The organism is Pseudomonas fluorescens (genome assembly GCF_002022275.1).
GTDB lineage: Bacteria > Pseudomonadota > Gammaproteobacteria > Pseudomonadales > Pseudomonadaceae > Aquipseudomonas > Aquipseudomonas fluorescens_AJ.
This window is the reverse complement of record NZ_MSDF01000024.1, coordinates 1-108,385: the sequence shown is the minus strand read 5'-3', so window position 1 is coordinate 108,385 and position 108,385 is coordinate 1. Positions and strand designations below refer to the sequence as shown.

122 protein-coding genes, 2 tRNA genes and 1 riboswitch (1 of these 125 cut by a window edge) are annotated in these 108,385 nt (G+C 59.5%); of the genes, 70 read left to right on the top strand and 54 right to left on the bottom strand.

Annotated elements, in window-relative coordinates:
* A protein-coding gene (locus BFW87_RS19255; RefSeq protein WP_078741315.1) for an MFS transporter crosses the window boundary here: on the top strand, nucleotides 1-608 show its 3' portion. 697 nt of this gene lie to the left of the window's left edge; only the last 608 of its 1,305 coding nucleotides appear in the window; its start codon lies off the left edge, out of view; the stop codon is at nucleotides 606-608.
* On the top strand, nucleotides 608-1,366 hold the full coding sequence (locus tag BFW87_RS19250; protein ID WP_078741314.1) for a substrate-binding domain-containing protein: 759 nt from the start codon (nucleotides 608-610) through the stop codon (nucleotides 1,364-1,366). The genes BFW87_RS19255 and BFW87_RS19250 overlap by 1 nt, the downstream gene beginning before the upstream one ends.
* Here BFW87_RS19250 and BFW87_RS19245 read toward each other — a convergent pair.
* Complete coding sequence (locus BFW87_RS19245; protein WP_078741313.1) at nucleotides 1,358-2,260, bottom strand: LysR family transcriptional regulator; 903 nt, start codon at nucleotides 2,258-2,260, stop codon at nucleotides 1,358-1,360. The genes BFW87_RS19250 and BFW87_RS19245 overlap by 9 nt on opposite strands.
* A gap of 203 nt (nucleotides 2,261-2,463) precedes the next feature.
* Here BFW87_RS19245 and BFW87_RS19240 point away from each other — a divergent pair, with 203 nt between their 5' ends.
* The 9 genes from BFW87_RS19240 (at nucleotide 2,464) to BFW87_RS19200 (ending at nucleotide 9,779) form a co-directional block, all read left to right on the top strand.
* Nucleotides 2,464-2,886, top strand: a complete 423-nt coding sequence (locus tag BFW87_RS19240; RefSeq protein ID WP_254865916.1) for a ribbon-helix-helix domain-containing protein — start codon at nucleotides 2,464-2,466, stop codon at nucleotides 2,884-2,886.
* Entirely contained in the window at nucleotides 2,883-3,200 is a 318-nt protein-coding gene (locus tag BFW87_RS19235) for a type II toxin-antitoxin system RelE/ParE family toxin (protein WP_078741312.1), read from the top strand. The genes BFW87_RS19240 and BFW87_RS19235 overlap by 4 nt, the downstream gene beginning before the upstream one ends.
* A 184-nt stretch (nucleotides 3,201-3,384) precedes the next feature.
* The gene (locus tag BFW87_RS19230) at nucleotides 3,385-4,236 is read left to right on the top strand and encodes an STAS domain-containing protein (RefSeq protein WP_078741311.1); all 852 of its coding nucleotides are present in this window, start codon (nucleotides 3,385-3,387) and stop codon (nucleotides 4,234-4,236) included.
* Between the two features lie 2 nt (nucleotides 4,237-4,238).
* Nucleotides 4,239-4,601 (top strand): STAS domain-containing protein, encoded by a 363-nt coding sequence (locus BFW87_RS19225; protein ID WP_017254285.1) that lies wholly within the window; start codon nucleotides 4,239-4,241, stop codon nucleotides 4,599-4,601.
* Nucleotides 4,598-5,002, top strand: coding sequence for an anti-sigma regulatory factor (locus BFW87_RS19220; protein WP_078741310.1), 405 nt, complete (start codon nucleotides 4,598-4,600; stop codon nucleotides 5,000-5,002). Before BFW87_RS19225 ends, BFW87_RS19220 begins: the two co-directional genes overlap by 4 nt.
* Nucleotides 4,993-6,000, top strand: coding sequence for an ATP-binding protein (locus BFW87_RS19215; RefSeq protein ID WP_078741309.1), 1,008 nt, complete (start codon nucleotides 4,993-4,995; stop codon nucleotides 5,998-6,000). Before BFW87_RS19220 ends, BFW87_RS19215 begins: the two co-directional genes overlap by 10 nt.
* The gene (locus BFW87_RS19210) at nucleotides 5,993-6,856 is read left to right on the top strand and encodes a sensor histidine kinase (RefSeq protein ID WP_078741308.1); all 864 of its coding nucleotides are present in this window, start codon (nucleotides 5,993-5,995) and stop codon (nucleotides 6,854-6,856) included. Before BFW87_RS19215 ends, BFW87_RS19210 begins: the two co-directional genes overlap by 8 nt.
* On the top strand, nucleotides 6,846-8,777 hold the full coding sequence (locus tag BFW87_RS19205; protein WP_078741307.1) for a response regulator: 1,932 nt from the start codon (nucleotides 6,846-6,848) through the stop codon (nucleotides 8,775-8,777). The genes BFW87_RS19210 and BFW87_RS19205 overlap by 11 nt, the downstream gene beginning before the upstream one ends.
* Before the next feature lie 108 nt (nucleotides 8,778-8,885).
* Nucleotides 8,886-9,779, top strand: coding sequence for a hypothetical protein (locus BFW87_RS19200; protein ID WP_078741306.1), 894 nt, complete (start codon nucleotides 8,886-8,888; stop codon nucleotides 9,777-9,779).
* Between the two features lie 191 nt (nucleotides 9,780-9,970).
* Here the strand turns inward: BFW87_RS19200 and BFW87_RS19195 are convergent, their stop codons facing one another.
* The 3 genes from BFW87_RS19195 to BFW87_RS19185 form a co-directional block, all read right to left on the bottom strand.
* A complete protein-coding gene (locus BFW87_RS19195; RefSeq protein ID WP_078741305.1) occupies nucleotides 9,971-10,999 on the bottom strand; it encodes a histone deacetylase family protein in 1,029 nt (342 codons plus the stop codon).
* 282 nt (nucleotides 11,000-11,281) lie between these two features.
* On the bottom strand, nucleotides 11,282-12,511 hold the full coding sequence (locus BFW87_RS19190) for a Zn-dependent hydrolase (RefSeq protein WP_078741304.1): 1,230 nt from the start codon (nucleotides 12,509-12,511) through the stop codon (nucleotides 11,282-11,284).
* Nucleotides 12,511-13,830: an MFS transporter gene (locus BFW87_RS19185; RefSeq protein WP_078741303.1), complete on the bottom strand. Its 1,320-nt coding sequence runs from the start codon at nucleotides 13,828-13,830 to the stop codon at nucleotides 12,511-12,513. The genes BFW87_RS19190 and BFW87_RS19185 overlap by 1 nt, the downstream gene beginning before the upstream one ends.
* Before the next feature lie 157 nt (nucleotides 13,831-13,987).
* Here BFW87_RS19185 and BFW87_RS19180 point away from each other — a divergent pair, with 157 nt between their 5' ends.
* Entirely contained in the window at nucleotides 13,988-14,926 is a 939-nt protein-coding gene (locus BFW87_RS19180; protein WP_078741302.1) for a LysR family transcriptional regulator, read from the top strand.
* 26 nt (nucleotides 14,927-14,952) lie between these two features.
* Here BFW87_RS19180 and BFW87_RS19175 read toward each other — a convergent pair whose 3' ends face one another.
* Nucleotides 14,953-16,446, bottom strand: coding sequence for a hypothetical protein (locus tag BFW87_RS19175; protein WP_078741301.1), 1,494 nt, complete (start codon nucleotides 16,444-16,446; stop codon nucleotides 14,953-14,955).
* Nucleotides 16,447-16,782: 336 nt separating this feature from the next.
* Between BFW87_RS19175 and BFW87_RS19170 the strand changes: the two genes are divergently transcribed.
* Nucleotides 16,783-17,604, top strand: coding sequence for an SDR family NAD(P)-dependent oxidoreductase (locus BFW87_RS19170; RefSeq protein WP_078741300.1), 822 nt, complete (start codon nucleotides 16,783-16,785; stop codon nucleotides 17,602-17,604).
* A 27-nt stretch (nucleotides 17,605-17,631) separates the two neighbouring features.
* Nucleotides 17,632-18,657, top strand: coding sequence for an AraC family transcriptional regulator (locus BFW87_RS19165; RefSeq protein WP_078741299.1), 1,026 nt, complete (start codon nucleotides 17,632-17,634; stop codon nucleotides 18,655-18,657).
* Here the strand turns inward: BFW87_RS19165 and BFW87_RS19160 are convergent.
* From BFW87_RS19160 to BFW87_RS19140, 5 genes are all read right to left on the bottom strand, one after another.
* Nucleotides 18,646-19,413 carry an anti-sigma factor family protein gene (locus BFW87_RS19160; RefSeq protein ID WP_078741298.1) on the bottom strand — a complete coding sequence of 256 codons (768 nt, stop codon included), beginning with the start codon at nucleotides 19,411-19,413 and terminating at the stop codon, nucleotides 18,646-18,648. The two genes, BFW87_RS19165 and BFW87_RS19160, sit on opposite strands and share 12 nt — an antisense overlap.
* Nucleotides 19,410-19,907 (bottom strand): RNA polymerase sigma factor, encoded by a 498-nt coding sequence (locus tag BFW87_RS19155; protein WP_078741339.1) that lies wholly within the window; start codon nucleotides 19,905-19,907, stop codon nucleotides 19,410-19,412. Before BFW87_RS19155 ends, BFW87_RS19160 begins: the two co-directional genes overlap by 4 nt.
* Before the next feature lie 60 nt (nucleotides 19,908-19,967).
* Nucleotides 19,968-20,495 carry a tetratricopeptide repeat protein gene (locus BFW87_RS19150; RefSeq protein ID WP_078741297.1) on the bottom strand — a complete coding sequence of 176 codons (528 nt, stop codon included), beginning with the start codon at nucleotides 20,493-20,495 and terminating at the stop codon, nucleotides 19,968-19,970.
* A 52-nt stretch (nucleotides 20,496-20,547) separates the two neighbouring features.
* Nucleotides 20,548-21,096 carry a cytochrome b gene (locus tag BFW87_RS19145; protein WP_078741296.1) on the bottom strand — a complete coding sequence of 183 codons (549 nt, stop codon included), beginning with the start codon at nucleotides 21,094-21,096 and terminating at the stop codon, nucleotides 20,548-20,550.
* A gap of 158 nt (nucleotides 21,097-21,254) precedes the next feature.
* Nucleotides 21,255-21,509, bottom strand: coding sequence for a hypothetical protein (locus tag BFW87_RS19140; RefSeq protein WP_078741338.1), 255 nt, complete (start codon nucleotides 21,507-21,509; stop codon nucleotides 21,255-21,257).
* Nucleotides 21,510-21,791: 282 nt separating this feature from the next.
* On the opposite strand from BFW87_RS19140, the gene BFW87_RS19135 reads away from it, so the two are divergent.
* The 3 genes from BFW87_RS19135 (at nucleotide 21,792) to BFW87_RS19125 (ending at nucleotide 24,026) form a co-directional block, all read left to right on the top strand.
* On the top strand, nucleotides 21,792-23,018 hold the full coding sequence (locus BFW87_RS19135; RefSeq protein ID WP_078741295.1) for an MFS transporter: 1,227 nt from the start codon (nucleotides 21,792-21,794) through the stop codon (nucleotides 23,016-23,018).
* Between the two features lie 491 nt (nucleotides 23,019-23,509).
* On the top strand, nucleotides 23,510-23,749 hold the full coding sequence (locus BFW87_RS19130) for a type II toxin-antitoxin system RelB/DinJ family antitoxin (RefSeq protein ID WP_026083362.1): 240 nt from the start codon (nucleotides 23,510-23,512) through the stop codon (nucleotides 23,747-23,749).
* The gene (locus BFW87_RS19125; RefSeq protein ID WP_078741294.1) at nucleotides 23,739-24,026 is read left to right on the top strand and encodes a type II toxin-antitoxin system RelE family toxin; all 288 of its coding nucleotides are present in this window, start codon (nucleotides 23,739-23,741) and stop codon (nucleotides 24,024-24,026) included. Before BFW87_RS19130 ends, BFW87_RS19125 begins: the two co-directional genes overlap by 11 nt.
* Before the next feature lie 94 nt (nucleotides 24,027-24,120).
* On the opposite strand, the gene BFW87_RS32330 is transcribed toward BFW87_RS19125, so the two are convergent.
* From BFW87_RS32330 to BFW87_RS19110, 3 genes are read right to left on the bottom strand one after another with little or no spacing between them, the layout of a single operon-like run.
* On the bottom strand, nucleotides 24,121-24,420 hold the full coding sequence (locus BFW87_RS32330) for a DUF6124 family protein (RefSeq protein ID WP_254865915.1): 300 nt from the start codon (nucleotides 24,418-24,420) through the stop codon (nucleotides 24,121-24,123).
* A 21-nt stretch (nucleotides 24,421-24,441) separates the two neighbouring features.
* Nucleotides 24,442-25,275 (bottom strand): DUF4435 domain-containing protein, encoded by an 834-nt coding sequence (locus BFW87_RS19115; RefSeq protein WP_176159780.1) that lies wholly within the window; start codon nucleotides 25,273-25,275, stop codon nucleotides 24,442-24,444.
* Nucleotides 25,268-26,620 carry an AAA family ATPase gene (locus BFW87_RS19110; RefSeq protein WP_078741291.1) on the bottom strand — a complete coding sequence of 451 codons (1,353 nt, stop codon included), beginning with the start codon at nucleotides 26,618-26,620 and terminating at the stop codon, nucleotides 25,268-25,270. The genes BFW87_RS19115 and BFW87_RS19110 overlap by 8 nt, the downstream gene beginning before the upstream one ends.
* A 797-nt stretch (nucleotides 26,621-27,417) precedes the next feature.
* On the opposite strand from BFW87_RS19110, the gene xisR reads away from it, so the two are divergent.
* The 5 genes from xisR (at nucleotide 27,418) to BFW87_RS32525 (ending at nucleotide 28,828) form a co-directional block, all read left to right on the top strand.
* On the top strand, nucleotides 27,418-27,633 hold the full coding sequence (xisR, locus tag BFW87_RS19100) for an excisionase family protein (protein ID WP_078741290.1): 216 nt from the start codon (nucleotides 27,418-27,420) through the stop codon (nucleotides 27,631-27,633).
* Complete coding sequence (locus tag BFW87_RS32325) at nucleotides 27,630-27,956, top strand: Arm DNA-binding domain-containing protein (protein WP_254865914.1); 327 nt, start codon at nucleotides 27,630-27,632, stop codon at nucleotides 27,954-27,956. Before xisR ends, BFW87_RS32325 begins: the two co-directional genes overlap by 4 nt.
* Complete coding sequence (locus BFW87_RS32320; RefSeq protein ID WP_254865913.1) at nucleotides 27,953-28,120, top strand: hypothetical protein; 168 nt, start codon at nucleotides 27,953-27,955, stop codon at nucleotides 28,118-28,120. The genes BFW87_RS32325 and BFW87_RS32320 overlap by 4 nt, the downstream gene beginning before the upstream one ends.
* 152 nt (nucleotides 28,121-28,272) lie before the next feature.
* Nucleotides 28,273-28,635, top strand: a complete 363-nt coding sequence (locus BFW87_RS32315) for a tyrosine-type recombinase/integrase (protein WP_254865912.1) — start codon at nucleotides 28,273-28,275, stop codon at nucleotides 28,633-28,635.
* Nucleotides 28,636-28,672: 37 nt separating this feature from the next.
* Nucleotides 28,673-28,828 (top strand): hypothetical protein, encoded by a 156-nt coding sequence (locus BFW87_RS32525; RefSeq protein WP_368483948.1) that lies wholly within the window; start codon nucleotides 28,673-28,675, stop codon nucleotides 28,826-28,828.
* 98 nt (nucleotides 28,829-28,926) lie between these two features.
* Here the strand turns inward: BFW87_RS32525 and BFW87_RS19085 are convergent.
* The 5 genes from BFW87_RS19085 to dapA form a co-directional block, all read right to left on the bottom strand.
* A tRNA-Ser gene (locus tag BFW87_RS19085) sits at nucleotides 28,927-29,016 on the bottom strand.
* Between the two features lie 83 nt (nucleotides 29,017-29,099).
* Nucleotides 29,100-29,813 (bottom strand): phosphoribosylaminoimidazolesuccinocarboxamide synthase, encoded by a 714-nt coding sequence (purC, locus tag BFW87_RS19080; protein WP_003172493.1) that lies wholly within the window; start codon nucleotides 29,811-29,813, stop codon nucleotides 29,100-29,102.
* A gap of 27 nt (nucleotides 29,814-29,840) precedes the next feature.
* Nucleotides 29,841-30,599 (bottom strand): MBL fold metallo-hydrolase, encoded by a 759-nt coding sequence (locus tag BFW87_RS19075; protein WP_078741289.1) that lies wholly within the window; start codon nucleotides 30,597-30,599, stop codon nucleotides 29,841-29,843.
* Between the two features lie 4 nt (nucleotides 30,600-30,603).
* Nucleotides 30,604-31,719: an outer membrane protein assembly factor BamC gene (gene bamC, locus BFW87_RS19070; protein WP_078741288.1), complete on the bottom strand. Its 1,116-nt coding sequence runs from the start codon at nucleotides 31,717-31,719 to the stop codon at nucleotides 30,604-30,606.
* A 17-nt stretch (nucleotides 31,720-31,736) separates the two neighbouring features.
* On the bottom strand, nucleotides 31,737-32,615 hold the full coding sequence (gene dapA, locus BFW87_RS19065) for a 4-hydroxy-tetrahydrodipicolinate synthase (RefSeq protein ID WP_078741287.1): 879 nt from the start codon (nucleotides 32,613-32,615) through the stop codon (nucleotides 31,737-31,739).
* Between the two features lie 273 nt (nucleotides 32,616-32,888).
* Between dapA and BFW87_RS19060 the strand changes: the two genes are divergently transcribed.
* On the top strand, nucleotides 32,889-33,449 hold the full coding sequence (locus BFW87_RS19060) for a glycine cleavage system protein R (RefSeq protein ID WP_017137336.1): 561 nt from the start codon (nucleotides 32,889-32,891) through the stop codon (nucleotides 33,447-33,449).
* Between the two features lie 10 nt (nucleotides 33,450-33,459).
* Nucleotides 33,460-33,933, top strand: a complete 474-nt coding sequence (locus tag BFW87_RS19055; protein ID WP_078741286.1) for a peroxiredoxin — start codon at nucleotides 33,460-33,462, stop codon at nucleotides 33,931-33,933.
* 128 nt (nucleotides 33,934-34,061) lie between these two features.
* Here BFW87_RS19055 and BFW87_RS19050 read toward each other — a convergent pair whose 3' ends face one another.
* Both BFW87_RS19050 and BFW87_RS19045 read right to left on the bottom strand, forming a co-directional pair.
* Nucleotides 34,062-35,132: an AI-2E family transporter gene (locus BFW87_RS19050; protein ID WP_078741285.1), complete on the bottom strand. Its 1,071-nt coding sequence runs from the start codon at nucleotides 35,130-35,132 to the stop codon at nucleotides 34,062-34,064.
* A 31-nt stretch (nucleotides 35,133-35,163) separates the two neighbouring features.
* Nucleotides 35,164-35,403, bottom strand: a complete 240-nt coding sequence (locus BFW87_RS19045; protein ID WP_078741284.1) for a sulfurtransferase TusA family protein — start codon at nucleotides 35,401-35,403, stop codon at nucleotides 35,164-35,166.
* Between the two features lie 95 nt (nucleotides 35,404-35,498).
* Between BFW87_RS19045 and BFW87_RS19040 the strand changes: the two genes are divergently transcribed.
* The gene (locus BFW87_RS19040) at nucleotides 35,499-36,932 is read left to right on the top strand and encodes a M48 family metalloprotease (protein ID WP_078741283.1); all 1,434 of its coding nucleotides are present in this window, start codon (nucleotides 35,499-35,501) and stop codon (nucleotides 36,930-36,932) included.
* Nucleotides 36,933-37,004: 72 nt separating this feature from the next.
* Here BFW87_RS19040 and BFW87_RS19035 read toward each other — a convergent pair whose 3' ends face one another.
* Nucleotides 37,005-38,444 carry a DegQ family serine endoprotease gene (locus BFW87_RS19035; RefSeq protein WP_078741282.1) on the bottom strand — a complete coding sequence of 480 codons (1,440 nt, stop codon included), beginning with the start codon at nucleotides 38,442-38,444 and terminating at the stop codon, nucleotides 37,005-37,007.
* Between the two features lie 25 nt (nucleotides 38,445-38,469).
* Between BFW87_RS19035 and BFW87_RS32010 the strand changes: the two genes are divergently transcribed.
* Nucleotides 38,470-38,649, top strand: coding sequence for a hypothetical protein (locus BFW87_RS32010; protein ID WP_176159779.1), 180 nt, complete (start codon nucleotides 38,470-38,472; stop codon nucleotides 38,647-38,649).
* Nucleotides 38,650-38,678: 29 nt separating this feature from the next.
* Here BFW87_RS32010 and BFW87_RS19030 read toward each other — a convergent pair whose 3' ends face one another.
* Genes BFW87_RS19030 through rpoE form a run of 3 tightly spaced genes read right to left on the bottom strand, consistent with a single transcriptional unit; the run spans nucleotide 38,679 to nucleotide 40,856 of the window.
* Nucleotides 38,679-39,638: a MucB/RseB C-terminal domain-containing protein gene (locus tag BFW87_RS19030; RefSeq protein WP_078741281.1), complete on the bottom strand. Its 960-nt coding sequence runs from the start codon at nucleotides 39,636-39,638 to the stop codon at nucleotides 38,679-38,681.
* A gap of 16 nt (nucleotides 39,639-39,654) precedes the next feature.
* On the bottom strand, nucleotides 39,655-40,242 hold the full coding sequence (locus BFW87_RS19025; RefSeq protein WP_078741280.1) for a sigma-E factor negative regulatory protein: 588 nt from the start codon (nucleotides 40,240-40,242) through the stop codon (nucleotides 39,655-39,657).
* Nucleotides 40,243-40,274: 32 nt separating this feature from the next.
* Nucleotides 40,275-40,856, bottom strand: coding sequence for an RNA polymerase sigma factor RpoE (rpoE, locus tag BFW87_RS19020; protein ID WP_003172477.1), 582 nt, complete (start codon nucleotides 40,854-40,856; stop codon nucleotides 40,275-40,277).
* Between the two features lie 463 nt (nucleotides 40,857-41,319).
* Between rpoE and nadB the strand changes: the two genes are divergently transcribed.
* Nucleotides 41,320-42,936, top strand: coding sequence for an L-aspartate oxidase (gene nadB / locus BFW87_RS19015; RefSeq protein WP_078741279.1), 1,617 nt, complete (start codon nucleotides 41,320-41,322; stop codon nucleotides 42,934-42,936).
* Here nadB and BFW87_RS19010 read toward each other — a convergent pair.
* Nucleotides 42,905-43,351 (bottom strand): protein YgfX, encoded by a 447-nt coding sequence (locus tag BFW87_RS19010; RefSeq protein ID WP_078741278.1) that lies wholly within the window; start codon nucleotides 43,349-43,351, stop codon nucleotides 42,905-42,907. The genes nadB and BFW87_RS19010 overlap by 32 nt on opposite strands.
* Nucleotides 43,335-43,589 carry a succinate dehydrogenase assembly factor 2 gene (locus BFW87_RS19005; protein WP_078741277.1) on the bottom strand — a complete coding sequence of 85 codons (255 nt, stop codon included), beginning with the start codon at nucleotides 43,587-43,589 and terminating at the stop codon, nucleotides 43,335-43,337. Before BFW87_RS19005 ends, BFW87_RS19010 begins: the two co-directional genes overlap by 17 nt.
* Before the next feature lie 140 nt (nucleotides 43,590-43,729).
* Between BFW87_RS19005 and ygfZ the strand changes: the two genes are divergently transcribed.
* On the top strand, nucleotides 43,730-44,671 hold the full coding sequence (ygfZ, locus tag BFW87_RS19000; RefSeq protein WP_078741276.1) for a CAF17-like 4Fe-4S cluster assembly/insertion protein YgfZ: 942 nt from the start codon (nucleotides 43,730-43,732) through the stop codon (nucleotides 44,669-44,671).
* 37 nt (nucleotides 44,672-44,708) lie between these two features.
* Nucleotides 44,709-45,530 carry an HDOD domain-containing protein gene (locus tag BFW87_RS18995; RefSeq protein ID WP_078741275.1) on the top strand — a complete coding sequence of 274 codons (822 nt, stop codon included), beginning with the start codon at nucleotides 44,709-44,711 and terminating at the stop codon, nucleotides 45,528-45,530.
* Here BFW87_RS18995 and BFW87_RS18990 read toward each other — a convergent pair whose 3' ends face one another.
* Nucleotides 45,531-46,916: a sensor histidine kinase gene (locus BFW87_RS18990; protein WP_078741274.1), complete on the bottom strand. Its 1,386-nt coding sequence runs from the start codon at nucleotides 46,914-46,916 to the stop codon at nucleotides 45,531-45,533.
* Nucleotides 46,909-47,580: a response regulator gene (locus tag BFW87_RS18985; protein WP_078741273.1), complete on the bottom strand. Its 672-nt coding sequence runs from the start codon at nucleotides 47,578-47,580 to the stop codon at nucleotides 46,909-46,911. Before BFW87_RS18985 ends, BFW87_RS18990 begins: the two co-directional genes overlap by 8 nt.
* A gap of 236 nt (nucleotides 47,581-47,816) precedes the next feature.
* Between BFW87_RS18985 and BFW87_RS18980 the strand changes: the two genes are divergently transcribed.
* The 5 genes from BFW87_RS18980 to BFW87_RS18960 are packed head-to-tail and all read left to right on the top strand — an operon-like array spanning nucleotide 47,817 to nucleotide 53,200.
* Entirely contained in the window at nucleotides 47,817-49,109 is a 1,293-nt protein-coding gene (locus BFW87_RS18980; RefSeq protein ID WP_078741272.1) for an OprD family porin, read from the top strand.
* 48 nt (nucleotides 49,110-49,157) lie between these two features.
* Entirely contained in the window at nucleotides 49,158-50,141 is a 984-nt protein-coding gene (locus tag BFW87_RS18975; protein ID WP_078741271.1) for a Bug family tripartite tricarboxylate transporter substrate binding protein, read from the top strand.
* Nucleotides 50,142-50,201: 60 nt separating this feature from the next.
* Nucleotides 50,202-50,660 carry a tripartite tricarboxylate transporter TctB family protein gene (locus BFW87_RS18970; RefSeq protein ID WP_078741270.1) on the top strand — a complete coding sequence of 153 codons (459 nt, stop codon included), beginning with the start codon at nucleotides 50,202-50,204 and terminating at the stop codon, nucleotides 50,658-50,660.
* Between the two features lies 1 nt (nucleotide 50,661).
* Entirely contained in the window at nucleotides 50,662-52,176 is a 1,515-nt protein-coding gene (locus BFW87_RS18965) for a tripartite tricarboxylate transporter permease (protein ID WP_078741269.1), read from the top strand.
* Nucleotides 52,169-53,200 carry an AbrB family transcriptional regulator gene (locus BFW87_RS18960; RefSeq protein ID WP_078741337.1) on the top strand — a complete coding sequence of 344 codons (1,032 nt, stop codon included), beginning with the start codon at nucleotides 52,169-52,171 and terminating at the stop codon, nucleotides 53,198-53,200. Before BFW87_RS18965 ends, BFW87_RS18960 begins: the two co-directional genes overlap by 8 nt.
* Nucleotides 53,201-53,329: 129 nt before the next feature.
* Here the strand turns inward: BFW87_RS18960 and ung are convergent, their stop codons facing one another.
* Nucleotides 53,330-54,022 (bottom strand): uracil-DNA glycosylase, encoded by a 693-nt coding sequence (gene ung, locus BFW87_RS18955; RefSeq protein ID WP_078741268.1) that lies wholly within the window; start codon nucleotides 54,020-54,022, stop codon nucleotides 53,330-53,332.
* A 136-nt stretch (nucleotides 54,023-54,158) separates the two neighbouring features.
* On the opposite strand from ung, the gene BFW87_RS18950 reads away from it, so the two are divergent.
* Nucleotides 54,159-55,271, top strand: coding sequence for an enoyl-CoA hydratase/isomerase family protein (locus BFW87_RS18950; RefSeq protein WP_078741267.1), 1,113 nt, complete (start codon nucleotides 54,159-54,161; stop codon nucleotides 55,269-55,271).
* 7 nt (nucleotides 55,272-55,278) lie between these two features.
* Here BFW87_RS18950 and BFW87_RS18945 read toward each other — a convergent pair whose 3' ends face one another.
* Both BFW87_RS18945 and BFW87_RS18940 read right to left on the bottom strand, forming a co-directional pair.
* Nucleotides 55,279-55,704 carry a DUF3757 domain-containing protein gene (locus BFW87_RS18945; protein WP_078741266.1) on the bottom strand — a complete coding sequence of 142 codons (426 nt, stop codon included), beginning with the start codon at nucleotides 55,702-55,704 and terminating at the stop codon, nucleotides 55,279-55,281.
* 160 nt (nucleotides 55,705-55,864) lie between these two features.
* Complete coding sequence (locus tag BFW87_RS18940) at nucleotides 55,865-56,209, bottom strand: hypothetical protein (protein WP_078741265.1); 345 nt, start codon at nucleotides 56,207-56,209, stop codon at nucleotides 55,865-55,867.
* 313 nt (nucleotides 56,210-56,522) lie between these two features.
* A riboswitch (guanidine-I (ykkC/yxkD leader) is annotated at nucleotides 56,523-56,624 on the top strand.
* A 60-nt stretch (nucleotides 56,625-56,684) separates the two neighbouring features.
* Between BFW87_RS18940 and BFW87_RS18935 the strand changes: the two genes are divergently transcribed.
* From BFW87_RS18935 to BFW87_RS18885, 11 genes are all read left to right on the top strand, one after another.
* Nucleotides 56,685-57,752 carry a putative urea ABC transporter substrate-binding protein gene (locus BFW87_RS18935; protein WP_078741264.1) on the top strand — a complete coding sequence of 356 codons (1,068 nt, stop codon included), beginning with the start codon at nucleotides 56,685-56,687 and terminating at the stop codon, nucleotides 57,750-57,752.
* A gap of 12 nt (nucleotides 57,753-57,764) precedes the next feature.
* Nucleotides 57,765-58,580, top strand: a complete 816-nt coding sequence (locus BFW87_RS18930) for an ABC transporter permease (RefSeq protein ID WP_078741263.1) — start codon at nucleotides 57,765-57,767, stop codon at nucleotides 58,578-58,580.
* The gene (locus tag BFW87_RS18925; protein ID WP_078741262.1) at nucleotides 58,577-59,341 is read left to right on the top strand and encodes an ABC transporter ATP-binding protein; all 765 of its coding nucleotides are present in this window, start codon (nucleotides 58,577-58,579) and stop codon (nucleotides 59,339-59,341) included. Before BFW87_RS18930 ends, BFW87_RS18925 begins: the two co-directional genes overlap by 4 nt.
* Complete coding sequence (locus tag BFW87_RS18920) at nucleotides 59,338-60,063, top strand: urea amidolyase associated protein UAAP1 (RefSeq protein WP_078741261.1); 726 nt, start codon at nucleotides 59,338-59,340, stop codon at nucleotides 60,061-60,063. Before BFW87_RS18925 ends, BFW87_RS18920 begins: the two co-directional genes overlap by 4 nt.
* Nucleotides 60,064-60,072: 9 nt before the next feature.
* Nucleotides 60,073-60,702, top strand: coding sequence for an urea amidolyase associated protein UAAP2 (locus BFW87_RS18915; protein WP_078741260.1), 630 nt, complete (start codon nucleotides 60,073-60,075; stop codon nucleotides 60,700-60,702).
* 258 nt (nucleotides 60,703-60,960) lie between these two features.
* Nucleotides 60,961-64,599: an urea carboxylase gene (gene uca, locus BFW87_RS18910; RefSeq protein ID WP_078741336.1), complete on the top strand. Its 3,639-nt coding sequence runs from the start codon at nucleotides 60,961-60,963 to the stop codon at nucleotides 64,597-64,599.
* Between the two features lie 28 nt (nucleotides 64,600-64,627).
* Complete coding sequence (gene atzF, locus BFW87_RS18905) at nucleotides 64,628-66,400, top strand: allophanate hydrolase (protein WP_078741259.1); 1,773 nt, start codon at nucleotides 64,628-64,630, stop codon at nucleotides 66,398-66,400.
* A gap of 64 nt (nucleotides 66,401-66,464) precedes the next feature.
* Entirely contained in the window at nucleotides 66,465-66,677 is a 213-nt protein-coding gene (locus BFW87_RS18900) for a cysteine-rich CWC family protein (protein ID WP_078741258.1), read from the top strand.
* The gene (locus BFW87_RS18895; RefSeq protein ID WP_078741257.1) at nucleotides 66,677-67,369 is read left to right on the top strand and encodes a 16S rRNA pseudouridine(516) synthase; all 693 of its coding nucleotides are present in this window, start codon (nucleotides 66,677-66,679) and stop codon (nucleotides 67,367-67,369) included. The genes BFW87_RS18900 and BFW87_RS18895 overlap by 1 nt, the downstream gene beginning before the upstream one ends.
* Before the next feature lie 305 nt (nucleotides 67,370-67,674).
* On the top strand, nucleotides 67,675-68,559 hold the full coding sequence (locus BFW87_RS18890) for an alpha/beta fold hydrolase (RefSeq protein WP_078741256.1): 885 nt from the start codon (nucleotides 67,675-67,677) through the stop codon (nucleotides 68,557-68,559).
* 212 nt (nucleotides 68,560-68,771) lie between these two features.
* Nucleotides 68,772-68,845, top strand: a tRNA-Gly gene (locus BFW87_RS18885).
* Between the two features lie 520 nt (nucleotides 68,846-69,365).
* Here BFW87_RS18885 and BFW87_RS18880 read toward each other — a convergent pair.
* Together BFW87_RS18880 and BFW87_RS18875 are read right to left on the bottom strand one after the other, a co-directional pair.
* Complete coding sequence (locus BFW87_RS18880) at nucleotides 69,366-69,614, bottom strand: CsbD family protein (RefSeq protein ID WP_078741255.1); 249 nt, start codon at nucleotides 69,612-69,614, stop codon at nucleotides 69,366-69,368.
* A gap of 305 nt (nucleotides 69,615-69,919) precedes the next feature.
* Nucleotides 69,920-70,888, bottom strand: a complete 969-nt coding sequence (locus BFW87_RS18875; protein WP_078741335.1) for an oxidoreductase — start codon at nucleotides 70,886-70,888, stop codon at nucleotides 69,920-69,922.
* Nucleotides 70,889-70,974: 86 nt separating this feature from the next.
* Here BFW87_RS18875 and BFW87_RS18870 point away from each other — a divergent pair, with 86 nt between their 5' ends.
* The 5 genes from BFW87_RS18870 to BFW87_RS18850 all read left to right on the top strand — a co-directional run bounded on the left by BFW87_RS18870 (nucleotide 70,975) and on the right by BFW87_RS18850 (nucleotide 73,335).
* Nucleotides 70,975-71,895 (top strand): AraC family transcriptional regulator, encoded by a 921-nt coding sequence (locus BFW87_RS18870; RefSeq protein WP_254865910.1) that lies wholly within the window; start codon nucleotides 70,975-70,977, stop codon nucleotides 71,893-71,895.
* 88 nt (nucleotides 71,896-71,983) lie between these two features.
* Nucleotides 71,984-72,343, top strand: a complete 360-nt coding sequence (locus BFW87_RS18865; protein WP_078741253.1) for an endonuclease/exonuclease/phosphatase family protein — start codon at nucleotides 71,984-71,986, stop codon at nucleotides 72,341-72,343.
* A gap of 113 nt (nucleotides 72,344-72,456) precedes the next feature.
* On the top strand, nucleotides 72,457-72,588 hold the full coding sequence (locus BFW87_RS18860; protein ID WP_078741334.1) for a DUF2256 domain-containing protein: 132 nt from the start codon (nucleotides 72,457-72,459) through the stop codon (nucleotides 72,586-72,588).
* Entirely contained in the window at nucleotides 72,525-72,737 is a 213-nt protein-coding gene (locus tag BFW87_RS32005) for a hypothetical protein (protein ID WP_176159778.1), read from the top strand. The genes BFW87_RS18860 and BFW87_RS32005 overlap by 64 nt, the downstream gene beginning before the upstream one ends.
* 142 nt (nucleotides 72,738-72,879) lie before the next feature.
* Nucleotides 72,880-73,335, top strand: a complete 456-nt coding sequence (locus BFW87_RS18850; RefSeq protein ID WP_078741252.1) for a hypothetical protein — start codon at nucleotides 72,880-72,882, stop codon at nucleotides 73,333-73,335.
* A gap of 86 nt (nucleotides 73,336-73,421) precedes the next feature.
* Here the strand turns inward: BFW87_RS18850 and BFW87_RS18845 are convergent, their stop codons facing one another.
* Entirely contained in the window at nucleotides 73,422-73,844 is a 423-nt protein-coding gene (locus BFW87_RS18845; protein WP_078741251.1) for a hypothetical protein, read from the bottom strand.
* 518 nt (nucleotides 73,845-74,362) lie between these two features.
* Here BFW87_RS18845 and BFW87_RS18840 point away from each other — a divergent pair.
* Both BFW87_RS18840 and BFW87_RS18835 read left to right on the top strand, forming a co-directional pair.
* Nucleotides 74,363-74,887, top strand: coding sequence for a DUF3833 domain-containing protein (locus BFW87_RS18840; RefSeq protein ID WP_078741250.1), 525 nt, complete (start codon nucleotides 74,363-74,365; stop codon nucleotides 74,885-74,887).
* A 23-nt stretch (nucleotides 74,888-74,910) separates the two neighbouring features.
* Nucleotides 74,911-75,216 carry a DUF6482 family protein gene (locus BFW87_RS18835; protein ID WP_078741249.1) on the top strand — a complete coding sequence of 102 codons (306 nt, stop codon included), beginning with the start codon at nucleotides 74,911-74,913 and terminating at the stop codon, nucleotides 75,214-75,216.
* 81 nt (nucleotides 75,217-75,297) lie between these two features.
* On the opposite strand, the gene BFW87_RS18830 is transcribed toward BFW87_RS18835, so the two are convergent.
* Nucleotides 75,298-75,537, bottom strand: a complete 240-nt coding sequence (locus BFW87_RS18830; protein ID WP_078741248.1) for a DUF6124 family protein — start codon at nucleotides 75,535-75,537, stop codon at nucleotides 75,298-75,300.
* Nucleotides 75,538-75,973: 436 nt separating this feature from the next.
* Here BFW87_RS18830 and BFW87_RS32305 point away from each other — a divergent pair, with 436 nt between their 5' ends.
* Nucleotides 75,974-76,216 (top strand): hypothetical protein, encoded by a 243-nt coding sequence (locus BFW87_RS32305; protein ID WP_254865909.1) that lies wholly within the window; start codon nucleotides 75,974-75,976, stop codon nucleotides 76,214-76,216.
* A 3-nt stretch (nucleotides 76,217-76,219) separates the two neighbouring features.
* Here the strand turns inward: BFW87_RS32305 and BFW87_RS18820 are convergent, their stop codons facing one another.
* Together BFW87_RS18820 and BFW87_RS18815 are read right to left on the bottom strand one after the other, a co-directional pair.
* Nucleotides 76,220-77,413, bottom strand: a complete 1,194-nt coding sequence (locus BFW87_RS18820) for an MFS transporter (protein ID WP_078741247.1) — start codon at nucleotides 77,411-77,413, stop codon at nucleotides 76,220-76,222.
* The gene (locus tag BFW87_RS18815; RefSeq protein WP_078741246.1) at nucleotides 77,410-78,573 is read right to left on the bottom strand and encodes an MFS transporter; all 1,164 of its coding nucleotides are present in this window, start codon (nucleotides 78,571-78,573) and stop codon (nucleotides 77,410-77,412) included. The genes BFW87_RS18820 and BFW87_RS18815 overlap by 4 nt, the downstream gene beginning before the upstream one ends.
* A 96-nt stretch (nucleotides 78,574-78,669) precedes the next feature.
* Between BFW87_RS18815 and BFW87_RS18810 the strand changes: the two genes are divergently transcribed.
* The 5 genes from BFW87_RS18810 (at nucleotide 78,670) to BFW87_RS18790 (ending at nucleotide 81,472) form a co-directional block, all read left to right on the top strand.
* Nucleotides 78,670-79,563 (top strand): LysR family transcriptional regulator, encoded by an 894-nt coding sequence (locus BFW87_RS18810; RefSeq protein ID WP_078741245.1) that lies wholly within the window; start codon nucleotides 78,670-78,672, stop codon nucleotides 79,561-79,563.
* A gap of 168 nt (nucleotides 79,564-79,731) precedes the next feature.
* The gene (locus tag BFW87_RS18805; RefSeq protein ID WP_078741244.1) at nucleotides 79,732-79,914 is read left to right on the top strand and encodes a type II toxin-antitoxin system HicA family toxin; all 183 of its coding nucleotides are present in this window, start codon (nucleotides 79,732-79,734) and stop codon (nucleotides 79,912-79,914) included.
* Between the two features lie 22 nt (nucleotides 79,915-79,936).
* The gene (locus BFW87_RS18800) at nucleotides 79,937-80,347 is read left to right on the top strand and encodes a type II toxin-antitoxin system HicB family antitoxin (RefSeq protein WP_078741243.1); all 411 of its coding nucleotides are present in this window, start codon (nucleotides 79,937-79,939) and stop codon (nucleotides 80,345-80,347) included.
* Nucleotides 80,348-80,432: 85 nt separating this feature from the next.
* Nucleotides 80,433-80,933 carry a methylated-DNA--[protein]-cysteine S-methyltransferase gene (locus BFW87_RS18795; RefSeq protein ID WP_078741242.1) on the top strand — a complete coding sequence of 167 codons (501 nt, stop codon included), beginning with the start codon at nucleotides 80,433-80,435 and terminating at the stop codon, nucleotides 80,931-80,933.
* A 113-nt stretch (nucleotides 80,934-81,046) separates the two neighbouring features.
* A complete protein-coding gene (locus tag BFW87_RS18790; RefSeq protein ID WP_078741241.1) occupies nucleotides 81,047-81,472 on the top strand; it encodes a low affinity iron permease family protein in 426 nt (141 codons plus the stop codon).
* 52 nt (nucleotides 81,473-81,524) lie between these two features.
* On the opposite strand, the gene BFW87_RS18785 is transcribed toward BFW87_RS18790, so the two are convergent.
* The 3 genes from BFW87_RS18785 to fos form a co-directional block, all read right to left on the bottom strand.
* Nucleotides 81,525-82,052 (bottom strand): DUF4142 domain-containing protein, encoded by a 528-nt coding sequence (locus BFW87_RS18785; RefSeq protein WP_005785958.1) that lies wholly within the window; start codon nucleotides 82,050-82,052, stop codon nucleotides 81,525-81,527.
* A 119-nt stretch (nucleotides 82,053-82,171) separates the two neighbouring features.
* Nucleotides 82,172-82,813, bottom strand: a complete 642-nt coding sequence (locus BFW87_RS18780; protein ID WP_078741240.1) for a LysE family translocator — start codon at nucleotides 82,811-82,813, stop codon at nucleotides 82,172-82,174.
* Between the two features lie 54 nt (nucleotides 82,814-82,867).
* Nucleotides 82,868-83,278 carry a fosfomycin resistance glutathione transferase gene (gene fos / locus BFW87_RS18775; RefSeq protein ID WP_078741239.1) on the bottom strand — a complete coding sequence of 137 codons (411 nt, stop codon included), beginning with the start codon at nucleotides 83,276-83,278 and terminating at the stop codon, nucleotides 82,868-82,870.
* A gap of 101 nt (nucleotides 83,279-83,379) precedes the next feature.
* On the opposite strand from fos, the gene BFW87_RS18770 reads away from it, so the two are divergent.
* Nucleotides 83,380-83,619, top strand: coding sequence for a CopG family ribbon-helix-helix protein (locus BFW87_RS18770; protein WP_078741238.1), 240 nt, complete (start codon nucleotides 83,380-83,382; stop codon nucleotides 83,617-83,619).
* Nucleotides 83,609-83,893 (top strand): type II toxin-antitoxin system RelE/ParE family toxin, encoded by a 285-nt coding sequence (locus BFW87_RS18765; RefSeq protein ID WP_078741237.1) that lies wholly within the window; start codon nucleotides 83,609-83,611, stop codon nucleotides 83,891-83,893. The genes BFW87_RS18770 and BFW87_RS18765 overlap by 11 nt, the downstream gene beginning before the upstream one ends.
* 7 nt (nucleotides 83,894-83,900) lie before the next feature.
* Here BFW87_RS18765 and BFW87_RS18760 read toward each other — a convergent pair whose 3' ends face one another.
* On the bottom strand, nucleotides 83,901-84,809 hold the full coding sequence (locus tag BFW87_RS18760; protein ID WP_439848393.1) for a LysR family transcriptional regulator: 909 nt from the start codon (nucleotides 84,807-84,809) through the stop codon (nucleotides 83,901-83,903).
* Between the two features lie 77 nt (nucleotides 84,810-84,886).
* Between BFW87_RS18760 and BFW87_RS18755 the strand changes: the two genes are divergently transcribed.
* Nucleotides 84,887-85,375, top strand: a complete 489-nt coding sequence (locus BFW87_RS18755; protein WP_078741235.1) for a DMT family transporter — start codon at nucleotides 84,887-84,889, stop codon at nucleotides 85,373-85,375.
* Here the strand turns inward: BFW87_RS18755 and BFW87_RS18750 are convergent, their stop codons facing one another.
* The 6 genes from BFW87_RS18750 to yiaY form a co-directional block, all read right to left on the bottom strand.
* Entirely contained in the window at nucleotides 85,376-86,707 is a 1,332-nt protein-coding gene (locus BFW87_RS18750) for an MFS transporter (protein ID WP_078741234.1), read from the bottom strand.
* A 59-nt stretch (nucleotides 86,708-86,766) separates the two neighbouring features.
* Nucleotides 86,767-87,708 carry a hydroxymethylglutaryl-CoA lyase gene (locus BFW87_RS18745; protein WP_078741233.1) on the bottom strand — a complete coding sequence of 314 codons (942 nt, stop codon included), beginning with the start codon at nucleotides 87,706-87,708 and terminating at the stop codon, nucleotides 86,767-86,769.
* On the bottom strand, nucleotides 87,705-88,898 hold the full coding sequence (locus BFW87_RS18740) for a CaiB/BaiF CoA transferase family protein (protein ID WP_078741232.1): 1,194 nt from the start codon (nucleotides 88,896-88,898) through the stop codon (nucleotides 87,705-87,707). The genes BFW87_RS18745 and BFW87_RS18740 overlap by 4 nt, the downstream gene beginning before the upstream one ends.
* Before the next feature lie 439 nt (nucleotides 88,899-89,337).
* Nucleotides 89,338-90,249: a LysR family transcriptional regulator gene (locus BFW87_RS18735; RefSeq protein WP_078741231.1), complete on the bottom strand. Its 912-nt coding sequence runs from the start codon at nucleotides 90,247-90,249 to the stop codon at nucleotides 89,338-89,340.
* Nucleotides 90,249-90,923, bottom strand: a complete 675-nt coding sequence (locus BFW87_RS18730) for an NAD(P)H-binding protein (RefSeq protein ID WP_078741230.1) — start codon at nucleotides 90,921-90,923, stop codon at nucleotides 90,249-90,251. The genes BFW87_RS18735 and BFW87_RS18730 overlap by 1 nt, the downstream gene beginning before the upstream one ends.
* A gap of 94 nt (nucleotides 90,924-91,017) precedes the next feature.
* The gene (yiaY, locus tag BFW87_RS18725; RefSeq protein WP_078741229.1) at nucleotides 91,018-92,166 is read right to left on the bottom strand and encodes an L-threonine dehydrogenase; all 1,149 of its coding nucleotides are present in this window, start codon (nucleotides 92,164-92,166) and stop codon (nucleotides 91,018-91,020) included.
* Nucleotides 92,167-92,289: 123 nt separating this feature from the next.
* Between yiaY and BFW87_RS18720 the strand changes: the two genes are divergently transcribed.
* Entirely contained in the window at nucleotides 92,290-93,306 is a 1,017-nt protein-coding gene (locus BFW87_RS18720; protein ID WP_078741228.1) for a DUF4917 family protein, read from the top strand.
* A gap of 122 nt (nucleotides 93,307-93,428) precedes the next feature.
* Here the strand turns inward: BFW87_RS18720 and BFW87_RS18715 are convergent, their stop codons facing one another.
* Entirely contained in the window at nucleotides 93,429-93,956 is a 528-nt protein-coding gene (locus BFW87_RS18715) for a helix-turn-helix domain-containing protein (RefSeq protein WP_078741227.1), read from the bottom strand.
* Between the two features lie 105 nt (nucleotides 93,957-94,061).
* Between BFW87_RS18715 and BFW87_RS18710 the strand changes: the two genes are divergently transcribed.
* Nucleotides 94,062-94,844, top strand: a complete 783-nt coding sequence (locus tag BFW87_RS18710; RefSeq protein WP_056857421.1) for an aldolase — start codon at nucleotides 94,062-94,064, stop codon at nucleotides 94,842-94,844.
* Between the two features lie 25 nt (nucleotides 94,845-94,869).
* Entirely contained in the window at nucleotides 94,870-95,748 is an 879-nt protein-coding gene (locus BFW87_RS18705; protein ID WP_078741226.1) for a dihydrodipicolinate synthase family protein, read from the top strand.
* A 54-nt stretch (nucleotides 95,749-95,802) separates the two neighbouring features.
* On the opposite strand, the gene BFW87_RS18700 is transcribed toward BFW87_RS18705, so the two are convergent.
* A complete protein-coding gene (locus tag BFW87_RS18700; protein WP_078741225.1) occupies nucleotides 95,803-96,135 on the bottom strand; it encodes a YegP family protein in 333 nt (110 codons plus the stop codon).
* Between the two features lie 171 nt (nucleotides 96,136-96,306).
* Between BFW87_RS18700 and BFW87_RS18695 the strand changes: the two genes are divergently transcribed.
* The 4 genes from BFW87_RS18695 (at nucleotide 96,307) to BFW87_RS18675 (ending at nucleotide 101,629) form a co-directional block, all read left to right on the top strand.
* Nucleotides 96,307-96,846 (top strand): RNA polymerase sigma factor, encoded by a 540-nt coding sequence (locus BFW87_RS18695; protein WP_078741224.1) that lies wholly within the window; start codon nucleotides 96,307-96,309, stop codon nucleotides 96,844-96,846.
* Complete coding sequence (locus tag BFW87_RS18690; protein WP_078741223.1) at nucleotides 96,843-97,811, top strand: FecR family protein; 969 nt, start codon at nucleotides 96,843-96,845, stop codon at nucleotides 97,809-97,811. The genes BFW87_RS18695 and BFW87_RS18690 overlap by 4 nt, the downstream gene beginning before the upstream one ends.
* Before the next feature lie 128 nt (nucleotides 97,812-97,939).
* Nucleotides 97,940-100,498 (top strand): TonB-dependent receptor, encoded by a 2,559-nt coding sequence (locus BFW87_RS18685; RefSeq protein ID WP_078741222.1) that lies wholly within the window; start codon nucleotides 97,940-97,942, stop codon nucleotides 100,496-100,498.
* A gap of 231 nt (nucleotides 100,499-100,729) precedes the next feature.
* Nucleotides 100,730-101,629: a DMT family transporter gene (locus tag BFW87_RS18675; RefSeq protein WP_078741220.1), complete on the top strand. Its 900-nt coding sequence runs from the start codon at nucleotides 100,730-100,732 to the stop codon at nucleotides 101,627-101,629.
* A 107-nt stretch (nucleotides 101,630-101,736) separates the two neighbouring features.
* Here BFW87_RS18675 and BFW87_RS18670 read toward each other — a convergent pair whose 3' ends face one another.
* The 4 genes from BFW87_RS18670 to BFW87_RS18655 form a co-directional block, all read right to left on the bottom strand.
* Nucleotides 101,737-102,954, bottom strand: coding sequence for a class I SAM-dependent methyltransferase (locus tag BFW87_RS18670; RefSeq protein WP_078741219.1), 1,218 nt, complete (start codon nucleotides 102,952-102,954; stop codon nucleotides 101,737-101,739).
* Nucleotides 102,955-103,072: 118 nt separating this feature from the next.
* Entirely contained in the window at nucleotides 103,073-104,173 is a 1,101-nt protein-coding gene (locus BFW87_RS18665) for a polyamine ABC transporter substrate-binding protein (protein WP_078741218.1), read from the bottom strand.
* 38 nt (nucleotides 104,174-104,211) lie between these two features.
* On the bottom strand, nucleotides 104,212-105,543 hold the full coding sequence (locus tag BFW87_RS18660) for an alginate export family protein (protein ID WP_078741217.1): 1,332 nt from the start codon (nucleotides 105,541-105,543) through the stop codon (nucleotides 104,212-104,214).
* A gap of 124 nt (nucleotides 105,544-105,667) precedes the next feature.
* A complete protein-coding gene (locus BFW87_RS18655) occupies nucleotides 105,668-106,915 on the bottom strand; it encodes a serine hydrolase domain-containing protein (protein WP_078741216.1) in 1,248 nt (415 codons plus the stop codon).
* 154 nt (nucleotides 106,916-107,069) lie between these two features.
* Here BFW87_RS18655 and BFW87_RS18650 point away from each other — a divergent pair, with 154 nt between their 5' ends.
* The gene (locus BFW87_RS18650) at nucleotides 107,070-107,678 is read left to right on the top strand and encodes a TetR/AcrR family transcriptional regulator (protein WP_078741215.1); all 609 of its coding nucleotides are present in this window, start codon (nucleotides 107,070-107,072) and stop codon (nucleotides 107,676-107,678) included.
* Here the strand turns inward: BFW87_RS18650 and BFW87_RS18645 are convergent, their stop codons facing one another.
* Nucleotides 107,679-108,296, bottom strand: coding sequence for a TPM domain-containing protein (locus BFW87_RS18645; RefSeq protein ID WP_078741214.1), 618 nt, complete (start codon nucleotides 108,294-108,296; stop codon nucleotides 107,679-107,681). It abuts the gene before it with no gap.
* Nucleotides 108,297-108,385: the final 89 nt, after the last annotated feature.

Sequence of the window (108,385 nt, the reverse complement as noted above, 5' to 3'; positions counted from 1 at the left end):
TGGTGAAGAACTGGACCGTGGTCATCGGCGGCATGATGATGGTGGCGATGACCACCACCGCGTTCTACCTGATCACTGTGTACGCGCCGACCTTTGGCAAGACCGTGCTGCAACTGAGCACCTCTGACGCCCTGTTGGTGACCTTGCTGGTGGCCGTGTCGAACTTTGTCTGGCTGCCGATCGGCGGCACCCTGAGCGACCGTTTCGGCCGCAAGCCGGTGCTGATCGCCATGACCGCCCTGACCGTGATCACCGCCTACCCGGCGTTGTCGTTTGTGGTCAGCGCGCCAAGCTTCGCCCATATGCTGGAAACCCTGCTGTGGTTCTCCTTCCTCTATGGCATGTACAACGGCGCGATGATTCCGGCCCTGACCGAAATCATGCCGGTGGAAGTGCGCGTGGCGGGCTTCTCCCTGGCGTATAGCCTGGCGACGGCGATCTTCGGCGGTTTCACCCCGGCGATCTCCACCTGGTTCATTCACATCACCGAAGACAAGGCCTCGCCGGCCTACTGGATGATGTTTGCCGCGCTGTGCGCCCTGTGCTCGACCCTGGCGTTGTATCGTCGTGCCGGCAACCGCGGGCAGGTGATGCAGGAGGCGGTGTGATGAAGCCGCTGTTCAAAACCCTGACGGCCCTGGCCCTCGGCGCCCTGGCGCTGACGGCCCAGGCCGAAGAGCTCAAGGTGATGACCTCCGGCGGTTTTACCGCCGCCTATAAATTGCTCGGCCCGCAGTACACCGAGAAAAGCGGCGACACCCTGGACACCATCCTCGGCCCGTCAATGGGCAAGGCGCCGGAAGCGATTCCCAACCGCCTGGCCCGTGGCGAACACGCCGACGTGGTGATCATGGTCGGCTACGCCCTGGATGATCTGATCAAACAGGGCAAGGTCGACAAGGCGTCCCGCGTGGAACTGGCGGATTCGCGCATTGGCCTGGTGGTGAAGGACGGTGCGGCGAAACCTGCGATCGGTACCGATGCCGAGCTTAAAGCGCTGCTGCTCAAGGCCAAATCCGTGGCGTATTCGGACAGCGCCAGCGGCGTGTATGTCGAGAAAGAGTTGTTCAGCAAACTGGGCATGCCGGCCAAAGGCACCATGATCGAACGCATCCCGGTGGCCTCGGTGGTGGCCAAGGGTGATTACGAGGTGGGCTTGCAACAGGTGGCGGAGTTGTTGCCCGTTCCGGGCGTAACGTTCGTCGGCAAGATTCCGGAGGATGTTCAGTCGGTGACACGTTTCGCCGCGGGCATTCCGGTCAACGCCGAACACCCGGCCCAGGCCAAGGCGTTGCTGCAGTTCCTGGCCTCGCCCGAGGCGCAACCGGTGGTGCAATCCACCGGCCTGGACTCGGTATCACACTGACCGAAACGGCATCTCGCGCACTAATCGCTCCAACTCCAGCGCCGCTGGCGGCAATGTCCGCCCGCGGCGTTTTATCAAGCCCACATTGCGCATCACCTGCGGTTCCACAAGCGGCACGCTCACCAGAATCGGGTGCGTGCCCGCCGGCATCGCAATCGACGGCACCATCGCCACGCCCAGGCCCGCTTCCACCAGCCCGATCATCGTGGTCACGTGGTGCGTCTCGCAGATGCTCGGTTTTTTCACCCGCACGCCACGCAACGCCTGATCCAGCAGGAAACGGTTGCCGGAGGTTTTGTCCACGGTAATGTAGTCATGCTCATAGGCTTCGGCCCAGGTCACGCTCTCGCGCTCGGCCAATGGGTGATCACGGCGACAGGCCAGCACATAGCGCTCTTGCAGCAGCAGTTCGAATTCCACTTCATCGGCCAGGCTGCCGCTGAAACTCACGCCGAAATCCGCCTCGCCGCTTTCCACCGCATTGCACACTTCACCGGCACTGGCATCGAGCACGCGCAGGCGAATCTTCGGGTACAGCTTGTGGAACTCGGAGATCACGTGGGGCATGAAGTAATACGCCGTGGACGGCACGCAGGCGATGGTCACATTGCCCATGCGCGTAGACGCCACATTACTGATCCCCATCAAGGCAACATCGAGGTCATCGAGCATACGCTCGACCTGTGGCAGAAATGCGCGCCCGACCATGGTCAGGCTGACCCGTCGCGTGGTGCGTTCGAACAGCTTCACGTCGAGGGCCGATTCCAGCTTTTCGATGCGCCGACTGAGTGCCGGCTGCGAGATACGGATGGCCTCGGCGGCGCCGCGAAAACTGCCCTTGTCCACCACGGCGCGAAAGGCCTGGAGGTCGTTGAGGTCGAAGTTGATGATCACGGGAGTGGGCCAGAGTAGACGATGTGGGGGGCATTATCGTATGAGCAGGGATGGGGCGCCATGTGTGCTGATGCCGGTTTGGATCAATAACCCTGCTACAAATATGAAGTCATACATATCAGCAGGTTATTTGACCACTGGCGCTACACGGTCGAAAAAAAGCGTCAATACTTTCGACCTGACCTACTCAGCGGAAGACATAAATGCCCATGGAAACCTGCCAGAACGCTCTCCCTTTTTGGATCGACGACGAGATGCCGGATGTCGGCGTCGACCACCTGCTTCTTGCTTCACGCCAATGGTCGAGTAGGATTGAATCCTACTCAACGCCTGCGGACCTCAACATGCGCTCAACCCAGCAAATGAGCATTACCTTGCCAATCGAAATGGCGGCACTGGTCAAGGCCAAGGTCGCGACCGGTGAATACGCCACGGAAAGTGAAGTGATACGCGACGGCCTCAGAGCCCTGATGGCACGCGATCGCGCTATGGAAGACTGGTTGCGCGATGAAGTGATTCCAGCGGCTGTGGCACTCAAGGCTGATCCCGATAGAGCCTTGTCCGCCGGGCAGGTTCGCGAACACATGGCGGCCAAGCGTCAACGAAAAGGTACCGAGAAACCATGAGCTATTCGGTCGCCTTTTCACCCGAGGCGCTGGCTCAACTCGATGCCCTTGAAGACTACATCAGCGATACCGGATCCCCCGTTACAGCGGGGCGCTTTATCGACAGCATCATCAACTATTGTGAAAGCCTTTGCGTGTTCCCGTTACGTGGCACACGACGTGATGACCTGCTACCCACCCTGCGCATCACTCACTACCGGCGCACCACCGTTATCACTTTCATGGCGGACCCCGTCACTGAAACAGTGTCGATCGTCGGGGTGTTTTATGGAGGGCAGAATTACGCCGCTTTTTTAAACGATGATAGTGACTGATTTCGTTTGGTCACACCGCTGAACGATGGGTGAGCAACTCGTGTCTACCACCACGCGGATTGCCAGGTTGGCACCGACCCGATCCCTGACAAGGTTTGGCAAAAAAACCCTCGATTCCAGTCAGATCGGTTCGTTTTAGTATAAATTGCTTACAGTTTATCTATGACATTCAAGGAGGTTACCCGTGGCAACTCTGCAAGCGACTACGATCCAGGCCCTGCAAAATAACCGCACTTCCCTGCTCTCCGAGTGGGTTGCCAGCCAGGAAGCCACAGGCGCCACGCGTAACCTCAAGGAAGACGACGTCAAACGTCAGACAGGCGAGTTCCTCAGCCTGTTGACCGGCGCACTTGAGAACAATGGTTCACAAAATACCAACCTGGAAAACTGGGCAGAAACCCGGGCTTTCCTGGAAAAGTTGTCCCATAGCCGCGCGCTGGCCGGCCAGGACTCGCAGCAGACCGCCAGTTTCATCTTCGCCCTGAAAGGCCCGCTGTTCGCCCTGTTACAGCGCGAATATGCGAGCAACCCATCGCAATTGGCCGAACAGCTGTGGGAAATCTCCGAGCTGCTCGACGCGCTGGGTATGCACACCATCCGCACCTTCCAGAAATCCCGCGAGTCGGTGATCAAGCGTCAACAGGAAGAACTGCTGGAACTCTCCACCCCCGTCGTCAAATTGTGGGACGGCGTACTGGCCCTGCCGATGATCGGCACGCTTGATTCGCAACGCACCCAGGTGGTGATGGAGTCGCTGCTGCAGCGCATCGTCGACACCGGCGCAGAAATTGCCATTATCGACATCACTGGCGTGCCGACCGTCGACACCCTGGTGGCCCAACACCTGTTGAAAACCGTGACGGCGATTCGCCTGATGGGCGCCGACTGCATCATCAGTGGCGTGCGTCCGCAAATTGCCCAGACCATCGTCCACCTCGGCCTCGACCTGCAAGGCGTGGTCACCAAAGCCAACCTCGCCGACGCACTGGCGTTAGCCCTCAAGCGCTTGGGCGTCACCGTCACCAAGGCGGTTTAAGCATGGAACGCATCCCTATTTTGCAGATGGGCGAGTTTTTGCTCGTGACCATCCAGGTCGATATGCATGACCAATTGGCGCTGACGCTTCAGGACGATTTGTCCGAGCGTATCAGCCGCACTTCGGCGCGTGGCGTATTGATCGATATCTCGGCGCTGGACATGGTCGACTCGTTTATTGGCCGCATGATCGGCACCATCTCCGGCCTGTCGCGGATCATGGACGCCCAGACCGTACTGGTGGGCATGCAACCAGCCGTCGCCATCACCCTGGTGGAGTTGGGCATGACCTTGCCTGGGGTGGCCACCGCGCTCAACGTCGAGCGCGGCATGAAACTGTTACGCGATCGGGTAGAACACTCATGACCCACGCCAGCAACGGCACGCACCCCGTGCTGATTGAACAGGATGTTGTGCTGGCTCGGCAATTGGTGCGAAAACTCGCGCAGGAATGCGGCATGCGGCTGATCGACCTGACCAAGCTGGTAACAGCCGTCAGCGAACTGGCGCGAAACACCGTGGTGTACGGCGGTGGCGGCTATATGGACTGGGCGATCATCGAAAAAGATCACCGCGCCGGCGTGCGCCTCACCTTTCGCGATGAAGGCCCGGGTATTCCGGACTTGAAGTTGGCGATGACCGACGGCTGGACTTCCGGCAGTGGCTTGGGCCTGGGGTTGACCGGGGCCAAACGCCTGGTGGATGAGTTTGAACTGGACACCGCGCCAGGCCAGGGCACCCGTGTGACGATCACACGATGGGCTTGAATATTCCCAGTGCGTTGACGCAAGTGTTGTTGATTGAAGAGGTCAGCCAGGTGGGACACGCCCGGCGCACGGCACAACAATTGGCCGAGGGCATCGGCTTCGATGAAACCGACGCCGGCCGCGTAGCCTTGGTCGCAACCGAGCTCGCCAGCAACATTCTCAAGCACGCCGACCATGGCGAATTGCACCTGAGGGCTACGGGCAATGGCGGTGTCGAGATGATTGCCGTCGACCGAGGGCAAGGGTTTGATGTCAGCAGCGGCCTGGTAGACGGGTTCTCCACAGGTGGCACTCAGGGCATTGGCCTGGGTGCCATCGCGCGCGTGGCTCAGGTGTTCGATGTGTACACCGATCAACGTGGCTCCGCGATTTTGGCCAGGCTGACACCCCGTTCAAGCGTCGTGAAAGACATTCGCTACGGCGTCAGTCAGCACTCACTGCACCACGACCCGCACTGCGGCGACGCCTGGCACCTGGCAATCGAGCCGGAGCGTTTCAGCGTGATGATGGCTGACGGATTGGGCCACGGTGAGTATGCAGAACAGGCCGCCCGTGCCGGTGAAGCGGTATTCGCGAAAGAAGCGTTTCTCGACGCACAGGTGTTGATGAGCGACATGCACATCGGCATGACGGGGACCCGCGGCGCCGCCATGGCCGTCGCCCAATACGATGCTGGAACGGACCGACTGCGTTTTACCGGTGTGGGGAATATCGGCGGCAGCCTGATCAGCCCCGGAAAGTCGCGCGGTTTGGCCTCACACCCTGGCATCGTCGGTGTGCAGTTTCGCAAGGCACAACCCTTCGACTACGCTGAAGTGGCCGGGCAGTTGCTGATTTTGTACAGCGACGGCCTGCAGTCACGCTGGAACCTGTCGGACTATCAAGGGCTTGTCTATCGTCACCCCGCCCTGATCGCTGCCATTTTGCACCGTGACTTTTGTCGCGGCCGGGATGATGTCACCGTGTTCGTGATTGCCCTGGAGGCTATTGATGTCTGAATCCACTGCCTCGCTCCTCAAGGAAGTCCAGCAACTTCGCCAGGAAGCGGATGCGTTGCGCACTGAATTGGACGAGACCAACCAGGGCGTGCTGGCGCTGTATGCCGAACTGGATATGCAGGCTGACCAACTGCGCCAGGCGTCGGACCTGAAAAGCCGCTTCCTGTCGTACATGAGTCACGAATTTCGCACCCCGCTGGGCTCGATCCTGAGTATCACCAGCCTGCTGGCGGATGAGCTGGATGGCCCGCTGAGCCCCGAGCAACACACCCAGGTCGGTTTTATCCGCAGCTCGGCACGCGAACTGCGCGAGATGGTCGATGACTTGCTGGACCTGGCCAAGATCGAGGCCGGGCGCATCACCATTTCGCCGGCCTGGTTTGACATGCTCGATCTCTTTTCGGCCCTGCGCGGGATGTTCCGCCCCATTGTCGACGGCTCCAGCGTCGACCTGATTTTCGAAGAGCCTTCCGGCCTGCCGCGCCTGTACACCGATGACAAGAAGCTGGCGCAAATCCTGCGCAACTTCATTTCCAACGCCCTGAAATTCACCCTGCAAGGCGAGGTTCGCGTCTCGGCAAGCATGCTCGGCGATCAGGAAATACGCTTCGCGGTGCATGACACCGGGCTCGGCATCGCTGCGGAGCTGCACAACAACCTGTTCGAAGATTTTTCCCAGATCGACTCCCCCCTGCAAAAACGCTTGCGCGGCACCGGCCTGGGCCTGTCACTGTGCAAGCGCTTCGCTGAATTGCTGGGTGGACGGGTCGGTGTGGAGAGTACGCCGGGCGTGGGCTCAATGTTCTACGTGATCATTCCTCTGTCCATTGCCAGTGAGAACGTCGATGAAACGTGATATCCAACTGCTGATCGTCGACGACAACGCCGCCACGCGCTACGCCTTGCGCCGCCGACTGGAGCGCCATCGTTTCGTCGTCAGCGAAGCCGGCACCGGCCAGGAGGGGCTGGACCAGATCGCCGGAGGAAAGATCGATGCGCTGATTCTGGACGTCAACCTGCCGGACATGAGCGGCTTCGATATCGTGCGTAAACTGCGCGCCGATCCCGCCACGGCATTGCTGCCCGTGGTGCATGTTTCCGCGGCGTCCATCGAGACCGGCGACATCATCACCGGCCTGGACGCCGGGGCCGATGCCTACCTGATTCACCCCGTGGACCCCGACGTGCTGCTGGCCACCTTGCGCACGTTGCTGCGGGTGCGTGACACCGAATATGCCCTGCGCGAAAGCGAGGCGCGTTTTCGTGAGATTTTTTTCAACATCAGCGCGCCGATTGCCGTGATGGATGCGCAACTGAAAGTCCACGAATGCAACCACGCCTTTGCTCAGTTGATCCTCGACAACCGCAACCCCGACGCCTTGCAGGAATGCTTTGCTGACGATCAGCAAGCCGTCCTCTCCGAGCTGTGCCTCGGGCTGTCAGGTGGAGAGCGCTGGAAAGGCACGCTGCAGATGCACGTCGAGGGTCAGCTGCGTGAAACCGAATGGCAGATCTCACCTTATAACCGCGCCGATTTGAGCCTGGTGTTTGTCGAGGACGTCACGGAACACCGCCATCGCGAGCGTCATCAACAGGCTGAGCTGGCAAACGCCACCACTCAACTGGCGCGCACCGAGGCGCAGTTGCTGCAGGCGCAAAAAATGGACGCCCTCGGCAAACTCACCGGCGGCATTGCCCACGACTTCAACAATCTGCTGACCGGGATTATTACCAGCCTGGAACTGATCAAGAAGCGCATCGAAGCCGAGCGCACTGACAAGGTCGTCCACTATGCCGATGCTGCCCTGAGTTCTGCGCTCAGTGCCGCCGGGCTGACCAACCGGTTGCTCGCCTTCGCGCGCCAGCAACCTCTGGACACGCGGCCGATCGACATCAACGCGCATATCCGCTCGCTCGAAGAACTGCTGGTACGCACCATCGGCGAACACATCGCGCTGAAACTGGAGCTGACCACCAGTACGGCCGTGGCGATGGTCGACCCGATCCAGCTGGAAAGCGCCGTGCTCAACCTGGTGATCAACGCCCGGGATGCGCTGCCCCAGGGCGGTATCATCTGGGTCACGACCTACCCGGCGTACTCCAACGGCAACCTCAAAATGGAAAACGGCCCCTACATCGCGTTGTCGGTGCGCGACAACGGCGTGGGTATCGAACACAGCGTAATCGACAAGGTTTTCGACCCGTTCTTCACCACCAAACCGGTGGGCCAAGGCACCGGGCTGGGGCTGTCGACCATTTATGGTTTTGCTCGCCAGTCCGGCGGGGATGCGCAAATCCGCAGCGTCACGCGCCAGGGCACCGAAGTGACCATCATGCTCCCTGCCGCTGCCGGCCCCGCCGCCGTCAGCGCTGTGGCCAAGGTCGTGGCGGCGCCGGGTGTGAGCAGCGGCGAGCACGTGCTGATTGTCGAGGACATGCCCTCGGTGCGCAGCTTTGTCGCCGAAGTGCTGGTAGACGCCGGGTACCACTGCACCCTGGCGGCGGACGGTGACGAAGCCATCGGCATCTTGCAGGCCGACCCGTCCATTAACTTGTTGCTGACTGACGTGGGCCTGCCGTACATGACCGGCCGCGAACTGGCGGACGTTGCACGCGCGCTACGCACTGATTTACCGATCCTATTCATGACCGGCTACGCGGAAAACGCGGCAAATCGTCAGAGCTTCCTGGGTGAGGGCATGGACCTGATCGCCAAGCCATTTCATATCAATGAGCTGCTGGAGAAGATTCGGCGCGGTCTGGAGCGGCGGTTTTAAGTGCCGTGAAAGGGGGACACCCGTGGCGACACCGGGGTGAAATTGCCCGGCAAGCTTGGTAGGGTTGCCGGCGCTCTACCCTACTCGAATGGCTGCTGGCGCTGATCAATGACTCAAACCACAAGAAAAAATCGACCGCTGCGAACGTCCGTCGCAGCACTTGGCCTGCTTGGCGTCGCAACCCTGGGCTTTTTCGCCTGGCAGAGTTTTTATCCCGTAAGGGCGACTGACGGCTGGGCCGTTCAGGTGGTGCACCGCGACGTGCCCAAGGCCGCATCGCTGATGCCCCTGACGGACGGCTCGCTGATGGTCAGCCAGGAACTCAACGACGCCAAGGGCAGCATCGTGCGCATTCATCCGGACGGTGCACGCGAAGTGGTGGTGGCCAACCTGTCCAAACCTGACGGCATGTTCGCCACCCGCGGAGGCTGGGTGTTCAGCCAGGAAACCGGCGACGCGCCCGTCAGCTTTCTCAAGGACGGCGTGGTCACCGAACTGTTCCGCGGCAAAAACGTGCAGGGCTTGTGGGCCGAGGGCGACGATCTGTACGCCATTGAGGACCGCAAGGAAAATGGACGGATTTTGCGCTATCGCTGGAGCGATCAATCCCTGACCGTACTGCGCGACAAACTGCATGAAGGCGAATCCATCGCGCGATGCACTGACGGGCGGATGCTCTACACAGAGAAGAAAAAAGGCGTGGTGCGCGAGCTGACCGACGACCACAGCGACCCGGTGGTGCTCAAAGGCCTGAACAAACCGACCTTTCTGATGTGTGATGAACGCGGGCTGTGGGTCAATGAAGACTCGACGCATCGGGCTCGGTTGTTGCTGATTGATCCGCAGGGCCGTCAGCAGACGATCCTGTCGTTCTTGAAGGCGCCGCAGTCGATTGTGCGGATAGGCGACGGGACTTATCTATTGGCCGAAGGTGGTCGCGACCGCATATTGAAGCTCGTGAGCCAATCGCTGACGGTTGCCAGCGACGGCGTAAAGCACTAGTGCAGCGCAACATCGATTACTGGCAAGTCCCACCTTTGTGATGCGAGCCAGTTCCGCCGACCGGATGCGTGCCCTTCGGGCATGCTGCCGCAAACATAGGGGTTACGGCTAATACCACCAGCAAACCCAACAACGACAGTTTCCTCATAACATCCTCCGTGACCATCACGACGCGTGATGGCACAAGGATATCACGCCTTTCTCCACCCCTGCGAATCCCCGAAAAACGCCTGCGCATTACTGTCCAGTGTCTCCAGGTGATAACCACCCTCCTGCACGATCACACACGGCAACCCCAGCCCGCGAATGCATTCCCCTAACCGTGCGAACCCTTCACGCGTCACCGCGACTTTGCTTTGCGGGTCCAGCTCGTAGATATCAAACCCCAGGGACAACACCAGCACCTCTGCCGAGAAATCTTTCACCGCCGCCAGGGCGAGTTCGAGCTTTTCGAAGAACAGCGCTTCACTGGCACCGTGAGGCATTGGCAGGTTGAGGTTGAAGCCTTCACCCGAACCGGCACCGCGCTCTTCGGCAAAACCCGCTACGCCGGGATAGAAGTTGGTGGGGTCGCCGTGGATCGACACATACAGCACGTCGTCGCGGTCGTAGAAAATCTCCTGGATACCCTGGCCGTGATGCATGTCGGTATCCAGCACGGCGACGCGCTGGAAGCCTTCGCGCAAGACTTGCGCCGCTACCGCCGCGTTGTTGATGTAGCAGAAGCCGCCCGCCGCGTCGTAACGGGCGTGATGGCCAGGTGGGCGGCATAAGGCGTAGGCGGCTGGCGCACCCTCGAGAATGTCCTTGGCCGCCGCGACGGCACTTTGCGCAGACCAGTAGGCGGAGCGCCAGGTGAGTTCACCGACAGGGCAACTGCCGTCCGCCAGATAGCGCGCAGCCTGGGCGAGAATGCCGCGCAGGGCGTTGGGTTCGCGCACGAAAATGTTGGACATGACTTCGTCGCCCCAGTCTTCGGGGATTTCTTTCCAGCGTTGGTGCGCTTCCTCGAGGAACGTCAAATAGGCCGCGCCGTGTACTGCGAGCAATGGCGCAAGGCCGGAGTCAGCAGGTTGCTGAATGTCGAAACCCAGGGCTTGCGCGGCCAGCAACAGGTTGCGCGCACGCTCGGGGATTTCCTGAGGTGTGCGCATCTGGCCACGGGAGTAGTAACTGCGCGGATGGTGCAGGAGTTGTTCAGGGTGGAAATAAGTACGCATCAAGTGCTCCTGGATGATCACGGAACCTGTGGGAGATTCTATGGTTTGGAGGAAGCCCCCAAACCTGCTTTTGCCGATCGTTCCCACGCTCTGCGTGGGAATGCATGTTGTGACGCTCTGCGTCACCTGGCGCCGGACCTTGACTACCCGCCGATTTCGGGACGCGGAGCGTCCAGGGCGGCATTCCCACGCAGAGCGTGGGAACGATCAATGGGCTGGCACGCCCCCATGTGGGAGCTGGCTTGCCAGCTCCCACTTCTGAATGGGGTATGGCTTGGAAAATCAGTGAGCCCGGCCGGCGCGTTGCAGTACGGCGTTGAGCAATACGTCGGTGCCTTTTCGCACGTCGTCGGGCAACACGTCTTCGGCTTCGTTGTGGCTGAGGCCGCCGACGCAGGGAATGAAGATCATCGCCGTCGGGCAATAGCGCGCCAGGTGGATGGCGTCGTGACCGGCGCCGCTGACGATGCGTTGCTGGCTGTAGCCCAAAGCGTCTACCGACGACTGCACGCACGCGACGCACTCGGCATCGAATGGCGTGGCCGGGCTGACCCAGTGCGGGTTGATGCTGACGCTCAGGCCGCGCGTGTCAGCGATGGTCTGCAGGCGCGCGCGCACGTGTTGCTCCATGGCCTCGATGTCGGCGTCACGGTGATGGCGCAGGTCTACGGTGAAATTCAGCAAGCCGGGAATGGTGTTGCGCGACGACTTGGCAATGCTCAATTCGCCGACAGTGGTCAGGCCTTCGGGGGCAAAGTCCGCCGCGAGGTTTTCCAGAGCCTGGATCATGTGCGCGGCGCCATACAGCGCGTCCTTGCGCAGCGGCATCGGCGTGGTGCCCGCGTGCGCGGCCATGCCTTCGACGCGCACGTCGAGCCAGCGAATGGCTTGACCGCCCGTGACCACGCCGATGCTCTTGGCGTTGTCTTCCAGAATCGGACCTTGCTCGATATGGGCTTCGAAATAGGCATCCACCGCGCCCCCCATCGGACGTTTGCCGCTGTAGCCCGTGGCCTGCAACGCGTCAGCCACACGGATACCGTCGACATCAGCCGTGGCGAGCGCTGTGTCCAGCGCCAAGGCCCCGGTGAACACCGCCGAGCCGAGCATGGCGGGCGTGAAACGGGCGCCCTCCTCGTTCGTCCATACTGCGATTTCCAGCGGTTTGCGGGTCTGAATGCCGTGATCATCGAGGCTGCGCAGCACTTCCAGGCCGGCCAGTACACCGTACACACCGTCGAAGCGGCCGCCTTCGGGCTGGGTGTCGAGGTGGCTGCCCATCATGACCGGGGCAGCGTCCTCGTCAGTGCCGACACGGCGGGCGAACAGGTTGCCGATAGCATCCACGCTCAGGCTCAGCCCGGCGGCGGTGCACCAGTGACTGAACAGCTCGCGGCCAGCCTGGTCTTCAGCGCTCAGGGCCAGGCGGCAACTGCCGCCGCGTGCGGTGGCGCCTACTTCGGCCATGGCCATCAGGCTTGCCCACAGGCGTTCGCCATTGATTTTCAACATTACGCAATCTCCATCATTTCAACGCGATGGGCAGCGGCATGGCGGCGCGACAACGCCAGTACACACAGCAGCGACACCGCCGCGATCAGGCTATAAAACACTGCCATCGGCCACCATTGACCCTGGTATTCATGGGCCAGCCAGGTGCCGATCAACGGCGTCAGGCCACCGGCCAGCGCGCCGCATACCTGGTAAGCCAGGGAAATCGCGGTGTAGCGCACGCGGGTCTCAAACAGGCCACTGACGAAGCCTGCGATCACCGCATAAAACGAGGCCATGCACACCACGGCCAACGCGATGCCGAGGATGATCAACGGCGCCTGGCCGCTGCTGACCAGCACAAACATGGGGTAAGGCGAGGCCATCGCCAGCACGGTCATGGCGCACAGGAAACGCGTGGCGCCCACCTTCTCGGCCACCCAGGCAGCCAGTGGCTGAACACAGAACTGGATGATGGCAACAAAGAACAGGCACTCCAGAATCAGCGAGCGCGGCAGGTTCAGTTGCTGCGTGGTGTAGGCAATCATGAAGGTGTTGGTGAAATACACACCGGCGATGCCCAGGGTGTTGGCGCCGATGCACAGCAACAGCGGGCGCCAGGCGGTTCTCAAGACTTCGATCACCGGCGCCTGGTCTTTCTTGATGGCCCGTGCTTTTTCCGCGAGGGCTTTGTCTTCAAGGAACTCGGGCGACTCGTTCACACCCAGGCGAATCGCCAGGCCCACGATCAACAGTAACGCGCTGGCCAGAAATGGCAGGCGCCAGCCCCAACTCAGCAAGTCGTCTTCCGGCAAACGGGTCACCGCACTGAACGCCAGCAGCGACAGGATCAACCCCGCCGGGCTGCCCAATTGCGCGAAGGAGGCAAAGAAGTTGCGACGCCCTTTAGGCGCGTGCTCGCCGGCCATCAACACCGCCCCGCCCCACTCGCCCCCGACGGCAATGCCTTGCACCACGCGCAACAGGATCAACATGACCGGTGCCGCGACGCCGATCTGAGCGTAGGTCGGCAACAGGCCGATACACACGGTGACTACGCCCATCATCACCAGCGTGATCACCAGCGATTTCTTGCGCCCGATGCGGTCGCCGATATGCCCGAACACGATGCCGCCCAGCGGCCGCGCGAAAAAGCCCACGGCAAAGGTGCCGAACGCGGCCATGGTGCTGAAGAGTTTGTCTTCGGAGGGGAAAAACAGTTGGCCAAACACCAGCGCAGCAGCGGTGGCGTAAATGTAAAAGTCGTACCACTCGATCATGGTGCCGATAAAAGCGGCGGCCGCAGCACGGCGCGGCTGCGGCGAAGCGGAAGGCTTCATGGGGCTGGCTCCTTTGATTATTTTTTTGGCAGGAGAAGGTCAAACCGGTGCGCTCTGATGGCGCTTGTCAGGGGTGATTTATCGTCGCGGGGCTATGATTAGTCAATTTTCTATTTATTATTCCGATTATAAATTCTGCTTATTATTGGACGCTGCCATGTCTGAGACTCGTCGCGATATTCACCCATTGCTCAACGACCGCCTGGACTGGAATCTGCTGCGCACCTTCCGCGTGATCGGCCAGGAACTGAGCATCAGCCGCGCCGCCGCGCGCCTGCACCTGACCCAGCCAGCCATCAGCCAGGCACTCAAACGCCTGGAAGAACAGCTCGACTGCCACCTCATCGTGCGCCGAGGCCCGCGCTTCGTGCTCACCGAAGCCGGTGAGCAGATCTTCGCAATCGCCGGCGAGATGTATGGCCAGGTGTCGCAGATGAGCAACGCCCTGCAAAAGCCCGGCGACGAAGTGATCGGCAAAGTGCGCCTGCTGATGATCAGCCGCATCAACTCGGACACCTTTGACGACTTCCTCGCAGGTTTTCACCGCGAGCATCCCCGCGTGGACCTGGACGTCGAGGTGATGCGCAGTTCAGACATCGTCGCCGCCCTCCTGGAAAAAACCGCAACCCTGGGCCTGAGCCTCAATCGCCGGCCACAACCGCGCCTGGAACAGCACCTGTTCCTGCGCCAGCGTTATGCGTTTTTCTGCGGGCGGCACCACCCGCTGTTCGGGCACAGTGGGTTGGTCGAGGGGGATTTGCAGTCGGAAAACTTCGTGAGCTTCACCAGCGACCAGATTGGCGGAATGCTTTCGCCCTTGACGATCTTCCGTGATCAGCAGGGGTTCAGCGGACGGATTGTGGCGTCGTCCTCCAGCCTTGAAGAAGTGCGGCGCTTGGTGATTGCCGGGTTTGGCCTGGGCTGCTTGCCGATTCACGTGGTGGCCGACGATGTGAGAAACGGCCTGTTGTGGCGGCTACCACCGGATGAAGGCATTGCGGATGTGGATATTCACCTGCTGTGGAATCGGGAGCAGAAGATGAGCCGGGCGGAGACGCACTTTATTCAAAGGCTTACCCAACACTTGGCGGGGTGAATAAAATGCCCTTTGATTCGAAAGCATCAGCTGTCCTGATTCCCAAAACGCTGTAGAAAGTGCATCAAACTGCCGACCATCCCTTGCGCGGAGGGCGTCGGAATGTCCGCCAGGATACGTTCCTGATCAGCAGCAGGTTCAAAGGCAAGATCAAGCATGTCATCAACCTCATAACCGGCTGCCTGGAGTTTTGGCGCATGCTCCAGCACAAACGCCCGGACATGAAGAGGCTCGCCAGCAAGGTTGTTCATTTCACTGCCGTTAAAACCTGCAGCCTGAAGCCTTGTCGCGTTAGTCAGGACAAAGTTCTGCTGGGGCGCGGGCTGCTGGGAGAGCTGATTCATCTCTGTACCCTTGAAACCCGCTGCACTGAGCGTCTGCGCGTGTTTCATGACAAAGCGCTGCTCCGCGGCTGACCGTTGCGCCAGCCCGTTCATGCCATCACCGTTGTAACCCCACGCATGGAGCGTCTGTGCGTGAGCCTGGACAAACGCCTGCTGCGCAGCCGGCCGCTGCGCCAGCGCGTTCATGTCATTACCTTTGTAACCCCACGCATGGAGTGTCTGTGCGTGAGCCATAACAAACGCCTGCTCCGGAGCCGGCCGTGAAGCCAGCTGGTTCGTGTGCTCACCGCTAAAACCTACTGTGGAGAGTGCATGCGCATTCGCCAATGCAAAGCTCTGTTCCTCTTCAGGCAGCTCCGCCAGACTGTTCATCTCACCCCCTTTATAACCCGCTGCCTGTAGCGTTCGCGCGTGGGTCAAGACGTAGGTCCGCTCATGGGCCGACAGGGTGGAGAGCCAAGTCATTTCATAGGCGGTAAACCCTCTCTCACGCAAGGTCTGACTGTTAGCCAGGACGAAGCGCTGGTCACGGGCAGGCATTCCACCTAGCGCGGTCATCTCGTGCGGTTGGTAACCTGCTGCCTGGAGCACATGACCATGAGTCAAGACAAAGTCCTGCGCTTGCGCAGAGTGTTTGGCCAGTTCGTCCATAGCAAACTCGCCAAAACCCAACGCATGGAGCGCGTCTCCGTTGGTCACCAAAAAGTTCTGCCTGGGCGATAGCTCCCGATCCACTATGGATTTGAAGTGTTTACTGACTCCTCGCAAGTTCAGTTTATGCAGGGCGCCGTCTTCCCCGGCTTTATTGGCAATGCGCGCCAGAAGTTCGTTTGGCAGACTCGGCAGCAGCCCCTCAAAATCCTGGGCGAAGGTTAATTTGGGAGTATCGCCACCCTCAGAACGATCAAACGAAGTGGCGATAAAGTGCTTGAGCTGGCCCTTGGTATCGACTTGAGCGCGCACTTCAAAAGCGTGCGCTGGATCGGTTTGGCTATGCGGGCTCTTCGCACAATAGCGATAACACACATCATCGCTGTCTGATTTCGGCTCCCCTATCTGAGTGATCTCTCCTATTGGGGTGAGCAGGGCTGCCAACAGCGGTTTGTTCATCCCTTTATCGAGTTTAAAACTGCCCACGCGAACGCGGCGACCATTGAAGATGATCTGCGAGGGCACGCCTTGCGCTTTCTGCGGAACGGGTGGGGCCGAAGCAACTGGACGCGAGGGCTGCGTCTGTGCAGCGGGTTCAGATATAGGAGGACGGACGCCAACAAAAGGAGCACCAATTTTATTCATGAGAGGGCCGATCTCCAGGGATGCAAATAGAAGTGAGTGGCGCCCGACAGAAATCGGTTCCCTCCACTGATCATCGCGACAGCGACCTGAGGCTGACTGCACAATTGGCGCACTTTGCAAGTCACCTGGCGCCCTCCCGCTAGTGTAGTCAGCGCTTCCATCACCCATCCTTTGTGCTCTGGCTCCTTTAGCCGTCTCACACAAAGAGGTGTTCACATGCCCAACGTCTGGTTTATCACCGGCAGTTCCCGTGGCCTCGGCCGCGCCATTACCGAGGCGGCTTTGCGCGCAGGGGATCGAGTTGCGGCCACTGCGCGTAATACTCGTCAGTTGGACGATTTGGTCGCCGAGTTCGGTGACGCGGTTTTCCCGCTGGCGCTGGACGTGACCGACAACAAACAAGTCGTACAGGCTGTCGAGGCGGCAGCGGCGCAATTTGGCCGCCTGGATGTGGTGGTCAATAACGCAGGTTACGGCGATGTGGCGTCGGTGGAAGATGTAACGCCGGAAGATTTCAAGGCACAGATCGACACCAACTTCTATGGTGTAGTGAACGTGAGCAAGGCCGTGGTGCCGGTGCTGCGCCGCCAGGGCAGCGGGCATATCATTCAGGTATCGTCCCTCGGCGGGCGTATTGGCATGCCGGGGCTGGCGGCTTACCAGAGTGCGAAATGGGCCGTCGGCGGGTTTTCGACGGTGCTGGCGCAGGAAGTCGGACCGTTGGGCGTGCAGGTAACAGTGCTGGAGCCGGGCGGCATGCGCACGGATTGGTCGGGCAGTTCGATGACGATTCCACCGATCAGTGAACCCTACCAGCAAACCGTCGGTGCACTCGTGCAACTGATCGGCTCCCCGGGCATTCTGCCGACCGCTCCGGCGCGGGTGGCCGAGATAGTGCTGGAGTTGGCCCTGAGCAAAGACGCGCCGCTGCGCCTGCTGATCGGTGCGGATGCCGTGCAATACGCCGCGAGGGCAGCCGAAGACTTGGCCGCTTCCGACAAGAAATGGCATGACCTCAGCGTGTCGGCCTCTGACTGATGTGATCCTTTGACAGAGAGGTGCCCCATGCCTGACACACGCCAATCGCGCTTCAATATCCCGGATGTTTTCTGGCAAGCCCTGAAAAACATTGGGCTGGAACCGTCAGCGGTGTTGCGTCAGGCACGCTTGCCGGTGACGCTCAACCTGCATGAGCGTCGTGACCGTCGCCAGGTCAGCACCCAGGAGTTTTTTCGGCTATGGGAGGCGGTGAGCGTGCTCAACACGGACCCGGCGGCCGGCATCCTGCTGGTCACCCGACTGGACAGCACCACATTGCCACCTTCCAGCTTTGCGGCGTTTATTGCCCGCGACTTTCGCGATGGTTTACAGCGCCTCGCGCGCTTCAAGCAGCTGTGCACGCCCGAGCGTGTCAGGCTGACCGAAGAGGGAAATACCTGCACAGTGACCATCGATTGGTTGCGCACGCAAGAGCACTCCCCCACCTTGCTGATCGACGCAGCGTTTGCCACCTTCGTCGAGCTCGGACGTCGGGGATCAGGGGTGCGCATTATTCCGCGCAGTGTCGAGTTGGCGCGACCGCACAACAGCAGTCATGCATTGGCCGATTTTTTCGGGTGCCCTGTACGCTTCGGCGCCCAAAGAAACGCCCTGGTGTTCGACACCGCCGATTTAAGCCGGCCATTTCCCGGCCACAATCCCGAACTGCTGGAAATGCTCAACCCGAGTTTGGTCGCCGCACTGGCCGAAGCCAACGCGCCCACCACCATCAGTCAGCAGGTCAAAAACGCCCTCAAGCGCATCCTCGCCAGCGGCCGGCCCGAAATGCTCGAAGTGGCGCGGGAGATGGGCATGAGCGAACGCACGTTGCAGCGGCGCATTACCGAGGAAGGCACCCGTTTTCGCCAACTTATGCTGGAGACGCGCCAGGAAGTGGTGCGCCATCTGTTGAGCGAGCCGTCGATTGAGATAGACGAGATTGCTTGCCTGTTAGGGTACGAAGACACCAATTCTTTCTACCGTGCATTTCGCACTTGGGAAGGTACAACGCCCGCGCGCTGGCGTGCGTCGTTGAACCCGTCAACTCACTAGGGTCTTCTCAACGCTGCCGGCCATGATCTGCAAATCCTCCAAAGGGTTTCTGCCGATCAGCATGAACGCATGGGAGGGGTTGGACCAAAACACCACGTTCATCCCCCGGCGTTGCTCGGTAGTGATGGGTTGCGCAGCCTTTTTGCTGGCCGTGATGCACAACGCCAGGGGGCCATGGCGCGGGTCCAGGTAGGTCAGTTGTCCGATCAACACGCCGTCATAGTCGAGGATCTGCGCACGCCGGAACTCGGCGCCGGGCAGGTTTACCGCATCAGGGGATAATGGCAAACCCAGCTGCGCGCCTACAGCGCTGAGTTGGGCGAGGTGCGAGGCCGGATCGGTGCTGAGATTTTCCAGGGTTTGCGGCGTGTACAAGGCCATGTACTCCGCGACGGAGGCACGCCAGCCTTGGCCGGATTCCGTGCGCGGCCAGCTCATGAACAGACGGTCGGCAAGCACGCCGGCCACCGCAAAACTTGCGGCGGCAGACAGAAAGCCACGTCGGCTGAACGCAGCTGTTTGTGTGGTCGGCAACGTCTTGAGCATCGCCTGCAGACGTTCGTCGGGCGCTTGATGCAGCACTGAATCGAAGGCCGTCTTGAATGGCAAGTCAGCGCAGTGCAACGCCTCCAGGCGGGCGGCCAGATCAGGGTCTGTTTGAATCTGGTCGGCAAGTAACTGGTGCTGTTGCGTGTCCAATTCACCGTCCAGATAGGCGACCAACAGTTCATCGGACGGTAAGTGAGTGCGAGTCATCGCCGTTCTCCGCTGGATTTTTCCGACAAGGCTTTCGAGGGCGCCGTTTCTGCAAGCTTCAGGCGGGCAGCCGCCAACCGGCTCATCACCGTCCCGATCGGAATGTGCAGCACCTCGGCGATCTCCTTGTATGAAAGCCCTTCCACGTACGCCAGAAAAACCGTCTCCCGCTGCGCTTCGGGCAGCCCGTTTACACGCTTGATCACCTGCGCGGCCAACACCTGTTCCTGAGCCTGGCTTTCGCCGTCAAACGACAGCTCCTGCTCGGCGTCGACAAACCCCTGCCCTTGGCGCACTCGCTGCGAACGCAGCTCGTTGAGCCAGATCGAATGCATGATCGCCAGCAACCAACGATCCAGGCGCGTGCCGGACGCAAACTGCCCGGCACGCTCCAACGCCCGCACGCAGGTGGCCTGAACCAGGTCTTCGGCCACGTGCTTTTGCCGCGACAACACCCACCCGTATCGCCATAAACGCGGCAACAACAGGCTCAACTCGCGACGAAACTCAGCCTCTGTGGTGATGGCTGCACCCTGCCCTTTCACTCATCGGTTTCAGGCCTGCGGCGCCGCCGCGATGGCTTCGGCGAGGTCTTCGTATTCTTCGCAGGTGGTGCTGCACAAGGCTTTGATTTTCACCAGTTGCTCCTGGGCCAGATCGACCCGGCCCTTGATCACGTAGGCTTCACCCAGGTACTCGCGAACCTGGGCGTAGTTGGGGTCCAGCGCGACTGATTTCAGGTAATAGCCGATGCCTTCATCGGTGCGCCCGAGTTTGCGAGTGGCATAACCGCGATAGTTGAGGGCCTTGGCGGTGTTCGGGTCTTGCAGAGTGTCGAGCAGGGCGAGGGCCTCGTCGTAGCGGCCATCTTTGGCCAAACGGTAGGCGTAATCGGTGCGGTCTGCGTCGGAGGTAGCCTTGCTGGTTTGCAGCACGCATTTACCGGTCTTGGTGTCCCAGACCTGGCCTTTGGGGCAGTTGGGCTTTGGCGGCGCCGATTCGTCACCTGAAGCATGGGCTTGGCCGGCAAACAATGCCGCCGTCAGGCAGGCGCCGAAAATGAGATTCTTCATGGTGGTCATGCTCCGTAACGATTTGGGGGATACAGAAGCCCTGTTTATTTTTGAACGGCATTCATTTTTGAACAGCTCCGGGCAGCATACGGCGCAAGGTGTTGTCGCCCATCACACAGTGATGCCACAGCGCAGCCACGGCATGCAGCCCCGCCAGCAAAATGATCGCCCAGGCCACATTGTTATGCAGGCCGCCGAGTGTGCCGCGCCACTCGTGATCAATCACAAAGGGGGCCGGGATGGGGAACAACCCGAAAAAGTTGAACGGCTCGCCCTGGGCCCAGCGAAACAAAAAGCCCAACACAATCTGCGCCAGCAGCAACAGGTACAGGAGACCATGCGCCATTTTCGCCAGCAGGTTAAGCGCGGGGTGACTGTCGGCTTTCAAGCGATTGCCGCCGGACAGGCGCCAGATGATTCGCGCGGCGATCAACACCGCCAATGCAATGCCAAGGGAGATATGCACCGATTGCAGGCCCTTGCGCAGTGGCGTGCCCTTCTCCAGGTTTTCCCAGATGTGCGCACTGGCGAACATGAAGATCACCACGGCGGCGGTCAGCCAGTGGAAGGTGCGGGTCAGGCGGTCGTAGCGGGCGACGGTGGTGTTCATGGGCATTTCCTGGGTGGTCTGTGGGGTGAACACCGCAGCGCGGGAAGATATTCGGTGTGCATCGATTATTTATTTCGGGCAAAGTCTGATCTTCGGAACGAAAAAGCCCCGTAGCTTCTGCGGCTACGGGGCTGATTGACTTAACGGTTGGGGGTGATTCAGTTTCCTCTCTCTTTATTGGCCTGGGAAAGCACTGAGGCGGCCAGGGCTTTTGTCTCTTCGCTGTATTTATCGCTGCCCAGCACCTTCCCCGCTTTTTCCTCCATCTCTGCGCTCGTCTGCTTGTCGCTGCCCTTCTGGGCCAGTGCTGAAGCAGCAAGGCTTTTGGCAATCGTTGAGGCCGTGGAACTGTTAAGTGTTTCTGCGGCCAGCGTCGCGATCTTGTCGGAGGTTTGTTTGGTGTTCTTGCTCATGGTGCATTTCCTTTGCAATGAGAAGCGCCTGATCTCGTGCGCAACCACAACGTAATGGGTCGCCGGGGGTATCGCAACGCGCCGCCTGTAGGCTGCGTTTTGGAAAGATGTACGAAAGATGAACAGGTCGCGTAGTGCGGCCCAGAGCGTCGCATCGATTGCACTGATGATTACTATCGAAACGAGCGCCTGCCCGATTTTCAATACCGGTTCCTATAATCGCCTCCAATTTCCCTCCCCCTCGCCTGTCTTCAGGCGACGTTCACCCTGGAACCCGACATCATGCCAAGTGCCAGCCAGGCCCCTAGCGGCCTTCCCGAACATAACCAACAGAGTGTCAAACAGCAGTGGCTGGCGATTCTCTCGGTCGCCGTGGGTGCCTTTGCCCTGGTCACCAGCGAGTTTCTGCCGGTGGGCGTGCTCAACGATGTCGCCGCAGACCTGGGCATCAGCGCTGGCCACGCCGGCCTGATGGTTACCCTGCCCGGCATCATGGCGGCCCTTGCCGCGCCGTTGCTGTCGGTGATCATTGGCGCCATGGACCGTCGCTACCTGCTGATCGGTCTGACGTTGATCATGATCGTCGCCAACATGGTCGTGGCCTATGCCAGCGACTTCAGCCTGCTGCTGTTCGGCCGCGTGTTGCTGGGCATCAGCATCGGTGGTTTCTGGGCGACAGCCATCGCCCTGAGCGGCCGCCTGGCCCCCAAAGGCGTGGGCGTAGCAAAGGCCACATCGATCATCATGATGGGGGTCACCCTGGCCACCGTACTGGGCGTGCCCGTCGGCACCTGGCTCAGCGGCCTGATGGGCTGGCGCATGACGTTTCTGGTGACCGCGTTGGTGGGCATTCCCGTACTGGTGGCTCAAGTCCTGCTGCTGCCAACACTTAAACCGGAAAAAGCCATTCTTATCCGTGACCTGCCGGCCCTGTTTATCAACCCACGCGCACGGGTCGGCTTGATCGCCGTATTACTGATCGGCCTGGCGCACTTTGCGGCGTACACCTATGTCGCACCATTCTTCAAAAACAGCTCCGGCTTCGACGGCCCGACCATAGGCTCACTGCTGCTGATGTTTGGCGTGGCAGGCGTGGCGGGTAACGTTTTCGCGGGTTTCGCCGCCAACCGCAGCGTGCGCTACACATTGCTGTTGGTGGCGCTGATGATCGGCACCAGCACCGCCCTGTTCCCCTACTTCGCCACCGGTTTGACCGGCGCGACCATGCTGATCGCACTCTGGGGCTTCGCCTTCGGCGCCTTCCCGGCGTGCGCCAGTATCTGGATGTTTGTGGTCGCACCCAAGGACGTCGAACGCGGCATGCCACTGTTCGTGGCGTTGTTCCAGGTCATTATTGCGCTGGGCTCGTTCTTTGGCGGGCGGATCGTTGACCAGATGGGCACCTCGGTGCTGTTGAGCTTGGCCACGGCGTTGGTCGGCATTGGTTTTGCGACGGTGCTGGTGTTGGGGCGTAATGTGAGTAATAGCGCGGTGGCGCAAACCGCCTGACCTGACGATAACGACTAAAAAGCCTGCTGAGCGTTGAGCTCGGCAGGCTTTTTTTATTTCAGGTACGGGTTATTTTTCGCCGGGTGGATCGGTGGGAAAATTGCGCTCAAGTACAGCGTCCACCAGCGTTTGGGCGCTCTCGATCAATTGAGCAAGGCCCATGATTACGGGTGACTGCGTGCTGTCCAGGTTTTCGGCGGATTGATAGGCGGTTTGAAGTGCGGATCCAGCACACGGCAATCAGGAGTTTGGAAAAGCTTTGTAATCAGAATTCGCAGAACGAAGCGTGTCTGCCCAAAACGCTGAGCTAGCCTCAAAAAGGTCGCTGGCGTGGCGACACTTTGCTGAGGAGTTCATATGCCAACTGGATATCGTGATGCGGTCACAGAGGGGCGTGGCGGAAAATGAGGACCATGCGTCGACACGTACTTGCCAACAATGCAGGCTTGATCCAAGGTAATGACAAATGTCATTACATCGGGAATTTTTTCATGGCCTCCATAAACATTCGAATCGATGACGACCTGAAAGCTCGCGCCTACCTCGAACTGGAGAAACTCGGCGTCACGCCTTCCGAACTCATGCGCCAAGCGCTGCAGTATGTGGCAGACCGTGGTCAGTTGCCCTTCAAACCGGTGCTGATGACTGAGGACGATGAAGCCCTGATGGCCACTGTGCGAGAACGACTGGCGTCTCCTCAACGCGTGAAGGTTTCCATAGATGACCTATAGCCTCGATTTTGATGCCCGCGCATTGAAAGAATGGCAAAAAATCGGTGACACCGTCCGTCAGCAGCTCAAGAAGAAGCTGGTGGAAATCCTGAAAAATCCACGCGTTGAAACTAACCGCCTGCATGGCCTGCCGGACTGTTACAAGATCAAGCTGCGTAGCAGTGGTTACAGGCTGGTTTATCAAGTGATTGATCAGGAAATTACCGTGTTTGTGGTGGCCGTAGATAAACGGGAGCGTGATCAGGTTTATCAGAAGGCATCTGAGCGATTGAGCTAGTCGTAAATTTGATGGTCCTGTCATAAACAAAAACAACTAAAAAGCCTGCTGAGCGTTGAGCTCAGCAGGCTTTTTTTGTTTCAGACGCGGATCGTCATTCGCCGGATGGATCGGTGGGGAAATTGCGCTCAAGTACAGCGTCCACCAGCGCCTGGGCGTTCTCGATCAATTGAGCAAGGCCCATGATCACGGGTGACTGCGTGCTGACCGGGTTTTCGGCGGATTGATAGGCGGTTTGAAGTGCGGCTGAGAGGATTTCGGAAGCGTTTGTCAGGGCTTCTTCGGCGCTGTGGAAAATCTCAGACTTATGAGATTTTCGCATTAGAAAATCATCAACAACACCTGAAAACTTTTTAAGCTTTCGATACCTCTTTAAAGAGGACAGCCTTGCCATCAGTCAAGGCTGATTCTAACATTAATTCACAGCTAAAGCTTTAGACGTATGCCAAGCGTCAATCATTTTATGAAGTTTAGTTTGAGAGTATTCCGCTTCATCAATACCTGAACGCAAGACAAGTTCCACACGATCACTATCTACTTTCGTTCCTCGATTTAACTCTGCGAGCAACCCTCCAGCGAAAATATTTACAGCATCATGTCCACGAACGTAGTTCCAAATATCAACCTCTGGTAACGACTCCATCTTTTGTTTCAACTCTTCAACCGTATCGCAAACCCCTTTCTCAATAGCGACCTTTAACGCCCATTCAAAATCATATATCCATGCACCTTTATGCATAAATGTTTGCGGTTTATATTTTTTCAAAGAAACGCAAAAATTCAGGTCATTAACAGCACGAATTCGACCAAAAAACATTGATATATTTCTCACGTAATCCAGAACGGTACATTTATGCCTTGCTTCAAAGGCATTGACTTTTGAAGGATCTGCAAATTCAGCCAATACCTTAAAGTAAGCACCAGATCTGAGCAATACACCTTCTAAATCCCGTGGATCTGTTGTTATTACGTTATCCGGTCTCACATAACCAGGAATGAGCCAGTCGATATCAGCGTCTACGATCCCCAAAATCCTACTATTTACAGGCTCTGTAGAAAGAGCCAAGATTGCCCCAACAACGTTTTTTTTCCCGCCTGCTACAACTAACTCTACGTTTTCTCTTTTACGAGTAGAAAAAAATCTAATATCACTAGGACCCTCAACGAGCCAATAGAAACCCTTGTAGCTAGCTTCCATCATTTTTATTTCTGCGACCAAAACTCCAACATTCTTATCCCATTCACTCATTTTCCAGCTCCGCATCCAAAGCTGACATAAGGTCGTATCGATCACCCACAATAAACGGAGAGTGCGTGGCGACAACTGCAGTAAAACCTACCTCTCGGGCAATTGAGATTAGCTCTGGGAGGAATGCTTTTTGCCAACTGACATGCAATGACAACTCCGGCTCATCTATTAAGACTAGGGTTTCAGCTGGCACTTTAAACAACAACTCATACATCAAAACAAGTTCATGCTGTTCACCGGAAGAAAGAAGATCTAATGATAGCTCGTCTCCTGAGTCGAGCTTCACAAAGAAACCGCGAGCCTTACTTAATAGAACTCGCTTATTTCTAAACTTTAAATTTATGCTACCGAGCAACAATTGAACGCGAGCCAAAATACTATCAAAGACTTCAAGCTTGGCTTGGCTGTCACGCACATACAAGCTCATGATTTCTATTTTATTCTTCTCTACGAAGTCAAGGCTCTCAATATCGAAAGGCTGAACGGAGTCAGCATCTAGCAAACCTATACTTCTCAAATCCTTAAGTTTTACTCCGATTTGACTTAGCTTTTCCTTAAGCTCATCAACTTCCATTGGTGGCATGGTTACAGAAATAAAACGATGTGGAAATGACTGATCGAGTTGTTGTGACTTAGCTCCATAATTCTTAAGCGCAGAGTTTATACGTAATATTAGATCCTTAGCACACTCTTGTACTGTATGCACCGTTTTACCGGAACCACCACCAATTATAGCTGCATCGGTACCAACGTTGTGGCGAAACAGTCTATTTGTCTCAACAAAGTGGACAGAAAAGGAGTTGAGCAGGGTTCTGACTTGCTTGGCGCCTGATTTCTTTTTTCCTTTTGAAATAGAGTCTAACGCATCCTCAACCCTAGCATCGTAAATATCATTTACGTCAGCCTCCAGATAGGTAACTTCTTCTTTTAGTCTCTCCTCCGCATTACGGCCATACCAAGTAATAAAGTGCTGATTAACCTTCCTAGCAGCAGGTGGACTAAATATATGTTTGGCTATGACCTTTTCTCTCAAATAGATCACAACTTCAAGTTTGCGATTTGATAGAGATTGAATCGGGTCCAAAAGAGAGGGATTTGAAGGAGATCGAGTCAGACTCACATTTACTCCCGAATCCAATACGGCATTTATCTTATTGAAAGGTATTTTCGACAGCGACTCAAAATCACTTAAAAAAAGGTAATTAATACACTTTAAAACAGCTGTCTTACCAACTCCATTAGGGCCATGAAGAATGCAAATTTCTTCACTTTGATTAAACTTCACTTTGTGATTATATAAGCCGTAAAGATTATCCACAGAAAACTCTAAAAGACGCGCGCCCATCTATATCTCCCTTTTTAGACGATCCACATTCAATTCTCGACGAAGCAAATGCAACTAACACCATGATGGCAATTTGGTGACATTGTCTTTTCTGCGATTCGCAGTCAAGCGATATCTTTGCAAAAGATTAACCATTTTGGTTTTTTTCTTGAAAACATTAACCTTATATGTTTTTTTTCGATTGCTTCACCACAGAGCAAGGCAACACCATGCACACCACAGCCACCTTGCACGCCCACCCGCCCTCTGCTAACCCTCCCGCATCTTCGAAATCCGCCGCACGGCACAAGATTGCGGCTGCACCCTCATCACGTCAAAACCCAAGCTAAAACAGCGCTCCACGCCTGCCCGCTTTGCTCCGCGCCGCCAATGGCGTCGACACGCTAGAAACAAACAGTCTCTGCTGCGCAGCAGCAGGCATTATTTTTTCTTCCACAGCCACCTCCGAGGCACTTATACCCCACGGGGCAGCTCTCGCTGAGGCAACGCTAAACGCTCAGAAACGCCCGCCCGCGCAGCCTGCCGTGGGGTATACGAACGTTTCTAAAATTGCGGATTACACTCCAGAATCCAAACCGGGCCGACGTTGCTGCCATGCAAACCTGACTAACGTCCACCCCGATGAATGGGCTCTCATATCCCCCAAGCATGTAGCTGACTTTGCTGGTGTAACTGAGGTTTGGCTGTTGCTGGAGGCTGCTCAAAAGCACATCGCGGAGCTGCAGCAGGCGCACTTCGACCTAACGAATCAAACAGTGAACCTGCCCCCCCCCGTTTCCTAGCCGGGAGAACACCGTATGAGCGCCGCTGAGAAACTCAATTTTCACATCACGCCCGGTGCTTGGTTTCGACAAGACCTGCTTTATCCAGTCTTCGGTCTGAGCACAGAAGCCGTTCGTAAATATCGCACTCGCGGGCTCTGGCTTGAGGGTAAACACTGGCGTTACGACCTTGCGAACGTGATCGTCTACAACTGTGCAGCTATAGAACGCTGGATGGAAGGGACACCATGATCAACAAGATTCCAATCGGTGTTGAGATGAACGGTAAACAGTTACGCATCGGGTTCAAATTCAACGGCCAACGGTGCCGAGAGCTACTGGATGGGATCGTAAAGGTCAACAAGGCAGCGATCGCCTATGCCGACAACAAGTGCCGTACCGTGCTCGCAGAGATCAAAGAGGCGCGCTTCGATTATGCGGCCCACTTTCCTAACTCAACCTGGGCTGCATTGTTCACAGGCACAGGAAGGCCCCTCACTGAAGCGCACCGTGAAGGATGGCATTGTCCGGTGGCTAGAAGTCCAGCCGAGCTCTCAAAGCGTCAATCACTGTGATCAACAACGTAAGCAAGGCTGAACACGCTGAAAAGAAGTTTGGTAAACGCCGAATCGTAGACGTCAGCAAGAGCGATATCGAGTTGTTGCAGGCGCAGTTGCTCAAGCAAGGCTTAGCCTCAAAGACGGTGAATGCTATTTTTACGGTGGTCCGAGGGGTTTGAGCTGACGCGTTCGGTGATGGGATCTTAAAAGCTGACGCTCTGGATAGAATCAGTAACGTCGGGGCCGACGTAGACTTTGAACACAGCCACCCATTCAGCCGCGCAGAGATCGAGGCAATAAAGCAGGCCCCATTCGGCAGGCTGATATCAGGATGATTGAGTTCAACTGCTGGGCAGGGCTTTCTCTATCCGAACTCATTGCACTTGCGGTCGAAGATATCGACCTTGACGCAGGCCTAGTGCACGTGCGCTGGGCTCAGGTGCCCAAAGAAAGATCTAGGGTACGAGTCGTCGAGCTGATTGATTCCGCTCTTGAACTTATACGAGAGATTGTAACTACAGCTAACGAAAGCCCCGTATCAGAAACTGCGGTGATTCAGGGCGACAACATCACATCGAAAAAGATGAAGGTCAGATTACTTTTTCCACAGCTCAACCAGCGGCTTGCTTTGGAGCAGCAAGACTTTGAGCGACTGGTTCACCGCTCACCTGAAAAAGGCGGAAGTTCGACATAGAGGCGCAAACCAATGTCGCCATACCTTCGCCAGTCAGATGCTCTTCAGTTATGTACCTGTCGAATGGGTAGCCCGCCAACTCGGTCACGCTGATGCCACGATGGTGAGAAAGCACTACGGGAGGTGGACTCCGAAGGCCACCAAGAGCGTGGCGGGCATCGTGTCAAAAATGCTGGGGTTTAGAGCGGACTAGAGCGGTACAGGGCAAGGTTTCTGCCCTAAACAATATCACTGAAACGAAAAAGCCCCTGTAATCTCTAACGATTACAGGGGCTTAGTCTTACTCAATAATGGCGGAGAGATAGGGATTCGAACCCTAGGTACCGGTGAAGGTACAACGGATTTCGAATCCGTCCCATTCGGCCACTCTGGCATCTCTCCAACGGCGCGCATCATAACAGTGTGTATCGCGAAAGCAAACCCAAAACGCGATTTTTTTCCGTGCTATCAGATGCTTGCGTCGATTAAAGCGGTACGCCCAGACGGTTGGCGACTTCTTCGTAGGCTTCGATCACGTCACCGAGGCCCTGGCGGAAGCGGTCTTTGTCCATCTTCTTCTTGGTGTCCTTGTCCCACAGACGGCAGCCGTCGGGGCTGAATTCGTCGCCCAGGACGATGGAGCCGTCGTGGAACACGCCGAATTCGAGTTTGAAGTCGACCAGCAAGAGGCCTGCGTCGTCGAACAGTTTGCTCAGCACGTCGTTGACCTTGAGGGACAACTCCTTCATGCGCGCCAGTTGCTCAGCGGTGCCCCAGCCGAACGCCACTACGTGGGATTCGTTGATGAACGGGTCGCCCTTGGCGTCGTCCTTCAGAAACAGCTCGAACGTGTAAGGGTTGAGCTTGAGGCCCTCTTCCACGCCCAGACGCTTGACCAGGCTGCCGGCGGCGTAGTTACGCACGACGCATTCAACCGGGATCATGTCGAGCTTCTTGACCAGGCACTCGTTGTCGCCCAGCAGTTTGTCGAATTGGGTCGGAATGCCGGCCTCTTCAAGCTTCTGCATGATGAAGGCGTTGAACTTGTTGTTCACCATGCCTTTGCGATCAAGTTGTTCGATGCGCTTGCCGTCGAACGCCGAGGTGTCGTTGCGAAACAGCAGGATCAGGCGGTTGGCGTCGTCGGTCTTGTACACCGACTTGGCTTTGCCGCGGTAGAGTTCTTCACGTTTTTCCATGATGGGCTCCGCTTGCTAAATGGTGGGCTAGGCGATGTGTCGCCAGTCGAGCCCTGAATCTTGATCGGCCAGTTGCAGCCAGTCCGGGTCGCACCCAAGGGTGTCGACAAAACATTGCCGGGCCAGCGCCGGCAGGTTGTTCTTGCTGCTCAGGTGGGCCAGGACCAGGTGTTGCAGGTCTTGCCAGCCCAACTCATACACCAGGTACGCGGCCTGGTGGTTGTTCAAATGTCCCAGCTCGCCGCCCACCCGCTGCTTGAGAAAGTAGGGGTAGTGACCGCGGGCCAGCAGGTCCCGACAGTGGTTGGACTCGATCATCAACGCATCGAGGTCGCGGTAACCGTCCAGCACCTTTGAGCAGTAGGAGCCCAGGTCGGTAAGCACGCCGAAACGCCGCTCACCGTCACTGAACACATACTGCGTCGGTTCCTGCGCGTCGTGCGCCACGGCAATCACATCAATACTCAAGGCACCGATTTGAAGCTGTTCGCCACCGGCCAGGAAACCTGCAGGTTCAATGGGTTTGCGCATCCCGCGCAGAGTGCCGCGACTCAGGTACACCGGAAGATTGTAGCGCCGAGACAGCAAACCCACGCCATGCACGTGGTCGGCATGTTCGTGGGTCACCAGAATCGCGCTCAGCTGCGCGGGGTGAACCCCCAGGCGCAGCAGGCGCCGCTCGGTTTCTTTTAACGAGAAACCACAATCCACCAGCACGTACGTGTCGTCATGAGCGACCAGCGTGCCGTTCCCTTGGCTACCGCTGCCGAGAACGGCAAAACGCATCGGATCAGCCCAGGTTGTCCTGAATCACGCCCAACACTTTGCGCGCTGTTTCAGCGGGCGCAACGGTGTTGATGTTTTTCTCGACGGTGACTTGTACGCTTTCGCCAACCTTGCTCAAACGAACCTGGTAACGCTCGGCACGGGTTTCGATCTCTTCCTTGGTCGGCGCGCTGCCGAACAATTTGCCGAAGAAACCTGGCTCATCATCTTTCTTCACGGCCTTCTCGGCCACGTTGATGTAGTACAGGCCCAGGCTGCGGTTGATGTCTTCAACACGCCAAGGACCTTTTTCCAATGCGCGGCCTACGCTGGCCCAAGCACGGTCGAGGTCTTCACCCAGGTTCAGGACCACGTTGCCGCTGCCGTCTTCGGTGAGGCTGACGCGGTTAGGCGTGTCGTAATCACGCGCGGCGAGCAGGGACACCGAACCGCCCTTCTCGGAAATACGGCTCATGCTGGCGAGCATTTCGTCGACCAGCGCGGCGTCAACGCCCATGTTGACCGAACGCGGGGTGAAGTCGACATTGGCGGTGCTGCCGGCAGGACGCTCGGCGCTGACCACATAGACTTCACTGGTGTTGCGCTGCACGCCGGGCTCGATGCGCACACGCACACGGGCTTCGTTGTCAGCCGCTACGCCGCCGGCCTGCAGGCGCTGTGCCATGTTGGCAGACAGCTCGCTGCCGCGCTGCCAAGCCGTGGTGAACTCACCGGTCTGCGGGCGCTGCTGGTCAATACGGAAACCGTTGTCCTGGAAGAACTGCACCGCCACCGGCCAGACTTCGGCAGGTGGGCGCTGAGCAACGATCCAGCGGTTGTCGCCGCTCTTTTGCAGGCTGTAGTCGCTGGCGTCCGCCACGGCCGAGATCGGCTGTGGACGCGGCACGACGTATTCACCCTTGGTGGTATCGTCGGCGACGTTGCGCGGAATCGGCAGCAACGGGTCAAGGCGCTTGGCGACATTGACGTCCGGCGGCAATTGCATCGGTTTGGTTGCTTGTGCTTCCAGGTAATCGCTGCCGCGGTCACGGAAGTAACCTTCCGGGCCCCATACCCAACCGCAGCCACTGGTGCTGGAGATAATCAAGGCAAGTGCGGAAAGTCCGGCCAATCGCTTCATGCGTAGTGCTTCCTCAATTAAACCAGGACGCCGGACTGGCGCAGGGCCTGTCGCAGCGGTTCGTGACAGGCTTCGCTGAGCGGGGTGAGCGGCAGACGGATACCGTCCGGCATCAGGCCCATCTCAAACAGCGCCCATTTCACGGGGATAGGGTTGGATTCGATAAACAGTGTTTTGTTGAGCGGCATCAGCTTCTCGTGGATCTCACGGGCTTTTGCGGCGTCACCGGCGATGGCGGCGGCGCACATGTCGCTCATGGCGCGCGGGGCGACGTTGGCGGTCACGGAAATGTTGCCCTTGCCACCCAGCAGGATCAGCTCGACAGCCGTGGCGTCGTCGCCGGAATACAGCAGGAAGTCGCTGCTCACGCCGGCCAGAATGTCCTTGGCGCGTTGCAGGTCGCCGGTGGCTTCCTTGATACCGATGATGTTCGGCACGGAGGACAGGCGAATCACGGTCTCGGCCTTCATGTCGCACGCGGTGCGGCCAGGCACGTTGTAGAGGATCTGCGGGATGTCTACGGCTTCGGCGATGGCGCGAAAATGCTGGTACAAGCCTTCCTGGGTCGGCTTGTTGTAGTACGGGGTCACCAGCAGGCAAGCGTCGGCGCCGGCCTTCTTGGCGTTTTTGGTCAGCTCGATCGCTTCACGCGTCGAGTTGGCGCCCGTGCCGGCGATCACGGCAATACGGCCCGCCACGCGCTTGACCACGAATTCGATGACCTGGATGTGTTCTTCCACATCGAGGGTGGCCGATTCACCTGTGGTGCCGACCGCCACGATGGCGTTGGTGCCCTCTTGCAGGTGGAAGTCCACCAGTTTGCCCAGGCTATCCCAGTCGAGATGACCTTGTGCATCCATGGGTGTGACCAGTGCCACCATACTGCCCGCAATCATGCAACCGCTCCTGCCGGAAAAAGAGAGCCGTAATGGTACTGGCGCCAAGATGCTTGTACAAGCGAAGTACCGCGTGAGGATGCGTTCTGCAGCAACTAAACGACGGGCAATGCCATCATTGAGCCAAAGCCTGGCTTGAAGCACGCTGAAATCAGACCGATCGCGTAATGAAAACGCCACCTCCTAGCCCTTGGCGACGCTTTTCGCTACCCTTCATCCTTTGATCGATATGGCTCACACGGTATCGACCGCTCATCGCTTTAGGAAGGCTGCATGTCCACCCCCACAGTTCGCGAACAATTCCTTGTTATCAGTGCCCTCGGCGCCAACCCCATGGAGCTGACCAACGTCCTGTGCCGCGCCAGCCATGAGAACCGCTGCGCCGTCGTGACCTCCCGCCTGACCCGCCATGGCGAGTGCAGTGCCCTGGTCCTGCAGATTTCCGGCAGCTGGGACGCCCTGGCGCGTCTTGAAACCGGCCTGCCTGGCTTGGCCAAGAAGCACAATTTCACCGTCAACGTGGTGCGCAGCGCCGCGCTGGAAAACCGCCCGCAGGCGCTGCCTTATGTAGCGTATGTGAGCTCGGCCTACCGCTCGGACATCGTCAACGAGCTGTGCCAGTTCTTTATCGACCATAACGTCGAGCTGGAAAACCTGACCTGCGACACCTACCAGGCCCCGCAAACCGGCGGCACCATGCTCAATGCCACGTTCACCGTGACCTTGCCGGCCGGCGTGCAGATCAGTTGGTTGCGTGACCAGTTTCTGGATTTCGCCGATGCCTTGAACCTCGACGCACTGATCGAGCCATGGCGCCCACAGAACCCAATGTAAGGAAGTTTTCATGGCGGTAGTCATCGACACACCGGTAGCCGACTTCGAAGCTCAAGCCACCAGCGGGCAGACCTTCAGCCTCGCCGGGCTCAAGGGCAAGCAAGTGGTGATCTACTTCTACCCGAAGGACAGCACCCCGGGCTGCACGACTGAAGGCCAGGGTTTTCGTGACCAATACGCCGCATTCAAGGCAGCCAACACCGAAGTGTTTGGCGTGTCACGCGACAGCGTGAAGTCTCACGAGAACTTCAAGGGCAAGCAGGAGTTTCCCTTCGAACTGATCAGCGACAAGGACGAAGCGGTTTGCCAGCTGTTTGATGTGATCAAGCTGAAGAAACTGTATGGCAAGGAATACCTGGGCGTTGATCGCAGCACGTTCCTGATCGACAAGGATGGCGTGCTGCGCCAGGAATGGCGTGGGGTGAAAGTGCCCGGGCATGTGGATGCAGTTTTGGCGGCTGCTCAGGCGCTGAACAAAGCCTGACTTTGTCCTGTGGCGAGCTTTTTTGTGGCGAGCGAGCTTGCTCGCGCTGGAGTGCGAAGCGCTCTCGCTTTTTTGGGGCCGCTACGCACCCCAGCGGGAGCAAGCTCCCTCGCCACAAATGACGGCTACTACAACAGTGGCGCCACCACCGGCTCTTGTCGCGGCCACGCATCCAGCACCGCCTTGAACAGCGTGGCCAGGGGAATCGCAAAAAACACCCCCCAGAACCCCCATAGCCCGCCAAACAACAACACTGCGCAGATGATCGCCACCGGGTGCAGGTTGACAGCCTCCGAGAACAACAGCGGCACCAGCACGTTGCCATCCAGCGTCTGAATGATGCCGTACACCGCCATCAAGTAGATGAACTGGTCACTCCAGCCCCACTGGAACAGCGCGATCAACATCACCGGCACCGTCACCACCACCGCGCCGACATACGGCACCACCACCGACACACCCACCAACAACGCCAGCAGCGCTGCGTAATTCAGCCCCAGCGCTACGAAGGCGATGTAGGTGACGCCGCCGCAGATAACGATTTCGATGACCTTGCCGCGAATATAGTTAGCGATCTGCCGGTTCATCTCCTCTGCCACTCGGGTGATCAACGCCCGTTCACGCGGCAGGTAACCACGCACCCAGCGGCCAATCATGGCGCGGTCCTTGAGGAAGAAGAACACCAGGATCGGCACCAACACCAAATAGATCATGATGTTGACCAGCAGCGGCAGGCTGGACAGGGAAAAGGTCAGTGCCCATTGCCCGAATTTTCCGATCTCGCCGCGCGCCACTTCGATGGCCTGCAATACCTGTTCGTCTGACACCAAATGCGGATAACGCTCCGGCAACAGCAGCAACAAGGATTGCCACTTGGCGAGCATGCCCGGCAATTCATTGAACAGGGTGATTAATTGATGCCACAGCAATGGCAGCACCACCACGATGAACACCACCAGCAAGCCCATGAACAGGGCAAATACCAACCCCACCGCCACGCCGCCCGGCAAGCGCAGACGCTCCAGCGTGGTGACCAGGCCTTGCATCAGATACGCCAGCACCATTCCTGCCAGTACCGGCGCGAGCATGCCACCCAAGGTGAGCACGGCGGTAAAAGCCAGGAACAGCAGGACCGCCAGCACCACGGCTTCTTCGTCGGAGAAGTAGCGCTGAATCCAGTCTCGTAACACTTTGAACATCAATCAACCTCGGGTGATGGGAGCAAACGGTTCAGGCCTTGCGCAACCAGTACTGGTAAACACCGGCGGCGTCTTCTTCGTGCAACAGAGTGTGTCCGGCCAGCTTGGCGAAGGTGCGGAAATCACGCTGGGAGCCTGCGTCCGTGGCAATCACCTTGAGCACCGCGCCACTGGCCAACCGATTGAGTTCCAGCTTGGCCTTGAGCAGTGGCAACGGGCAATTGAGGCCGCTGGCATCGAGTTCGGCATCAAAGGCTACAGCGTCGGTCATGGTTTTACTCCGGGCACGCAGTTGGGCTGCTTAGAATATCTGGTCCGAAGCTCAGTGTCCGGCTACAGTAAGCTCTTTGTCGAAAGGCTTTGTGCATGACTTTTTTGCGCCCTACCCTGCTGACGCTGGCTTGCCTGCTGGCCTCTCCGGGCTTCGCTGACGACCTGCCGTCACTTGGCGACGCCAGTTCTGCCATTGTCTCGCCACAACAGGAATTTCAACTGGGCCGAGCATGGTTGGCCTACCTGCGCGGCCAGGTCTCGCAACTCAATGACCCGCAGCTCAAGGATTACGTTGAAACCAGCGTGTACAAACTGGTGGAGACCAGCCAGGTCAACGACCGGCGCCTGGAGTTCATCCTCATCAATAGCCCGCAGCTCAACGCCTTTGCCGCACCGGGCGGAATTGTCGGGGTTAACGGCGGCTTGTTTCTGAATGCCCAGACCGAAGGTGAATATGCCTCGGTTCTCGCCCACGAATTGGCTCACTTGTCCCAGCGCCACTTTGCCCGGGGCGTGGAAGCGCAGTCGCGCATGCAAATCCCGATGATGGCGGCTCTGCTCGGCGGCATCATCGCCGCCGCCGCAGGTGCAGGCGATGCAGGCATTGCCGCGATCGCCGGCAGCCAGGCTGCGGCAATCCAGGAGCAACGTCGGTTCTCTCGCCAGAACGAGCAGGAAGCTGATCGCATCGGCATCCTCAATCTGGAAAAAGCCGGTTACGACCCGCGCTCCATGCCGACCATGTTTGAACGCCTGATGCGCCAGTACCGTTTCGACGCCAAGCCGCCCGAGTTTTTGCTGACTCACCCGGTGACCGAATCGCGGATTGCGGACACTCGCAACCGCGCCGAGCAAGCCAAACCCGGCGGCAAGGAAGACAGCCTGCGTTATCAGCTGATTCGTGCCCGGGTGCAATTGCAATACGAAGACACACCGGGGCTCGCCGCCAAGCGTTTCCAGGCACAGCTCGACGAAAATCCGAAAAACGATGTAGCGCGTTATGGCCTGGCCATCGCTCAGATCAAAGGCACCCAGTACAAAGAGGCGCGGGAAAGCCTGCAGCCGCTGCTGGCCAAGGCGCCTAACGACATTACGTACAACCTGGCACAGATTGAACTGGACATGGACAACAACCGTTTGCCCGATGCCCAGCAACGTACCGATCGGATGCTCACCCAATACCCCGGCAATTACCCGCTGAATCAGGTGCGTGTGGACTTGCTGCTCAAGCAGAACCGCACCGCCGATGCGGAGAAGGCACTGGATGCACTGCTCAAGTCGCGTCCGGATGATCCGGACGTCTGGTACCAGGTTGCGGAGACACGCGGCTTGTCCGGCAACATCATCGGCCTGCACCAGGCACGTGCCGAATACTTTGCACTGGTGGGTGACTTCCAGCAGGCGATACAGCAGTTGGACTTTGCCAAGCGGCGGGCGGGCAACAATTTCCCGTTGGCCTCGCGTATCGATGCACGCCAGCGTGAGCTGATCGAACAGGAACGCCTGGTTAAAGGCATGATGAGCTAAACCGGTCGCGCACAAAAAAGCCCCGCCTTCGTTAACCGAAGGCGGGGCTTTTTATTGGGTCAGGCTAGCGAATTACTCAGCCAGCTTGAAGGTGATGAAGCTGGCACGCCCTTGACGCAGCACACGCATCGACACCGAGCGATTCTTCGGCAGCGCTTTGGCGATGTCCGTGAACTGCTTGGTGGAGTCGATGGCCTGATTGTTCAGGTGAGTGATCACATCACCAGGCTGCAAGCCGATCAGGGACGCAGGACCGTCCTGCACTTCCTTGATCACAACACCGCTTTTCAGGTCGAAGCTCTTCTTCTGCTCATCGGTCAGCTCGGCTACGGCAATGCCCAGGCGGTTGCTGCTGCGCTCGGCACCGGGTTTGGCATTGCCCAGAGCATCCAGCGTCGCGCCTTCTTCAGGGATCGCGCCTACGGTCAGCTCTACGGTCTGGCGCTTGCCTTCACGAATCACTTCCAGCTTGGCTTTGCTGCCGGCTTTGAGTGCGCCTACCAGGTGCGGCAGGTCGGCGGACATGACAATCGGCTGACCGTTCATGCTCAGGATCACATCACCGACTTGCAGGCCACCTTTGGCAGCCGGGCCGTCGTCCTGAATCTGCGCAACCAGCGCACCAGCAGGCTTGTCGAGGCCGAACGACTCAGCCAGGTCTTTGTTCACTTCCTGAATCACGACACCCAACCAGCCACGGCTGACTTTGCCACCACTTTTCAGCTGATTGGAAACGTCCATGGCCACGTCGATCGGAATGGCAAAGGACACGCCCATGAAACCACCGGAACGGGTGTAGATCTGCGAGTTGATACCGACCACTTCGCCCGCCAGGTTGAACAGCGGACCACCGGAGTTGCCCGGGTTGATCGGTACGTCTGTCTGGATGAACGGCACGTAGTTTTCATTGGGCAGGCTGCGGCCAATGGCGCTGACAATGCCTTGGGTCACGGTATGGTCAAAGCCAAAGGGCGAACCGATTGCGACAACCCACTGCCCGGCCTTCAGGTCCTGGGATTTACCCAGTTTCAGCACCGGCAGATCTTTGCCTTCAATTTTCAGCAAGGCCACGTCAGAACGCGGATCGGTGCCCACCAGCTTGGCTTTCAGTTCACTGCGATCAGCCAGGCGTACGAGGATTTCGTCAGCATCAGCGATCACGTGGTTGTTGGTGAGGATGTAGCCATCCGGCGAAATGATGAAGCCTGAGCCCAAGGACTGAGCCTCACGCTGACCTCCGCCGCCGCCACGCGGGGAACGTTGTTGCGGCATGCCGCGCTCGAAGAACTCGCGCAACATCGGCGGCAAGCCTTCAAGGTCAGGCACCTGCTGGTTCGACACTTTGCGATCCGGCAGTTTTTGCGTGGTACTGATGTTCACCACGGCAGGTGAGGCCTGCTCAACCAGTTGGGTGAAATCAGGCAGCTCTGCCGCTTGCGCAGGCAAGGCCTGACCCAGCACCAGCACCGTGGCGACTATGGATAGATAAGACTTCAAGCGTGGTATCGACATACAGCTCCCGTTACGACGAGCAGGGTTGAGCGACAGGGTTCAAGAAACGCCGAAAACTGCGACCGACATCTTTGTTCCGCGAACAAGACAAGGCCAGCGCTGGCAGGCCCTGACCTATAAAAAACATGGGGATTATTTGCAAGTGAAAATACTGATCCAGACATTTCATGCTCTCGGCAGCCAACCTGGCATGGGCGTAGGTTGAAAGGTCAGGATGAACATAGGATTAACGACTCACGGCTTGGCGGCGGTCTTTTCACCGCGCACCGACAGCGCGATGCGCTCGGCGGTGCCGATGGGAATTTCACCGACGACCGTCACCATTACCTCGCCATCCACCGTATTCAAGCGCCGGGATACGGCAACCGTGGGGCCAAGTTGAGTGCGGGTTTCGGTGACGCTCGCGCCATCAGTCGATTCAAGAAATACCGAAAAGCGTGCGAGCCCGTCGTCATACATCAAGCTGTCGACGGTGGATTTGGTCTGGGCGTCTTTGCGCGCGATGCTGTTGGTGAGTTGAAAGCCAGGAGGCAACCAATCCAGATGCCACGCCTGGGTGGCGGGCACTTCAGGCGCCTTGCTATTGGTCAGCGCAATAGGTGTACATTCGCCGCTGGGCTGCAAGTCACGATCAGTGGGAGCTGTCGAGGTCTCCAAACGTGTGAACTGAAAGCGCTCCAACAACTGGCCTTGATCGTTAAGCAACAGGGATTTGAGTGGCAAGCCTGTCTCACGATCCAGATGCAACTCAAAGCCATAGCGGTATTGATCGCGGGGCGTAATCGAGACAATCACCGCATTACGACCGGCCACGCGCGACTTGCCGATAACGGCGAGTTCATAAAATTGGGTAAGTTTTTGTGGATCGAGGGCACGGGACGGTGCATCGGGCGAATTGCCCAAGCCAGCCACCAAAGTCCCACTCACACATTGAGTACGACCATCCAGCCGCACAACTTCCTGAGCAGAACCGTCCAGCTGCAATAGCCGCTCACGGACCTGACCATTCTGGACACGATGCCAGATGTCATGCGTAGAAAAACTGCCGTTACGTTCATAGACGAACGTACCTTCGAAGCTTTGCTGCTGCTCTGCACGCCCAAGTCGAGTCAGCCAGTCTTGGGCTTCATCGGCATGGGCGGATAGTGCAAACCAACCACTGAGCAAAAGCGTAAGGAGCGGTATGGCGCGCATAGGGCCCCTTAGCGGTTTAGCGGTTTTCCAGGCTTGCAGCACGAGCGTATGGCAGAGCACTTTCAGTGCCTTTCAAGGCCGATTCCTGTGCGTGTTGGCGCAGGTAGCCTGGAAGACGCTGATCCTGCCAGCCGGATTGCCCTTGCAGCACACCGCTGGCCATAGGGCCGGTGGTGTCCGAGCTTTCCTTGTAGCCGGCCAATACAGCAGGGCCTTTGACTTGCGGACCAGCCATGACCGGTTGCTGAGTCTGCTGGGCCAATTCGGCACCGGCAATTTCGTCCTGGTTGTACAGGCGAACACCGGCCAGCACAGCAACAGTCACCGAAGCAGCCACTGCCAGACGGCCTAGGCTGCGCCATGGACCACGAGCAGCTTTTGCCGGAACGGCTTCATCAGCCAGCGCAGCAGAAACGGCCGCAGCAATATCCAGACGAGGGATTAATAGATCCTTGTGCATCACCGCCCGAGCGACTTGGTAACGAGACCAGGTATCACGGGTTTCGGCATCATCAAATGCGTTCAGCACTCGACGAAGTTCCAGTTCATCCGCTTCGTTATCCATCACTGCGGACAGCGATTCCTGCAGGGCATCACGACTCATGGCGGTTCCTCTCTTGGCTGTCGCCGCTGTCTTTAGTTCTCTTGCAACAACGGTTGCAAGGCTTTATCGATGGCTTCCCGGGCCCGGAAAATCCGTGACCTTACAGTCCCCACCGGACACTGCATGACGCTCGCAATGTCTTCGTAACTCAGACCATCGAATTCACGTAAAGTTAACGCCGTACGCAAATCTTCTGGCAGTTGCTGAATTGTGCGATGAACGGTGCCTTCGATCTCGTCGCGCAGCAATGCACGCTCCGGCGACTCGAGATCTTTGAGGCCGTGATCACCATCGTAAAATTCAGCATCTTCTGAACTGACATCACTATCCGGTGGGCGGCGACCGCGAGAGACCAGATAGTTCTTCGCCGTGTTAATGGCGATGCGGTAGAGCCACGTATAAAACGCACTGTCACCGCGAAAATTGCCCAGTGCACGGTACGCCTTGATAAAGGCTTCCTGTGCAACGTCCTGCGCTTCATGGGTGTCGTGCACAAACCGCACGATCAACCCGAGAATTTTGTGCTGATATTTCAGCACCAGCAGATCAAATGCTCGCTTGTCGCCGCGTTGAACGCGCTCGACCAGCTGCTGATCCTCTTCCTGGGTTAGCATGAACACTCCTCGTTGTACTTGAAGGAGGCTTGCATAACTAAACGATCAGGCTTGCAAACATAGACTCGGACTTTTCGCAAAAGTTCTCCCCCTTCAAGCAAGTTTCCGGCATGCACTGATTTGGCACACACGAAAAACGCAGCGCGGGCAAAGCCGGCTGCGCGAATAATCTTGTCGCCGGTTTTCTGACGCGTCCAATGCTCCCGACGGGCCAATAAACTCAACGTTTTCCCGGCTTTCGGGCAACCTGCTATTGAGTCGGGGCTTATGCAAAAAGTTCCCGCTCCAATAACCAGCTGATTTTACCCTGACCGTGCACCGTAATCTCACATTGCCACGAATGCCCGGCTATTGTGCCGCTCCCCCCCTCTATATACTAGTGGCCCGTGTGACCCTTTGATTCGCCGATCCAGGCGTCCTGTTTGCGCCACCCCTTCGGATCGCTTTTTGCGGAATCCTCCAAATGAGCCAACAGTTTCAACACGATGTCTTGGTGATCGGCAGCGGCGCGGCCGGTTTGAGTCTGGCGCTGACCCTTCCCGGCCACCTGCGCATTGCAGTCTTGAGCAAGGGCGACCTGGCCAACGGCTCGACATTCTGGGCCCAGGGCGGTGTCGCCGCCGTGCTGGACGACACCGACACCGTGCAATCCCACGTCGAGGATACCCTCAACGCCGGTGGCGGCCTGTGCAACGAAGACGCGGTGCGCTTTACCGTCGAGCACAGCCGCGAAGCCATCCAGTGGCTGATCGATCAGGGCGTGCCGTTCACCCGCGACGAACACGCGGGCAGTGACGACGGCGGATTCGAATTCCACCTCACCCGTGAAGGCGGCCACAGCCACCGCCGCATCATCCACGCCGCCGACGCCACCGGCGCCGCGATCTTCAAGACACTGCTCGACAGAGCCCGCCAACGGCCCAACATCGAACTGCTGGAGCAACGCGTCGCGGTCGACCTGATCACTGAAAAACGCCTGGGTCTGGGCGGTGAGCGTTGCCTCGGCGCCTACGTGCTCAACCGCGCCAGCGGGGAAGTCGACACCTACGGTGCCCGCTTCACCATCCTTGCCTCAGGCGGTGCGGCCAAGGTTTACCTCTATACCAGCAACCCCGACGGCGCTTGCGGCGACGGCATAGCGATGGCTTGGCGCTCCGGCTGCCGGGTCGCCAACCTTGAGTTCAACCAGTTTCACCCCACCTGCCTGTACCACCCGCAGGCCAAGAGCTTCCTGATCACCGAAGCGTTGCGCGGCGAAGGTGCGCACTTGAAACTGCCAAACGGCGAACGCTTCATGCAGCGCTTCGATCCCCGTGCCGAGCTGGCCCCACGCGACATCGTCGCCCGCGCCATCGACCACGAAATGAAGCGCTTGGGGATCGACTGCGTCTACCTGGACATCAGCCACAAGCCCGAAGCCTTCATCAAGAGGCACTTCCCGACCGTCTATGAGCGTTGTCTGGCCTTCAATATCGACATCACCAAAGGCCCGATCCCGGTGGTACCCGCCGCGCACTACACCTGCGGCGGCGTGATGGTGGACAGGAACGGTCGCACCGACGTCCCGGGCCTGTATGCCATTGGCGAAACCAGCTTCACCGGCCTGCACGGCGCCAACCGCATGGCCAGCAACTCGTTGCTCGAATGTTTCGTCTACGCCCGCTCAGCGGCCGCCGACATCCTCGAACAACTGCCGCGCATCCCCGTGCCTGCCGCCCTGCCCCGCTGGGACGCCAGCCAGGTGACCGACTCGGATGAAGACGTGATCATCGCCCACAACTGGGACGAACTGCGCCGCTTCATGTGGGACTACGTGGGAATCGTGCGCACCAACAAGCGCCTGGCGCGGGCGCAGCACCGGGTTCGGTTGCTGCTGGATGAAATCGATGAGTTCTACAGCAACTATAAAGTCAGCCGCGACCTGATCGAGTTGCGCAACCTGGCGCAAGTGGCCGAATTGATGATCCGCTCAGCCATGGAGCGCAAGGAAAGCCGGGGCCTGCATTACACCCTCGACTACCCGCAAATGCTGCCCGAGGCCCGCGACACTATTCTGGTGCCAGCCACCTACGGCGACTGAACTTCAGGCGTACGCGCAGGCGCCGGTGCACATCGGCGGCCTGCGAATCCCTCGGCACACAAATCGAACGCACCCACCAGTCGCCCTGCACCCGATAGCGCAGCACCACGATCAGCGGCAAAGCCAGGCTGTCGGGGCGCAGTTGCACGCTATGCCAGCCCCGCTCAGTGCTGAACACCTGCCAGCCATCTTCGTCGCGGCGCAGACCACGAATCGACGAACGGTGGGTCAGCAGGACATGCCGTGGCAAAACCCAGGCGGCGTGGGCCAGACACACCACAATGCCAAGGCTTGAATACGGCAGATAGACAACACACAAGGCACACAGCGCGAACAGCTGGGCGAGCAGATACGCCGCCAGCAACAGCCGAGAGGCCTGCCAGCGGCATTCGAACGTATTACTTGGGTTGAACACGGTCCAGGATGATCCGAACCATGCGCTGCAGCTCCGAGTCTTCCGATTCGGCGCGCTCCATGAACCAGCCAAACATGTCCTGGTCTTCGCAGGTCAGCAGCCGGACGTAGAGATCGCGATCCACCTTGTCGAGCGTCGCGTACACCTCTTTAGTGAAAGGCACCAACAACACATCCAGCTCAAGCATGCCGCGGCGGCTGTGCCAGTAGAGGCGATTGATTTCTACATCTTCGACCATGGAGCGCTCCTCAAATAGGCGGCAAGTATACAGGCCCGACGGCACCCGAACACTCGGCTTTGGTCGCCCCATATGGAAACTATCCATTTCACGGGCGCCCCTCTATGATGCACCCATCACTTTTTTACCTGCGATGAACCATGGCTGACTCTGCTTTCTTCTGCCCCCTGTCACACGAAGGCGTTGTCGCCGTCCGCGGCTCCGACGCTGCCAAGTTCCTGCAAGGGCAACTGACCTGCAACCTCAATTACCTGAGCGAGACCCAGGCCAGCCTGGGCGCGCGCTGTACGCAAAAAGGGCGCATGCAGTCGAGTTTTCGCATTGTGTTGCAAGGTGATGGCGTGTTGCTCGCGATGGCCACCGAACTGCTCGAACCGCAACTGGCAGACCTGAAAAAATACGCGGTGTTCTCCAAGTCCAAACTCACGGACGAAAGCGCCGCATGGGTGCGTTTCGGCCTGGAAAATGCAGATCAGACCCTTGCAGGCCTCGGTCTTGAATTGCCCACCGAGACGGACAGCGTCGCACGCACCGAAACGCTGATCGCCATTCGTGTCTCCCAAGGCCGCGCCGAACTCTGGGTGCCTGCCGAATACGCCGATGCCGTACGCCACTCATTGGCTGCACAGCTGCAACAGGCTGAATTGAATGAATGGCTGTTGGGCCAGATCCGCGCCGGCATCGGTCAGGTCATGCCGCAAACCCGCGAATTATTCATTCCGCAAATGCTCAACCTGCAGGCCGTCGGCGGCGTCAGCTTCAAGAAAGGCTGCTACACCGGCCAGGAAATCGTCGCACGCATGCAATACCTGGGCAAACTCAAGCGTCGCCTCTACCGCCTGAGCCTCAATGCCAGCGACTTGCCAGAGCCCGGCACCCCGTTGTTCGCACCCAGCCATAACAGCGCGATCGGCGAAGTGGTGATGGCGGCAAAAGCGGACCAGTCCATTGAACTTCTGGCCGTGCTGCAAGCCGAAGCTGCCGACAGTGGCGACGTGCACTTAGGCACCCTTGAAGGCCCCGGTTTGCAATTGCTTGACCTGCCCTATTCACTGGACCGTGATCGAGAGATCCAGCGTTAATCGCCGTACCTTTTTTGCAACACCCTAGAGAGCATGAATGAACAAGCTGGCGGAAAAAGTCCAACAGGCTTTGGTAACGGCCATCGACAACGATGACCTGGTTCTGCCGACATTACCGGAAGTGGCCCTGAAGATTCGTGAGGCCGCCGAAGACCCGGATATCAGCATCAGCCACTTGAGCAAAGTGATCGGTCGCGATACCGCGCTGTCGGCGCGCCTGATCAAAGTGGTCAACAGCCCGTTGATGCGCGCCACCCAGGAAGTTACCGACCTGCACACCGCCATCACCCGGCTGGGCACCAACTACAGCAGCAACCTGGCGATCGGGCTGGTAATGGAGCAGATTTTCCACGCCCGCTCCGAAGCGGTTGAACAAAAAATGCGTGATGTATGGCGCCGCAGCCTCGAAGTGGCCGGCGTGAGCTATGCCTTGTGCCGCAGCCACAGCCAGCTCAAGCCAGACCAGGCGGCCCTCGGCGGCCTGGTGCATCAGATTGGCGTGCTGCCGATCCTCACCTATGCCGAAGACCACTATGAACTGCTGTCCGACCCGGTCAGCCTCAACCATGTGATCGAGAGCATCCACCCGATACTCGGCGATAAATTGTTAGGCGGCTGGGATTTCCCGGAAATGCTCGCGAAACTGCCGGGCCAATATCTGGACCTGGAGCGCGATTCCCCAAAACTGGACTACATCGACCTGGTGCAAGTCGCCGTGCTGTATTGCCACCGGGGCACCGATCACCCACTGGCAAGCGTGCCGGTTTCCACCCTGCCTGCGATCAAAAAGCTGCGTGTGGATCCCTACAGCGACGCCCTGCGCGCCGAGCTGGATGAAGCACGCTCGATGTTTTACTGATCAGCCCGCGATAAAACTCACGCGCACCTTCAACCCCGCCAACTCACCGTCATGCAGGCTGATCTGCGCCAGATGCGCGCGGCAGATTTCCCCGACAATCGCCAACCCCAGGCCCGAGCCCATGCCCTGCTGGCTGCGACGGTAGAAGCGCTCAAACACCCGGTCCCGCTCGTCCAGCGGGATGCCCGGCCCGTCATCCTCCACCTCAAGAATGGCGGGGGCAGTGACACGCAAAATCACATTGCCCCCGGGCGGCGTGTGAGCCAGGGCGTTATCCACCAAATTGCTCAACAGCTCGTTCAGCAAGGTGGGCTCGCCGCGCAACCACACCGGTTCATCCGCTTCCAGTGCCAGAGCGACGCCGCGCGCGTGGGCCAGCGGCGCCATCGCCATGCCAAGCTCACGGGCCAACTGGCTGAGGTCGAGTAACTGCGCACCGCCTTCGGCAATCGCCCGGGCGCCGTTTTCAATGCGCGCCAGGGACAGCAACTGATTGGCCAAGTGGGTCAGGCGGTCGGTGCCTTGGGCGGCGGCTTCCAGGGTGTTGCGCCATGTGGCCGGGTCTTCGGCGCGCAAACCGAGCTCCAGGCGCGCCTTGAGCGCAGCCAACGGCGTGCGCAGTTCATGGGCGGCATCGGCAATAAACTGCGCCTGGCGCTCAAACTGACCACGCAGGCGTTCGGTGAAGTGGTTGAGGGAGCGCACCAGCGGGCCGAACTCATGCTGCACCTCGACCAACGGCAATGGCCGCAGGTCGTCGGGCTGGCGCTCTTCCACCGCCGTACGCAGGCGCTCCAGCGGGCGCAGCGCCGCGCTCACGGCAAACCACACCAGCAGCAGCGCGCCAACGGCCAGCATGCCAAGGCGCAACAAGGTGTCGGCCATCAGGCTTCGCGCCATGCTTTCGCGCGCTTCGTCGGTTTCCGCCACACGAATCTCCGCCATGCCGTTCATATTCGGTTCGGAAACTGCCTTGAGCAGGCTGACCACACGTACTTGCTGGCCCTGGTAGGTGGCGTTGTAGAACCGCGCCAATGCAGGGTAATCATCGGTGCGCGGCGTGCCGGGCGGTGGGCCGGGGAGGTTTTCGTAGCCGGAAATCAGCTTCCGGTCGATATCATTGACCTGGTAATAAATACGCCCGGCGCTGTCGTAGGCGAAGGTATCGAGGGCCACATAGGGCACATTGGCGCTCAGTGTGCCGTCCACTTGGGTAAGGCCGGCGGCGATGGTCCGCGCCGACGCCAGCAAGGTGCGGTCGTAGGCGGTGTCGGCGGCTTCGCGACCGTTCCAGTAGGCGCTCATGCCGCTGGCCAGCATCAATACCACCAGCAACAGCGCGAGGTTCCACAGCAGTCGCCAGCGCAGGCTGGTGGGCTTATGCATCGCGGGCTTCCAGCAAGTAGCCCAGACCACGAAACGTCACAATGGCGATCGGCTGGCCGTCGAGCTTCTTGCGCAGGCGATGTACGTAGATTTCGATGGCGTCGGGGCTGGCTTCCTCATCCAGGCCGAACACCTGGGACGCCAACTGCTCCTTGCTCATGACGCGGCCCGGGCGGGCGATCAAGGCTTCCAGCACCGCTTGCTCGCGGGAGGTCAGCGTCATCAGCTCGCCGCCCACGGTGAAACGTCGGGTATCCAGGTCGTACACCAGCACGCCACAGGTTTGCTGGCGCTCGCCGCCGAGCACGCTGCGGCGCAGCAGCGCCTTGACCCGAGCTTCCAGCTCCGTCAACTCAAAGGGTTTGGCCAGGTAGTCGTCGGCACCGAGGTTCAGGCCATGCACGCGGTCTTTCACGTCACTGCGTGCGGTCAGCATCAGTACAGGCAGATTTTTCCCACGCGCGCGCAACCGCGCCAACACCTCAAAACCGTCCATGCGCGGCAGCCCCACATCGAGGACGACCGCCGCATATTCCTCACTGCTCAAGGCCAGGTCTGCCGCCACGCCGTCGTGCAGCACGTCGACCGTCAAACCCATGCCCTTGAGCGCCTGAGCGACACTTTCGGCCAGTTGCGGATGGTCTTCAACCAAGAGGACACGCATGGATTTTTACCTCGTTCGGGCATGGTCGACGCCACGCTTTGCCGGGCAGTTTACAGGCGCCGACTGCCCTGTGAAGCCCGAAAACATTGAAAGGCAACTGAAAGGTTAGTGAAAGCTTCGCCCTTTAGCATCCAGCGACGGTGGGTAATGCCCGCCCAGTTGCCTGATCCGCAGCGCCCGAAAAACGCCTCGAAGCGTTTTCGCCAAAAATAAGAACAATAACGGAGTACACAACGATGCTGTCGAACCAGCCCCAGGCCCCCTCGCCTGTTCGTTTTTCTCGTCTTGCCAAGACCGCCCTTGCCAGTGCTACCGCCCTCGCCGGCTTTTCGCCGATGAGTCAGGCTGCCTTTTTCGAAGACAGCAGCGGCACCCTCGAAACCCGCAACATGTACTTCAATCGCGACTTTCGCGACGGTACCAGCGCCCAGCAATCCAAGCGCGATGAATGGGCCCAGGGTTTCATGCTCAACCTGCAATCGGGCTACACCGAGGGCACTGTCGGTTTCGGCGTGGATGCGCTGGGCATGCTCGGCGTCAAGCTCGACTCCAGCCCCGACCGCACCGGCACCGGCCTGCTGCCGACGCACGATGATGGCCGCGCCGCCAACGAGTACTCCAAGCTGGGCGTGACCGGCAAAGTGAAAATCTCTGCTACCGAGCTGAAAATCGGTTCGTTGATCCCCGAATTGCCGATCCTCAAGCCCAACGACGGCCGCATCCTGCCGCAGACCTTCAACGGCGGCTTGCTGACCTCCAAGGAATTCAAGAACCTGGTGCTCACCGGTGGCCGTCTCGACAAGGCCAAGGACCGCGACGACACCAATTACGAAGAAATCGCCCTCAACAACAAGAACAGCCGCTTCCTCAGTGGAGCTACCGGCAAGCACTTCAACTTTGGTGGCGCGGACTACAAGTTCGCCGACAAGATCACCGGCAGCTACCACTTTGCCCAACTCGACGACGTGTACCGCCAGCACTTCCTCGGCCTGGTCGCCGCCCGTCCGATGGGCCCCGGCACCTTGGGCGCTGACGTGCGCCTGGCCATCAGTGATGACACCGGTTCGGCCCGTGGCGGCAAGATCGACAACAAATCCTTCAGCAGCCTGTTCAGCTATGGCCTCAATGGCCATAAGCTCAGCGCCGGTTACCAGCGCATGTTCGGCGACAGCGCATTTCCGTATGTGGATGGCAGCGACCCGTACCTGGTCAACTTCGTGCAGATCAACGACTTTGCCGGCGCCGAAGAGCGTTCCTGGCAGGCGCGTTACGATTACGACTTCGCCAAGCTGGGCATTCCCGGCCTGAGTTTCATGAGCCGTTACCTGTCGGGTGACAACATCAAGCTCAAGAACGGCGAGACCGCCAAGGAGTGGGAACGCAACAGCGAAGTGCGCTACGTGGTGCAAAGCGGCACGTTCAAGGACGTGGCCTTCCGCCTGCGTAACGCCACGTACCGCACCAACTATTCGGCCCGTGATGCGGATGAAGTACGCGTGCTGGTCAGTTACAGCGTCGCACTCTGGTAAGTGCACTCAGGCAAGCAGCAACTCATAACAACAAAGACGGAGATAACCATGACCTTTTCACTGCGTAAACTGGCCCTCGCTGCCGGCTGCATGATGTTCGCCGGCCAACTGCTGGCCGCCGACGAACCCAAGCGCCCGGAGTGCATCGCCCCCGCCTCCCCTGGCGGTGGTTTTGACCTGACCTGCAAACTGGCGCAGAGCGCGCTGGTCAACGAGAAGTTGCTGAGCAAGCCGATGCGCGTGACCTACATGCCCGGCGGCGTGGGCGCGGTAGCCTACAACGCGGTGGTCGCGCAGCGCCCGGCGGACGCCGGCACGCTGGTGGCGTGGTCCAGTGGTTCGCTGTTGAACCTGGCCCAGGGCAAGTTTGGCCGCTTCGACGAAAGCGCCGTGCGCTGGTTGGCGGCGGTCGGCACCAGCTACGGTGCCATCGCGGTGAAAAGCGATTCGCCCTACAAGACCCTCGACGATCTCGTCAAAGCCTTGAAGAAAGATCCGGGCAGCGTGGTGATTGGTTCCGGCGGCACCGTCGGCAGCCAGGACTGGATGCAAACGGCCTTGATCGCCAAGGCCGCCGGGATCAACCCGCGCGAGCTGCGTTACGTGGCCCTCGAAGGCGGTGGCGAAATCGCCACAGCCCTGCTCGGTGGTCACATCCAGGTCGGCAGTACCGACATCTCTGACTCCATGCCGCACATCCTGAGTGGTGACATGCGCCTGCTGGCCGTGTTCTCCGAGCAGCGCCTGGACGAGCCGGAAATGAAAAATATTCCGACCGCCAAAGAGCAAGGCTACGACATCGTCTGGCCAGTGGTTCGTGGTTTCTACCTCGGGCCAAAAGTCAGCGATGCCGACTACGCCTGGTGGAAAGAAGCCTTCGACAAACTGCTGGCCTCCGAGGAGTTCGCCAAGCTGCGCGACCAACGCGAGCTGTTCCCGTTCGCCATGACCGGTCCGGAGCTGGACACCTACGTGAAGAAGCAGGTGGCTGACTACAAAGTGCTGGCCAAAGAGTTCGGCCTGATCCAGTAATCGCCCCTCTTTTGCTCGGCCGCGCCCTCTTCAACCGGGGGCGCGGCCCAGGAGTTCCACATGCTCTTACAACGCATTTTTGCCGCCGTGCTGTTGCTGGCCTGCGCCGCTCTGGCACTGATGGCCTGGCCGTACCAGGCGTCGTTTTCCTACGAACCGGTCGGCCCTCGTGCCTACCCGCTGCTGATGCTCGGGCTGATGAGCCTGGCGCTGATCTACATGCTGTTTCGTCCGCAGCCGACCAAGCACACCGAGGAAGAACCGGCGCTGGACCGCGAAACCCTGATCAAGATCGCCATCTGCGTAGCCCTGTTGATCGTGTTCGCCGGCACCTTCGAACCTCTGGGGTTCATCCTCAGCAGCATGCTGATCGGCATCCCCATGGCGCGCCTGTATGGCGGCCGCTGGATGCCCAGCGTGGTGATCGTCAGCTTGATGGCCATCGGCTTGTACCTGCTGTTCGATAAAGCCATGGATGTACCGTTGCCCCTGGGCTTGCTCGACGTTCTGGAGAACTGACATGGATACTTTCGGCTATTTGGGTCAGGGCTTCGGCGTTGCACTGTCCCCTTACAACCTGGTGACCGCCCTGTGCGGCACCCTGATCGGCACGGTGGTTGGCCTGTTGCCAGGCCTGGGCCCGATCAACGGCGTGGCGCTGTTGATCCCGATCGCCTTTGCCCTGGGCCTGCCGCCGGAGTCGGCGCTGATCCTGCTGGCAGCAGTGTACCTGGGTTGCGAATACGGCGGCCGTATCAGCTCGATTTTGCTGAACATCCCGGGCGAAGCATCCACCGTGATGACCACCCTCGACGGCTACCCGATGGCCCGCAAAGGCCTGGCTGGTGTGGCGCTTTCACTGTCGGCATGGAGTTCGTTCATCGGCGCGTTTATCGCCACCTGCGGCATGGTGCTGTTTGCGCCGCTGCTGGCCAAATGGGCGATTGCCTTCGGCCCGGCGGAATATTTCGTACTGATGGTGTTCGCGATTGTCTGCCTCGGCGGCATGGCCGGCGATAAACCGTTGAAGACCTTTGTGGCGGCGCTGATCGGCCTGTTTCTCTCGGCCGTGGGCATCGACGCCAACAGCGGCGTTTATCGCTTTACCGGCGACAACATCCACCTGACCGACGGCATCCAGTTTGTGGTGTTGGTGCTCGGCCTGTTCTCAATCAGCGAGATCCTGTTGCTGCTGGAAAAAACCCACCGGGGCCAGGAAGCGGTAAAAGCCACCGGGCGGATGATGTTCAACTTCAAGGAAGCGTCGTCGGTGTTCGTGGTGAACATCCGTTGCGGCTTGCTCGGCTTCATCATGGGCGTGCTGCCAGGCGCCGGCGCCACGCTTGCCTCGGCCGTTGCCTACATGACCGAGAAACGCCTGGCCGGTGCCAGCGGTAAATTCGGCCAGGGCGACATGCGCGGCCTCGCTGCTCCAGAAACGGCCATCGGCGCATCCGCCTGCGGCGCCCTGGTGCCGATGCTGACCCTCGGCGTACCGGGTTCAGGCACCACGGCGGTGATGATCGGCGCGCTGTCGCTGTACAACATCACCCCCGGCCCACTGCTGTTCCAACAGCAACCGGACATTGTCTGGGGCCTGATCGCGTCGTTGTTTATCGCCAACATCATGCTGGTGATCCTCAACATCCCGATGATCCGTATCTTCACGCGCATCCTCGCCGTGCCGAACTGGGCGCTGGTGCCGGTGATCGCCATCATCACCGCGATCGGTGTGTACGCGGTTCACGCCACCACCTTCGACCTGTTCCTGATGGTCGGTATCGGCATCTTCGGTTACATCCTGCGCAAGCTCGATTTCCCGCTGTCGCCGGTGCTGCTGGGCTTTATCCTCGGTGGCTTGATGGAGCAGAACCTGCGCCGTGCACTGTCGATCTCCAACGGTGCGCTGGAAATACTCTGGTCCAGCCCGATCACCTTCGGCGTTTGGGTACTGACCGCGCTGATGCTGTTGTTCCCGCTGGTGCGCATCTACCGCAAACGTGCCCTGCAGCGTCGTGCCGTGGCCGATGTCTGAGGTCACCTTTAAACAATGGTGGGGAACACCGCTGGTCGGCCTGGCCGGCGGTTACCTGGCCAGTCTTGTCGGCTGGCCTTTGCCGTACATGGTCGGCTCGTTACTGGCGATCATTCTGGTGCGTTGCCTGACGCCGTGGCAGTTGGCCGAGATTCCCGGCGGGCGCAAATGCGGCCAATGGGTGGTAGGCATTGGCATCGGCCTGCACTTCACCCCGGTGGTGATCGAGCAGGTGATGAGCCACTTCGGGCTGATCTTCTTCGGCGCGCTGGTCACTAGTCTGTCGAGCATTGTCGGCGTGTGGTTGATGCGCCGCAGCGGTGAAGACCGCGCCACCGCGTTTTTCTCCAGCATGCCGGGTGGGTCCGGCGAGATGGTCAACCTCGGCGCACGCAACGGCGCGGTGCTTAGCCGTGTCGCAGCCGGGCAAAGTTTGCGCGTGCTGGTGGTGGTGCTGTGTGTGCCGGCGATCTTCAAGTATTTGCTGGAAGGCGGCGCGCCACAGTTTCATCCGGCGCCGGTGAGCTGGACGTGGCTGGCGGTACTGTTTCCGATGGGCGCACTGGTGGCGTGGGGATGGCAGCGTTTGCGTCAGCCAAACCCGTGGTTGTTCGGGCCGTTGTTGGTCAGTGCGACCGCCAGCGTGGTCTGGGACCTGCACATCGGCCTGCCTGATGGCGGCAGTCAGATCGGCCAATGGTTGATCGGCAGCGGTTTGGGCTGTCACTTCAACCGTCAGTTCTTCCGCCGGGCCCCAGCGTTCATGGGCCGCACCTTAATCGGCACGGCCTTGACCATGGCGCTGGCAACCTTGGCGGCGGTGGGGTTGAGTGCGTTGACGCAGCTTGATTTGCGCTCGTTGACGTTAGGCATGATGCCTGGGGGCATTGCCGAAATGAGCCTCACGGCGGAGACCTTGCAACTGTCAGTGCCGTTGGTGACGGCGATGCAGGTGATGCGGTTGTTGTTTGTGTTGTTCCTGGCGGAGCCGTTGTTCAGGCACTGGAACCGTCAGCCCGAATGATCTTGAGGCTTCGCACAATTCCACTGTGGGAGCTGGCTTGCCTGCGATGCAGGCACCTCGGTATTTCAGCCAGACCGAGGTGATGCGATCGCAGGCAAGCCAGCTCCCACAGTGGACGGCGTAAAGCCTTTAGACCGGCGGCAAGCGCCACTCAATCGGCGTCTCCCCATTCTGCTCAAGAAACTTGTTGGTACGCCCGAAGTGCCCGCACCCCAAAAACCCGCGATACGCCGACAACGGCGACGGGTGCACCGACGTCAGCACCAAATGCTTGGTCGCATCCACCAACTTCTGTTTGCCCTGGGCATGCGCGCCCCACAGCAAAAACACCAAATGAGGCTGATGCTCGCTGACCACTTCGATAACCCGATCGGTAAAGTGCTGCCAGCCTTTGCCCGCATGGGCGTTGGCATTCGCGCGTTCCACCGTCATGGTGGTGTTGAGCATCAACACGCCCTGATCAGCCCAGCTTTGCAGGCAGCCGTGGTTGGGGATGTCGATATTCAGGTCGCGCTTGAGCTCTTTGTAAATGTTCACCAGCGACGGCGGCGTCGGCACGCCTGGCTGCACCGAGAAGCAAAGGCCATGCGCCTGGCCCGGGCCGTGGTAAGGGTCCTGACCGAGGATCACCACCTTGACCTTGTCCAGCGGCGTGGAATTGAGCGCATTGAAGATCAGCGGGCCCGGCGGGTAGATCTCTTTGCCGGCAGCGTGTTCCTGGCGCAGAAATTCGCGTAGCTCGGCCATGTAGGGCTTATCGAACTCATCGCGCAAGGCGTGTTTCCAGCTCGGTTCGAGTTTGATGCGGTCGCCTTCGGTCATGGTGGGGGCCATCGTGTAAAAAAGAATGGGCGAACCCTAGGAAAGCCGACCCCGCTTGTCAATTGATCTGACACACAACCGGCACTTTCCTGCGAAGGGATCATACTGATCCTTCACTTCCCCGAATGAGGTCACGATGAACCTGCACTTCGAAGAGTTGACGGGCAGCGACGGCGCCCGCCTCGGCATCGCCAGCCTGGACGCAGAAAAGTCCCTCAACGCATTGTCCTTGCCGATGATTCTGGCGTTGGGCGAACGCCTGGATGCATGGGCCAAAGACCCGAATATCACCTGCGTGCTGCTGCGCGGCAATGGCCCCAAGGCTTTTTGCGCCGGTGGCGAGGTGCGCAGCCTGGCCCAGGCCTGTCGTGAACAGCCAGGCGTTGTAACGCCGCTGGCCGCAGCGTTTTTTGCTGCGGAGTATCGCCTCGACTATCGCCTGCACACCTACCCAAAACCGCTGATCTGCTGGGGCCACGGCTATGTGTTGGGGGGTGGCATGGGCCTGCTGCAAAGCGCGGCGGTGCGCATCGTCACGCCGAGCAGCCGCCTGGCCATGCCCGAGATCAGCATCGGCCTGTACCCGGATGTGGGCGCCAGCTGGTTCCTGTCACGCCTGCCCGGCAAGCTCGGGTTATTTCTGGGCCTCACCGGCGCGCACATCAATGGTCGCGATGCGTTGGACCTGGGCCTGGCCGACCGCTTCCTGCGCGATGACCAGCAAGACGCATTGATCGAAGGCCTGTTGCAGCTCAACTGGCAGGAGCAAACCGCCATTCAACTCAACAGCCTGCTCAGGGCCCTGGCCCTGGAAGCCGTCGACCAGCAACCTGAGGCGCAGTGGCTGCCGCGTCGGGCACAGATCGACGAATGGCTGGATGTGGGGGATGTGCGTTGCGCCTGGCGCGCCTTGAGTGTGTTGCGCGACCATGCAGACCCGTTATTCAGCCGCGCCGGCAAGACTCTGAGCGAAGGCTGCCCGCTGACCGCCCACCTGGTATGGGAGCAGATACAGCGAGCCCGGCACCTGTCGTTGGCCGAGGTGTTCCAGATGGAGTACACCTTGAGCCTCAATTGCTGTCGTCATCCGGAATTCAGCGAAGGGGTGCGCGCGCGATTGATCGACAAGGACCAGGCGCCTCACTGGCATTGGCCGGACATCAACACCGTCCCTGAGGCCGTGGTGCAGGCGCACTTCAGTAAAGCGTGGGAAGGTAGGAATCCTCTGGCAGATCTTTCCGATTACTGACAGGTAATTATTTCGGGCGATCAACGGTAAATGCACAATTGTCCGGCTGGCTGTCCTGGCAAATGTAAACCTTCTGCTGCAGTGGATCGGCAGTAAGTTCCCAATGCAGGGAGTTGGTCAGCGACATCGTTTTGTCCGGCATGCTATAGCGCAACGCGACAACCTGCCCGCTGCCCGTGTAATAAACGCATCTGTCGAGATGGCCGTTGTCTCGCTCACCGCCTTTGTCGGGCGTGAAGAGCGCGCCCACGAAGCGGTCCACAAAACCTGGACCGTTGGCCTTTGTACTTTGCCAGAAGGACGTTCCGGTGACCGCCTGAAAACGACCATCCACATACCGGACTGCCGAAGGGTAAGGGCAGCCTTGCTCGGCCACGACGGGATGGGAGACTGCCGCCAGTAGAAAAAACAAATACGTCAGTGGCCTGATCATATAGCGCTCCATTTACTCTCTGGCTCTCCGGGTGCGCACCACAGTGCCACGCCAGGAAAACCTAGTTTTAAAGTTAATGGTAGCTGTTAAATTTGACAGTCAATAAAAATAGCGCCCACAAAAAAGCGGCGCCTGGAGCGCCGCTTTTCACAAGTACCTGTCAACGGTGACCGCCGCCGCGGCCTCCTCCGTGATCGGAACCCCGACCTTGCCCGCCATTACCCCAATGCCCACCTCCCCAGCCCTGGTTCGGGTACGGCCGATAAGCGGGCCGCGGGTAATAACGTGGCGCTGGCTGGTAATAGCGCGGCGCCGAGTAGTAGCGCGGTGGCGGCGCGTAATAACTGCGCCCGTATTGGTAATAAGCCGGGCCGCCATAGTAATAGGCCGGCGCCGGTGCGGTGTAGACCTCGGAGCGATAGTACGTAGCGCCTCCATCGTAATAGGGCACGCAAGCAGAAAGGGTCAGCCCGAGAACAGCGGTGAGTAGCAGTCGTCGATACATGGCGGCCTCCTGGACCGCGGAAGAGCACCTCCAGCGACGCTGAAGGGCGGCATCCAGCTTTCACTGAATGATGAAATATCTGACATCAAAAACAGAATCTGGTGCGTTTTCGACATAGGTTGAAACATGTGTTTCAGACGAACCGGTTGCCTCATTGCAGTGCGACCACGCACCAGCGCAACGCACACTCTGCCACCGGCCCGTTGCCCTCATCGTGCAAACCCGCGATCTACAGGCCCGCCGCCCACTTGGCACGACTCTCGCTTTGACTATCCCGTGCAGGATTCATCACAGGTTCGCGGCACCACAATTTGCAATGGCTGACTAGGGTTCCGGCTCGCTTGACGCGAGTGGCTGGTCCGAGAGTTGGCGACCTCCAGTTGAGGTTACACGGCGGGATAAAAGCCCGGGAGACAAGCCACCGTTTACGGTGCCGCGTTGCTCCTGCTCGCCCATGTTCAACTGGAGAAGCCTCATGCCACTACCCCGTTTACCCGCCCTGCTCGCCGCCGCCTTTGCCGCCGTGCTTAGCTTCCAAACCCAGGCCGCCCCTAAAGATCACTTCAGTGTGTGCTGGACGATCTACGCCGGCTGGATGCCATGGGAATATGCCGGCAGCCAGGGCATCCTCGACAAGTGGGCCAAGAAATACGGCATCAAAATCGACATGGTCCAGCTCAATGACTACGTCGAATCCATCAACCAATACACCGCCGGCCAGTTCGACGGCTGCACCATGACCAACATGGACGCCCTGACCATCCCCGCCGCCGGTGGCGTGGACAGCACCGCGCTGGTGGTCAGCGACTTCTCCAACGGCAACGATGGCGTGGTGATCAAAGGCACCGGTAAAACCGTGGCCGACCTCAAAGGCATGAACGTCAACCTGGTGGAACTCTCGGTCTCCCACTACCTGTTGGCCCGTGCGCTGGAGTCCGCCGACCTCAGCGAAAAAGACCTGAAAGTGGTCAATACCTCCGACGCCGACATCGCCGCCGCCTTCAACACCGATCAGGTGCAGGCCGTCACCACCTGGAACCCGATGCTTTCTGAGATCAAGGCCAAGCCCGGTGTCAGCGAAGTGTTCGACTCGAGCAAAGTGCCCGGCGAAATCATGGACATGATGGTGGTCAACACCCAGACCCTCAAAGACAACCCGAAACTGGGCAAAGCGCTCACGGGCGCGTGGTTTGAAGTGGTCGCGCTGATGAATGCCAAGAATGCCGCCAGCACCGAGGCCCTGGAGCACATGGCAAAAGCCTCCGGCACCGACCTCAAGGGTTTCCAGGCGCAACTGGACACCACCAAGCTCTTCGCCACGCCCAAGGAAGCTCTGGCCTTCGCCACCAGCGCGCAGTTGCCCGCGACCATGCGCAAGGTCGCCGAGTTCTCGTTTGAACACGGCTTGCTCGGTGAAGGCGCCAAGGACACCAGCGCCGTGGGCATGAGCTTCGCCAACGGTGTGACCAGTGGCGACAAAGCCAACCTCAAGCTGCATTTTGACCCCAGCTACGTGCAGATGGCGGCCGACGGCACGCTGTAAGAGGACCCGGCCATGCGCCTGATCAACCGTCACCCGGAACGCTCCAGCCGCCTGCTGTTGGTGCTGCTGCCGTTCGCGTTGCTGCTGTTCGCCTACTTCGTGGGCTCGGCCGAGCGCTTGGCAGAAAACCCCAACGACAAACTGCTGCCAGGCGCCGTGCAAATGGGCGACGCGGTAAAACGCCTGGCGTTCAGCGCCGACGCGCGCACCGGTGAATACGTGCTGTGGCAAGACAGCGCGTCAAGCCTGCGCCGCCTGGCTATCGGCCTTGGCATCAGCGCCCTCGCCGGCCTGTGCCTGGGCATCGCGGCCGGAACCCTGCCGCTGTTTGGCGCGCCGTTGTCGCCCTTGCTCACCGTGCTGTCGATGGTGCCGCCGCTGGCGATCCTGCCGATTCTGTTCATCGTGTTCGGCCTTGGGGAATTGTCCAAGGTGATGCTGATCGTCATCGGCATCACCCCGGCATTGGCGCGGGATCTGGAACAACGCGCGCGGGAAATTCCCGTGGAATTACTGGTAAAAGCGCAGACCCTCGGCGCCTCCACTTGGACCCTGATGCTGCGCGTGGTCTTGCCGCAACTGTTGCCGCGCTTGCTGATTTCGCTGCGGCTGATGCTCGGCTCGGCGTGGTTGTTCCTGATCGCGGCTGAAGCCATCGCCTCCACCGACGGGTTGGGTTACCGGATTTTCCTGGTGCGCCGCTACCTGGCAATGGACGTGATTTTGCCCTACGTGGTGTGGATCACCCTGCTCGCCTGGCTGATGGACTGGGGCCTCAAGGCCCTGACCCGGCGCGCGTTCCCCTGGTACGAAGGAGCGCGGGCATGAGCTTTATCAGCGTCAACAACGTGTGGCAGCGCTATGGCGACCAAGTGGTGTTGGAAGGCCTCAACCTGCAGGTTGCCGAGGGTGAGTTCTGCACCTTGGTCGGCACCTCGGGCTGCGGCAAGTCCACGTTCCTGCGCCTGCTGCTGGGCCAGGAAACCGCGAGCAAAGGCCAGATCCTGCTCGACGGCCAACCGCTGGCGGCCGAGCCGGATGCCAGCCGTGGCGTAGTGTTCCAGCGCTACTCGGTGTTCCCGCACTTGAGCGTGCTGGACAACGTCGCCCTTGGCCTTGAATTGCCGCGCTCACGCGTGCTCGGCCGGCTGTTCGGCAAGGCCAAAAAAGACGCCCGGGAACAGGCCGGCACACTCCTGCAAAAAGTCGGCCTCGGCCATGCCCTGGACAAGTACCCGGCGCAGCTCTCCGGCGGCATGCAACAGCGGTTGGCCATCGCCCAGGCGCTGATCATGAAACCCCGCGTGTTGCTGCTGGACGAACCCTTCGGCGCCCTCGACCCGGGCATTCGCAAAGACATGCACCAGTTGCTGCTGGAACTGTGGCGCGAAACCCGGCTGACGGTGTTCATGGTCACCCACGACCTCAGCGAAGGCTTCAGCCTCGGCACGCGCTTGCTGGTGTTCGACAAGGTCCGCGTCGACCCCCACGCCCCCGGCGCCTATGGCGCGCGCATCACCTACGACATCCCTTTGAACAGCGAGCGCCGCAAAGCACTCGCCGCTGAACCTGGAGCGACTTCCACATGACCGATTCCATTCAACTGTTCCCGCCGTTTGCCGAGGAAATGCTCCCTGGCGGCGGCCACCGTTCCTTCGTGCTCAAGCGCGGCCAACTGCTGCGCCTCACCGATATTCGTGGCGGTGCCAATGTCAGCCTGACATTGCTCAATGCCAATGAAAAAACCGAGCGCCTGAACCTGCCCGACAGCCTCAAATGCCAACACACCGCCAAGCTCACCACGGGCCATTGCCTGTATTCGGACATGGGCCGCATGCTGGCCGCGATCACCGCCGACACCTGCGGCTGGAGTGACAGCATCGGTGGCGTGCTCTGCGCCGTCGAAGTGGCCGAGAAGTACGGCCAAGGGCGCTATCAAGAGCTGCGCAACGGTTTCTTTCGCAACGGCACCGACAACCTGCTGGTGGAGTTGGGCAAGTGGGGCCTGGGCCTGTCCGACCTGCTGATGACCCTCAACCTGTTCAGCCGCGTCAGCGTGGATGGCGACGGCGGTTTGCACTTTGTGCCGGGTAATTCCAAAGCCGGTGACTACATCGAACTCTATGCGCCGATGGACACGCTGGTGGTGCTCACCGCCCTGCAACACCCGATGGACCCCAACCCCGACTACGCCCCACAACCTCTGAAACTCAGTTGGATGAACGCCGACGCTAGCGTCGCCGAGCACTGCCGCACCTCGCGCCCGGAAAACGAGCGCGGCTTTATCAACACCGACCGCCTGTTCGCCTGAGGAGCTGCCATGTCTATCGCACTGAAACAACCTGACGCTGCGGTGTACCGCGCGACCATCCCCGCCGGCGAGCCGTGGCTGATGGAGGTCAAGGCCGGCCAGACCCTGCGCATCCTCGACCTTGAGGGCAACCAGGCTGTGGACACGCTGTTCTACAGCCTGAAAAACCCGCGCGAACGCTACGACGTGCAACGCACCCTGCGCCGGCAAAACAGCGTCTACCTGGGCACCGGCAGTGTGCTGTATTCCAACCTCGGCCAACCGATGCTGACCATCGTCGATGACACCTGCGGGCGCCACGACACCCTCGGCGGCGCCTGCGCCCAAGAGAGCAACACCGTGCGTTACGCCCTGGAAAAACGCTACATGCACAGCTGCCGCGACAACTACCTGCGCGCCTGCGCCCATGACGGTCGGCTGGGTAAAGGCGACATCGGGCCGAACATCAATTTCTTCATGAATGTGCCGGTGACCGCCGACGGCGGGCTGACGTTTGAAGACGGTATTTCCGCCCCCGGCAAGTACGTCGACCTGCGCGCGGAGATGGACGTGATCGTGCTGATTTCCAACTGCCCGCAATTGAATAACCCGTGCAACGCCTACAACCCGACCCCTGCGGAGTTACTGGTATGGAACTGAAGCTCAAGCGCTTGCGCCATTGGCTGTACACCCTGTGCCAGGCCCGCGCCGGGCAGTGCCTGCGAAAACAATGAGGCTCAACTGTGGGAGCTGGCTTGCCTGCGATAGCGGTGTATCAGCCTACACATGGGTTAGCTGACACACCGCCATCGCGGGCAAGCCCGGCTCCCACAGTTGATGTGCATCTGTTTCGGAATGTGCGCTGCGGACGACCGCAGCGCCTACCCCCTTTTGCGGGACGGCCCGCAGGGTTTTGCCATGTTCGAAAAACTCTTGATTGCCAACCGTGGCGCCATCGCCTGCCGCATCCTGCGCACCTTGCGCGAACTGCAGGTCAAAGGCGTCGCCGTATACGCCGAAGCCGATGCGGCCAGCCTGCATATCCGCCAAGCCGACGAGGCCTATAGCCTCGGTGAAGGCGCAGCCGCCAGTACCTATCTGGACGTTGAAAAAATCCTCGCCACAGCAGAGGCCTGTGGCGCCAAAGCAATTCATCCCGGCTACGGTTTTCTCTCGGAAAACGCAGCCTTTGCGCAAGCGTGTGAAGACGCGGGCATCGCCTTTGTCGGGCCTACTGCGGAACAGCTGCGCGTGTTCGGCCTGAAACACACTGCGCGTGCCTTGGCGAGACAACATCAGATCCCGTTGCTGGAAGGCACCGAGCTGCTCGACAGCCTGGATGCAGCGCTTTCGGCCGCGGACACCGTGGGTTATCCGGTGATGCTGAAAAGCACAGCCGGCGGCGGCGGTATCGGCATGCGTGTGTGCCGCAGCGCGCTGGAGTTGAGTGAATCCTTCGAGGCCGTCAAACGCCTGGGGCAGAACAACTTCAGCGACGCCGGTGTATTCATCGAAAAGTACATCCAGCACGCCCGCCACCTTGAAGTACAAGTGTTCGGCGACGGCGCTGGTGAAGTCATCGCCCTCGGCGTACGCGACTGCTCCGTGCAGCGGCGCAACCAGAAAGTCCTCGAAGAAACCCCGGCACCGAACCTGCCCGAGGGCATGACCGAAGCGCTGTGCTCGGCAGCAATCACCCTCGCCAAAGCCGTGAATTATCGCAGCGCCGGCACCGTGGAATTTATCTACGACAGTGCCGATGGGTGCTTCTATTTCCTTGAAGTGAATACGCGCTTACAGGTGGAACACGGCGTCACCGAGCAAGTCTGGGGTGTGGACCTGGTGCGCTGGATGGTGCAACTGGCAGCCGGAGAGTTGCCGCCGCTGAACACGCTGACGCTGAAGCCCAACGGCCATGCGATTCAGGCGCGGCTGTACGCGGAAGACCCGGGCAAGGATTTCCAGCCAAGCCCAGGGCTGTTGACCCGCGTGGATTTCCCGGTGGCCGATGGCTTGCGCATCGACACCTGGGTGGAAGCCGGGTGCGAGATCCCGCCCTACTTCGACCCGATGATCGCCAAGCTCATCACCTGGGCGCCCACCCGCGAACAGGCGCGCCTGGACCTGCATCAAGCGCTGAGCAGCAGCCAGCTTTACGGCGTGGAAACCAACCGCGATTACCTGCGCCAGATTTTGCTCGCCGCACCGTTCGCCAGTGGCCGCCCCTGGACGCGCTGCCTGGAAGATCTGGTCTATACCGCCAATACCTTCGAGGTGCTCAACGCAGGCACACAAACCAGCGTGCAGGATTACCCTGGCCGGCTTGGTTACTGGGCCGTCGGCGTGCCGCCTTCAGGGCCGATGGACAGCCGCGCGCTGCGTTTGGGCAATCGTCTGCTGGGCAATAGCGAAGGCGAGGCCGCGCTGGAGATCACCATGACGGGGCCGTTGTTGCGTTTCAATTGTGCGGCCGTGGTGGCGGTGACCGGGGCCGACATTCCGTTGCTACTGAATGACCAACCCGTGCCGATGAATACCGCATTGCTGATTGAACCGGGCTCGACCTTGGGCCTTGGCACGATCGCCGGCACCGGCGCGCGCAGCTACCTGTGTGTACGCGGCGGGCTGCAAGTGCCGGACTACCTGGGCAGCAAAAGCACCTTCACCCTCGGCCAGTTTGGCGGGCATGGCGGGCGGGCGCTGCGGGCGGGGGATGTGCTGCACTTACTGCCGCTGATGGACGCCAGCGCCGGTGAGCAACTGATCGCGGAGCCGCTGGCACAGGTGCGCAGACTGCGCGTGATTTACGGCCCCCACGGCGCACCGGAATACTTCAAGCCCGAGTACATCGACACCTTCTTTGCCACGCAATGGGAAGTGCACTTCAACTCCAGCCGTACCGGCGTGCGGTTGATCGGGCCCAAGCCGTTGTGGGCGCGCACGGATGGCGGGGAAGCGGGGCTGCATCCGTCGAATATCCATGACAACCCCTATGCGATCGGGGCCGTGGATTTTACCGGCGACATGCCAGTGATTCTGGGGCCGGACGGGCCGAGTTTGGGCGGGTTTGTGTGCCCGGTGACAGTGATCGAGGCTGACCTGTGGCAGCTCGGCCAACTCAAAGCGGGCGACAAAATCCGCTTTGAACCTGTTGATCTCACGACCGCCCGATCCCTTGCCCTGAAATGGGACCAATGTGGGAGCTGGCTTGCCTGCGATACGGGCAACTCGGTCCTTCAGACAGACCAGAGTGATGCCATCGCGGGCAAGCCCGGCTCCCACAGTGATCTCCATCCACTTCAGATCAAGTCGCCAGTGGTATTGGATGTAGGCCACGACGACACTCGCCTGGTCGCCCGACTCGCCGGCGACACCCACCTGTTGCTGGAAATCGGCGCCGCCGAACTCGACCTGGTCTTGCGCTTTCGCGGCCACGCGCTGATGCAAGCCCTCGAGGCCCGCGCCTTGCACGGCGTGATCGACCTGACCCCTGGCATCCGCTCGTTGCAAATCCACTATCAGCCCGAACAACTGCCGCTGGCTGATCTATTGCCGCTGATCACCCGTGAATGGTCCGCCGTGTGCGCCACGCAAAACCTGCAAGTGCCCTCGCGCATCGTGCACCTGCCGCTGTCCTGGGACGACCCTGCCTGCCAGCTCGCCATCGAAAAATACATGACCACCGTGCGCAAGGACGCACCCTGGTGCCCGAGCAATCTTGAGTTCATCCGCCGCATCAACGACCTCGCCAACCTCGACGCAGTGCGCCACACAGTGTTCGACGCCAGCTACCTGGTGATGGGCCTGGGCGACGTCTACCTCGGCGCACCGGTGGCCACGCCGCTGGACCCCCGCCACCGTTTGGTCACTACCAAATACAACCCGGCGCGCACCTGGACCGCTGAAAACTCGGTGGGCATTGGCGGTGCTTACCTGTGCGTGTATGGCATGGAAGGCCCTGGCGGCTACCAGTTTGTGGGGCGCACCTTGCAGATGTGGAACCGCTACCGGGAAGTCGCGGCGTTTGATGGCAAGCCGTGGTTGCTGCGGTTTTTCGACCAGATCCGGTTCTATCCGGTGAGCGCCGAGGAATTGGTCAAGATACGGCGCGATTTCCCGCTCGGGCGCTTTGAATTGAGCATCGAACACAGCCAGCTGAACCTCGCGGACTATCAGGATTTCCTGGCGCGGGAAGCATCAAGCATCGGCGCATTTCGTGAGCATCAGCAGCACGCTTTCAATGCCGAGCGCGAACGCTGGATCGCCAGCGGCCAGGCGCATTTCGACAGTGAAGAGCTGGCAGTGCCCTTGGGTGAAGACACGCCTTTGGGCGCCAACCAATGCAGTATCGACAGCCCCATCGCCGGCAACCTCTGGCAAGTCCAGGTCGCCGCCGGAGCGCGGGTTGAACCCGGTGATGTGCTGGTGATTCTGGAGTCCATGAAAATGGAGATCCCGGTGCTCGCGCCCTTCGCCGGCACCGTGTGCGAAATCCCCGTGCAACCCGGCAGCGGCGTCGGCGCCGGGCAACGCGTGGTGGTACTGGAACGTGACTGACTTTTCTTTTTCGACAGGCGGACAAGCCATGAATCTGCAACTGGACAACCTGCGCAATGCCTACCTCAGCGGCGACACCACGCCACGCACATTGCTGCTGGCGCTGCGTGAAAAAGCCGCGCAGTTGAACCCCGACTATCACCTGTTTATTCATCTGCTCAGCGTGGAGGAACTGGAACCCTACCTGCAGGCATTGGACGGTCGTGATCCCGCGCAATTGCCGTTATACGGCGTGCCCTTTGCGATCAAGGACAACATCGACCTGGCCGGCATTCCCACCACGGCTGCCTGCCCGGCGTTTGCCTATGTGCCCGAGCGCAGCGCGACGATTGTCGAGCAACTGATCGCTCTGGGTGCGATACCGCTGGGCAAGACCAACCTCGACCAGTTCGCCACCGGCCTTAACGGCAGCCGCTCGCCGTATGGCGCGTGCCCCAACAGCGTTCTGCCGGATTACCCGGCCGGGGGTTCCAGTGCAGGGTCGTCGCTGGCAGTCGCGCTCGGCGTGGCCAGTTTTGCGCTGGGCACCGACACTGCCGGCTCCGGGCGCGTGCCGGCGGCGCTGAATAATCTGGTGGGGCTCAAGGCAAGTAAAGGGTTGATCTCCACGGCGGGCGTGTTGCCGGCGTGCCGCACGCTGGATTGCGTCACGACCTTTACCCGCACGGCGCGGGAAGCCAGCCAATTGCTGGCGCTGACCGCCAGGCTTGACCCGCAGGACGCCTACAGCCGCCAGAACCCGGCGTGGAACGATGCGTCGGCGTTTGGCGCGCCGAGGCCGTTTCGCTTTGGCGTACCGCGTCAGGCGGATTTGGAATTCTTCGGCTGCACGCAAGGCCCTGAGCTGTTTCAACAGGCCATCGCGCGCATGATCAGCCTCGGCGGCGAGCCGGTCGCGTTTGACCTGTCGCCCTTCCTTGAAGCCGCGCGCCTGCTTTACGAAGGGCCGTGGGTGGCCGAGCGCTACAGCGTCGCCGGTGACTTGATGGAGCGCGACCCCGACGCCGTATTGCCGGTGATTCGCGCCGTGTTGGCCAAGGCCCCAACAGTTACTGGCGTCGACACCTTCCGCGCGCAGTACCGTCTGCAAGCCTTGAAAGCGCAATGCGATGTTCTGTTGGAAGGACTCGATTGTGTGCTGACGCCGACCATCGGCCGCCCGGTGACGCTGGAAGAACTGCGCGCCGAACCGGTGCTGCGCAATGCTGAACTGGGCTACTACACCAACTTCATGAACCTGCTGGACTATGCCGCCGTCGCGGTGCCCAGCGGTGTGATGAGCAACGGCTTGCCGTGGGGCGTGACGCTGTTCGGCCGTGTGTTTACCGACCAATACCTGCTCGGCGTGGCGGACGCCTTGCAGCGCCAGCAGGAGGTGTCACTCGGCGCACCCACCGGCACCGCCAGCCATGACGGCACGCGGCTGGTGGTGTGCGGCGCGCACCTGCAAGGGCTGGCGCTGAATGGCCAGTTGCTGCGCCGCGGCGCTCGTTTGCTGGAACGCACCCACAGCTCGCCGGATTATCAACTGTTCGCGCTGGCGGGTGGCCCGCCGTATCGTCCGGGCATGCTGCGGGTCAGCGAGGGCGGCGTGGCCATTGAGGTCGAAGTGTGGGAGTTGCCGAGCCGCGAACTGGGTTCTTTCCTCACCGGCATCCCTGCGCCATTGGGCCTTGGCAAAGTGCAACTGGCGGATGGCCGCTGGGAAACCGGGTTTATCTGCGAGCCCTACGGCTTGAGCGGCGCCGTGGACATCAGCCACTTCGGCGGCTGGCGCGGCTACCTGCACAGCTTGCAATAGCGCGGCGGCGCTGTATCGTGCAGGGAACGCCGGGGCCCTGCCCGATACCTGCCTGAACCGACCGATGACCGACACCACCCTCTGCCCCGCCTGTGGCGCCCGCAACGACTGCACCCTGGCCGACCCGCGCACCGCCGACCAGGCCTGCTGGTGCTACAGCGTCACCGTCGACCCGGCGGTGCTTGAAGCACTGCCGGACGAACTGCGCAACACGGCCTGCCTGTGCCCGCGCTGCGCGCAGGTGGATGCGCAGTTGCGTGAGGCTGAACAGCCGTAATGCGCGTTGATCGTTTCCTCAGCAACCTGCCACGTTTCAATCGCCAGCAAGTGCGTGTCCTGTTGGTTGAACGGCGGGTGAGTGTTGACGGCGTGGCCGTCAGCAACCCACACCATGAAGTCCGTGAATTCAGCCGCGTATGCGTTGACGATGAAGTGCTGCAAATCGGCAAACCTGCGCGTTATTTCATGCTGCATAAACCTCAGGGTTGCGTGAGCGCCACCACCGACCCGGTGCATGCCACCGTGCTCGATTTACTCGACGAGCCGGACAAGGGCGAACTGCACATCGCCGGCCGTCTGGATTTCAACACCACCGGGCTGATGCTGATCACCAACGATGGCCAGTGGTCGCGGCGCCTGACGCAGCCGCAGACCAAACTGCCCAAGGTTTACCTCGTGGAAACCGAACAGCACATCGGCCCGGAATACGCGCAGACCTTCAAGACTGGCCTGTATTTCGCCTTCGAGGACCTCACCACCCAGCCCGCCGAGCTGGAGCTGCTAAGCCCGACAACGGCGCGCTTGAGCATCATCGAAGGCCGCTATCACCAGGTGAAGCGCATGTTCGGGCATTTTGATAACAAGGTTATCGGCCTGCATCGCGAGCGAATGGGGCCTTTGGTATTGGATACAGCGCTGGCACCGGCCGAATACCGGGCGCTGACCGACGACGAAATACGACAGGTCTGACGACCGTTCAGCCGATGATGGCAAAAAACCAGCCCGGCGCCTTGCGAGGTGGCGTATCGGCTGCTTGAATCCATCTTGCCAGCCAGATTATGACTGGCGAGTCGCCTATAACCTCCAAGAAACACCTTGCCCCGCCCGCGCTTGATCTACGGGCCTCTCAGGCAAACAGCCCGCCATAACAACAGCCGTCGGCCAGCCGCTATCGGACCGACATGGGCGCTCATCTTCCAGGCGTATGCCTACCTGTCACAAAGCTCGTGCAGAGTGATCTGCGCGCACTACCCGCTTGCCAGGAGTCTTACGACATGAGGCCAGAAATCGCTGTGCTGGATATACAGGGTCAGTATCGGGTTTACACGGAGTTCCATCGCGCGGATGCAGCTGACAAGACCATCATCCTGGTCAACGGCTCGATGGCCACCACGGCATCCTTCGCCCAAACCGTAAAAAGCCTGTACCCGCAATTCAACGTGGTGTTGTACGACCAGCCCTACGCTGGCCGCTCCAAAATCCACAACCGCCATGAGCAGATGCTGACGAAGGAAGTCGAAGGCCAGATCCTGCTGGAACTGATCGATCACTTCGCCGCCGAACATGTGCTGTCATTTTCCTGGGGTGGCGCGGCCACCCTGGTCGCACTCGCCCACCGGCCGCGCCGGGTGGAAAAGGCAGTGATCAGCTCGTTCTCGCCGGTGATCAACGCCCCCATGCGTGACTACCTGGAGCGCGGCGTCGACTACCTCGGCAACTTAGACCGCGACCGTGTCGGCCACCTGGTCAACAGCACCATCGGCAAACACCTGCCGTCGCTGTTCAAGCGCTTCAACTACAAACACGTGAGCAACCTGGCCGAGCACGAATACGGGCAGATGCACTTCCACATCAGCCACGTCCTCAACAGCGACCGACTGTGTTACCTCAAGGCGGCCAGGCAGATCGACATTCCGGTGTTGTTTTTGAATGGCGAATGGGACGAATACACCAGCGCCGAGGACGCCAAGCTGTTTGGCCAACACGTGGCCAACAGCAGTTTCAGCACCATCCAGGCGACCGGGCATTTTCTGGACATGGAACACAAGGCGGCGTGCCGCGATAGCCGCGACGCGGTGGTGGGCTTTTTGAAACCGCAGCGCCAGGTCAGCCGGTTGAGGTATCACCACGGCCAGACGCAGCATGCCTTTGCGATCTGAAAGGAAGGGCCGGATAAGCCCCAACTTGGGTGGGAGCCGGGCTTGCCCGCGATGCAGGCGCTTCGGTGTGTCAGTCACACCTCGGTGAAGCCATCGCAGGCAAGCCAGCTCCCACACAAGCGTGCGCTTGGCTTGATCAACGCAACACGCACATTTTTTGAAGAAAAACTTCAAATCGCGGCGAACATCTGGTACAAAGTCAGCCGCTTTGAGCGGGTATAGTTTAGTGGCAAAACGAAAGCTTCCCAAGCTTTAGTTGAGGGTTCGATTCCCTCTACCCGCTCCACTCCAAGCCCCACATCTTGCGGGCTGAAGGCCAGATTCCTGGATATGACTCTGCCTGATCACACGATTCTCGACGTGTGAACGATTAGTCCCCCCCTCCTTATCTTTGCACCCAAAAACAGTTTCTTGTGATTATGGGACAGCCTTCCTTGCCGCCTCCAAAAACGCAGGCACACACAACTCAACGATTCATCTCGACTGCCAATCCTCCCCCCAAGAAGAGCCAGCAGCATTCAAAATGATACGAACCGATGTACTCGTTAAAGCGGATCAACTGCAGAAACCGAACTAAGTGTGAAGCACCTGGCAAGCGGTAACGGCTGACCACAGTCGAGGAGAACGACAGGAAGTGCAGGGGTGTCAGGCAGGCTCGTAAATCACTGGTCTGCGAAGCCATTCAACATGACTACACGTCGGCTCACTGCCGGCCCCACACTCTCCCGGTCAACAACTCCAGGGAATACAGGGGCACGATCAAGACGAAAAGGAACTCCGTTTGGGAGAGTCCCTTTCCTCCCGGCTCAGCGGCGCAAGAGTCGGTCTAGAACCAACAGAGCTACTGCACCGATTGCAATCGCTGCGACTGGCTTCTCTTTGACGAACGTCGATACGCTGTCCAGTGCATCGCCATACGCTTGAGTCAGCTGACCCGCCGCTTGACGGCCCGTGCCTTCAGCTTCCAGCTTCGAATCCCCAAACAGTTTCCCAACGACGCTCTGTGCCTTTCCTGCAACCCTTTCTGCTACACCTTCGACTTGTTCACTCTTCATAAATCACCAAACCTTTGCGTGTAATTGGGCAACCCAGGGTCAGCCTGAGCTAGCGGCTATCTGCACAGCATTAGGGGGATGACCGTCAGGATAAGTTCAAAGTTGATGAGGCTCAGGAGCGGTCCGCAAAGTGAACGTGAAAGTGCTGACTCGCGCCGATTTTCTTTAGCCTCCTGCCAGGTCACATTCCGAACGTCTGCTTCAAGAGCGATATTGCAGAAAAAGTCATTACCCCCACATGATTTAAACGCGTGCGAAATGCGGCGCTCGAAAAATCTCGATTCGAGCACCGCCCTGGAGTGTGCTCAAACGACGGTGAGACCCGTCCACTGTTCCGAGACGGCCCACAACCGCTCAGCATTGGCCGGGTCTGCTGCCCATTTTGCAACGCCTTTGCGTCCCAGGTTCGCGTCATGCAGGGACGCAATATTGCAATCCTCGCAGTACACGCCACCTTTGTTGTCAAGCAATGCACTGGTCGCACACCAAAGGCCTGTAGCTGCTCCTTGTTCCAGGGTTTTAAGTCCTGACTCAGGATCCAGGCGCTGCTTGCCGTGCTCATCCATCACATCGAATACAGCGACCTCGGCGGCGGTCAGATGGCGTCCCAAATCGGTAAGTATTTGCCCGGGGTGCAAAGAAAATGCCCTTACGCCTTGCTCCCGTCCACGCTTGTCGAGGGCCACTGCGAAGAGCGCATTGGCTGTCTTCGATTGCCCATAGGCAATCCATTTATCGTAGGGACGTCGTCTAAAATCGATATCGTCAAAGTCTATTCCTGCGATCTGATGCCCGCGTGACGACACTGCGATAACCCGTGCACCGTGCGCAGCAACAAGGGCAGGCCAAAGCCCACACGTAAGTCGGTAGTGCCCCAGATGATTGGTTGCGAACTGACTTTCATGCCCGTCGGCATCCCGTGCCAATGGCGAGGCCATGACACCGGCGCAGTTAATCAATAAGGAAATGGGACGCCCCTCGTCAAGGACGCTGCGGCTGAACGCGTTGACTGAATCCGCCCGCATGAGATCCATGGCTTGCACCGTTACGCCGTCGATGCCGATCAATGCCTCCCGCGCTCGGACAACGTCCCTGGCTGGCACGATGACTTGCGCGCCGGCCTTGGCTAAAGCTTTAGTGGTGACAAGCCCAAGGCCAGAGTAACCACCCGTGACGATTGCTAGTTTTCCGGCTAACTCCACACCTGCCATGACATCTTCTGATGTGCTGGCCGCTTTGTATGGGCTCTGAATCGATTGCTGGAGCGTCGACATTGGAATCATCCCGCTTGAGTACCGTAAGACTCCATTTTTCTTTAATATCGCCGGACGAACCAGTCTGATTAATCCGGTATTCTGTCGTGATCATCCAAACTCCTACCTCTGACCCGCTTTCCGAGATTCTTGCTCTGGTGGGGCTGCGTGCTACGTGCTCAGTACGCATTCACGCTGAAGGTACTTGGGGCTTACGGTTTCGTCCCCTTGAGTTGAAATTCAATGTGCTCCGGCGTGGTGAATGTTGGCTGCGCGTGGATGGGATGCCAGCTCGGTACCTCAGTGCCGGTGATTGCTTCGTCATTTCGCGCACCCCATTCATTTTGTCCAGTGGGGAAGACGCCCAGGCGTTGAACGCAGCAGACGTATTTTCCGGATCCGAGACTTTTGCGGCACTTGGCGCCGGCAATGAAGTGGAAATACTGACGGGCAGCGTTTCCCTGGCCAGTCCCGGCGTTGTTGATCTGCTTGACCTGCTGCCGCCCGCAATCATCATTCACGCCGAATCAATAAGCGCTTCGTCGTTCAGTTGGCTGCTTGATGAATTAGACCGCGAATGGCAGTCCAGACAGGTTGGAGCTCAGACGATATGCAACGACCTTTTGAGACTCGTATTCATCCATGCGCTTCGCCATCACATCACAAGCGCAGAAGTCGCCGATCTGAATTGGTTAAGCGGTTTGCAAGACCCAGCCATAGCTGCAGTGCTCCGTTCGATTCACAGCGCACCCGAAAAGCCATGGAGGCTGGACGAACTGGCAAACGTGGCGTGTATGTCACGCTCGAGCTTTGCCGCTCTCTTTAAAAAACGCGTCGGTCAGGCCCCCGTCGAATATGCCACGCGTTGGCGTATGCAAGTGGCAGGGGCGCGCTTACGCAATGGTATCGACAGCGTTGCTACGGTCGCCGCGTCGCTCGGATACCTGTCTGACGCGGCTTTTGGTGCAACCTTCAGGCGTATCCATGGAAAAACCCCAGGGCAATATAGACGCGAAGCTTTGTCGTAGGCGTCCTGCTGCTCCACGAGCCGTTGGAACTCCCTTCTTTCACTATCACTCGGATAAGGACGCTCCGCGCACATTGAAGGTCTAGGCAATGCAGAACCTAAAGATCGCCACATTCAACGTTAACGGGATAGGCGGGCGGCTTCCAAACCTTCTGCAGTGGCTTGAGAAAGAGCGCCCAGACATTGTATGCCTGCAGGAACTGAAGGCTCAGGACAAAGCTTTCCCAGCAGGCGATATAGAGGCGGCTGGCTATGGTTCGATCCACCATGGCCAAGCCTCTTGGAATGGAGTGGCCATTCTCGCGCGTGATTCCGAACCCCTTCTTCTGCTGAACCCGGTGCTTGCTCCCCACCTGAAGAACGCCGGCGTGGATGCGTGGGTTCGGGGTGAAGATCATCCAACTGACCATGCGCCGACTTGGATTGAGATCGCATCACGGAAATCTTGAAGATAATAGATGCCTGACTGCAACAGATTTGGGACGGCTCAGAAGGGTCAAACAGTGGCTGCTTTAGCAGCATGATCATCTGCTACCCACATAATTCGATGAGAGTGGGCATTTTGAAAAAGAGCGAGCTTCCAGTAAAAACCTGCCTCACATGCGGCCTTCCCTTCACTTGGAGGAAGAAATGGGCGCGCTGCTGGGAGGAGGTTCGTTATTGCTCGGAGCGCTGCCGGCGCAACAAGACTTGAAAAAAAGGGCCAACAACCGCCCTTTTGCGCTCAACCCGAGATCACTTGGTCAGCCAGGACTCGACGGTGCCAGCGCCGTGTTCAGCTTCTGTAGCCGAACTTTGCGAGCAAATCGCGTAGCTTTGTTTCGAATTCAATTTCTTTCTTAAGGCCGGCGTCGCCTTTCAGGGCTTCAGGTGAACGGCAGCAGCCGGCCAAAAGTAGCCGTTCATGACCCCCGCAAACTATGGAGATGCTAACCTCGCCAGGCCTAAGCTGACTCAAACGGCCTGAAAATTCCGGGGACTGAAAATGGAAGAAACGCTCTCTTCGATATTTATGCGTACTAAAGGAAAGCCCATAAATTTCAATGGGAAAACCGTCGTTGCGATCATGGAGATCGAAATCACGAAGCCCAGCACCGTCTTTTCAATTCGCCGATTGGGTGCTACGAACGGTCGAGTGCAAGGGTTAGCATTAAAGGCAGTAAGTGGGCAGATCGTCGTCGACGGCTCTGGCGATGGCTGTCCCGAGATAATTTTATGGTCTGATACCAGTCCTGATGCTGTGGAGATAGAAGTGTTTTCCAAATTTGGAAACACTTTAAAAATCTGGAACGTATGGAAAAGCACTTTTGGCATGAATGCATGGGTTGGCAACGCAGGAATCCACGTCTGCGGGCCGGATGGCAAGATGACGTTGGAATGTAGCGACGGTGTTGGTGATGTCGATTTCTCCGATTATGTCGTTGTTTTTGAAGAACGATAATGCGCGTAGTTATGTCCGCTATGGGTCAAAAGCGCTAAGTTGTATACCGCATTAGTGGCCAAAATCAGACACGCCCTTTCGGACAGTCAAATGGAGTTGAACAGGCCGAGATATGCAATGGTTTGAGTGCTCTGCGGCAAGCGCACCAACGGTTCTACTTGTGTAGAGGTCGAAAGACGGTCACCCCAGATGGCATTCGAGCCCACCATTATAAAATGCGTGAACTCTCCTGCCTTAGAGCTGATCAGCGCTCTCTCGGACTGACTGCAGATTTGCGCTATGACGTCTTCTGGGGTGCCGGCAAGCTCAACGAAATCTGAATCCATATAGAACCCAAGTTCTTCCGCTAGCTTCCAGGTTGGATTGCGGTCTTCCCACGAAACGTACTCGGCTTCGCTTGCGCTTTCAGTGGGCTCTGGCTCCCACTGTTCAAAAACAAATTCCTGCGCCTCGGCCTCAGTGGCGAAATTGGCACCGAAGAGATGGAAGGGCCAGCAGCCATCTTGCATGACACGATCTCCGTTGCGATTTGGGCTAACCATCCGTATATAGGTTTGATCCATCAACCTTCGGTGCACCCAACACCTATTAGCTTGTCGTTTGAATCCGCACATTCAATTTATGCTCTGGGTTTGGGTGCAAGCTAAGTAATCACAGCCACTCTGGCTCGGCCTGTGTGTTCATTGATCACATGTGAGCAATGAATTTTCTTCGGAGGCCAGCGGTGAACTCCTAACGATAAGGGGGGGTTGCGTTTGGTAATACCTACACACCTAAACACTTTGGTGTTGTATCCGTCATGTAAGAGTTCGATTCCCTCTACCTGCTCCACTCAGATTTTACACGTGCGTCAGGATGGTTTTTGACGACAGAGGCATAAAAAAACCGGCCCTTGGTGGCCGGTTTTTTATGGGCGAGTTTTGTGCATTTGCTATTTATGCCGCCAAAACCTGTACAAATCAATATTTCTGTACAAGTATCAAGGCTGGCGTTGGCGCATCGCCGCGCGCGAATACGGAGCCGGGCAATGACACGTTTACTGGTCTCATTGTTGCTGATGTTGAGTCTAAGCAGTTGCGGCAATGTCGGGGTGGACCACTACGCCGACCAGCAACCGAAACTGGACCTGGAGCATTTCTTCAGCAAGCCCGTCAAGGCGTGGGGGATTTTCCAGAAGCGCTCGGGGGAAGTGGCGAAGCGTTTTGAGGTGAATATCGCCAGCCGCCGCGAAGGCGACGCCTTGATTCTCGACGAACGCTTCCTGTACAGCGATGGCACGCGCCAACAACGGGTGTGGACGCTGACGCCGGATGGTCCGGGACGCTGGCGCGGGACAGCCGGTGACGTGGTCGGCGAGGCGATTGGCGAAGTGGCAGGCAACGCATTACGTTGGCGCTACCGGCTCAACCTGCCGGTGGATGGCTCGATCTATGAAGTCAGCTTTGATGACTGGATGTATCTGATGGACGAAGACACTTTGATCAACCGTTCCAGCATGACCAAGTTCGGCGTCGAATGGGGCCAGGTCACGTTGTTCTTTCGTCGCCAATGAGCGGCCCACAGCGAGGGTTAAGCATGAATCTGCAAAGGCTGACCGAACTGGCCATGAAGGGTGAGATACGCGAGTTGGAACTGCTGTCGCTGGAAGGTGGTTTCTACATCGCGCGTGTCAGGCTGGAACATGCCGAAACGACACTTGTGGACGATGATGCCAAGCCGCTGCGTATTGGCTCCACCACGCATTTGCGCGACCTGTTGAAGCGGGTGCCACCGTTTCCCTGTGTGCTGGTGCAGCACTGTGTGCACGATGAGATGTGCGGGGTGCGTGAAGGGCCCATCGGTGCGTTGCGCATTCCGTTTTCGCTGACCTCATCCCTTTAAGACGCGCTGCGTTTTTTGGCTCCCCTTCCCCTTGGTATGTGCGGCCTGGGAAGGCAAGCCTGTTGTCGTGCGCGAAAGAACTTACGCGGCGCGGTCCACGCGGTCTTGCGCTGCTTCTACCAACATCATTCCTAGCTCGATCATTTGTTGAATGGCCAGAGCCAGGTAGCGATGTTGGGCGGGAAGGCTTTCGGCAAACTCGCCGGTCATGGCGCCAGCGCCGGCGATGGTTTCGTAGGCGTTGGCGAGCAACGCTTCGGTGTTGGCTTCAGGGCGGACGCTGAACAGGTTTGTGGAAGGGTTAATCGAGTCGGTACACATCTGATGATCCTCGGTAAGGACCACCACCCAAAGAGTAAGGGTGGCAGCTGTACGCAGGTTAGTAGACCGGGAAAATTAATCCGAAAACCGGCGCGCCCGAGGACGCCCTGCGCACAGCTACCAATAAGCACAGGCATGAAAATGCCTGACAGTAAGGACAGCCGTACGCCGGATTAATTTTCAACGGGCTACTAAACCCGACCGCTGATGGGCAGCGGCAGACGAACCTTAAAGAGGTCGCCCAGGGCGTACAACTCAGACGATTCTGAGCTTTGTGTAGGCAATGGCGCGAGGCTTTTGACCGCCCTACCCAGCCCTGGAAAACTGTAGCTTTTGGCAACAAATAGCGTTTCAGGAAAGGTTGAGTTCACCCTCCCGTCCATACCATGCTCCGTAGCCCCGCCGCCCTCTGAAATGCCTAAGGAGACTTTTGACTATGACCCAACCCTTGACCCTATTCGATATAGTCGACGTCCTTGACAGCGAGGAAGCCATTGACGAATACCTTTCTCAAGTCATTGCGCAAGGTGATAAATCAGAGTTACTGAGAGCGGGAGAGTTTGCGGCAAGAGCCCTAGTAAAAATCAGAGCAAAACGGGTTGTAGGTCAATCAGGCGAAGAACCTCGACCTTTTGATCGTGAAGCACTCACACAAAAAATGCTAAACACAAGTGGGTGAGTTTTAAGTCCAATCAACCATTCCCCGCTGCACCACCCACGCCAACGGCAACGTCAGCAACAACATCCCCGCCAACACCATCAGCGCCACCGGTACCCCAAGCGCGTCGCCCACGCCACCAAACACAACCGGCGCCAGCGCGCCGCCACCAATCGTGCCGGTGTAAAACACCGCAAACGCCTGCTCGCGTTTCCCGGCGCCCGCCAAATCCGGAACGGCGCCATACAACACTGAAGACGTGCCATTCAGCGCCAACCCCAACACCGGCAACATCACCATCAACCCAGTCAGCGGCAGGTACACCGCGGCGACGATCAGCAGCGCCGTGGACGCCTCTGTCAGCCACACGGTTTTCATCATGCCGATGCGCGCACCGAGGTAGCCGCACAGCAACTTGCCGAACGCACCGCCGATAAACAGCATCGTCAGCGCCAGGCCAATGCCGGCAGTGCCGGCGCCTTTGGCTTGGAGCAGGAACGGCAGGAACGTCAGAAAACCCATGCGCACGGCGCTGTCGAGGGTGCCGGTGAGGATCAGGGCGCGCAGGCCGGTCGGGGAGCCGTTTCCGCTGAGAGATTTGGCCTTTTTCGTGGAGGCAGATTCGGAGGATTGTGTAGGCACCAGCCACCATAACAGCCCCGCCGCTGCCAGACCGAGCAACCCAAGCAGCGTGGCGCTGGCGCGCCAGCTGATCACGGTGAGCAGCAGGCCAACCAGGCCCGGGATCAGGGTTTTGCCAATGTCGCCGGAGAAGTTGTACTGGGACAACGCTTGCTTGACGCCGCCGCCGTCCTCGTAAGCATCAGTGATCATCGACGAAGCCAGCGGATGCTGAGTGCTGGCGCCCAGGCCGCCCAGCAGCAACGCCATCAGCAACATGGCCAATCCCGTGGCTTGCCCCACCAACACGTAAGCCACACCCGCCAGCGCAGTGCCGCCCACTAACATCGGCACACGGCCCCAGCGTCCGGCGGCGCGGCTGGCCATCAGTTGGAACACCGCCATCATCCCGGAGTAGGCGCCGCGTAACAGGCCGATCTGGGCATAGGACAACGCGAACTGCGCTTGCCAGATCGGCAGCAGCACGTAGATCACATCGGTGAGCCCATCGTGCACGGCATGGGCGCTGCAGCCTGCGAAAAGTGCGCGACGGCGCGCAGATGTTTCTGCAGCGGGCACGGCGACGGTGTCAGTCATGGTGTGGGCATCAGCTCAGGTTTAAGGGGCTTCCAGCCGGTCAGGGCGATCAGCAACGTCAGCAATTGAAAACCGATAATCAGCGCCACGCAGCCCGCCCAACCCCAACGCGTCCAGATCATTGCCGGGAGGATGGCACCGCAACTGCCGCCCAGGTAGTAACACGTGAGGTAAACCCCTACCGCGCCGGCCTTATTCTCGCGGGCGGTGGAGGTGGTGAAGGCATTCGCTGCCGCCTGAGCAAGGAACACGCCCGTGGAACTGAGTGCGAGGCCGAGAACGATGCACCCGAGAGAGGGCAGCAGCGTCAGCGCCGAGCCCGTGACACCGAGCACAGCAGCGACGGTCAACAGTTCGGCATGGGGCCTGGCTTTGCTCAAGCGGCCCGCGACAGGGATCACAATCAGCGCGAGCAGGAACACCATGTAAAGCGTGCCCAAGGCTGCAGGACCGAGGTTGAACGGCGGTAGGCTGAGGTACAACCCTGCGTAAGTAAACGCCGCAACCTGGGAAAACAGCACGCAAAAACCTACGGCATAGGCAGCCAGCAACGGTGTGCGAAAAAGACCCGCCGCAGAGACTGCGACGCTCTGCGCACGTGGTCGGTTGGCCGGCAACAAAAACTGAATAAACCCACCTACCATCAGGCTGAGTGCCGCGAGTAACTCAAAGGCTTCGCGCCACCCCACGTACTCTGTCATCACGCCCGTGACAAAGCGCCCGGCGAACCCGCCGAGCACCGTCCCGGCTACGTAGAGGCTGGTGACTTCGGTCACCGTCGCCCCCCTCCAGCGGTCGCCGATGTAAGCCACGCTGGTGGCAAACACCACCGGAATCACCATGCCTTCGACGAACCGCCACACCAGCACTTCGACAAAACTGTCGGCATAGGCGGTCATCAGCGCAGGCACTGCCAGCAGCAGCGCGGCCACGGCGATCACCGTGCGTTGCTCAAAGCGCCCGGTCAGCCGGCTGACAAAAGGCGCCGTCATCGCCACCGCCAGGGTCGTCACCGTGATGCTCCACCCCGCCGCATTGACGCTGATATGAAGCTGCGCGGCAAAGGTCTGCAGAATGCTCTGGGTGGCATAGAGGTTGAGAAACGCCGCGCAGCCACACAGGAACAGGGCAAGGCGGGCACAATGCAGGCGCGGTTTCATGAAACCTCTCGTTTTATTTTGTGAGGTCTTTATAGAATGGCGGGCGGGTCTTAAACCAATACCGATTTCGAACCGATCAATACCCCAAGGACCAGGATGCTCGACCTACGCAAACTGCGTTACTTTCTGACAGTCGCCGAAGAATTGCACTTCGGCCGCGCGGCCATTCGCCTGCACCTGGCCCAGCCACCGTTGACCCGGCAGATCTCGGCGCTTGAAACAGAGTTGGGCTTCAAGCTGTTTGATCGCACCAGCCGCACCGTGAGCCTTACCGCGCAGGGCCGCTCGTTCCTGCCCTATGCGCGCGGCGTTTTGGAGCAGGTGGAATTGGCGCAGGTGATTGCCGGCAAACTCGCCGCTGGCACCGCCGGGCAGTTGGCATTGGGCTATGTCAGCTCGATTGCCCTGTCGGACTTGTTCAGCCAAGCCATCCAGGCGTTTGCCCAGCGCTTTCCCGACGTGCAGTTGACCCTGGTGGAATGCGCCTCCGGCAGCCTTGGAGCACAGGTGGCAGATGGACGTTTGGATATCGGGTTGAGTCGCTTGCTGCCGCAAAACGATGAGGTGCAGGCGTTATCGCTCGGAGCGGAGCGCCTGGTGGCCGCGCTATCCACTGATAACCCGCTGGCAGGCCAGACGCACGTCAGCCTGGCGCAGCTCAGCGCCTACCCGCTGATCCTGTTTCCGGCGGATTATGGATCGGGGCTGAACCAGTCCATCGAACAACTTTACCGTCACCATGGCCAGCCGTTGCGACCTGGGCCGACTGGCCGGCAGATCACCTCAATCATTGCGCTGGTCGCGGCAGGGCAAGGCGTGGCGCTGGTGCCGCAATGCACGCAGAGTTTGATGAACAAAGGCGTGACTTATCGGCCGTTGGTGGAGCCGGATGCGTGTGCCCAGTTGTTGGTCCTGACTGCAACTGAAACAAAAAGTGTGCTGGTTGATGCCTTTCTCGCGGTGATTGCTGAAGCCTTACACACCCGGTAACAGCCCCGCAAAACCTCGCAATACCTCTCTCCAGCGCCATCCCATGGTGCTCATACACTGCATTCACTCGCCAATGAAATACCGGTCATCGACCGTTGGTAGGTAGAGTGTTGATAATTTATTTTCAGTGGTTATAGTCACCACCAACACACGCCACAAGGAGGTGCTGTGGATAGCCGATTTTTGATAGGTCACATCGTTGCGGACGGCTGGTACCTGGTGCGCACCCGAGGCAGTCATCACCACTTCAAACACCCGACCAAGCCGGGGCTGGTAACGATTCCCCATCCAAAGAAGGACCTGTTGGACAAGACCGCCAAGAGCATTTTGAAACAGGCTCTGTTGAGTTAACCGTCCCTGGAGGACAACAGACATGCTTTACCCCATCGCAATTACAACCGGTGACGACGATCACGCCTGGGGCGTGGAAGTGCCGGATATTCCTGGCTGCTACTCGGCTGGCGACGACCTGGACGACGCCATGGCCATGGCCCGCGAAGCCATCGAAGGGCACTTCGAGATCCTGGCCGAAGACGGCGCGGCAATTCCCAGCGCGCAGAAAGTCACCCTGCATGCGGCCAACCCTCAGTACGCAGGCTGCACCTGGGCGGTGATCGACATTGATGTCACCAAGTACCTGGGCAAGGCGCAAAAGCTCAACATTACGTTGCCCGGTTACCTGCTGAACCGTATTGATGAATATGTGCTGCATCACCCTGAAGAGAAGAGCCGCTCGGGCTTTCTGGCCTCTGCGGCGCTCAAGGTACTGCAGCAAGACCGATGATCGAATTCAACCGCAAGAAACGTAGTTCTCAGTTGCACCGGGTGCTCTAGATTCAACAGACACCCGCCGGATCAGGAACCCGCTCATGGCTTACGAATACACACTCATGCCCTCCCCCGTCGGCCAGCTCACCCTGGTGGCACGCGATGACAAACTCTGCGCGGTCCTGTGGGAGAACGAGCGGGCCAACCGCGTGCGCCTCGGTCAGTTGTACGAGGTTCACGACAGCGCGGTGTTGCTGGAAACCGAGCGCCAGTTGCAAGAGTACTTTGCTGGCACCCGCGACCACTTCGAGCTCGAACTGGACTTCGCCGGCACCGAATTCCAGAAGCAAGTCTGGCAGGCGTTACTGACCATTCCCTTCGGCGAAACCCGCAGTTACAGCCAGATCGCCCAGCAGATCGGCAACCCGAAAGCCGTGCGTGCGGTGGGCGCGGCCAATGGGCGAAATCCCATCTCGATCGTCGCGCCATGCCATCGGGTGATTGGCGCCTCGGGCGGTCTGACAGGGTTCGCCGGAGGGTTGGAAGCCAAGCAATATTTGCTCGCACTGGAAGGTACGGGCCAGGCAGAGCTGGCCTTTTAAGCAGCCGGCGACATAAACGTCGGCCATCACTCATCGGCTAATTGTAAAAAGAAATTTCAAAGCCCCACTGCGGTCAATACTTTCATCACCCACCTTATTCAAGGAAACCGGTCATGAAATTCTCCGCAGTCTCACAATCCCTGTCCCGCTGGGCAGGCAGTGCCAGGACGTTCTACGCGGCCGTCGCGCTGATCTTTGTGTGGAGCCTGAGCGGGCCCTATTTCCATTACAACGACACCTGGCAACTGATCATCAATACCTCGACTACCATCATCACCTTCCTGATGGTGTTCCTGATCCAGAACACGCAAAACCGCGACAACGACATCCTGCATATCAAAATCGACGAGCTGCTGCGCGTCTCCAAGGATGCACAGAACGCCGTGTTGAGCCTCGATGGTCTGGACCGCAAGGAACTGGAAAAACTGCGCAGGGAATACCGCAGCATCGGCGCAGCGGGCAATGTCAGCCTCAACAGCAGTTGCGGTGAAAGCGTGGACGACGCAGTGCAGGCCAAGACTGACCTGAACCAGGCATAAAAAAACGGCGGCTGGAGAAACTCCAGCCGCCGTTTTTTTTCATCAGACGCTATCAACCGTCGCCTTGATGGCCTTTGCCGTAGGTCGATGCCAACGCTCGGGCCTTCTGCAAACGCTCTTCCAGCTTGGGCAGCGTTTCATCCACCAGCGCTTTTATTTCCGGCACATCCGACGCCGCGCCTTCCTTCTTGAACAGGGCAATGGCGTCTTCGTTTTCCTTGACCTGCTGCGCGGTGTAGGCGGCATCAAAGGAATCGCCGTCTTTCAGTTCAGGCATCAGGGTTTCGGCCTTGTCGACGATCTTTTCGCGCGGCGCTACCGGCAGATCGAGCTTCTTGGCGATGGCCGCCAAATGCTGGTTAGCCAGGGTGCGCTCGTTGATCACCTCGATGGTGTAATCCTTGATTTCCTGGGACGAGGTTTTGGCGTGGGCCATGCGACTGGTTTCGATATCGGCCATGCCTTTGGCCGAAGCCTGCTCAATGAATTCGGCAGGCGACTGGGCGAAAGCATTGCTGGCGCCGAGGCCCAGCAGCATCGCGAAACTGGCGGTGCGTAACCGGATAGCCATACGGCTCATGATGGGTTCCTCCAGGGCAAAAATAAGTGCGAGGAGATTACCCCCGCCCTGAATTCGAATTTTCAGGGCGGCAAAGGTTTAGAAAAAACTCGCCAGTGCGACGAACGGTCGTTGTCGCCTCAAGCCGGTTTGCTGCCGAACAGCCCCGGCAGAGCGTGCGCCAGCGCATTGATGGCAAAGCCGATAAACATCACGCCACAGAGTTTGGTGATCAGGATTTCATGGCGCTGATACACCGTGCGCACACGCTGGGCACCGACCACGCCGATCAGAATCGCATAGGCCAGCAAACCGCCGATAAAGCTCAGGAAAATCAGCGACGGCAACATCGCCCAAGTCAGCAACTCGGCGCGGCTGGACAGCAAAGCCGTAAAGGTCGCGACCGCCACCGGGTACGCCTTCGGGTTGGTCAGGCCAAACAGAATGCCGTGCCAGAACGGATGCCGCGCGGCGCCCTGAGGGGCATCGCTGCTGCGACGCTGGGTACGAATCGCGCGCCAGCCGAGCCAGAACAGGTACAGGCCACTGAGCACGCCCAGCACGTCAAAAGCAGTGCTGCCCACTTCACGTGCGCCCACAATCGCAATCAGCGCGGTACTGCACCACACCACATCGCCCAGCAAGTGCCCACACAAAAAACCTGCCCCGGCGCGACGGCCGCGAGCCGCCCCAATACCGAACACAGCCAACACGCCCGGACCAGGCGTAATACCGTAGATAAAACCCGAAGCAAGGACGGCGAGCAGCAAGGATGGGGTCATGGGCGCGACTCTGACAGACAGTTAAGAGGTGCTGGGATTCTGCACGTTCTGACGCTACGGGTAAAACTTCATTCCCGCATAGGGCTTGGCGCGACAGGCTTGCAGGCGCGAGGCTCGGTCACCGACGTGAATTTCAAGTTTGTGGCCATCGGGGTCGAGGAAATAGAAGGAGGCGCCTTCACTGGAGTTGTCTCGCCATTCCTGCACACCCACCGCGCGCAGACGCGTGACCAACACGCTGAAATCAGCCTCACCGACAGTGAACGCATAGTGGGTGTAATCGGCCGCTGGGTTTGAGTGGCGCGATGGGTCAAGCGACAAGCAAAACCAAAGGCCTGGCAATGATAGATAAGCACCTTTGTCCCACGTGGCGTCGAGCTTCAACTGCAACAGCTCGTGGTAGAAATGGAGGCTGCGATCCAGATCGGTGACAGCCAGGGTCAGGTGGTTGAGGCCTGAAAGCATGAACACATCCTTTGTAAGTGCATTCGCTGACGAACGGGGCAAACCGTGGACGAGGTGACCCTGTAGTATGTTGCACTACAGATCACTACACCGAGGCTCCTATGTCTGTTATGTCCATACGCATACCGGAAGACGTCGCCGACACGCTTGCCAGTCTCGCGAAGGCGACCGGGCGCAGCAAATCTTTTCTCGCCGTTGATGCTTTACGTGAATACCTGTCGCGTGAAGCATGGCAGATAGAGGAAATACAGAAAGCCTTGAAAGAAGCGGATGCGGGTGACTTCGCCACCGCTGCCGAGGTCAATGCGGTTGCTGATAAATGGCGTATCAATGCAGGTTGAGTGGCTGAGGGCCGCCCTCAGAAACCTTGACGAAGAAGCGGCCTACATTGCCGAAGAAAACCCCAAAGCGGCCCATGAATTTGTACAGGCGATATTGGCGGGCCTTGAATACGTCGCTGAATTTCCGGCGATGGGCAAGGAAGGCCGCGTACCGGGGACCCGCGAGTGGGTTGTACCGCGGTGGCCCTACATCGTCCCCTACCGAATTCGTGAAGGGAGATTACAGGTGATGCGGATTTTTCATACGCGCCGCCAGCCTCCCACCTCCTGGTAAGCACTATTTAGCCCTGCAATACACCCTGCACCCGCCCCATCAACCACTGCAACCCCGAATCTCCGCCCCGCCGCACATGCCACGCCAGCTCAACCGCAAACGACGGAATATGAAACGGTGGCGGCACAGCCACCAGCTGCTGATAGTCGATATTGAGCAAACCCCGCGACGATACGGTCAGGATCAAATCCGTGCCCTGGATCAACTGCGGCGCCACGCCCCAGTGCGGCAGGCTGATCGCTACGTGGCGCCGTTGACGAATCGCGGTCAGCGCCCGCTCGATTTCCGGCGTGCCGCTGCCGCGCATTTCCAGCAGCACATGGGGGCGCGACAGGTAGGTCGGCAAATCGAGTGTGCTGTTTTCCGTCAGGCTGTCGCGGTCCACCAGGCAGGTGTAGTGCTCTTCAAATAACGGCGTGGTGCGCAGTTCGGCGGGCATGTCGGGGAACACGCCCGCTGCCAGGTCGATATCACCATTGAGCACACCATCGACCATGCCTTCGCGGCTGGCCTGGATGATTTGCAGGTCAATGCCCGGTGCTTCACGGCGTAGGACGCGGACGAGATTCGGCAGGAAAATCGCCGCGCTGTAGTCCGACATTGCCACGCGAAATCGCCGTTTGGCTGACGCCGGATCAAACCGATCAGGTGCCAACAATGCCTGCACATGGGCCAACGCTTCGGCCAAGGGCGTCGCCAACTCCAACGCTCGCGCCGTCGGCATCAGCCTACCGCCCTGGCGCACCAACAGCGGGTCCCCCAGCAAATCCCTCAAGCGTGCCAACGCATGGCTGACCGCCGGCTGACTCAGGTGCAAACGCTCAGCCGCGCGGGTGACATGCTGCTCGCTGAGCAGAGCATCAAGGATGACCAGCAGGTTAAGATCGATGCGGCGCAGATCATTCATCAGCTGCATGTTTACCATAAGAACTTGGAATTTAAATTTGCGCGACGAATAGCCTAGAGTCCAGAAAAACCTCTGGGAAATTCGAAATGACAACGTTGCATTGGACAGGTTTGTTGGCGCTGGCGGTCATCGCCGGGGCGGTGGTGCCGTTTCAAAGTGCGATCAACGCCAACCTCGGACGCGGGCTCGGCCACCCGCTGTGGGCCACCCTGGCTTCGCTGCTGGTGAGCATCATCGTGTTGCTGCCGGTGATTATCGCGATGCGCCTGCCGCTGCCGAGCCTCGCGTTTATCACGCAGGCGCCGCTGTGGATGTGGGCCGGGGGCGCGTTTGGCGTGTGCTTTATTTCATTGGCGCTGATGCTGCTGCCCAAGCTCGGCGCGTCCGGTTTTATTGCCTTGGCCATGGCCGGGCAGATTATTGCTTCGCTGATGCTCGACCACTTCGGCCTGTTTGGCCTGGTGGAGCGCCAACTGACAACGCCCCGCGTGCTGGGGGCGTTGTTGTTGATCGGCGGGGTGGCGTTGATTCAGTTCAGCGCCACCCCCGGTCGCGCACTGGCAACGGCGGGCTGATCAGCCCTTGTCCAGCGTACGCAGTTTTTGCGGCAGGCCCCACAGCAGCAGCGCCGCCGCCAACAGCGCGCACACGCCGATCACATACAGCGCCGGGGTGGTGCTGCCAGTGAGGTCCTTGATGCGCCCCACCATCACCGGGCTGACGATACCGCCGAACTGCCCCAGCGTGTTGATCACCGCGATGCCACCCGCCGCACCGGCCCCCGCGCCAGCCAGCAGTTTCGGCGGCAGGGTCCAGAAGGTCGGGATCGACGCAATAATGCCGGCGCCCAGCATGCCCAGGGCGATGATCAGGAAGGTGGTGTGATCGGCAAAGATCCCGGCGCTGAAGAAGCCCACTGCACCGAGCACCACCAGCCCGCAGACAAACTTGCGTCGCTCGCCCGTCGCATCCGACAGCCGCCCGATCACCACCATGCTGATCGCACCGCACACATAAGGAATCGCCGTGAGCAGGCCAATCATCACCGGGCTTTGGGTACCGGCGCTGCGGATCAATTGCGGCGCCCAGAAATTAAGGCCGTAGGACGCCACCTGAATCAGAAAGTAGATAAAGCCGAGCATCAGGAAACCCGGAATACGGATCGCCGACAACAAAGAACCGCCGTGCTGATTCGGCTCATGTTTGGCGATGCGGCTCGACAGCAAGGTCTTCTCCTCCGTCGTCAGCCAGTGGGCATCTTCAATGCGATCCTTGAGCCGGGTCAGCACCAGAAAACCCAGGCCGATGCACGGCAAGCCGCCGAGCAGAAACAGCCAGTGCCAGCCGCGCATTTGCAGCACGCCATCGAGGTGCTCCAGCACCAGGCCGGAAAACGGCGCGCCCACCAGCCCCGCGAATGCCGACGCGAGAAACAGCATCGAGGTAATCCGCCCACGGAAATGCTGCGGGAACCACAAGGTCAGGTAATAAAGCACGCCCGGCGCGAAACCCGCCTCCATCGCGCCGATGATGAAGCGCAGCCCATAAAACTGCCATTCGGCCGTGACAAACACCATGGCCGCCGTCGCCAGCCCCCACGACATCATGATCCGCGCGATCCAGCGCCGCGCGCCGACCTTGTACAGCATCATGTTGCTCGGCACTTCGAAGATCACATACCCCACCACAAACAACCCGGCGCCCAAGCCGTAGGCGGTGTCGCTCAGGCTCAGGTCGGTTTGCAGCTGGAACTTGGCGAAGCTGATGTTGATACGGTCAAAAAACGCGAACAAATAACACACCATGATCAGCGGCATCAGGCGCCAGGCGACCTTGCTGACCAGGGCTTTTTCAGCATCGATTTCAGCGGCCGGGCGCGCGCCGGCCTCCAACGTATTAGTGCTCATGCTTTCTCTCCAGCGGACTGCTCAACGGCGTCCGATTGTTTTTGTTGTCTGGTGCAGGGTTACAGCGTGGCGATGTAGTCCGGTGGTGGATGCAGGTCGCAATTGCGCCCGGCCTTGGCAACTTGGCCGGGCAACTCATGGCCCAGCAAGGCAGGCAGGCGACGGGACATGTGCAGCAGGTGTGGCAGATCGATGCCGGTGTGAATACCGACCTCCTCGCACAGGTTCACCAGGTCTTCGGTGCAGATATTGCCCGAGGCGCCTGGCGCAAAGGGGCAACCACCGAGGCCACCGAGCGCGGCGTCGAAGCGACGGGCACCGGCTTCATAAGCAGCCAGCACATTGCACAAACCCAGGCCGCGCGTGTTGTGGAAATGCAGGGTCAGGTCGCTGGCCGAGACGCGCTGCAACACGCGTTTGACCAGACGCTCGACCTGCCTTGGATTGGCCATGCCGGTGGTGTCGGCGAGGCTGATACCTTGAATGCCGAGTTCCTGATAGGCCTCCACAATCTGCAGCACACGGTCTTCGTCGATCTTGCCTTCGAACGGGCAGCCAAACGTGGTGGCGATGCTGCCATTCAGACGCACCGGGTAATCGGCGGCAAAGCGGGTGATGTCACCGAATGCGGCCAACGACGCCTCGCAACGCATGCGCATATTGGCCAGGTTGTGGGTCTGGCTGGCGGACATCACCAGGTTCAGTTCATCCGCGCGGGACTCGATGGCGCGCTGGGCGCCCTTGAGGTTGGGGATCAGCGCCACATAGATCACACCGGGTTTGCGTGTGATGCCCTGAAACACTTGCTCGCCATCACGTAGCGCCGGGATAGCCTTGGGCGAGACGAACGAACCGGCTTCAATTCGCGAAAAACCGGCGAGGGAAAGCTGGTCGATCAAGGCGATCTTGTCGGCCGTCTCCACCCAGGTCGGCTCGATTTGCAGCCCATCGCGCGGGGACACTTCCTGCACGATCAGCGTGTCAGAATAATCAGTGATCATTGCACCACTCCCGAGGTTTTCAGGCGTTGGATATCGGCACCGGTCAGGCCCAGGCTGCCAAGGATGTCGTCAGTGTGCTGGCCCAGGGTTGGCCCTTGCCAGTTCACGCTGCCCGGGGTGTCGGACAGCTTGGGCACAATGCCGGGCATCTTCACCGACATGCCGCCGGGCAGCTCGGCATCCAGCAGCATGTCGCGCGCCTGATAGTGCGGGTCGCTGACGATATCGGCCACGGAGTAGATACGCCCGGCCGGCACTTCGGCAGCTTCCAGCGCGCTCAGCACCTGGTCGATGGGCAGGCTGCTGGTCCAGTGGGTAATGGCTGCGTCGAGCAAACCACTTTTGGCCGCGCGGCCGTCGTTGTGGGCGAATTCGGCGGCTTCGGCCAGGTCGGCGCGGCCGATGGTATTCATCAGGCGTTTGTAGATCGGGTCGCTGTTACCAGCGATCACCACATAAGCGCCGTCGGCGGTCAGGTAGGTGTTGGACGGCGCGATGCCGGGCAAGGCGCCACCGCTGCGTTCACGCACGTGGCCGAGCATGTCGTATTCCGGCACCAGGCTTTCCATCAGGTTGAACACGCTTTCGGCCAGGGACACATCGACAATCTGCCCGTCACCCTGGCCAGTCTTGACCCGCAGCAGCGACATCAAAGCACCGATCACGCCGTGCAGGGACGCCAGCGAATCACCGAGGCTCACGCCCACCCGCGCCGGGGGCGAATCCGGGTTGCCGGTGGTGTAGCGAATGCCGCCCATGGCCTCGCCGATCGCACCAAAACCCGGGCGGTCGCGGTACGGGCCGGTTTGGCCGTAGCCGGAAATACGCACCAGGGTCAGCTTGGGGTTGATGGCGTGCAGCACCTCCCAACCCAGGCCAAGTTTCTCGAGGCCACCGGGGCGCAGGTTCTCGATGAGCACGTCGGCGTCGCCGAGCAGTTGCTTGATCAGGTCCAGCCCCTCAGGCGACTTGAGGTCCAGCGCCAGGGACTTCTTGTTGCGCGACTGCAGGTACCACCACAGCGAGGTGCCTTCGTGCAGCTTTCGCCATTTGCGAAGCGGATCGCCCTGCCCCACGGCTTCGATCTTGATCACCTCGGCGCCAAACTCGGCCATCAGCCGCGCGGCGAACGGCGCAGCGATCAGCGTGCCGATCTCGATCACCTTGATACCGCTCAGGGGAGCCGTCATCGGGTGTACCTCTTATTCTTGGAATGTGCGGCCAAGACTAGAGGACGCCAATGGGGGAAATCCAACCGTCAGTTGGCAAGGAGCGTTCGCGAATGGCGAACGCTCATAGATCGCTATCGCGGGCAATCCCGGCTCCCACAGGTGACCGCATTCCACTGTGGGAGCTGGCTTGCCTGCGATGAGCATAGGTATCTATACAACTTTCAGGGGCTACCGAATTTTCCTGTGGCGAGCGGGCTTGTCCCGCGTTGGGCTGCGAAGCGGCCCTAAAACCGGACGCGCTGGAATACCTGACCCACCGCATTCTTCCCTTTGGGGCTGCTACGCAGCCCAACGCGGGACAAGCCCGCTCGCCACAACAGCCCTATCTGCTCGGGTTTATGCGTAGAGTTAAAGTTGTGTAGATACCTATGCTGCAATGAGGCCACCAGGGTTTCACCTAATCCAACGCCCCGCGCAGATATTCAAACAACAACCGGCTCACTGGGGACAACTGCACCTCATCGCGCACCACCAGAATCAACCGGCGATCGGACCACGCATCCGTCAGCGGCACAGCATGCAAGCCCAGCGCGCGGCCAAACAGTTCATAGGCTTTCTGCGGCAGGATGCCGATGCCCATGTTCGCCTGCACCATCCGGCACATTGCATCAAACCCCGGCACGTGAATGCGCAGGCGCAGTGTCTGGCCCGCCTCACGCGCGGCGGCGTGAGTGCGCATGTTGATGGAACTGGCCGCATGCAGGCCGACGTAATCGCTGCCCAGGGTTTCGGCAAACGCCAGGCTTGTGCGCGACGCCAGCGGATGGTCCGCCGGCATCAGCACCACCAGTTTGTCGTGACGATAAACAACGCTGGGCAAGCCTTTGGTGTCGGTGTCGCTGGAACAGATGCCCAGGTCAGCCACCCCGTCCAGCACGCCTTGCACCACGCCATGGCTGGGGCGTTCTTCCAGATCGGTTTTCACCGCCGGGTGCAGCTCGGAAAAGTCTCGCAAATCTTCAGGAAGGAACTGAATAATCGCCGACAGATTCGCCAGCATGCGCACATAACCGCGCACGCCGTGGCTGTGCTCGCCCAGTTCCAGGCCCATTTTTTCGACGTTGAACAGCATCTGCCGTGCATGGTGCAACAGCGTCTCACCGGCGGCTGTCAGGTCCATGCCCTTGGCGCGTCGCACAAACAGGCTGACGCCCAGCACCTGCTCCAATTCCATCAGGCGCTTACTGGCGGCCGACACAGCGATGGCTTCGCGGGCCGCGGCGCGGGTCAGCGTGCCCTCCTCGAACACCGCGACAAACAACTGCAAGGTGATCAGGTCCAGGCGGCGAACCAGACTTTTGTGCAACATCAGCGGCGCTCGTCGGCCAAGCGATTGATCTCGGCCTGCTCAACCACCGGTTGCGGCGCCCCCACACTCGCCGCTTGCAACATTGCCCGACCGACCGTTTCAGTGCTCACCACCCAACCCGGTTTTATCCGGCGAAAGAATGAAAGCACTGGCCCGAGCACGGTATAGAAAGATTGATACAGCGGCGTCTTCGAGCGCACGCCGTAGAGCGGCTGAATCACCCCGGGCCGGAACAGGTACACCGCCTTGAACGGCAGGCGCAGCAAGGCGTTCTCGGTCTTGCCCTTGACCCGCGCCCACATCGACTTGCCCGCCTCGGAGCTGTCGGTGCCGGCACCGGACACATAGATAAAGGTCATCTGCGGGTTGAGCCGCGCCAGGGTGCTGGCCGCGACCAGCGTCAGGTCATAGGTGAGGTGGGTGTACTTGACTTCATTCATGCCCGCCGACGACACACCAAGGCAGAAGAAGCAGGCATCAAAGCCTTGCAGCAGGTTTTCCAGGGGTTGGAAGTCCAGCATGTCGCTGTGCAACACCTGGTGCAGCTTGCCGTGTTCCTGGGTCAAGGGCGTGCGGCCGACGGCGACGACTTCCTGTACGTCATCGGCCAGCAGGCACTCGCGCAGCACGCCTTGGCCGACCATGCCGGTGGCGCCGAAAAGCAGGACTCTCATAGGGGGGGACCTCAGCGGCAAGCCGCAAGCTTCATGCTCAAGTTGAATGCAGTTCAGCTTGTAGCTTACCGCTTGCAGCGCACAACTGCCCTATTCAGAACGCGCTGCGAAAGATCTCCTCGATCTGACGCTGATCAGCCCGCCGAGGGTTGGTCAGCCCGCAGGCATCCTTCAACGCATGGGTGGCCAGCAACGGGATGTCCTGCAATTTGGCGCCCAACTCGCGCAAGCCGGCGGGAATTTCAACGTCCTGAGACAGCGCGCGAATCGCCGCGATGGCCGCCTGGGCGCCCTCCTCCGGCGTGATCCCCTTGATATCGGCGCCCAACGCGCGCGCCACGTCGCTCAAGCGCTTGGCGCTGACACTCGCGTTGAAACTCTGCACATGGGGCAGCAGCACCGCGTTGCACACGCCGTGGGGCAAGTCGTACAACCCGCCCAATTGGTGCGCCATGGCATGCACAAAACCGAGCGACGCATTGTTGAAGGCCATGCCCGCGAGAAACTGCGCGTACGCCATATTTTCCCGCGCAGTCATGTCGCCGCCATCACGCACCGCCAGGCGCAGGTTGGCGCTGATGAGTTCAATGGCCTTGATCGCACAGGCGTCGGTGATCGGTGTGGCGGCGGTGGACACGTAGGCTTCAATCGCGTGAGTCAGGGCGTCCATGCCAGTGGCGGCTGTGAGGCCTTTGGGCATGCCGACCATCAGCGCCGGGTCGTTGACCGACAACAACGGCGTGACGTTACGGTCGACGATGGCCATTTTCACGTGACGGGTTTCGTCGGTGATGATGCAGAAACGGGTCATCTCGCTGGCGGTGCCGGCGGTGGTGTTGATCGCCACCAGTGGCAGCTGCGGTTTGCTCGATCGGTCGACACCTTCGTAATCGCCAATATGCCCACCGTTGGTGGCGCACAGCGCGATGCCCTTGGCGCAGTCATGGGGCGAGCCGCCGCCGAGAGACACCACGAAATCACAGGCATTGGCCTCGAGCAGCACCAGGCCTTTCTCAACGTTTTCCACGTTGGGGTTGGGCTTGGCGCCGTCGTAGATCACCGAGTCGATGTCTTGCATCGCCAGCTTCTCGGCAATCATGCTTGCCACGCCCGCCTTGGCCAGCCCGGCGTCGGTGACGATCAACGCCTTGCGAAAGCCGTAGTTGCGGATGGCGGTCATGGCTTCGTCGAGGCAGTCGGTGCCCATGATGTTCACGGCGGGAATGAAGAAGGTGCTGCTCATGGAAAGTCCTCAGAGGCGTTGTGCTCACAGCATCAACCTGTACCGCGCGGCGCATCTTGATCAGGATCAACGCCGGCTCGTGATAAAGTCAGCGCCCCGCCGATTTCGAGTAGACCCGCCGCAATGAAGGATTTCCAGGATATTGACGCCCACCTTGAAGACTGGAGCGCCGTGCGAAGCGCAGTCGATTTCAGCGGGATTCTGATCGGCAACGGCGCAAGCCGTACCATTTGGGAAGACTTTGCCTACGACTCGCTGTTCGAAAACGCACGCACCGTCGAAGAAAAACCCTTGAGCCAATCCGAGCTCAGCGTATTCGACGCCCTGCAAACCCGCAGTTTCGAGCAAGCCCTGTGCGCCTTGAAAACCACCAGTCGGGTCAACAAAGCCTTGGCGGTCAGCTCGGCGGCGCCGCGCAATCGCTATTACGCGATCAAGGAAGCGCTGATCAATACCATCCACGCCGTGCACATCCCGTGGCGCCTGGTGCAGCCCTCGACGCTGGCGGCGATCAACGCGGAACTGGTGACTTACCCCACCGTGTTCACCAGCAACTACGACTTGCTCAATTACTGGGCGATCCTGCACACGCCAGGGATCGACGACCTGTTTCGCAGCGCCGACGCCAGCTTTGACCTGCGCACGACCCACACCGACGCCACACGCATTCTCTACCTGCACGGCGGCCTGCACCTGGTGCGCAACCTGGATGGCACTGCGCGCAAATTGCCGTCTACCGACAGCACCTTGCTCAGCAGCTTCGCGATCTACAACACGATCAAGACGCTGGATGATGTGCCGCTGTTTGTCAGCGAAGGCAAGGTTGAGGAGAAGCTCAAGACTATTCGCAGTTCGGATTATCTGTCGTTTTGTTATGAGCAACTGCTGAGCCATGCAGGTGCGCTGTGCATCTTTGGTCATGATTTGGGGCCGCAGGACAAACACCTGGTAGATGCGCTTCGCCAGGCCAGGCTGACGACGCTGGCGATCTCGGTGTCGGGGCGCAGTGACGGGTTTATTCGGCAGCAGAAGCGGCGGTATTCGGAGCTGTTTGAGGGCACGGGGGTGGCGTTGAAGTTCTTTGCGGCGCGTACCCACCCGCTGGGTAATTCGGCACTGTCCGTCCCTGTCGAACACTGATTAAAATGTGGGAGCGAGCTTGCTCGCGAATGCGGTGTGTCAGCTCCACATCAGTTGACTGATACACCGCATTCGCGAGCAAGCCCGCTCCCACATTGACCGTATTTCAACTGTCGAATGGATCACTCTTCCGAGCTGTGAACCACCACCAGCAACTGCGCCTGAACCACCCCCACCGAGCGAATCCGATGCGGCTTCTGCGCATTGAAATGCAGCGCATCCCCCCGTTCCAGAATCACCCGCTCATTCATGAAGTCCACTTCCACCTGGCCTTCATGCACAAACAAAAACTCCTCCCCCACGTGCTCCTTGAAGGTCTTGTCGGCGAATTCCGCCGGCGGATAGATGATGAACGGCAACAAGCTGCGTTCACTGACCTGATGGGCGAGCACCGCGTAACCCGGCGCCGTGTCCGGCCGTTCATGGCTGCGCACCAGGCTGTAGCCGTCAAGGCTGACGCTGTCTTCGCTGAACAGCTCTTCGACCTTCACATTCAACGCCTTGGCCAGTTTCAGCGCGGCAGCAATCGACGGCGTATTGAGCCCGCGCTCGACCTTGGACAGGTAACTCTTGGTCATCCCGGACTTTTCAGCCAGCACATCCAGGGTTACACCAAGTTTTTTTCTTAATAATTTCAAACGGATAGACATGTGCTGCGGTTAATCCATGCAGAAAGGCGAGAGCTGCGCTTGCCAATGACACAAAGTGTCATATAGCATCGTTAGTGTCATTTGCAGCCACCGAGGGCACCCGATATGGCCAAGACATTAGCACTCCCCAAAGACCAACTGGTCAAGCAAGCGCTGATCCAGATGCAAAATAGCCTGGCGGATAATACGTGGACCGACCGGCAAAAGCTGGCGCTCACCTGCCGCATCCTGTTCGAACACGGCCACGACTCTGGTCTCGCCGGGCAGATCACCGCACGCGGGCCGACGCCTGGCACCTATTACACTCAGCAGTTGGGCCTGGGTTTTGATGAAATCACGGCCAGTAATTTGTTACTGGTGAACGAAGATCTGGAAGTGCTGGAAGGCCACGGCATTCCCAACCCGGCCAACCGCTTTCACACCTGGGTGTACCGTGGGCGGCCGGATGTGAACTGCATCATCCATACGCACCCGACGCACATTGCCGCGTTGTCGATGCTGGAAGTGCCGTTGCAGGTGTCGCACATGGACCTCTGCCCGCTGTACGAAGACTGCGCATTCCTGGAGGCCTGGCCGGGCGTGCCGGTGGGCAATGAAGAAGGCGAAATCATCACCACGGCGCTCGGTGACAAGCGCGCGATTCTGCTCTCGCACCACGGCCAGCTGTCCACCGGGGCGAGCATCGAGGAAGCCTGCGTGATCGCGCAGTTGATCGAACGCGCGGCCAAGTTGCAGTTGCTGGCGATGTCGGCGGGCACCATCAAGCCGATCCTGCCGGAACTGGGGCGTGAGGCCCATGACTGGATCTCCAAGCCCAAGCGCCATGGCGCCGCGTTCAACTACTACGCCCGGCAGAACCTGCGCAAACACGCCGATTGCCTGAATTGATCCCCTTTTCGACCGGAGACTCTGCATGTCCAGCCCAAACATTCACGGCATCATCGGCTACACCATTACCCCGTTCAGCGCCGACGGTTCACGCATCGACCTCGACGCCCTGGGCCGTTCCATCGACCGTTTGATCGACAGCGGCGTGCACGCCATTGCCCCCTTGGGCAGCACCGGCGAAGGCGCTTATTTAAGCGATGCCGAGTGGGACGAAGTGAGCGCCTACAGCCTGGCAAAAATCGCCCGGCGCGTGCCCACCATCGTCAGCGTGTCGGACCTCACCACCGCCAAGGCCGTGCGCCGGGCGCGTTACGCCGAAGCCAACGGCGCCGATGTGGTGATGGTGCTGCCGGCTTCGTACTGGAAACTCAGCGACGCGGAAATCCTCGCCCATTACGCCGCGATTGGCGACAGCATCGGTGTGCCGATCATGCTCTACAACAACCCGGCCACCAGCGGCACGGATATGTCGGTGGAATTGATCCTGCGCATCATCAAGCAGGTGACCAACGTGACCATGGTCAAGGAAAGCACCGGGGATATTCAGCGCATGCACCAGTTAAAACGGCACAGCGACGTACCGTTCTACAACGGCTGCAACCCGCTGGCGCTGGAAGCCTTTGCTGCGGGCGCCAAAGGCTGGTGCACGGCGGCACCGAACCTGATCCCGCAGCTCAATCTGGATTTGTATGACGCAGTACTGGCGAATGATCTGACAAAGGCGCGTGAGCTGTTTTATCGCCAGTTGCCGTTGCTGGAATTCATCCTCAAGGGCGGTTTGCCGGCGACGGTCAAGGCTGGATTGCAGCTGACCGGGTTGAATGCCGGTGATCCACGGTTGCCGGTATTTCCACTGGGCGAGACCGGGCGCGATCAACTGAAGGCCTTGCTCGCTGCCCTCTGAACAAAAACGCCCCGGGCACCTGACAGCCCCGGGGCGTTGGTTTTTACAACACGGTCAGGTCTTGTCTTTGATCGTGGTGCTCGGGCCATTGGTCTTGACGCTGGCAATGCCAGTGTCGCGCGCCGCTGTCGAGGAATACTGCTCGCTGGTGCCGATCACCTGGTGATTGGCAGCCTTGAGGTTGAAGTACGACTGACCATTGCTGGCCACCTTTTTCTCATAGCGCTCGTCAAGCGGGCTGTTGGTCTGCACGGAAGCAATGCCGCTTTCAGCTGCTGTTCGGGTGGTGTAAAGCTCGCTGGTCAAAATAGTCTCAGCGTTCCCCGCCTTCAGCACAAAACGAAATTGCCCGTTGCTGCTTTTACTCAACTCATACCATCCAGCCATGATGCTCTCCTTTTGTGTGGGACTTCATTCACTAGCACGTAGGATTAAAGGCTATGCCCGGCGTAATTCCAGCCGGGCATCAGCAACGGGTATTTACCTGAAGACAAATGACAATAGTTCTCGATATCATTCGCGACTTTTCTACGTCGTGCTTCGTCAAGAAGGATATCCATGTCTCGTCCAAAGCCCGACCCGTTGTCGGCCGATGCCTTTCGCGGGTTTTATGCAGATATCCTGCATTTCCTGCGCAAGCGCACGGACAACGCCAGCGACGCGGCGGACATGACCCAGGATGTTTTCACCCAGTGGCTGGACTACCGCGACCGCGCCAAGGTCGAGCAGCCACGGGCGTTTCTGTTCCAGATGGCGCGCAACCTGCTGCGCGATCACTGGCGCAAGCAAAAGGTTCGGCACACCGTCCACCAGGATCAGGCCGAAAAGGACGCCGAGCCGGTCGCCGACGAGCAAAACGACCCCATGGCCGCCGCACAGCGTCAGCAACGTCTGGAACAGTTGAAAGAAGTCCTCGCAGAACTCTCGCCCCGCAGGCGAGAAGCCCTTATGCTGCACCGCTTCGAAGGCCTGAGCCAGGCGCAGATCGCCGCGCGCATGGGCATTTCGACCAGCATGGTGGAAAAGCACATCGCGTTTGCCCTGCTGCATTGCAAGCGACGCCTTCAACCCGAACCCGGCATGGAGCAGCCAGCATGAACCGCCTGAGCGACATCGGCGCTGTGGACATCGAGCAAATTGACTCCATCGATGCCCAGGCCGCCGGCTGGTTTGCCCGCAACCGCAGCGAAGCGGGGCGAGCCGACCGCAAGGCGTTTGCCGTCTGGCAGGCAACCCCGGCCCACGCGCGCGCCTATGCCGAATTCGAGCAACTGTGGGCCGACCTCGCCCAGTTGCAGCAATTGAACAAACCCGTGGCACTGCCCAAACGCAAACCGTCGACGTGGCGCCCGGCCCTCGCCGTGGCGGCTGCACTGGTGTGTGCGGTGTTGACCACGAATGTCGGCGCGCCCCGTGGGCTGTATCACGCGCAAGTCGCCGCTCACGCCAAAGGCATGCGCACCTTGAACCTGCCCGACGGCAGCACGTTATATGTGAATGCCAACACGCGTCTGCGCCTGGATTTCACTGCCCATCAACGCCTCATTCATCTGGACAAGGGCCAGCTGTATATCGAAGTCGCCGCCGATAAAGAGCGACCGCTGTACGTGCAGGCCGGCGAGGCGAATGTGCGGGTGGTGGGCACCGGTTTCGACGTGCGGCGCAGCCAGCAGCAACTGGTGGTCAGCGTCGCCCACGGCCAAGTGGCGTTCGAACCGGACACCAAAAGCCCCGTGGCCTTGCTCGGCGCCCGACAGCGCGCCAGCTACAACTACACCAAGGGCACCGTGCAACAGCAAACACTCACCGGCGAGGCAGTGGCCGACTGGCGCAGCGGGCACTTGTCATTTCGCAATCGGGACCTGGCCAGCCTGATCGACGAATTGAGCCTCTACCGCCCGCAGGCGCCGTTGCGGGTGAGCAAAACCGTGGCGCAGTTGAAGGTATCGGGCAACCTGGATGTCAATGACCCCGACGCCCTGCTTAACGCCCTGCCGGCCCTGTTACCCGTGAAAACCGTGGCGTCGGCCGACGGCATTGTGAGAATCGAAGCGAGCAAATAAAGCGCGCCACGCCACACTTGAGAATATTTTGCATTCGCATGTGTGGTTTTTTCTACCTGCCCCGTCTTCTTCCCGATTGTGTTCGATACGCACACCTTTTCGGCTATTTGGCCACCCCGGGGGATTTCATGTTTCGCGCGCCTTGCCACGCTTCGCACCTGTTTGCTCGACCGACCCTGATCGCCACCTGCATGGCGTTCAGCCTCACGGCCCAGGCCGAGTCGTTCACCCTGCAACTGCCCGCCCAGTCGCTGGCCGCGTCCCTGAGCCAGGTGGCACAGCAGGCGAAAATCCAGCTGCTGTTCGATGAAAGCCTGCTCAAGAACGTGCAGGCGCCCGCGCTCAGCGGCGACTACACCGCGGAAGTGGCAATTCGTACCCTGCTGAAAAACGGCGAATTCACCCTGATCAAAGTCGGCAGCACCTACGTGGTGCGCCCCGACGAGGGCAAGACCACCAACAGCGGTGCCATCCAACTGGACGCCCTCAGCGTGATCGGCACCGGTAACGAAGTCGATTCCAGCACCGTCAACCGCTCGACCATGACCCAGGCCGACATCGACCGCTACCAGGCCAACAACATTCCCAGCCTGTTGCAAACCTTGCCCGGCGTAAGCCAGGGCGGCTCGCTCAAACCCGGCGGCCAGACCATCAACATCCGTGGCTTTGGCGATGCTGAAGACGTGCCGATGACGGTCGACGGCGCCACCAAAACCGGCTTTGAGCGCTACCAGCAAGGCACGGTGTTTATCGAGCCCGAGCTGATCAAAAGCATTGAGGTCGAGAAAGGCCCCAACTCCCCGTTCACCGGCAACGGCGGCTTTGGCGGCACGGTCAACATGACCACCAAGGATGCCCCGGACTTGCTCCAGGACGGCCGCAACAGCGGCGCGATGCTCAAATACGGTTACTCGAGCAACGACCACGAACAGATCTACAGCAGCGCCGTGTATGGCCGCACCGACGACGGTCGTTTCGACGCCCTCGCCTACCTCACTCAGCGTGACGGCGGCGACATGAAGGTGGCCGGCAAGCTGCCCAACGAGAACAACCAGTACCCGATCAACCCTCAGCGCCTGCCCAACAGCGCCCAGGATGTGGACGGCAAACTGTTCAAGGTCAATGCGCACTTCACCGAAGAACACAGCGCCGGGTTTTCCTACTCGCGCTCCCACAGCAACCGCTGGACACCCTTCTCGGCCGCCAGCTACCCGACACCGCCGACCCAGGCCAACATCGACCGCTACGGCTACGAAAATGCCTTGAAACGCTTTTTGGCCCAGCGCGACACCACCGACACCACCTGGTCGGGCAAATACGAATACACGCCCGCGAACAACCCGCTGGTGGACCTGACCATCAAGTACTCGCAGTCCAACACCGACCAGACCGACGAGCGCGACGCCACCGCGTTTTTCCAGCTGGCCACCGGCGGGCGCAAGATGGACACGGCCTACACCGACAAGAACCTCGACATCCGCAACCTCAGCCTGTTTGACACCGGCCCCTTGCAGCATGCGCTGACGGTTGGCGGGCAAATCCGCAAGCACATCCGCGAAACCGAAATGTGGATGCCGGGCGCCACCTACAACACCGCACGCTACAACTACGGGCACTTCCAGCCGGGCTTCATGCCCCACGGCAAGGTCGATACCAACAGCTTCTTCGTGCAGGACGCGGTGACGGTCGGCGACGTGACCATCACCCCGTCTCTGCGTTACGACCACGTGCGCAACCGCGGCGAAGGCAACGACGCACCGTATTACGACAATCCTGATCCGTCGTTCGGCCACGACTACAGCGACCGCACCTACACCGGCTGGTCGCCGCGCCTGGCGTTATTCTGGAACGTCACGCCGCACCTGGGGCTGTTCGCCAACTGGAGCAAAACCTGGCGTGCGCCGGTGATCGACGAACAATACGAAGTGCAAGGCCTGGGCAGCCGCACCGCCACCAGCGTCGACCTCGACCCGGAACGCATCACTTCGATCACCCTGGGCAGCGTCAGCAGCTTCGATAACCTGATCGCGCAGAATGACAACCTGCAAGTGCGCACCACGTTTTTCCATAACAAGGTCGAGGATGAAATCTTCAAGGCCACGGGCGTCGGCTGCCAGAACCAGGCCGTCAATGGCGGCACGATTTCCAGTGCCTGCCCGCCGGGGGCGATGGCCAACTACCGCAACATCGGCGGTCTGACCATCAAGGGCTTTGAGCTCGAAACTTTCTACAACTCAACCTACCTGTTCGGTTCGGTGTCATTTGCCTACGCCAAGGGCGATCACGAAGGCGCCTACACCAACCCGTGGGGGCCGGATGTGGCGGCACGCGATATTCCGCCGACCAAATGGGTCCTGGTGCTCGGCACCAACATTCCGGCGTGGGACGCTCAGGTCGGCTGGACCGGCCAATTCATCGGCGCCACCAGCCGCCTGCCCAGCGACACCTACTCAGGCGGCCCGGGCAGCGCCGTGGGCGACCTGTTCTACGACCAGTACGGCAACAAGCGCTACAACACCCAGGGCCTGTTCGCCAGATGGAAACCGCAACAGGCTTACCTGAAGGGCACCGAGGTGAATTTCACCGTGGACAACCTGTTCAACGAAAACTTCCGCCCGGCCTTGAGCGGCGACCGCGCCTACACCAAAGGCCGCGATGCGAAAATCAGCGTGACACGGTTCTTCTAAATCCGTGTGGGTGCGGGTTTGTGTGGGAGCTGGCTTGCCTGCGATACGGCCACCTCGGTTTATCAGTAAAACCGAGGCGATCCCATCGCAGGCAAGCCAGCTCCCACATTTGAGCTTCAGTGTCTGCCGAAACTGTACGGATAAATCTGCCACCAGCTGTAAGCCCGCATCTGCCGGGGGTTGTGGCTAGATGGGCGTCCCTTGAAGCCCTTTTGATTCCGGTCCCCCACCATGAGCTCGCGCGAAAACACCGGCATGGCCCTCGGCCTGCTGGGCGTCGTCATCTTCAGCCTGACCCTGCCTTTTACCCGCATCGTGGTGCAGGAAATTCACCCGCTGCTCAACGGCCTGGGCCGTGCGTTGTTCGCGGCGATTCCGGCGGCGGCGCTGTTGCTGTGGCGCCGCGAGCGCTGGCCGACCTGGCGCCAGGTGCGCGGGCTGTGCCTGGTGATCGCCGGGGTGATCCTCGGCTTTCCGGTGCTGTCGGCCTGGGCCATGCAAACCTTGCCGGCGTCCCATGGCGCGCTGGTCAACGGCCTGCAACCGCTGTGCGTGGCGCTGTATGCGGCGTGGCTGTCCCATGAGCGGCCGTCGAAAGCCTTCTGGGCCTGTGCCGCGCTGGGCAGTGCATTGGTGTTGAGTTACGCGCTGATCACCGGCGCCGGCAGTATTCAGGCAGGCGACTTGCTAATGCTCGGCGCAATTGCCGTGGGCGGTTTGGGTTACGCCGAAGGTGGCCGATTGGCCAAGGAAATGGGCGGCTGGCAGGTGATTTGCTGGGCGCTGGTGTTGTCGACGCCGATATTGATCGGGCCGGTGTGGTACCTGGCGGCGCAGCATCAAGGCGCAATTTCCATGCGCGCCTGGTGGGCGTTCGGGTATGTGTCGCTGTTCTCGCAGTTCCTGGGCTTTTTTGCCTGGTACGCCGGGCTGGCCATGGGCGGCATTGCGCGGGTCAGCCAGATTCAGCTGCTGCAGATTTTCTTCACCATCGCATTTTCGGCGCTGTTCTTTGATGAACATATCGAGCCGATCACGTGGTTGTTTGCCTGCGGGGTGATTGTGACGGTGATGCTGGGGCGCAAGACGGCGGTGCAGTCAGCGCCAGTTCCCAAGCCGAGCTCGGTCTAAATGTGGGAGCGGGCTTGCTCGCGAATGCGGTATATCAGTCAATAAATGGGTGGCTGACCCACCGCTTTCGCGAGCAAGCCCGCTCCCACACTTGATCTGCGGCGTTCTCAGGCCAGGAAACCATCCGCGCGCAGCAGGGTTTCCAGGCAATGCTCGGTGATGTGGTAGAACGCCTTCAATTCCCGGATTTTCTCCAGCAACTGCGCGTTGTCCACCGGCTCTGCGCGTTTTACCGCCAGGATCATCTTGTTCTTGTTGGTGTGCTCCAGTGAGATGAACTCAAACACCTTGGTCTCATAACCACAGGCTTCAAGGTACAACGCACGCAAGCTGTCGGTGACCATTTCCGCCTGTTGGCCCAGGTGCAGGCCGTATTGCAGCATCGGCTTGAGCAATACCGGGCTCTGGATCTGCAGGCGAATCTGTTTGTGGCAGCACGGCGAGCACATGATGATCGACGCACCGGAACGAATACCCGTGTGGATCGCGTAGTCCGTGGCAATGTCGCAGGCATGCAGGGCGATCATCACGTCCAGCTCGCTCGGCGCCACGCTGCGCACGTCACCGCACTTGAACACCAGCCCCGGGTGCTCCAGGCGCGCAGCGGCGCTGTTGCACAGGGTCACCATGTCTTCGCGCAGTTCCACACCGGTCACTTCACCCTCGGCCTTGAGCGTGTTGCGCAGGTAATCGTGGATGGCGAAGGTCAGGTAGCCCTTGCCCGAACCGAAATCAGCCACGCGTACCGGCGCGTCCAGCTTCAACGGCGAGGTGGTCAGCGCGTGGCTGAACACTTCGATGAACTTGTTGATCTGCTTCCACTTGCGCGACATCGAGGGGATCAACGTTTGCTTGGCGTCGGTCACGCCCAGGTCGGCAAGAAACGGCCGGCTCAGATCAAGGAAGCGATTCTTCTCGCGGTTATGCTCCGCCGATGGCGCTTCACGCAGCTGCTGCGGTTTGCTTTTGAACAGCGAACTTTTGTTCTTCTTGCTGTATTCGAGTTGGGCTTCGTCGGTCAGCGACAGCAAGTGAGCGTTCTTGAACGACGCCGGCAGCAGCTCGGCAATCGCCGCCACGCCTTCGGCCAGGGGGAAATTCTTGGTGATGTCACGGGTCTTGTAGCGGTACACGAAGGACAGGCACGCCTGCTCCTTGACCGTCACAGGCTTGATGATCAGCCGTTGCAGTTCGGCCTCCTCACCCACGTACTTGGCCAGCACCAGCTTGATAAAGGCGTTCTGCGCGAGGCTTTCGCTCAGCAGTTCAATGAACTGGGCGTGATGATCCGGCGCAGGGCGCGCAGGTTGAGCGGTGACGGACATGAACAAAAACGCCTCGGGCTGGGAATGCCGGGCATTTTAGGGGGGATAGGCCGTCAGGGCACGGAGTTATTTGACCAGCGGTCGAAGGGCGAGCGGACAGCGCCCGCTCGCCCGGCGTTCAGGTCCCGGTTTTAATCCGGGTCCAGATACGCGTCATCAAGCGCTCGGTACTCACCGGCACCGGCGCCAGGCTGAACAGGTGCGCGCGTTGCTCCACCGGAATGAACATCGCCTTGTTCTTCAGCAGGTCAGGGTTGACCCGTGACTCGGCGTCCTTGTTAGGGTTCGGGTAGCCGATGATATTCGACACTTGAGCGATAACGGCCGGGTCCAGCAGGTAGTTGATAAACGCCAGTGCTTCTTCGGGGTGCCGCGCGCCCTTGGGGATGGCCATGGTGTCCGCCCACATCAATGTGCCCTCTTTGGGCAGCAGCATGCGGATGTCATTGCCCTTGTTGTACGACGCCGCCAGGCCTTGCGCCTGCAAAATCGCACCGGACCAGCCAATCGCGATACAGATATCACCGCTGGCCAGGTCAGCCGCCAGTTTGGCGGAGTTGAAGTAACGCACGTAGGGGCGGATTTTCAGCAGCACAGCTTCGGCTTTCTCGTAGTCGGCTTTGCTTTTGCTGCTCGGATCCAGGCCCAGGTAGTGCATGACAATAGGCAGCACTTCCTCCGGCGCATCCAATACCGCCACGCCGCAGGATTGCAGCTTGGCGATGTTTTCTTCCTTGAACAAAACGTCCCAGCTGTCGAGCTGCACGTTGTCGCCCAGCGCGGCTTTGACTTTGTCGGCGTTATAGCCGATCAGCGTCGTGCCCCACAGGTACGGCACGGCATAGCGGTTGCCCGGGTCGACGTGCTCGAGGTTTTTCATGATGTCGGGGGCCAGGTGCGAGGCGTTCGGTAATGCCTGCCGATCCAGCGGGGTGAGGGACTGCGCACTGATGAATTTGGCGACCTGGATGCTGTTGGGGAAGATCACGTCGTACCCCGACGTGCCCGTGAGCATCTTGGTTTCCAGGGTGTAGGAGCTGTCGAAAACGTCATAGTTGACCTTGATTCCGGTTTTGCTTTCAAAGTCCTTGATCACTTGCTCGGGCAGATAATCCACCCAGTTGTAGATGCTCACCTCGCGCTGGGCGGCGCTCACAAGGTTAATCGGCAGGCACAGGATCAGGAGCAAGGTGGCGAACACGCTATTGATGATTTTCATCGAATGAACTCAATGGTCGAAAAGATAAGAACCCAGGCTTACAAGGTGTAAGCGAAGAACCATTCCAAAGCGTCAAACCTGTCATTGCCCAAGGCCTGCCGCGCTCCGTCTTGGGGGTTAACCCAGTTATAGGACAGCGACGTGTAGATGTGCTCGGTGGGTGTCCACTCCATGTACACCCCGGTCTCGTTGGCAAAGTGTCGATCACTGACCGGCGTGCCGAAGTAGTAATCGGAATTGAGCATGAACCGGTGGTACTGCGCCCCCGTCGCCCATTGCTCATTGAAGTGCACCTTGGCGCGCAAGGTCTGCACTTGTTCATTGGTGTTGTAGAGCAGGTAGTTGCCGACCACATCGCCTATCACCCACGTGCCGATATCGGTGTAGCCCTTGCTCAGCGGGTTCCAGTCCTTGCGCGTGTTATCGCTTGGGTTGTTGTCGCCGGAAAAGGTCGCGTAGCGATAGCCAAACGTCGGCTGCAACGGCAGGTCATGAAAGGTGTAATCCGCCGAGGCGTACCAGGCACTCGCGTCGTAGGTGAGCTGCTTGCCGCTTCCGCGTTCGACTGCATACTCAGCGTTGAACACCAGGGCGTCCAAACCCGGCACGCTGGCGTTGAGCGCCCGCAGGTTATAAACCCGCATGCCATCACGAGGGATCAATGCACCTGGCGCTTCATCCTCGGCGTCAACGTTGAAAGCCATCGCGCCAAGGGTGGCAGTTTTCAGCTTCAGATCGATGTTGGCACCGGACATGCGCACGCTGCCCAGATGCCCGTCAGTCTTCAGACTGAAGGCCTGGGCCGACACCGCCTCGTGCTGCCAGCCCAACACCGCGGCATCACGAAAGGCCGTGCGCGGCGCACTGAAATACGCGCCCTCGCCGAACTCGTCAAGGTTGCCGTCCATCACCAGAAAGCCATTGCCGACCCGGTAATTCTGATCGCCGAGGGTCAGCCGCCAGTCGCCCGCCTGGAAGCCGCCATAGGCCTCTTCCACCGAAGTGTTGTGGGCGCCGCCGTGGCTGTAGCCGCCGGCATCGCCATCGCCGCCGGTACCCGCAGCGACCAGCGAACCGCCACCGATCAGGCTGAAGCCGGGCGCCAGGGCATAACTGAACGTCACGCCGGGCTTGAAGTAATACTCCTGCCATCGATTGTTCTGCTTGCCGAGTTCGCCGTCGCGCATATCGACCTTGCCCAGGCCAAAGTTGGCGTTATGGCTATTGATCACGGTCGAGGAGGCACTGAAGTTGAACTCGCCCTTGAAGTCGCCTTCTTCAAAGGTATAGCCGGCCGTTGCGATGCGGCACGTGGCCAACAGCGATAACGCAACGGCACCACAGGGTGCGGATATCAAGTATCGGTTCATGGTAATTAAGCTCCTGCATTCTGGTTTTTATTCGACAGGGCAGTGTTTCGGGCACAAGCGTGCCCAAGAACGCTTGGGTTACAACGCGTTACGGAAGAACTTTTTATAGGGGCCGCGCCTGCACTCAGACGTCGGTCAATGACTCGGCGAGTGTCCTGAGCAAGTGCACGGTATCGGTGTCCAGGATCGTTTCGGCTTGCGGTGATGAAGACTGCTTGATGATCACTACATCGGCCTTGAAGTCGACATACACCCACTGCCCATGGATGCCGACGGCCATGATTGCCGTGTCGTTGAACACGTACCACTGGCTCTTGTAGGACGCACCTGGCGCCCACTCGGCAAACTCCGCGTTGGTGGCGAATACCGCCGGGTCGTTGCCGCGAGCAATGCGTTTGACGGCTTCGGCGGGCAGGACCTGGCGGCCGTTGAATTGGCCGTGGTTGAGCAGCATCAGACCGAAACGGCCCATGTCACGCAGCGTGGCATTGAAACCGAAGCCAACAACACCATGGCCGCTGGGGTCCGCCAACATGAACCCATCGCGCTCACAGCCCAACTGCCGCCACAACTCGCTGAACAACTGGTGGCCGGGCTTGCCGCTGGCGCGTTCCATGATCCAGCCCATCGCTTCGGTGGTGGCGGTGACATAGCGGAAAAACCCGCCGTGTTCGCCCTTGGGCTTGAATGCCAACAGCCAGTCGTACAACGATGCGAATGGCTCTATACCCGGCGGCGTCGGCGTAAGGCCCACGGTGTAATGCAGGTGGGAGGTCGGCGAGTGGGGGTCTTCGTAGTGTTCGACGTATTGAATGCTTATGGCCATGTCCATCACTTGGCGCACCGTCGCATCCTCGAACGCCGTGCCCTGGAACTCGGGAACGTAGTGCCGCGCCAAAGCATCCGGGTCGAGCACACCCTCCTCGATCAACTGCTCGGCCAGTGCGCCGGTCACCGATTTGGTCACCGAAAACATGATATGCCGGGTGTCGGGCTGCTGATGGTTGAAGTAACGCTCATAGAGCGTGCGGCCGTTTTTCAGCACCAGAAAACCGTCGGTGAAGGTGGCGTCCAGATGCTCTGCCAGGCTGATGCTCAAGCCCGACAAACTGGGAAAGGTGAAGTCGTCCAGGTCTATCGCACCTTCGCCGAGGGCACTCGACTGGCCATTGCCGGCCGCGACCACCAGCGTAGGGCACAGTTGGCTCAGATGCTGAAAGCTCCAGCGGTTGTAGGGCGCCAGCAAAATATCAGCGGCTTTGACCTGTTGCGCCGCAACCGGCGGCAGCCCGGTCATCAGCGGCGGCGTGGGTTGGCGGTCCTGTCGTTCGGCGTAAGCCAAAGCCATCGCCCGTTGAAATGAGTGAGACATCGCATAAATCCTGACAGTGAATAAAACGCTGTCCCGGGCGGGCCAGCTGATTTATTTTTCCTCCAGTAAATTTATTTAGTCAACTAAAAGTTTTTTCCATCAAAAAAACCTATACTCGCCTCACAACGGGTTCAAAGGCGGTTGGGGACAGGCATTGAGTGGATTACGTGAGCGTCAAAAAGAAGCCCGCCGGCAGGCTATCAGCACAGCGGCCATCGCGTTGTTTCGGCTTCAAGGGTATGGCGCGACGACCGTGGAGCAGATCGCAGAGAAAGCAGGTGTCTCGCCACCCACGGTGTTTAATTATTTTGGCAGCAAACAGGAAATCCTGATCAATCTGTTGCGCGAAAGCGACGAAATGGCCGTGCACGACATGACTGCGCTGACCGCGCAATTCGACGATCCGGTCGATGCCCTGTGCCACCTCGAAAGCCTGGTCATGAGCCATGAGCTGGAGGCGTTGCCCGCGTCGGTCTGGTGTGAACTGTTAGCCATAAGCTACAGCGGCCCGACCTCGCAACGGCTCACGCTGATCAACGAAACCTTGAACGCCGAGGTTGGAAAATTACTCCGGCACCTGCAGCAACAAGGCCAAGTGCGTCAGGACATCTGCCCCGACTACACCGCTTCGGTACTCAACGAATACCTGACCTTGCAGTTTTTGAGAGTGGTCAGCGACACACCGATAGACGTGGAGGCTCATCGCAAGCGCGTGCGCCAGTTCATACAGCTGATCTTTGACGGGCTGCGTGAACCCCGTTGATCACTCCAGCACGACCAGCCGGTTCGGCAGCTCATTGCGCGTCTGCGTCAACGGCACATGCACCTTGAGCAACTCGCCGCAGGCTTCGATGCAGGCAATAAACCCGGCCAGCGTCTGCCCCTGTTTCACCTGCTGGGTAAACGCCTTGACGATCACGTCCCAACTGCTGTCATCCAGGCGCTTGGAAATTCCGTCATCCACCAGAATCTCCACATACCGCTCGGCTTCACTGACAAAAATCAGCACACCGGTACTGCCCAGCGTGTGGTGCAGGTTCTGCTCCAGGAACTGGCGCCGCGCCAGGTTCGACGCACGCCAATGCCGCACCGAACGGGGGATCAAGCGCGTGGTGACCTCTGGCAAACGAAACACCAGGCACAGCACGATAAACGTCGCCCACTGCGCCAGCAGCAAGGTGTACATGGTCAGGTAGCCCGACAGGTAATGCACCACGCCGGGCACCACCAGCGCGATCAAACTGGCCCACAACAGCGGAATGTAGGCGTAGTCGTCGGCGCGGGCGGCCAGCACGGTCACCAATTCGGCATCGGTGGTTTTCTCGACGCGGGCAATCGCTTCGGCGACTTGGCGCTGCTCGTGTTCAGTCAGTAATGCCATGGTTGTAGATGCTCTTTTCTAGTTATTGTCATTACCAGCCGCCTGAAGCCCCGCCACCGCCAAAACCACCGCCCTGTCCCTTATACACA

Excerpts from the sequence above, each read along its gene's own strand:
- BFW87_RS19250 (WP_078741314.1), top strand. The coding sequence starts at position 608 with ATGAAGCCGCTGTTCAAAACCCTGACGGCCCTGGCCCTCGGCGCCCTG.
- BFW87_RS19240 (WP_254865916.1), top strand. The coding sequence starts at position 2,464 with ATGCCCATGGAAACCTGCCAGAACGCTCTCCCTTTTTGGATCGACGAC.
- BFW87_RS19235 (WP_078741312.1), top strand. The coding sequence starts at position 2,883 with ATGAGCTATTCGGTCGCCTTTTCACCCGAGGCGCTGGCTCAACTCGAT.
- BFW87_RS19225 (WP_017254285.1), top strand. The coding sequence starts at position 4,239 with ATGGAACGCATCCCTATTTTGCAGATGGGCGAGTTTTTGCTCGTGACC.
- BFW87_RS19220 (WP_078741310.1), top strand. The coding sequence starts at position 4,598 with ATGACCCACGCCAGCAACGGCACGCACCCCGTGCTGATTGAACAGGAT.
- BFW87_RS19215 (WP_078741309.1), top strand. The coding sequence starts at position 4,993 with ATGGGCTTGAATATTCCCAGTGCGTTGACGCAAGTGTTGTTGATTGAA.
- BFW87_RS19210 (WP_078741308.1), top strand. The coding sequence starts at position 5,993 with ATGTCTGAATCCACTGCCTCGCTCCTCAAGGAAGTCCAGCAACTTCGC.
- BFW87_RS19205 (WP_078741307.1), top strand. The coding sequence starts at position 6,846 with ATGAAACGTGATATCCAACTGCTGATCGTCGACGACAACGCCGCCACG.
- BFW87_RS19200 (WP_078741306.1), top strand. The coding sequence starts at position 8,886 with ATGACTCAAACCACAAGAAAAAATCGACCGCTGCGAACGTCCGTCGCA.
- BFW87_RS19195 (WP_078741305.1), bottom strand. The coding sequence starts at position 10,999 with ATGCGTACTTATTTCCACCCTGAACAACTCCTGCACCATCCGCGCAGT.
- BFW87_RS19190 (WP_078741304.1), bottom strand. The coding sequence starts at position 12,511 with ATGTTGAAAATCAATGGCGAACGCCTGTGGGCAAGCCTGATGGCCATG.
- BFW87_RS19185 (WP_078741303.1), bottom strand. The coding sequence starts at position 13,830 with ATGAAGCCTTCCGCTTCGCCGCAGCCGCGCCGTGCTGCGGCCGCCGCT.
- BFW87_RS19180 (WP_078741302.1), top strand. The coding sequence starts at position 13,988 with ATGTCTGAGACTCGTCGCGATATTCACCCATTGCTCAACGACCGCCTG.
- BFW87_RS19170 (WP_078741300.1), top strand. The coding sequence starts at position 16,783 with ATGCCCAACGTCTGGTTTATCACCGGCAGTTCCCGTGGCCTCGGCCGC.
- BFW87_RS19165 (WP_078741299.1), top strand. The coding sequence starts at position 17,632 with ATGCCTGACACACGCCAATCGCGCTTCAATATCCCGGATGTTTTCTGG.
- BFW87_RS19160 (WP_078741298.1), bottom strand. The coding sequence starts at position 19,413 with ATGACTCGCACTCACTTACCGTCCGATGAACTGTTGGTCGCCTATCTG.
- BFW87_RS19150 (WP_078741297.1), bottom strand. The coding sequence starts at position 20,495 with ATGACCACCATGAAGAATCTCATTTTCGGCGCCTGCCTGACGGCGGCA.
- BFW87_RS19145 (WP_078741296.1), bottom strand. The coding sequence starts at position 21,096 with ATGAACACCACCGTCGCCCGCTACGACCGCCTGACCCGCACCTTCCAC.
- BFW87_RS19140 (WP_078741338.1), bottom strand. The coding sequence starts at position 21,509 with ATGAGCAAGAACACCAAACAAACCTCCGACAAGATCGCGACGCTGGCC.
- BFW87_RS19135 (WP_078741295.1), top strand. The coding sequence starts at position 21,792 with ATGCCAAGTGCCAGCCAGGCCCCTAGCGGCCTTCCCGAACATAACCAA.
- BFW87_RS19130 (WP_026083362.1), top strand. The coding sequence starts at position 23,510 with ATGGCCTCCATAAACATTCGAATCGATGACGACCTGAAAGCTCGCGCC.
- BFW87_RS19125 (WP_078741294.1), top strand. The coding sequence starts at position 23,739 with ATGACCTATAGCCTCGATTTTGATGCCCGCGCATTGAAAGAATGGCAA.
- BFW87_RS32330 (WP_254865915.1), bottom strand. The coding sequence starts at position 24,420 with ATGGCAAGGCTGTCCTCTTTAAAGAGGTATCGAAAGCTTAAAAAGTTT.
- BFW87_RS19115 (WP_176159780.1), bottom strand. The coding sequence starts at position 25,275 with ATGAGTGAATGGGATAAGAATGTTGGAGTTTTGGTCGCAGAAATAAAA.
- BFW87_RS19110 (WP_078741291.1), bottom strand. The coding sequence starts at position 26,620 with ATGGGCGCGCGTCTTTTAGAGTTTTCTGTGGATAATCTTTACGGCTTA.
- xisR (WP_078741290.1), top strand. The coding sequence starts at position 27,418 with ATGAGCGCCGCTGAGAAACTCAATTTTCACATCACGCCCGGTGCTTGG.
- BFW87_RS32325 (WP_254865914.1), top strand. The coding sequence starts at position 27,630 with ATGATCAACAAGATTCCAATCGGTGTTGAGATGAACGGTAAACAGTTA.
- BFW87_RS32315 (WP_254865912.1), top strand. The coding sequence starts at position 28,273 with ATGATTGAGTTCAACTGCTGGGCAGGGCTTTCTCTATCCGAACTCATT.
- BFW87_RS32525 (WP_368483948.1), top strand. The coding sequence starts at position 28,673 with ATGCTCTTCAGTTATGTACCTGTCGAATGGGTAGCCCGCCAACTCGGT.
- purC (WP_003172493.1), bottom strand. The coding sequence starts at position 29,813 with ATGGAAAAACGTGAAGAACTCTACCGCGGCAAAGCCAAGTCGGTGTAC.
- BFW87_RS19075 (WP_078741289.1), bottom strand. The coding sequence starts at position 30,599 with ATGCGTTTTGCCGTTCTCGGCAGCGGTAGCCAAGGGAACGGCACGCTG.
- bamC (WP_078741288.1), bottom strand. The coding sequence starts at position 31,719 with ATGAAGCGATTGGCCGGACTTTCCGCACTTGCCTTGATTATCTCCAGC.
- dapA (WP_078741287.1), bottom strand. The coding sequence starts at position 32,615 with ATGATTGCGGGCAGTATGGTGGCACTGGTCACACCCATGGATGCACAA.
- BFW87_RS19060 (WP_017137336.1), top strand. The coding sequence starts at position 32,889 with ATGTCCACCCCCACAGTTCGCGAACAATTCCTTGTTATCAGTGCCCTC.
- BFW87_RS19055 (WP_078741286.1), top strand. The coding sequence starts at position 33,460 with ATGGCGGTAGTCATCGACACACCGGTAGCCGACTTCGAAGCTCAAGCC.
- BFW87_RS19050 (WP_078741285.1), bottom strand. The coding sequence starts at position 35,132 with ATGTTCAAAGTGTTACGAGACTGGATTCAGCGCTACTTCTCCGACGAA.
- BFW87_RS19045 (WP_078741284.1), bottom strand. The coding sequence starts at position 35,403 with ATGACCGACGCTGTAGCCTTTGATGCCGAACTCGATGCCAGCGGCCTC.
- BFW87_RS19040 (WP_078741283.1), top strand. The coding sequence starts at position 35,499 with ATGACTTTTTTGCGCCCTACCCTGCTGACGCTGGCTTGCCTGCTGGCC.
- BFW87_RS19035 (WP_078741282.1), bottom strand. The coding sequence starts at position 38,444 with ATGTCGATACCACGCTTGAAGTCTTATCTATCCATAGTCGCCACGGTG.
- BFW87_RS19030 (WP_078741281.1), bottom strand. The coding sequence starts at position 39,638 with ATGCGCGCCATACCGCTCCTTACGCTTTTGCTCAGTGGTTGGTTTGCA.
- BFW87_RS19025 (WP_078741280.1), bottom strand. The coding sequence starts at position 40,242 with ATGAGTCGTGATGCCCTGCAGGAATCGCTGTCCGCAGTGATGGATAAC.
- rpoE (WP_003172477.1), bottom strand. The coding sequence starts at position 40,856 with ATGCTAACCCAGGAAGAGGATCAGCAGCTGGTCGAGCGCGTTCAACGC.
- nadB (WP_078741279.1), top strand. The coding sequence starts at position 41,320 with ATGAGCCAACAGTTTCAACACGATGTCTTGGTGATCGGCAGCGGCGCG.
- BFW87_RS19005 (WP_078741277.1), bottom strand. The coding sequence starts at position 43,589 with ATGGTCGAAGATGTAGAAATCAATCGCCTCTACTGGCACAGCCGCCGC.
- ygfZ (WP_078741276.1), top strand. The coding sequence starts at position 43,730 with ATGGCTGACTCTGCTTTCTTCTGCCCCCTGTCACACGAAGGCGTTGTC.
- BFW87_RS18995 (WP_078741275.1), top strand. The coding sequence starts at position 44,709 with ATGAACAAGCTGGCGGAAAAAGTCCAACAGGCTTTGGTAACGGCCATC.
- BFW87_RS18990 (WP_078741274.1), bottom strand. The coding sequence starts at position 46,916 with ATGCATAAGCCCACCAGCCTGCGCTGGCGACTGCTGTGGAACCTCGCG.
- BFW87_RS18985 (WP_078741273.1), bottom strand. The coding sequence starts at position 47,580 with ATGCGTGTCCTCTTGGTTGAAGACCATCCGCAACTGGCCGAAAGTGTC.
- BFW87_RS18980 (WP_078741272.1), top strand. The coding sequence starts at position 47,817 with ATGCTGTCGAACCAGCCCCAGGCCCCCTCGCCTGTTCGTTTTTCTCGT.
- BFW87_RS18975 (WP_078741271.1), top strand. The coding sequence starts at position 49,158 with ATGACCTTTTCACTGCGTAAACTGGCCCTCGCTGCCGGCTGCATGATG.
- BFW87_RS18970 (WP_078741270.1), top strand. The coding sequence starts at position 50,202 with ATGCTCTTACAACGCATTTTTGCCGCCGTGCTGTTGCTGGCCTGCGCC.
- BFW87_RS18965 (WP_078741269.1), top strand. The coding sequence starts at position 50,662 with ATGGATACTTTCGGCTATTTGGGTCAGGGCTTCGGCGTTGCACTGTCC.
- BFW87_RS18960 (WP_078741337.1), top strand. The coding sequence starts at position 52,169 with ATGTCTGAGGTCACCTTTAAACAATGGTGGGGAACACCGCTGGTCGGC.
- ung (WP_078741268.1), bottom strand. The coding sequence starts at position 54,022 with ATGACCGAAGGCGACCGCATCAAACTCGAACCGAGCTGGAAACACGCC.
- BFW87_RS18950 (WP_078741267.1), top strand. The coding sequence starts at position 54,159 with ATGAACCTGCACTTCGAAGAGTTGACGGGCAGCGACGGCGCCCGCCTC.
- BFW87_RS18945 (WP_078741266.1), bottom strand. The coding sequence starts at position 55,704 with ATGATCAGGCCACTGACGTATTTGTTTTTTCTACTGGCGGCAGTCTCC.
- BFW87_RS18940 (WP_078741265.1), bottom strand. The coding sequence starts at position 56,209 with ATGTATCGACGACTGCTACTCACCGCTGTTCTCGGGCTGACCCTTTCT.
- BFW87_RS18935 (WP_078741264.1), top strand. The coding sequence starts at position 56,685 with ATGCCACTACCCCGTTTACCCGCCCTGCTCGCCGCCGCCTTTGCCGCC.
- BFW87_RS18930 (WP_078741263.1), top strand. The coding sequence starts at position 57,765 with ATGCGCCTGATCAACCGTCACCCGGAACGCTCCAGCCGCCTGCTGTTG.
- BFW87_RS18925 (WP_078741262.1), top strand. The coding sequence starts at position 58,577 with ATGAGCTTTATCAGCGTCAACAACGTGTGGCAGCGCTATGGCGACCAA.
- BFW87_RS18920 (WP_078741261.1), top strand. The coding sequence starts at position 59,338 with ATGACCGATTCCATTCAACTGTTCCCGCCGTTTGCCGAGGAAATGCTC.
- BFW87_RS18915 (WP_078741260.1), top strand. The coding sequence starts at position 60,073 with ATGTCTATCGCACTGAAACAACCTGACGCTGCGGTGTACCGCGCGACC.
- uca (WP_078741336.1), top strand. The coding sequence starts at position 60,961 with ATGTTCGAAAAACTCTTGATTGCCAACCGTGGCGCCATCGCCTGCCGC.
- atzF (WP_078741259.1), top strand. The coding sequence starts at position 64,628 with ATGAATCTGCAACTGGACAACCTGCGCAATGCCTACCTCAGCGGCGAC.
- BFW87_RS18900 (WP_078741258.1), top strand. The coding sequence starts at position 66,465 with ATGACCGACACCACCCTCTGCCCCGCCTGTGGCGCCCGCAACGACTGC.
- BFW87_RS18895 (WP_078741257.1), top strand. The coding sequence starts at position 66,677 with ATGCGCGTTGATCGTTTCCTCAGCAACCTGCCACGTTTCAATCGCCAG.
- BFW87_RS18890 (WP_078741256.1), top strand. The coding sequence starts at position 67,675 with ATGAGGCCAGAAATCGCTGTGCTGGATATACAGGGTCAGTATCGGGTT.
- BFW87_RS18880 (WP_078741255.1), bottom strand. The coding sequence starts at position 69,614 with ATGAAGAGTGAACAAGTCGAAGGTGTAGCAGAAAGGGTTGCAGGAAAG.
- BFW87_RS18875 (WP_078741335.1), bottom strand. The coding sequence starts at position 70,888 with ATGTCGACGCTCCAGCAATCGATTCAGAGCCCATACAAAGCGGCCAGC.
- BFW87_RS18865 (WP_078741253.1), top strand. The coding sequence starts at position 71,984 with ATGCAGAACCTAAAGATCGCCACATTCAACGTTAACGGGATAGGCGGG.
- BFW87_RS32005 (WP_176159778.1), top strand. The coding sequence starts at position 72,525 with ATGGGCGCGCTGCTGGGAGGAGGTTCGTTATTGCTCGGAGCGCTGCCG.
- BFW87_RS18850 (WP_078741252.1), top strand. The coding sequence starts at position 72,880 with ATGGAAGAAACGCTCTCTTCGATATTTATGCGTACTAAAGGAAAGCCC.
- BFW87_RS18845 (WP_078741251.1), bottom strand. The coding sequence starts at position 73,844 with ATGCAAGATGGCTGCTGGCCCTTCCATCTCTTCGGTGCCAATTTCGCC.
- BFW87_RS18840 (WP_078741250.1), top strand. The coding sequence starts at position 74,363 with ATGACACGTTTACTGGTCTCATTGTTGCTGATGTTGAGTCTAAGCAGT.
- BFW87_RS18835 (WP_078741249.1), top strand. The coding sequence starts at position 74,911 with ATGAATCTGCAAAGGCTGACCGAACTGGCCATGAAGGGTGAGATACGC.
- BFW87_RS18830 (WP_078741248.1), bottom strand. The coding sequence starts at position 75,537 with ATGTGTACCGACTCGATTAACCCTTCCACAAACCTGTTCAGCGTCCGC.
- BFW87_RS32305 (WP_254865909.1), top strand. The coding sequence starts at position 75,974 with ATGACCCAACCCTTGACCCTATTCGATATAGTCGACGTCCTTGACAGC.
- BFW87_RS18820 (WP_078741247.1), bottom strand. The coding sequence starts at position 77,413 with ATGACTGACACCGTCGCCGTGCCCGCTGCAGAAACATCTGCGCGCCGT.
- BFW87_RS18815 (WP_078741246.1), bottom strand. The coding sequence starts at position 78,573 with ATGAAACCGCGCCTGCATTGTGCCCGCCTTGCCCTGTTCCTGTGTGGC.
- BFW87_RS18810 (WP_078741245.1), top strand. The coding sequence starts at position 78,670 with ATGCTCGACCTACGCAAACTGCGTTACTTTCTGACAGTCGCCGAAGAA.
- BFW87_RS18800 (WP_078741243.1), top strand. The coding sequence starts at position 79,937 with ATGCTTTACCCCATCGCAATTACAACCGGTGACGACGATCACGCCTGG.
- BFW87_RS18795 (WP_078741242.1), top strand. The coding sequence starts at position 80,433 with ATGGCTTACGAATACACACTCATGCCCTCCCCCGTCGGCCAGCTCACC.
- BFW87_RS18790 (WP_078741241.1), top strand. The coding sequence starts at position 81,047 with ATGAAATTCTCCGCAGTCTCACAATCCCTGTCCCGCTGGGCAGGCAGT.
- BFW87_RS18785 (WP_005785958.1), bottom strand. The coding sequence starts at position 82,052 with ATGAGCCGTATGGCTATCCGGTTACGCACCGCCAGTTTCGCGATGCTG.
- BFW87_RS18780 (WP_078741240.1), bottom strand. The coding sequence starts at position 82,813 with ATGACCCCATCCTTGCTGCTCGCCGTCCTTGCTTCGGGTTTTATCTAC.
- fos (WP_078741239.1), bottom strand. The coding sequence starts at position 83,278 with ATGCTTTCAGGCCTCAACCACCTGACCCTGGCTGTCACCGATCTGGAT.
- BFW87_RS18770 (WP_078741238.1), top strand. The coding sequence starts at position 83,380 with ATGTCTGTTATGTCCATACGCATACCGGAAGACGTCGCCGACACGCTT.
- BFW87_RS18765 (WP_078741237.1), top strand. The coding sequence starts at position 83,609 with ATGCAGGTTGAGTGGCTGAGGGCCGCCCTCAGAAACCTTGACGAAGAA.
- BFW87_RS18760 (WP_439848393.1), bottom strand. The coding sequence starts at position 84,809 with ATGCAGCTGATGAATGATCTGCGCCGCATCGATCTTAACCTGCTGGTC.
- BFW87_RS18755 (WP_078741235.1), top strand. The coding sequence starts at position 84,887 with ATGACAACGTTGCATTGGACAGGTTTGTTGGCGCTGGCGGTCATCGCC.
- BFW87_RS18750 (WP_078741234.1), bottom strand. The coding sequence starts at position 86,707 with ATGAGCACTAATACGTTGGAGGCCGGCGCGCGCCCGGCCGCTGAAATC.
- BFW87_RS18745 (WP_078741233.1), bottom strand. The coding sequence starts at position 87,708 with ATGATCACTGATTATTCTGACACGCTGATCGTGCAGGAAGTGTCCCCG.
- BFW87_RS18740 (WP_078741232.1), bottom strand. The coding sequence starts at position 88,898 with ATGACGGCTCCCCTGAGCGGTATCAAGGTGATCGAGATCGGCACGCTG.
- BFW87_RS18735 (WP_078741231.1), bottom strand. The coding sequence starts at position 90,249 with ATGTTGCACAAAAGTCTGGTTCGCCGCCTGGACCTGATCACCTTGCAG.
- BFW87_RS18730 (WP_078741230.1), bottom strand. The coding sequence starts at position 90,923 with ATGAGAGTCCTGCTTTTCGGCGCCACCGGCATGGTCGGCCAAGGCGTG.
- yiaY (WP_078741229.1), bottom strand. The coding sequence starts at position 92,166 with ATGAGCAGCACCTTCTTCATTCCCGCCGTGAACATCATGGGCACCGAC.
- BFW87_RS18720 (WP_078741228.1), top strand. The coding sequence starts at position 92,290 with ATGAAGGATTTCCAGGATATTGACGCCCACCTTGAAGACTGGAGCGCC.
- BFW87_RS18715 (WP_078741227.1), bottom strand. The coding sequence starts at position 93,956 with ATGTCTATCCGTTTGAAATTATTAAGAAAAAAACTTGGTGTAACCCTG.
- BFW87_RS18710 (WP_056857421.1), top strand. The coding sequence starts at position 94,062 with ATGGCCAAGACATTAGCACTCCCCAAAGACCAACTGGTCAAGCAAGCG.
- BFW87_RS18705 (WP_078741226.1), top strand. The coding sequence starts at position 94,870 with ATGTCCAGCCCAAACATTCACGGCATCATCGGCTACACCATTACCCCG.
- BFW87_RS18700 (WP_078741225.1), bottom strand. The coding sequence starts at position 96,135 with ATGGCTGGATGGTATGAGTTGAGTAAAAGCAGCAACGGGCAATTTCGT.
- BFW87_RS18695 (WP_078741224.1), top strand. The coding sequence starts at position 96,307 with ATGTCTCGTCCAAAGCCCGACCCGTTGTCGGCCGATGCCTTTCGCGGG.
- BFW87_RS18690 (WP_078741223.1), top strand. The coding sequence starts at position 96,843 with ATGAACCGCCTGAGCGACATCGGCGCTGTGGACATCGAGCAAATTGAC.
- BFW87_RS18685 (WP_078741222.1), top strand. The coding sequence starts at position 97,940 with ATGTTTCGCGCGCCTTGCCACGCTTCGCACCTGTTTGCTCGACCGACC.
- BFW87_RS18675 (WP_078741220.1), top strand. The coding sequence starts at position 100,730 with ATGAGCTCGCGCGAAAACACCGGCATGGCCCTCGGCCTGCTGGGCGTC.
- BFW87_RS18670 (WP_078741219.1), bottom strand. The coding sequence starts at position 102,954 with ATGTCCGTCACCGCTCAACCTGCGCGCCCTGCGCCGGATCATCACGCC.
- BFW87_RS18665 (WP_078741218.1), bottom strand. The coding sequence starts at position 104,173 with ATGAAAATCATCAATAGCGTGTTCGCCACCTTGCTCCTGATCCTGTGC.
- BFW87_RS18660 (WP_078741217.1), bottom strand. The coding sequence starts at position 105,543 with ATGAACCGATACTTGATATCCGCACCCTGTGGTGCCGTTGCGTTATCG.
- BFW87_RS18655 (WP_078741216.1), bottom strand. The coding sequence starts at position 106,915 with ATGTCTCACTCATTTCAACGGGCGATGGCTTTGGCTTACGCCGAACGA.
- BFW87_RS18645 (WP_078741214.1), bottom strand. The coding sequence starts at position 108,296 with ATGGCATTACTGACTGAACACGAGCAGCGCCAAGTCGCCGAAGCGATT.